This is a genomic window from Pirellulales bacterium (assembly GCA_019636335.1).
GTDB lineage: Bacteria > Planctomycetota > Planctomycetia > Pirellulales > JAEUIK01 > JAHBXR01.
This window is the reverse complement of record JAHBXR010000016.1, coordinates 1-115343: the sequence shown is the minus strand read 5'-3', so window position 1 is coordinate 115343 and position 115343 is coordinate 1. Positions and strand designations below refer to the sequence as shown.

Below are 115343 nucleotides of genomic sequence, written 5' to 3'. Positions count from 1 at the left end.
CTGCTAACGTGCCAGACCGGCGTTGAAGCCGAAACCGATCAAACCGAGGTCCCCCGTGTCGAGCGAGGCACTGCCGGCATTCTGCCACAGTTGGGCTTCGATCACGCCCGAGACGAAGAAGCGACCGTTGGCCGCGATGTGGTAGGCCCATTCGAGGCCGAACTGCGTCTCGAGGATGCTCATCACTTCATCCTCGCTGCGAATGCCGACGCCGACGGTGCCGGGCAGTTGCGTGACGATGAGTTGATCGGTGTTGCCAAAAAGGATCGAGCCGCGGGCACCGCCGATGATCGAGAGGGGCGACCAACCGATCGGACGACGCAGGTCGAGGGCAACCGTCGGGCCGACACCTTCGTATTGCAGGCGATGACCAAACAAGCCAGCCAACTGTCCGTTGGCGAGGAAGTTCGATACGCGGAAGTCCTGTTCCATCTGAACGTAGCGGGCACCACCCGAGAAGGTCATCGTGGTGAAACCGCCGTAGATGCGTTTTGTGACTTCGAGGTCGGCGATCTCGAGCTTCAGGCTGTGGTTGGCAACCATGGCATTGCCGTCGCCCGTGGACTGTGCAAATCCAATCGTGTTGGGTGCATTGTTGGCCGAAACGTTGAGGATGGTCTGAGCGTTGGCATCGCCGAGCGCCACGGGCTTCGCCTGGTCATCGTATTGCCAGTACTGGCCGCGGATACCAAGGCCGCCATCCGCGACATAGCCCAACCACACGCGCGGCGTGGCCTGGTAGTCGTAGTGGAACGAGGTCGACTCGGTCACGAGGTCGGGACCGACGATGGTCGAGCGCGAGATGGCGATGTTGTCTTCGAAGAAGGGTCGATACCAGACGGCCGCGCCACCGGCATAAAAGCCGCTGGGATGGCAACCGAAGTCGCAGTCGCCGCAGCCACAACCACCGTTGCCGCACGACGCGCAGCCTTCGTTGGCGGTCGAGAAGCCGGACGTGGAGGTGGAGTTCGTCACCGCCGCGGCATCGTACGTAACGTAGCTGGCCGGTTTGACGCCGCTCGTCGAATCGAGCCGTGCCTTGAGGGCCGCCAACTCGTTTTCGAGTTGTTGGATCTGGGCTTGCTGAGCTTCCCAGGTCGAATTCGTGACCGACTCACCAGCGCGGGCCGGCAACGAGATGGCGATCGCCAACAACGTTGCCAAGGCCGCCACGATGGACATTTTCATGGAACAATCTCCCTGCTCTGCCTGCCGAGCGTGTACGTAAGGCGTGCGCGTGCCCCACGCGGCGGCGCGCTTCGATTGGTTTGGGTCAGCCGGTCCCTGGCTGGCGTTGTGCTGCCCACACGAACCGTTCAGGTCGTGCGGCAGGCATAGCAACGACAATCGGAACTACTCGCACAAACAAATCGACATGCCGGGGAGCGCAAAGGTAGGATTTTGCGTATTGTCGGCAAGCTTTACCTAGATTGCCTTGTCGATGCGGTAGAGATGCCCCAGAGGGGCGAAAAAGGGGCATTTTCGAGCCCCCAACCGCGGCACGAAGGGAAATCAAGCCGCATGGTCCCCCCCTGCACGAGAGGCGAGAAACGAATCTCGCTCCAAGACTAGCGGAGGGGGGGCACAACACGAGTGGCGCCCGCGTACCCCAGCGGTCGAATCAGGACGAGTTCGCCGCGTCTATCAGCCTGTTGAAAAATGCCCCTTCGTGGCATTTTTCAACCTCGCCAAGTGCGGAGCAAAGCTCCGCACGGCTCGCAAAATAACGACTGGCGTCGCTATTTTGTCATCGCATCCCTGCGATGTAGCAGTCCGTTGAGTTTTTCAACGGACTGCTAAATGCCGGTGACGCAACGCGTGTAGTCGATCAACCGAGCGGCGGTGCCACCGCGCAAGAGGCACTGATAACAGGCCTGGGCCTCATCGCGACTGGTGCAAGTCGCGGCTAGTTGCCAGCCCCCCGCCGCCACATCGAAACGCTGCACGCGAAAGTGACGAGGAAAGCCGCCGGGAAAGCTCATTCCGGCGAGACAGGTCGAGACGTCGGCCGATACGGCGGAAGATTGCGTCACCATGGGTCTGTGGCTCGCATACGATAGAGTTTGGGGAAGTGGATGTCGTCGCAACTCGCGGTCGCTGGGCAGCGTTCCGTCGCGCGATCTGCGTTTGCGGGACGTCGCTCGTCGGGAACCGTGCGTTGCTACTCCCTAACTCATCGTGAAAATGGGCCGGTTGTTACAAAGAAAATCGCTCCAGAATCGAATCAGTAGCAGGGAACGCGGAGCAGGCCGTTGAATATTGCGCTCGCCATCTTGTTCGTGGTGTTGCTCTTAGGAGCCTGGTTCCTCACGCTGTTGAACCTGCCAGGTAATTGGGTCCTTGTCGGCGCCGCGGCGATCTATGTGCTGCTGGTCGATCCGACGTCCTACGTCGCCATGGGTTGGCAAACGGTCATCGCGCTGGCCGTGCTGGCGACCTTGGGAGAGGTGGCCGAGTTTGCCGCCGGCGCAGCGGGGGCCACGCGCGCCGGGGGCAGCAAACGGGGCGCCGTGCTAGCCATCATCGGCTCGATCATCGGCGGGATGCTCGGACTGGCCGTGGGAGTACCGATTCCCATCGTCGGACCACTCGTTGGCGCCATCCTGCTGGCCGGCGCCGGCGCCTTTGTCGGGGCGATCCTGGGCGAAAGCTGGAAGGGGCGTGCCCTGGAAGAGAGCTGGCAGATCGGCGAGGCCGCCTTCTGGGGACGACTCGGCGGTTCGCTGGCGAAAATCGCCATCGGCGGATTGATGGTCGTGGTGGCTTGTGCGGCGCTGGTTTTGTAGTGGTCAGGGGGCAGGGGATACTTGCTATTTACCGCGTCAGTTTAACTGCGATTTTGCTTTCGCCTGGGAGACGATGACGTGGCTGGCGCGCTGTTCGATGCGCAGCGAAAATGCTGCGTTGTCCCAGGCCGTGCGGGTGGTGGGTCGCGTTCCACTGGCGCTGGCGCCGTTAGCGCAGATAGACGATCTTCGTGCGGGCTTCTTCTTCGATCGTGACCTTGTCCTCGCGCGCCAGCCAGCCGATGGCTTGCATCACGAGATCGCGGTGCAAGTCAGCCTCTTTGACCAGCTTGGCCAGCGAGAGTGGGCCCTGTTCGGCCAGAATGCGCCAGACGACGCCAGCGGTTTCGCCGATCTGATCGACGCCGGTGGGATAGGACATCGTTGCCATCCGTGCCACCTCCTTCAAGAAGCGGTCGCGCCCCGGTGCGACCTCGGGTGCGAAGGGGCGAGCGCAAGTTGCCTGCCGATTCGCTCGCTGCTGTCGAAGTATACGAATGAGGTGCGGGCTGTCAAACTGGGGCGAACACAAGCAAGGTATTGTCTTCGCTCTTATTGATGGCTGCGCGGCAAGTGAGCCCTGAAGTATTGATCTCTGGCACGCCGGCCTGGCTCCCGCTGGTCGCCCTGGGTTCATTGGCAGCGCAGGGGGGAATAAGAACCTGCGTCAGGTTCGTGCCGCTTCCATCGAGCATCGAATAGAATGGCGGTATGGGAGATAATCGCAAGCGATTCCGACCCAAGAAGATCTACTTTGGCGGCGGGCTCGAAGTTGACCCGGAATTACTTGGCGCCTTTGTCCGAAGATTCTGGCCCTGGATTGTGATGGTCGCGGTGGTTATCGCGGCAATCAACGTGTGGATGCGACGATAGCACCGTGATTCGCTCTCTAGAACTGGCGGCGGCCTGTGCCACTTTTCGATTGCGCGTTGGGTGCCTTCGTGACTTCGGCGCGAGGAGCGAGGCGCAAAAAAGAAGGGCTCGGTGGGCCTTCTGCTGGTGGCCTACCGAGCCCTTCCACTGCGAAAAACCGGTACTTGCCCGAATTGGGCGATGGAACGCTGTGGAGGCAGCGACCAGGTCCTAAGATTCGCAATGACTCATTGCCGCGACTTTTTCACCTTCCCTGGTTTGCTCCGGGGCAGCGGGACGCCCCGGTGAACTGCTGGGCCGTGCATGAGCGACCGACCGAAAAGCGAATGGCGTGCCAAGCGTCTGCTATTTCTATCCCCGGATGCGCAAAGTTCCATGAGGACCATGACTTGCGCTCGATGCCGCAGATCCTTGCTCCTCCTCGCCCATAGAGTAGGATCGAGGGCCTGCCTTGTAAGAAATACAAACGCGCAGTCCCACCTCCCTTTGAGATCGCCAGGACTTCGCTTCTTCGCGGGAGATTGCCGGCGGATGAAAACATTTCGGATTGCGGTCTTGCCCGGCGATGGCATTGGACAGGAAGTCACGACCGAGGTTCTGCGCGTGCTCGAGGCTGCGGCCGCGCGCGATGCTGGCTTTTGCATCGCCCCCACCGAATTCGATTGGGGCGTGGCCCATTGGGAGCGGACGGGCCAGGTCGTGCCCGAGGGTTTTCTCGACGAGTTGCGCCCCTTCGACGCCATCTATCTCGGCGCGCTGGGCTGGCCGGCAAAGATCCCCGACCACGTGACGCTCGCGCCGCTGGTGAAGATCCGGCAGGCGTTCGATCAGTATGCCTGCCTGCGGCCGGTCAAACTCTATCCGGGGGTGCGCTCCCCTCTGGCCGGCAAAGGACCGGCCGAGATCGACTTCGTCGTGCTGCGCGAGAATTCGGAGGGAGAATACGTCGACTCGGGCAGCCGCTTCCACGTGGGGCAGCCTGACGAGTTCGCCCTGCAAACCGCCATCCACACGCGACGCGGGGTGGAGCGCATCTTGCGTTTCGGCTTTCAACTGGCGCGGAGGCGTCGTCGCAAGCTGGTGATGGCCACCAAATCGAACGCGCAGCGCTATGCGTATACGCTGTGGGACGAGATTCTCGAGGAACTGCGCCCACAGTTCGCCGACGTCGAAGCCGAGCGACAGCATGCCGATGCCCTGGCGATGAACTTCGTCCGCTCGCCCGAGCGGCTCGACGTCGTGGTGGCGTCGAACCTGTTCGGCGATCTTTTAACAGATCTCGGCGGCATCATTGCCGGCGGGCTGGGGTTGGCGGCGAGCACGAATACGAATCCTGAACGCACGGCCCCCTCGATGTTCGAGCCGGTACACGGCTCGGCGCCCGACATTGCAGGACGGGGCATCGCCAACCCGATCGCGGCCATTTTGAGCGCGGCGCTGATGCTCGATTGGCTGTCGTGCGACGCGGCGGCCGAGCGTGTGCGTCAGGCAGTTACCAAGGCGCTCACCGGTGGGGCGGCGACGGTGGATCTGGGCGGAAAGCTCTCGACGCGCGAGATGGGAGACGCGGTGCTGCAGGCGCTGGCTTGAGCTGTTCGCATCATCTTACGCGTTTGTTCGGTGTTACTCGGTCACGCATCGCGCTTGCGATTCTGCCGCTATTGCTTCGCCGTGATGAGGCGCATTTCTCTCGTGTCGCGCTGGAGGTAGTCCTCGAAACGCAGCTCTCGCGTTTGCTTGAGCGATTGCACCCAGCCCGTGCCCGTGTCGACGACGAACGTCGTCGTGTCCTGCAACTCGAGCTTAGATTGCTCGCTGCCGAGGGGCGTCTCCCGATCGAGACGCCGGGCCAGTTGCTGAGCGACGCCGAGCAGGACTTGCGCACTGGAGTCCGGATCGGGACTCTTGGTCCAGGTGATCGTCGCCTGTTGATTGGGCGGATCGAGGGACGTGACAGCCAGCGTGCTCAGGCCCGGGATGGGATCGTCTCCCAGTGGGTTCGCCAGAGTCGTCGCCAGCTCGAGGGGCGTGTCTTCGCGGAGTGGCTTTTCGAGCAGGGCGAAATAGAGCACCAGATCGCGCGTCAACGCCGTTGTCGCAACCCGTTCGGTGGCGAAGGTGGCGAGCAGCTTGCGTCCGATCGCCGCGGTCGACGCCTTGTCGCCTCCCTGACGCCGCAACTGCGCGACGATCGCCTCGACGGCGAACTCCAGACGATGCTTGAGATCCTCGTAGTTCTTCAATCGCCGCGGCGTGCCGTCGCGTCCCATCTCGACAACGACCGACTGCCCGCGCCACAGGTTGACGAGCGCCTCGGTGACGGGATCGCGTGCATCCCCTTCCACGCGTCCATCGACCAGCTTCCAATCGACCACGAAGCCCAACGAATCGGCACTCACGATCTGGCAATCGATCGTCTCGTGGATCGTGCGCTTGGGGCCGATTTCGCCGTTGAACTCGCGCTCGCGGGAGGTGGTCGATTCGATCCGCTGCGTGATGCCCGGCTGCCAGTCGGGGCGGAGTTGAATCGTTGGCTCGGCGGCACTGGCAGAGGAGGCGATACCAAGCAGGCAGACGCCGAACAGGATCGGGCTGGCACGTCGCATGAAGGGAACCTCGCCTGGTTGGAGGAGCGAAATCGGGCGGGGAGGGCGACGACAGTATAGTCCGCCACAGGACTCGGTTCCCACGAGTTTTTCAGTCTTATTTGGAGGGGGGGACCGTTCACGAGCCCTGTAAAGCTGCCACGAATCCTCTTGTTGCTGCGCAACACCGACGTCCTTGCGACTTGCACTTACGAAGTATTTGCATTACTCCGCAAGAACGTCGGGCCACCCTGTCTGGTTCGACGGCATAGCTAGATCACTGCTGGGCAAGCCAGCAGTGCCACGCAGTTGCTGTGGAGCTTATGCCGGTTTGCGGGTGGATTTTTTCTTATCCGGGGCGTGAGCGTGCATGATGTCGATGAAGCGCTGTGCCTGCGGCGAGAGGAACTTGCCTTTTCGCACGACGATGCCGTAGGTGCGCTGGGGAAAATACTTGCCCAGGGGGATAGCGGCCAGCCGGTCGTGTTCGGTGAGGCAGATGGCCGTGACGATCGAGATGCCGAGCCCCAGCTCGACGTATTTCTTGATGACTTCCCAGCCTCCCGCCTCGAGCTTGACGTTGTAGGTCAGGTTGTGCTGCTCGAAGACCAGGTCGGCGATCTTCCAGGTCGTCAGGTGGCGCGGTGGCAGGATGAGGGGATGTTGCGCGACCTCTTTGATCGTGACCGACTTCTTCTTCGCCAGCGGATGATCGAGGGGGGTGATGAGCATCGGGTCGTAGGAGAAGAGGGGATGGTATTCCATGTCGGCCCGTTCCTCGACCATCGAGCCGACGGCGAAGTCGACCTCGTCGGAACGGAGCATGGCGAGACCGTCGCGGCCGGTGACGTTGTGCAGCTTGAGGTCGATGCCGGCGTAGACGTCGACAAACTGGCGGACGAACTGCGGCAGGATGTAGAGAATGGTCGACTCGCCGGCGGCGATATCGAGCCGGCCAGACTCGAGCCCACCCCGTCGCGCGGCAAAGGTCTCGTGCAGAGTGTCGAGTTCTTCGACGAGCTTGACGGCCAACTCGTAGAGGGCGGCGCCGTCGGGGGTGAGCTTGATTTTCGGCCCACGACGCTCGAACAGCGTGGTCTTCAATTCGCGTTCGAGGGCCTGAATCTGCAGCGAGACCGAGGGCTGGCTGAGGAACAACCGCTCGGCCGCTTTCGAGATACTACCCATCTGGGCGGCGTAGCAAAAACCTCGGAGCTGCTGGAGACGATTCTGCTTGTAATACTGCGGATTCGAGGCACTGGGCATGGGCTCGCCTGACTATAGCGCTATTCAATACTCATCATTTAATTTGGCTCATTAATACAATATATTGACAGAATTGTCGGGTCAAATAATCGCAGCATTGCTTATAGTCAGGCACGTCGACGCGAGACCGTTCGCAGTGCCGGGAACCGCCCGCGGGCCAGCCCGGAGTGCGAAAAACCTCGCGAAATCAACCCGATTTCGATGGTGAGCCAACGCGCGGCTTGCTTCAGACATGGTGGGTGTCTGATGCAGGACAACTGAAGGTAGAGCCATCGCCGTAGAACCCGGCGAGTTGCCCCCTCAGGGGCAGCTCGTACGGGTTTTTTTATGGTGCCATCTCCCGGTGCGAGATCCCCAGACGCATCTGCCCCGCAGCAGACGACCCCAAAGGCGTCTTCTTTCCTCGCTCAAGCTCGCTTTATCAATCCTGGCCCTGCTGCCTTGGCAGCAATGGCCCCCGGAGTTTGGCAGGGGGCTAGCCCCGACCTTGCAGGAACTTCACGGTCTTTTCTCACTGCCTGGCGGGGGTTCGGCGTTGTTGTGGTAGGGTGGGTCGGCTAGAACGTGACCTCGCCAGCCACCGTCCTAGCGCGGGGGCAAAATAGGGCAGATTTTCCGCCTATTCGTTCATGCCCCGAGGGGGCGTCTGCCGAATTTGGTTGCGACGCTACGGCAAGCGCCCGGGGTTGTGCTAGCTTGCCCGCGCGGTAATGGAGTCGCGATGGAGTGGATTCAACACGTAATCGATCTGTTTCTGCACCTCGACAAGCATCTCGAAGAGATGGTCGAGGTGTGGCAGGTCTGGACGTATGTCGTGCTGGCGCTCGTGGTGTTCTGCGAGACCGGGTTGGTGGTGACACCGATTTTGCCGGGGGATTCGCTTCTCTTCGCCGCAGGCGCGCTGGCGGCGCTCGATACGCCGCTCAACGTCCATCTGTTGTTTTTGCTGCTGGCGGCAGCGGCGATTCTGGGCGATACGGTGAACTACGCAATCGGGGCCTACCTCGGGCCGCGAGCGCTGAAGATCAAATCGAGATTCTTGAACGAGAAACACATCGAACGGACGCAAGCCTTTTTCGATCGCTACGGCGGCATGACGATCATCCTCGCGCGGTTCGTCCCCATCGTGCGCACGTTCGCGCCGTTTCTGGCGGGCGTGGGCACGATGAACTACGGGCGCTTCATCGCCTACAACATCGTGGGGGGCACGGTGTGGGTGGCGATGTTCGTCTACCTGGGTTACTTCTTCGGCAACTTGAAGATCGTGAAGGAAAACTTCAGCCTGGTGGTGCTGGCGATCATCGTCCTTTCGGTGCTGCCCATCGTGCGCGAAGTGTTTCTCGCCTGGCGCCAGGACAAGGCCAAGACCCCCGAGGCCTAGTCAAAAAAAGTTACGAGGTGGATGGCAGGAGGCTGTCCAGCGAGCGTCGCAAGGTCGACGCCATCGATTTCTCAAGGAGGAGAAACCACACGTGACGACATCGTCTCAATCCACCTCGACCTCGCACACCGCCGCTGGATCGGGCGCCTCGCGCTGGCTGCCTACGAAGCTCTTCGATCCGACCTTCTCGATCTCGGCCGTCGCCACCATCGCCTTCTATGCGCTGATGAGCCAGCCCTCGATGCACGGGACTCTCCTGCATCGCTACACGTCCGAGCACCCGGTCGAATACGTGATCGTGGGCCTGTTCATCTGGGGTGTGGTCGACATCCTGTTCAAGGTGCTGGCTTTTCCGCAGGAGATGCTGGCCCTGCGCCGGCAATGGATTCCGCCGCGCGAGGGACGCGTGCCGCTCGAGCAGGCCGCCGTCTGGCTGGGCGAGATCAAGGCCTGCCCTGCCTGGCTCCGCGAGTCGCGCGTGGCGCAGCGGCTGACCCGGGCGCTGCAGTACCTGCTCGACAACGGCTCGGCCGAGGACTACCGCGCGCATCTCGAGTATCTCGAAATTCAGAGCGAGGAAGCGCAGCACGCCAAGTATGGGCTCGTGCGATTCGTGATCTGGGTCAGCCCGGTGTTGGGCTTCTTGGGCACGGTGATCCACTTCGGTATGGCGCTGAGCGATATCTCGGTGAACGACATGACCGAGCGCCTGCCGCAGGTGGTCAGCGCGCTGGGGGCCGCGTTCAACACGAGCACCACGGCCCTGGTCGCCGCGACGACGATGATGTTCGCGGCGTTCGTGTGCGAGCGGGCCGATCGTCGGATTGAAATGACCATCAATCGCCTCGTCGAACGCGAGCTGACGACGCGTTTCGAAGTGAGCGATCCGGGCACGGCGCCGTTCGTCAACGTCGTGCAGACGGCGAACAAGGCGGCGCTCGTGGCGGTCGAGCAAGCGCTGCGCCAGCAACTCGAGGCCTGGCTCAATGCCACGAACGCCCTGCGCGCCAATGCCGACGAGGTACGTCGCCGCGACGCTCAGTCGTGGCAGAAGATGTGCGAGGCCGTGGTCGAACTGCACGATCAGGCGGAAACACGCCGCGAGGAACGTTTCGAGCGACTGCTTGGACGGCTCGAAGCGGGACAGCAGAAGCAGATCGTCGATACGCGTGACAACCTCGAACGGATCGGTGGCATTAAGGAAGACATCGCCAGCCTGGTGGCCGCGGTGGGCGAAGTGGCCAATGGCGAGCGAAAGCTGGTCGAGTTGCAGACCTCGCTGGCCGAGAACCTACGCATGCTCCGCGAGACGCAGCAACTCGACGAGGCGCTGCACGGTCTGTCGGCGGCCATCCATCTTTTGACAGCGCGGCACCTACCTGGGGAAAACGCCCCAGCACTGGTGCGTAAGAGTGCGTAGGAGCGGAGCGAAGTTGGACCTGCGACATTACCTTTTCGCGTTTAGGTAAGAGAAAATCATGGGGCGGGGCGCTCTCGTCGCGCGCTGGGTTATGAGGGAGAACCGAGGCAACGCCGCCCGAATTCGTGCATCGTCTGCTTGCACAATAGGCGTTTGCCGGGGATCGAACTCGCGCTCGCCTGCCTAGCTTAACGCTAGATCCTCGTAAACAAAGGATTTAGCTCATCCCCTGCCCATCGGCACGCCGCTTGCTATCTTGCTCCCATTCGTAGGTCGCGACAGGCCGATGGAGTCGGCCTTGTCTCACTGCCACGGACTGGCAGGCGGAATTCTTCGTTCGGGAGGTCAGGCGTGGCTTCCCGTATTCCAGATCCTGGTGGAAAGGTCATTATGAGCATGGCGTTGAGTAACGGGGCGGGTACCAAGCAGGGGTCGGCAACCTCGGCCCGCGGCAACAATTCTCCCAGCGGTTTAACCGCGCGGATGGCGGCGATCTCGGCGGTGACGAACTACAAGCCGACCGAGCCCCCGCTGAACTTCGTCGACACCCCGGCTCGTTCGCTGTTCGCTTCGAACGTCTTCGACAAGACGCAGATGAAGGAGCGTCTGCCGAAGGCCGTCTACAAGTCGCTGTGCAAGACGATCGACGCGGGCGAGAAGCTCGATCCGGCCATCGCCGATGTCGTCGCCGCGGCCATGAAGGACTGGGCGATCGAGAAGGGGGCCACGCACTACGCCCACGTTTTCTACCCGCTCACCGGTTTGACTGCCGAGAAGCACGACAGCTTCTTGTCGCCCGACGGCAACGGCAGCGCGATGACCGAGTTCAGCGGCAAACAGTTGATTCAAGGCGAGCCGGACGGTTCGAGCTTTCCGACGGGGGGCATTCGCGCCACGTTCGAGGCGCGGGGCTACACGATCTGGGATGTGACGAGCCCGGCTTATATTCTCGAAAACCCGAACGGAACCACCCTGTGCATTCCGACGGCCTTCGTGTCCTGGACTGGCGAAGCACTCGATAAGAAGACCCCGGTACTCCGCTCGATGCAAGCGCTGAACAAGCAGGCGCAGCGCATCTTGAAGCTGTTCGGCCACACGGATGGCGCGTTCGTCGCGTCGACGGCGGGCCCCGAGCAAGAGTACTTCCTCGTCGATCGCAATTTCTACTTCTCGCGTCCCGACCTGCTGAATGCCGGCCGCACGCTGTTCGGCGCCAAGCCGCCGAAGGGGCAGGAGTTCGAGGATCACTACTTCGGCGCCATTCCCGAGCGCGTGCTGGCTTTCATGCTCGAAACGGAGCGTGAGTTGTTCAAGCTGGGCGTGCCGGTGAAGACCCGCCACAACGAGGTGGCTCCGAGCCAGTATGAAATCGCCCCGGTGTTCGAATCGGCCAATCTGGCGACCGACCACCAGCAGTTGATCATGCTCACGCTCAAGCGCGTGGCCGAGAAGTACGGCATGGCCTGCCTGACGCACGAGAAGCCCTTTGCGGGAGTCAACGGCTCGGGCAAGCACGTGAACTGGTCGCTAGGCAGCTCGTCGCAGGGCAACCTGCTCGATCCGGGAGACACGCCGCACGAGAACGCCCAGTTCCTCGTCTTCTGCGGGGCGGTCATCCGTGCCGTCCACAAGTATCAGGGTCTGCTCCGTGCCGTCGTGGCCACGGCCGGCAACGATCATCGCCTGGGCGCCAACGAGGCTCCGCCGGCGATCATCTCGATCTTCCTCGGCTCGCAGTTGGCCGACGTGTTCGAGCAGATCAAGACGGGTGGCGCGAAGTCGTCGATCGCCAAGGGGACGCTGCACGTCGGCGTCGACGTGCTGCCGCCGCTGCCGAAGGACGCGGGCGACCGCAACCGCACGAGCCCCTTTGCCTTCACGGGCAATCGCTTCGAGTTCCGTGCCGTCGGCTCAAACCAGTCGATTGCCGGCCCGCTGGTGGCCATGAACACGATCGTCTGCGAGTCGCTCGACTACTGTGCGACGAAGCTCGAAAAGGCGACCGGGGGCGATCCGAAGAAGCTGAACGATGCCATCCAGGAGCTGCTGTCGGAGATCATCACCGAGTGTGGCTCGGTGATCTTCAATGGCGACGGTTACTCGGCCGAATGGCATGCCGAGGCCGCCAAGCGTGGCCTGTTGAATCTGAAGAACTCGACCGACGCTCTGCCTCAGCTCGAGACGAAGGAAGCCAAGGAGCTGTTCACCAAGTACAACGTGCTCAGCGAGCGCGAGCTCGAAAGCCGGCTCGAGATTTATCTCGAGCAATACTGCCGCACGGTGCGGGTGGAAGCCAACCTGACGCTCGAGATGGCTCGCACGTTGATCTTCCCGGCCGCGATCCGCTACCAGAACGAGCTCGCCTCGACCTGTGCGAATCTGAAGCTGGTGGGATACGATTTCGACACCGACACGCTCGACGTCATCACCGACATGGTGAAGTCGCTGCAGGACAGCATTGGGCTGCTGGCCCGAGTCCTCAGCGACGTGCCGCACGACAGCGCCCTGACCGCGGCGCAATACTACTGCGACGAGGTGCTGCCGGCGATGGCGCTCGTGCGCAAGTTCGTCGACGAGTTGGAAGGCTGGGTGGCCGACGACCTGTGGCCGCTGCCGACCTACCAGGAAATGCTGTTTATCAAGTAGTCTTGCCGGCCGCGATGAGCGCGGCTGGTTAGCAATAACTCAGAACGGGAACCGTGCTCCTTGGGTGCGGTTCCCGTTTTTGTTGCGCCACTTCGAGGTCACTATAACAGTCTCTCTCGAGCTAGCATTCTGCGGTCTGTGTACGGCGCTTATGTCTTTTGAAGTTGCGCCTTTCGAGGTTTATTGGCCGCCATTCCTTAGGGCGAGGCCTCCCGGCGCCAGCGGGAATCGATTTCGCCCCGCAGTCGTTCGAGTTCCTCTCGTTCGGCCGAGGAGAGGCGATCGTGCCTCTCCTCGCGAAGCTGCTCGGCAACGGCAAAGTGCTCGCGAGCAACCGCTCGATCGCGGTCTTGCCACGCCAGCGCAAGCACATAGGCGACCGTTGGTTTCCAACGATCGCTGAACTCTACCTTGGCCAGGGTTTGCAGGCCCTCATCAGCGTTGTCGCAACGAATCTGAGCGATGGCCTGATAGACCAGCAACTCTTCATCGCCGGGCGTTTCGACCAACGGTCGCGCGATGAATGACATGGCGCACTGCGGATCTTGTACTTCCCAAGGTCCCAGCACAAGCTGTCGCGCCAACAGACGTATCGCTTTCTCCGCGGCAGGATCGATGCGCACGGCAGCTGAGAAGCTGTCGTTCGCCGCCAAGGGGTCATGATTTTGCAATTCATAGACACCGCGCAGGGTAAGCAACTCGGCTTTCTCGCTCGGGCTGGCATCTACTGCTCGATCGAGAGCGCACTGAACGGCGTGTACCGCGTCGGGCAAATTGCCTTTGAGCGCTTCGATCTCGGCCATGCGAACCCAGCATCGATGCCACCGACCCGGAATGAGCCCCGTCGTGTCTACTACCACGGACGTGGCTGCGTCTGTTGAATTCGCCACGGCGGCGCCGGTTGCCCGGGGCTGTCCGCCGAGTGGCGTTCCCAGCGCAGCCAACTCGCCCTGCAACTGGGGCAGGTCCCAGACCAGAATCCCCAGCGGCGGCGCGACCACTACCAGGCGCCGTCCATCGGGGCTGAACGTGAGATGCGTGATCGTGCTGTTTTCCGGATGCGGCAGGTAGGCGACGGCGTCGGTCGATCCCGGAGGATAGAGATACACCCGCTGGTCGTGACCCGCGACCGCCAGCAGTCCGCCCTGCGGTTGAAATACTAGCGGCAGATAAAACTCGCTGCGCGAAGCTGCCAAGGGAATCCGGCACTCGGGCTGCCAGTCGCTCGTGCGAAAGACGCAGATTTCGCTGGCCGAACGCAAAGCACACCAGAGCCCGTCATGACTGAAGGCGACCGCCGCATGGTCCGGCAGATCCAAGACAATAGTCGCGCGCTGAGCGTCCCATACGCGGACCGTTCTGGAAATCACGGAAGCCCCGCCCAACCATTTTCCATCTGGACTAACAACCAGCCGCGCGACATTCAAGAAATCGGCGAATTCTCGCGGCGGCAGGCCGGCCGAATCGGACACGAGCACGTGACCGCGGCGATAGTCGGCAATGAACAAGCGACCATCGCCGCTGTACACCACGTGGCGGCCATGGTGCTGTGGGGCCAGGCGATCGGAGAAGAAGTCCGGCACCTGTTGGTGGAACAGCGCTTGGGGAGGACCGATCTCGGTCGGCACAGACGCGCCGATGGGCCAGCGGCAAGCCTCGCTGAACATTCCCATCGTCGCCAGTTGCCTTCCGTCGGCGGAAAAAGCAACCGGTCCGCAATAGTCGAGCCCCAAATCCGCAGCCGGCTCGAGATCCGTTCCGGAATAGAGCTTCACGCCGGCAGGTCCGGAGGCAGCCAGCCAGCGTCCATCCGGGCTGAACACGGCTGCTTCGGCCGAGGAATCATTCAACACACGCAATGCCGGCGCCGCGATGATCTCGTAGAGGGCGAGATCGTTACGGTCGTGTACGGCGATTCTCTTACCATCCGGAGCAAATCGAACCACCGCGCCCGGCAGTTCCAAGAGCGTTCGATCTTCGCGAGTGCTGCGGACGTGCGTCCCGACGGAATCTGAAGATGCCATCAGTCCGGCATCGGGAGAGATTTGGATCCGTTGGATCGCCGAGAAATGCTTGCCCGGTAAGAATCGGCCGCGATTTTCAGCGACCTTCCATTCGTAGAGGTCTCCCTCGCTGGTGCCGACGATCAGCGTATGATCGTCATGAAAAGCGATTTCGCTCGCCTCCTCCACGTCCGCCAAGGTGGCGAGAGTCTCCAATTCCTCGACCTCGACGAACTCGACTCGGTGCGTGGCGTTCAGAAACGCCAGGCGCGATCCATCCGGGCTGAACTGCGGTCGTTTCGCAAAGAGCCGCCGGGAAAACTCGCGTGCCAGACCACCTGTTTCCAAATCGAGCAGCCGCACGACACCCTGGCTTTCAATGATCAACAGATGGCGTTCGTCGGGATGGAAAGCGTAGCCATTGATGTTTTCAGCGCTTGCCAGATCGACGACCAGTCGGCCGCTCGAGCGTTCCCAGACGCGCAGGCGCTTTCGATCATCCTGCCGGGAGCAGAAGGCATTTTCCAGCAGCCAGCGTCCGGCGCGACTGAACGTGCGCCAGCCGATGAAATCGGTTTCTTCTCCATCCTCTCCCGGATACACCGTACGATCGTTGGGGTTCGATAGCGAAACGACGTCGGAGCCCGTGCCCCGGCGTGCCGGCTGCAAGAAAACTTGGAACAGCGGATCGACATCCACCTCGTCGTAGCGGCCGCGCACATTTACTCGCTGCAATTCGCGCAGATCGGCGCGAGCCAGGCAGGAGATGGCCGCCTCGGTCAACTCGAATGCTTGGCGGCCATCGGGTTGCGCCGGCGCCAAGGCCTGCAAGGCGTCACGAACCGACCGAAGGCCCGCCAAACGCTGACCAAGCTTGCCGGTTTGCGAGGCGTTGCGTGCGCTGGCCACGTGAACACGAAACAGCTCCAGTCGCCGCGAGCGTTCCGCTTCTTCGGCGCGCCGCTGCGCGTCGAGCGCCAGTTGGTTTTTCTGCTGGAGCCGCGCGGCCGCGATCGACGAGCCGATCGCGACGACCAGCACCAGCAGAATCGCCGCCAGGGTGGGAATCGCGACGGCGGGCCGACGTCGGCAGGCACGCCACAACCGCTCGACCGGCGAAATCCTCCGCGCGCCGATCGGCTGATCGTTCAAGTAGTTGCGCAGATCCGCTGCCAACTCGCCGGCGGAAGAGTACCGATCGCTTGGCCGCTTCGCCATCGCCTTGCCGATGATGGTCTCCAGGTCGCGCGGGATCGCACGATTGATCGCCCGCGGCCGTGGAGGCTCGGTCTCCGCGATCCGCTTCAGCAGGACAGCCTTATCGGTCTCGGCAAAGGGGGGGCGCAACACGGCCAACTCGTACAGAGTCGCTCCCAGGGCATAGATGTCGCCCCGCGCATCGATCGTACCCTGCAGCCGTTCGGGCGGCAGATAGCGCGCCGTGCCCACCAACTCTCCAGACATCGTCAGGTCGGCGCTGTCGGCCGTCTTGGCCAGTCCGAAGTCGGCGATCCAGAGGTTGCCGCTCTCGTCGACCAGGATGTTCGATGGCTTGATGTCGCGATGCACCACCCCCTGGCGGTGAGCGTAGGCCAGCGCCTCGGCCGCCTGCAAGCCGAGCGCCGCGACATGACGCCAGTAGCTCGCCTGCCGCAATGTTGGGGACGCTACGACCGCCACGGGGGTCGATGGCAGCGGCCCGGCGTGTTTCGCGTCGGTTGGCTGCGAGCAGCGTAAACGGGCGGCGATCCGGAGGGCCATTTCGCTGGGGCCCGCCAGAGCTTCACGCTCGCCGAGCACCGCGAGAATCTCATCGAGCGCCGCTCCCGAAATGAGCTGCATCACCAGATAGTGCAGTCCTCGTTCTTCGCCCACTCCCAGCACGGGCACGATGTTCGTGTGATGCAGCGCGGCCGCCGCCCGCGCCTCGTGCTCGAACCGCTGCAAGTGCCGGGGATCGCGCAGGCACCACGGCGAGAGCACCTTGAGAGCGACGCGCCGCTGGAGCGATTCCTGCACGGCCTCGAAGACGACTCCCATGCCGCCGCGGCCGATCTCGCGCAGGATGCGATAATCGCCCAGCGGAGGCACTTCGGTGCTCGAGAGGAGCCGCAGCAGATCGCTCGCCGCGCGTTGCTGCGTGTCGGGGCGTGCTCGTTCCAACTGGAGCAAGGTGGTGAAGACCGCGCGGATCTCATACGCCAGCTCGGGATAGCGCTCGCAAAAGTCGTCGAGCGAGGGTTGGTTGCCCGCGCGAAATTCCTCGGCGATTTGCGTGGCGACGTCGTCGAGAGTGATGTCGTTGTCGCCCGCCATATCGCGAGGCTCTCCCCTACTACTTTTAAGCCGGATTGCTACTCGACGTGGGGGACAGCACCACCTGCAGGCGCCGCAGGGCGCGGATGTAGCGATTGCTGGCTGCCGTGGCCGAGATGCCCAGGATGGTCGCGACCTCGCCATTGGTCAGCATCTCGAAATGGCGCATGGCCAGGACTTCGCGGTCGAGAGGATCCATTCGCTCGAGCGCGGCGTGGACCATGCTTTGCGTCTCGGCGCGAATGGCGGCCTCGCTGCCGGACTCGCCGTCATCGATGAGCTGTTCCGCCATCCAGATGCTGGAGGTCTGCATCGAGGCGCCCCGCTCGAATGGGATCTCGAGCGCGGCGTTGCGCATGGCCGCTCCCAGATGCTGGCGGTGCAGATCGACCAGGCGCTGCATGGCCAGCAGCCGGAACCAGATGTGCAACGGCATGCGGTCGGCCTGGGAAACGAATTCATGCGCGCGGCGTTCCGCGTCGAGATACGTTTCTTGCACGACGTCCGAGGGATCGATGCGCCCCCCCACGCGCGGATCGATGCGAATGGCGACCGCCTCTTTCAGATCGGACCGCAGGAGCTCAAACGCCTCGGCCAACGCCAAGGTGTCGCCGCACGCGGCGCGCCGGGTGACTTCGTCGGAAAGCAGCCGTCGCGAAGCCATGCTGATTCGATTCCGGCCTGGTACCCGCAAATAAACCCATGCCAGGGCGATTATAGCAGACGCAACGAGCCACCCCAATTTCCGTCGCGGGGAACGTTTTAGCGCGCGGGATGACGCCGTGCAGAACCGGCGCAAAGTCGCGCGCCCCCCGCCGCGGGTCGCGGCCAATGAACGTCGCACGGGACGGCGACCCTGCTGAACGGAGCCGGAAAGGGCCATTTTTTTTTCGCAAATGTTTGTTCAGGCGGTGGATTGCCAGGAGATCCTCCCGGATTAAGCATTAGCCAGCGGCGACGTCTGGCACATTCAGGCATCGAAGCACCGGGGACCTGACCGCGCCATGATCCACCGCTTCCTCTCGCGCCCTTTTCATGCGCCCGCACCACGAGCCCGTCGCGACAAGGATCGCCAACGCACCGTGCTATTCGAGCCGCTCGAACAGCGAGCTCTGCTCGCGGCGGGCGACCTGAACCCCACGTTCGGCGAGAACGGCCTGGCGACGGTCCCCTTTTTTCAGCCCGAGGTGGGTGAAGACCCCTTCTACGCCCTCTACGAGACACCCATATTCCAGGCATCCCTGATTCAACCCGACGGAAAGCTCCTCGCCGGTGGAAACAAGACACTGGCTCGCTATCGGGAGGATGGAAGCGCCGACTACTCTTTTGGCGACTTTGGTCTGGCGAGCTTTCCAGGCATCGTCACGGGGATGGCCCTTCAAGAAGATGGCAGCATCGTCGTTTCCGGCTTCGATCCCTACGTGCCAGGTAGCGGAGGGCGCCTCGGGTCTATTGATATTGGCTCCGTCCAACCATCCTCTGGCGAACCCGGCTTCATCGTCGCACGCTACCGGCCCGACGGTGCCTTGGATGTATCGTTCGACGGCGACGGCATCGCCGTCGCATCGTTCGGGGGGGTCCGCTCCACGTACGTCAGCAGCATCGTCGTACAGCCCGACCAGAAAATCGTCGTGGTGGGCACCGTGTACACTTCGACGTTAGATCCAAATTTTGCGGTCGCGCGTTTCAATCCTAACGGATCGCTCGACGCAACGTTTGGCCAGGCCGGCGTGGCCACCACGTCCTCCCTCGGTTCCCTCACGAGGGCTCGAGGAGTGGCTTTGCAGGAAGATGGCAAAATCGTGGTCGTCGGAATTATTGGAGCTAGTGCTGGAACTGCGCGCGGCGCAGTGGCACGTTTCACGTCGGAAGGTACTCTCGACGACTCGTTCCAGGGGGGAATCGCGAGCCCCACGCTGGGAACTCGCCGTCTTCCTGACTTAGGGGACGTCGTAATTCAACCCAGCGGACGAATCGTTGTGGCACCGACGATAGGACTTCTCGACGGTGGGCTTCCAGGAGCTTTCTTAGTTGGGCTTGACGCCTCGGGAGAGTTGGATCCGACGTTCGGCTCGCAAGGCAGCACCCCGTTCCCGGGCGATGTCAACCTAAAAGATATTGCGCTGCAAGCTGACGGACGCATCATTGCCGCCGGATGGCATGAATCTGTCGAATTCACCGCTGAATTCGCAGTCGCGCGCTACACGGTCGATGGCGAGTTGGATACTTCATTCGGCGACCACGGCCACGTGACGACTCCATTCAGCGCGGAATACCGCCGCGCGGGCGCGTACAGTGTCGCCGTGGGGCAAGAGAGGATTGTGGCCGTCGGCGTCGCGTCCTATTCAATCGAGTCGGGCGACGAAGTTTACAATGGGAGCAATTTCGCACTGGCACAATACAAGACCAATACGGCGGACAATACGGATGGCGCGCTGGACAGTTCCTTTGGGAACGGTGGGACACTGATACCGTTCACTGAGGCCCACGTCCAAGTTTACAAGATCGCGGAACAGAGTGACGGAAAGCTGGTGATAGCCAGCAGGAGTGGCCCCGCGCTCGCGCGATTGAACCGCGACGGCACGTTGGACATGACGTTCGGGCGCGGCGGGAAAGTGACGGTCGATACCGATCCGGTGTTGGATGACAGCACTCCTGGCATGATCACTTCGCTGGCGATTCAGCTGGATGACAAGATCCTCGTCGGCATCGAGGTGACCGCGTTTGACCCCAGCACTCCCTCCGGATTCCGCACTCGTACTCTCATCCTGCGCTACAACACCGACGGGTCGCTCGACGAGGCATTCGGCAACCACGGCGGAGCCATCGTGGATGCTCTCGGAATCGGTGTCCCGGCGATGGTCATCCAGAGCGATGGGAAGATCGTCGGCATCTACGGCGAAGCTTTCGGCCTCCCTTCCCAGCGTAATGTCCACCTCATCCGCTTGAATCCCAACGGCACGATCGACTCGAGCTTTGGCACGTCTGGTAAGACCGTTACGCCGATTCCGGGAAATGTCGCTGCCATTGTGTTCGACGCCGCGCGGCAGAACGACGACAAAATCGTGGTGGTCGGCGCGCGCGGGACGGGACAGGGGGCATCACAGTCGACCGAAAACATGATCCTGCGCTTCAACGCCAACGGGACCATCGACTCGCAGTTCGGCACGGCGGGCATGGTTTCACTGCGTGTCGAAGCGGGATTCTCCGAGGCGGCACGCGCGGTCAAAATCCAGCCCGATGGCAAGATCGTCGTCCTCGGCGACGCAGTCGGCTTCGGCGGGCCTCCGCACGGGCAATACACCAACCTCTTCCGCTTCAACCTCAATGGTTCGCTCGACACGACGTTCAATGGCACGGGCATCCGCACCACACCCATCGGGTTCGGTCCTGTTCGCGCATCGGGCCTCGCTCTCCAGGGGGATGGAAAGATCGTCACGACGGGCGGAGCCCAAATCGTCCCGCTTCCGTCCCCATCGGGCGTCTTCATCATGCGGCATAACTCCAATGGCACGTTGGACACGACCTTCGGATCGGGTCAGGGCGCGGTCTATCAGACCGACGCCTACTACAGTAGTTTCCACAACCCCGTGATCGTGCGCGGCAATGGAGAGATTGCCGTGGCCAGCCGGCGTCTCTTGAGCCTACCTCCGGATTGGGTGGAGGCGCCACGCAACATCCTCGAGGTCCGCAGCTATCTCGGCGCTGACGGCGTCAGCATGCCCGACACGAACAAGCCGCCGGTGGTGAAAAAGCCGCTGGTTCCGCAAGAGGCCTTCGAGCAAGCGCCGCTCCTCTACACGTTCGCGGCCGATACGTTCTTCGATCCCGACGGTCCCTCTGGCAGCCAACTGACTTATCGCGCGCATGGCGCAGGGGGGGATAGCACGCCGCTCCCCGGTTGGCTCGAGTTCGACGGCGCCACGCGCACCTTTTCGGGCACGCCCCCCGTGGGAAGTGCGGGCGTATTCTCCATCTTCGTCGTGGCGACCGATCCGGGCACGGTCGTCGATCCGGTTCCCCGATCGACGACCGCCTTGTTTACGATCACGGTCGCGAGCGCGTTGAATTTGCCGCCGATCGTGGTGAACCCGCTCGCGGCGATCGATCTCTTCGAGTCGACGGCGTTCCAATACGTGATTCCCGCGAGCACCTTTGTCGATCCCGACGCGCCGCCTGGTTCGCAGTTGACGTACGAAGCATTGGGACCCGACGACACCCCCGACACGCTTCCCGCCTGGGTCACCTTCGATCCCCTGACGCTCACCTTCTCGGGCACGCCGCCGTTGGGAAGCGTGGGAATCACGCTGTGGCAGGTCCGGGCGACCGACGCGGGATCGTTAACCGATCCCACCCCTCGATCGGCGATCGCGACCTTTACGGTCAACGTGCGAAGTGCTCCCAATCTCGCGCCCGTGGTCCAGGTACCGCTGGTTCCACAAACCCTGACCGAAGGGGTCTTCTTCTCCTACACCTTTGCGGCGAACACCTTCCTCGACCCCGACGCGCCTCCCGGATCGCAATTGACCTATCGAGCGGTCGGCTCGGACGGCACGACCGCGAGCCTGCCCGCTTGGATCGGCTTCGACACGGCGACGCGCACCTTCACGGGCACGCCTCCTCTGGGGAGCCACGGTCAGTTTTTGCTGGGCGTTCTAGCAACCGATGCCGGGACGCCTGGCGATCCCACGCCCAAGTCGGCGACCGGCTACTTTGAGGTGACGGTCATCGCCGCCGACAATCAACCCCCCGTGCTGAATTTTCCGCTGCCCGACAGGACGGTTCAGGCGGGAATTCCGTTCGGATATTCGATTCCGTTCGGAATTTTCGTCGATCCCGATTTCGACCCTCTGACTTACAGCATCGACGGTGAATTGCCCGACGGAGTCTCTTTCGACGGCGTCAATTTCAGCGGCACGATCACCACTCCGGGCGTGTACGAGATTACGGTGATCGCCAGCGACCCCGGTGGGTTCACGGCCTCTGACACGTTCCGCCTGATCGTGACCCCTGCTCTGCCGGCTGCCAACGTCGTCTGGGTCGACTTCCGCTTCTCGCTCTTTGGACCGGCAGATCCCGATGGTCCCAACGGTCCCGCCACGTTGTTCGGATACGATGCGTTCAACAATCTCCAGGCCGCCATGGACGCGGTGGCAGCAGGAGGCAGAATCTTCATTCGCCCCGGAACCTATTCGCTGGGCTCCGCGGGGGGCGGGGGCCCGGTCGCCTTCAGTCAGGACGCGAACCCGGTCGTCGTGTCGAATCGTGGCAAGGCGCTGACGCTCTCCGTGTTGTCCTCGTCCGTTGGCCCGCGTCGAGTGCATTTGAACTATGTCGGCTCCGGCCTGGAACTGGACCGTCACGCCACGCTGGAACTCGCTCTCGATAGTCCGACCAGTTACGATACGTTCGAGATCAGCGGGTTTCTGCGCCTGGTGGACAATCCACGCTTGCAACTGACCGGCGACTACGCGCCAAGCGCATTGCAGTCTGCCCTGCGGCTCGTTCTCGCGCTCGATACCAACGCCAAGTCCAACGGCGAACCATCCATGCTGGGTCAGTTCGTGGGCGCGGCCGAAGGGAGCCTCGTTTCCGTCAACACGCACCCGTTCGCCGCGCACTACGTTCAAGCTCCATTCGACGCCTCCCTGCCCGACGAGGTGCGACTCGAGGTCCCTCAAGTACATGTCAGCTTCACGAGCTCCATGATTTCCGAACGTGGTGGCGCGACCCAATTGGTCGTGACGCGCAACTGGTGGGATCGCCAGGCAAGCTTCACGTCGCTCTATTTCCAGGACGGCCCCGCCGGCGCGTCCGGGCCGCGGACGACACCGCCGCTCCCCGTGAGCATGTCCGTAGGACAGCGCGAGCAGGCGGTGAACATCAAGGCGATCGACAACAACCTGTTGGACGGCGATTTCGCGGCGGCCTATGGGGTCGCTTTCGCGGAATTCGGTCTCCACGCGACGGACATGCTGATGGTTGTGGATGATGAAATCGCCACGCTCTTCGTGAACAAAGCTCAGGACGCCCCGCTCTTTTTCGACGAACTGAACCAACGCTCGATGGTGAAGGACCTCGCGCTTCACTTCCCAGGCCACGTGAACGTAGGTCCCGGCGCCTTCGAGTTGATCCGAATTTCTGACGAGTTGGGCAACGCGGTGACCGAACAGGTGTCGTTGCTCAGCACGGCCTTCTTCGAGCCTGCGACGAACGAGACGATTGTCGATATCAGCTTTATCTTTGGCGCGGCGATTGAGGGGAACGGATCGCTCAAGGATGGCCGCTATCGGCTCGTCATCCACGGGTCGGCGATCACCGATAGCAATGGCCAGATGCTCGACGGCGATAAGAATGGAATGCCCGGCGGCGATTATGTGAACGAAACCATCTTCCGCCTCTTCGGCGACTCGGATGGAGACGGCGACGTCGACGCTCACGATTACAAGCGTTTTCGCGACTACGCCCAGAAGGTCAATCGCTTGCCACCTCCCGAACCTGGCGAACTTGGCGATTGGTATCGCTGGTACTTCGACTTCAACCCGGACTCCACCAGCGATTCGGAGGACGCCGCGGCCTTCACGATTCGATTTCAGAACACGAGAAAGATCTGAACAACGCCGAACAATCTCGCTGATGACACATCTCGCACGTGCTTCCACCGCGATTGATATCTAGAAGCCCAAAGGGGATGCGTGATCGCGTGCCCGTGTCGTCGGACTGGTCGAATACCGAGAGGAATCAACGAATGAGCGGAATCCAGCTTCGAGTTACCACCTGGGGTGTTTCTTTCGTGCTGAGCATGGTCGGCGCGAGTCACGCCGTGCGAGCGGAGCCGCTCTACTCTTACCGCTTCGACCAGGCGAGCTACACCGTGTCTCCCGGCGCCGCGTTCCCGGTGAGCGTCTACCTGCGCGAGACGTTCGACTCGGGCGATCCCACGCTGCTCGACACGGATGGGCTATTGACGGCCGGCGTGCGCGTGCGCTTCGACGTGCCGACGGTTCCGTCCGATCCGGCCCGCGTCGTCGCGCCCGGTGATATTTCGGCCAACCCAGCGTTCGACATGTCGCCTTTTATCGAACTGGTTCCCAACGCTTCGGCGGGCATTGGCGCCTCGGTCGACTTCTTCTCACCCGCGGTGACAGCCCTCACGGGGCCGGGCTTTCACGAGATCTGGCTCGGCACGTTCACCTTCTCCGCCGGCACGGTCGGCGGCGAGGTAACGCAGCTCGTGGCGACCGATCTCGACCTCACGACGGACGATATCCTGACCGAGAACAGCTTTCTGATTCTCGATCCATTCGTCGCCGATGGATTCGCCTACGTCACCGTGACGGTCCCCGAGCCCAGCGCCGGGATGATCGCCGCCGCCGGCGCCCTGATGCTTCTCGTGGCGGCGCACCGGCGGGGGGGCTGCTCCTGACCGAAGTTCAATACGAGACGGGGCGAACGGCGGGAGCCAGTTTCAGAACTGAATGGCACTTCCTGAGTTCGTTAACTGATTTACAACAATGAACTTCGTCGTGCTATCGTGATTGGCTTTCAACGAGTTGCTGTCGGAGCGTAAATCAGCGACGCCCGGCGAATCGTGGGGCGATCGTCGCATACTCTGAATCGTACACCCTCACCAACGCAAGCTGCCACCGCGGCGACAGCACAGCTTACACCTTTTGTCCTCTGAAGTTTAACGCTTCAGGAAGTGCCATTCGTTTCAGAACTTGCGTTTGCTAGCTGAACAGAGATTGTTTGGCGGTAATCAATGACGCTAGCATTCTGCGGTCGCTGTCAGACTCGTGTGCTATCGACTGGGTCGTGGGGCAGGCGCACGGCCGATGAGACGCACGGATACCTTCACAACCATCCAACTCGATAGCACGAGTATCGCGAAAGCGGACACACGTACCCCCCGCCAGAAGCTCGCAGGCTCGTAGCGGAATATGATCTCGCCTTGGCCCGCCGGCACTTGCACACCTCGCAGCGCATAGTCGGTGCGCAAGATCGGTGCCTCGCGCCCATCGACCCAGGCACGCCAGCCGGGATACCAGGTGTCGGCCAGCACGACGAGCCCGGGAAATTGCAGGTCGTAGGCAATCGCCACCTCATCAACATCTGCGCGCGTGATGCGGGCCTCGCCTTCCACTCGATTCGACTTCATCTCCGGCGGCCCATCGACGAACGCGACGTCGCGCGGCCTGAACTCGTGGCTACTCACCAGGCGCAACGTGGCATGGTCATCGCGTAGTGGAACGACATAACGTGGGACAAAGGTGCGTGGCAGGGCAGTCGAACGTTCGTAGACGGAATAATCTTGCGAGTCGGCGCCCGAGAGGACCAACGGAATCTCTTTAGGCAGCGTCCCGCGAAAGAGAAGATACCGCACCCCCAGCAGATCGTGGACGGGAGAGATCACCGGCGCGATGTGATGCATCGTGATCGCATGCAAGGTCCACGGACGATCGTGCCCCGATTGCTCGGGCTCCGTCCCCAGCAGCAACTCGACCACCCACCGGGGGTCGACGCCATCGTAGCCGCGGATGTCTTCGAGGCCGTACATCTGGTTCAGCATCGGCGAGAAGCATTGCTGCCCGCAGAGACGTCCCCAGGGCAACTCTTTCAATCGTGACAGGGACGGTATCGGGGAATAGTAAAGGCTCGGATCGGATTGCCGATTCACACCGTAGGCATTCCACAACATTTCGGTCCATAGGATGTAGGGCACCAGGTAGACAAGCAGTCGGGCTCGATTGCCCGCCATGCGCAAGGTCAACCAGCATGCGGCGACGAAGAAGCACAGTACCGCCGTGATGAGTTGGGTCTGCAAAAACCAGGTGGGCACGGGAAAGATTCCCAAGATCGGCGTCGAAGCATACGACGAAAACTCGATTGGCGGCGAAACCACACGAATGATGCTCGCCACAGCGAAAACCAGCGCAGCGAGGGGAGGCAACCACATCCACCGTCGCCAGCGAAACGCGCGGCGACCGAGCGTATCCAGACCGAGCACCCCCAGCGCCAGCAAAGCGAACGCCGTGAGAAAAATCATCCGATTGAAGGTGAAAATCCGCAAACCGGGAAGCTGCACCAATTGGCTAAAACCTGGAATCCCTAGCAACGCTGCCGCGCCGATCAGCGCGGCAAACAACCAGAACGACGATAAGGAAGTGCGATGTCGTGCCCGCCATCCCAAAGGCGCGAGGAGCAAGGCGGTCGTCAGCCCGGCGTACCCCGCAGCAGCACTTTCCTGCAGATAGCCCGGGAGCAGATAACGCTGGTCGGCCCGGGTCGAGCCGAACCAGTAGGGAGCGGCCAACTGCGGCAAGGCGGCCCAGCCCAGGGCAGGGCGTTCCGCGACGTTTTGTCCGCGCGCGGCCATGCGGTAACTGTGCTGCATGTACTCTTGCGTAGGCAGAATCTGCGGAGCGGCGAGACAGATTCCGACAGCCCAGGCCACACAGAGCGTCACGACTCGAAGCAGTGTGCGCCGATGCAGTATTCCTTCGAGTCGCGCGAGGGCGATCAGGTTCCACACGGCGTAGAGTCCGCTGGCCAGCAAGACCTGAGCGCCGTCGCCCAGGTGCCCCGACAACAGCACCAGCGTCGTGATGCACGCCAGACTGGGTCCGCTCCAGCCAGCGGGGCGACGAAGGACAGCATCGGTGGCCAAGAACATCCAAGGCAACCAGGTGACGACACCGCTGCTGCCAAACCCACACCACATGACAAGATAGCCGCAGATTGGGAAACACCACGCGCCGATCGCTGCCGGCCAGAAGCGGACGCGCAAGACTCGGCGAAAATAGAGATAGGCGCCAAGCCCCCCCACAAGTGCTCGGGAAAGCTGAATCCAGGCCAGCGACCTGGGCCCGGGCCAGAGGTAATCGATGACGCGCCACGGGGAAAAAACGGCCGACACGTTATTGGCCACGAAGGGAGCACCGGCAAAGTTATCAGGATCCCATAGCGGAATGCGGCCCGCGCGCATCTCGCGGCAGGAGCGGACGCGCATGACCTCGTCGACCAGGATCAAGTCGGCGTACGAGATGTCGATCGAAGGGGGCACGGAAGCCGCGAGGCTGGGGACGTGGCGCGCAAGCAACTCTAGTGGCAGGAGCAAGGTCTTGCCCGTCAGCGACGTGCCATAAAGCACGACCTGCGAGGCGAGAATTCCCGCCACGACACACCCAGCGCGCGCAGTCCGCCTGCCCAGCGACATTGTTGTGCTTGATTGAGAAGTGCGGCCAACCCAGTAAACGTCAGGAATCCGACGACATGCACGTGGCCAATACCCCCCTAACTTAGTCGCTCGCCAGCGCGGCTGCCAGCATTGGTTTTGTGCTGTGGCTGCGCGATCTGGCGGCCCGCCCGGCGGGACTGATGCCTCTCGACCTGCGCGGCTTGGACGAGGATTACTGGACGACGCAAAAACATTGCGTGCAATGCCGCTGGCAATACGGCCTGAACGTAACGCCGTCTGACACCACGAGTAACTGGAGTCTACACCGCGTTGGGAGAGGCGGCGCTAAGAACGCAAGAAGGAACCTCGTGCGAATTACCGGGGATGGTCTCCCCAGTAATCGCGAGTTTCGGACGACAGCGCGGAAGCGAAGAAGACAATCGAAAGTCGTCCACACAGAAGGGGTTCGGAAGAGTGGGCGGCACAGGACTCGAACCTGTGACTTCTACCGTGTGAGGATAGCGCTCTAACCAACTGAGCTAGCCGCCCGGCGTCGTGCTGTTTTGTTCCACGGGGCCGGTTCTGTCAAGGTGGCCCTGGCGAGGAACTGGCGAATGGGCTCGCCCGGCGACCCGGTTTCAAGCCGGTCGGGCATGCTGGGCAATGCGTAGGGGGAGACGGTGCTGGACAGGACTCTCTGCCGCTGGCGGAGTGGATGGCACAGCTCACGGCTGTCCAGAAATGGCTCGTGACAGAGTTGCCTTGCCGGCTCAACGCACCACCAGTGTGAACCAGAAAACGTCTCGCTTTGGCGGAATGGCATCTCGTATTCGCGCTATGCCAAAGCAGGCGTTGCGCCCGTCGAAGGGGACTGCCGATTCTGGTCGCAAGCTGGACTCGTCTGCCGTACAGGAGTAGTCTCGCCAGTAGAGAGGCACTTGGCGTGTGCGAGGTTCGCGGCCTGCCAGACGGCGGGAGACGGCCCGAGACTTCGCGCTCCGCAGGGAACAGACAGAAGGGGGTGCGACGATGGACTGGCTCTTCGAAGGGCTGTGGACGATTCTCATCGTTGGGGTGGTGATCGAGATCATCCTGGGGCTGATTCTGCTCAACACAGGACGGGCCGTTGTGCTCGTCGCCATGATCGGCGTGGCGGCACTGGTCGGCGTGGCCGCGATCGTGGAAAGGATTGTCGTCACCGATCGCGAGGCGGTGACCGGCGCCCTCCAAGGCGCCGCCGACGCGCTCGAAGCGAACGACATCGACGCGCTGTTCGCTTACGTCGGGCCCGAGGCCCAGGCGTTGCGCAGCCGCGCGCTGCAGGAACTGCCACGCTTCCGCATCAAGGAAGCGAAGGTGGGGGGGCTCAAGGTCACGGTAAACCGGGTGCATAACCCGCCGACGGCCCGCACCGAGCTGATCGGAACTTTCAAGGTCCAGGATAAAAAGCAACAGGTCCCCTACGAAAACTACGTGCAACGTTTCGCCATCCGCTGGCGCCAGGAGGGGGACCGCTGGCTGATGGTAGATTATGAGGAAGGCACACGGGGAGAATGAGCCGAGTGCTAGTCGCGCTGACGAAAACCGCCCATTTTCGTATCATGGCCACCGCTGGCTGACTAATAGCGAAGGTATTCACCAACCGCGAGAGTTCGCAATTGAGTGGCAAGTTTCTCATCACCGGAGCGCGGGGGCAATTAGGGGCGGAGTTGTGCGTGCAGCTTGGCGATCGCGCGGTGGGACTTGGGCATGCCGAGCTCGACATTGCCGATCGCAAGGCGGTGCTGCGCAAGGTGCGAGAATTACGGCCGGCCGTGGTGATCAATTCGGCCGCGTATACGAAGGTCGATCTCGCCGAGAAGGAGATCGACCAATGCCGAGCCATCAACGCCACGGCGGTAGGGTACCTGGCCGAAGCCTGCGCCGAGGTCGATGCGCATCTCGTTGAGATCAGCTCGGACTATGTCTTCGGCTCGGCCGATGCTCCGCGCGAGGCGCGCGTCGAAGGGGATCCCGTCTTGCCACAAGGGATCTATGCCAAGACCAAGCTCGAGGGAGACCTAGCGGCGGCGCGGTACGCGCGGCATACGATCGTGCGAACGTGTGGTCTGTATGGGCATCCCGATCCGGCGGCCAAGGCGCCGAACTTCGTCGACACGATGCTGCGACTGGGGCGCGAGCGCCCCTTGGTGCGCGTCGTCGGCGATCAGCATTGCACGCCGAGCTACGTGCGGCACGTTGCCCGGGCCGTGGTGTTTTTATCCGAAGAGGGGCACCGCGGTCTGTACCACGTGACGAACCGTGGCGCGACGACGTGGCACGACTTGGCTGCCGAGGTGTTTCGCCTGGCGAAGTTGCCGGTGAAGCTCGAACAGATTTCCACTGCCGAGTACGGGGCGCCGGCGCCCCGTCCTTCGTGGAGCGTGCTCGATACGTCGAAGTATCACGCGCTCGGTGGTCCGGTGATGCCGGAGTGGCGCGATGCCGTGGCAGAGTATCTGACAGCACGCGGAATGATCTAACCTCAGCGGGTATACGATGGCAATGGAACGAGTCGAGTTGGTGGATGAGGCAAGCGGTTCGCGGGCCGAGGTGCTCGTGGGACGCGGTTTCAATTGTTATCGCTTCATCCCGCAGGTTGACGGACGCGAGGTCGACGTGTTGTGGTCGGTACCTGGCTTCGAAAAGGGGGAAGGACGTGGGTCGGGGAGTGGTATCCCGCTGCTGTTTCCGTTTCCTGGCAGGATCGGCGGAGCGAAGTACGAATTCGGCGGCAAGACGTATCAGCTCGAGGCGAATCATGGCACTACGGCGATCCACGGCTTTGTGCTCGAGCGTCCCTGGCAGTTGGTCGAACAGACGGCCAGCCGCGCCAAAGCCACGTTTCATGCCCAGCTCGCGGATCCGAAGCTCCTCGAACTGTGGCCGGCCGATTTCAAGATCAGCGTGACCTATCAGGTGCAAGGTAGGCGGCTGGCGAGCACGATCGAGATCGAGAATCCCGACCAACAGCCGCTGCCGTTCGGCTTCGGCACGCATCCCTACTTTCGCGTACCGCTAGGGGAAGAGGGAGATGCCGCACGGTGCAAGATCACGGTGCCGGCCGCGAGTTATTGGGAGCTGGCCGATATGCTCCCCACCGGTCGCAAGCTGCCGGTCGATGACTCGCGGGCACTAGCTGGTGGCAAGGCATTCGCCGAAACGAAGCTGGACGACGTGCTCGATGACTTGCAGTTCGGGAAGGACGGCATGGCCCTGACCAGGATCGAGGACACCGGGAGCGGGCGGAGCATGCGCATGTCGTTCGATCGCGGCTTCCGGGCGTGCGTGGTCTACAACCCGCCGCATCGCGAGGCGATCTGTATCGAACCTTACACGTGCGTGCCCGACCCGTTCGTGCTGAGCGAACGCGGATTGGATGTGGGGCTGCGCGTGCTCGGGCCGGGAGAACGATTTGTCGGCGAGATCCTGATTGAGGTGGTGTGAAGGGGGGGCTCGTGCAGATGGTGAAGCACTAAAAAAGCCCCACGTGGCACTCGGCCGCGTGGGGCTTTTTATTTCTGCTGGTGAATCGCGTTGAGCTGCACAGGCCAGCGGCCTGTGCCACTTTTCGCTTCTGTTCCACGCCAGCTTGCCATCAAACCTGCCGGCTTACTCTTCCTTGCCGCCGGGGAGTTCACCCTTCTTGATCAGGTCGCCGAAGGTGGGCGACTTCTCGTCGGCGGGATTGCTGGGCTTGCCGGCGACTTCATCGAGCGCCTTCTGGATCTTCTCGACGTTCTTGGCGTCTTCTTTCTTGTCGAGCAATTCGGCCAGGGCGTCGCCGTAGGCGTTGCGCATCTTCTTATCTTTGCCCTTGTGGCAGACGTTGCACTTCACCTCTTCGACCAAGGCGACGAACTGCACGTCGACCGCGTCGGTGCTGTCCTTCTTGACGTACTTGGTGTCGAATTCCTTCTTGAAGGGTGGGATCGCATGCGCCGTGTCGGCACACAGATGGGTGAGCACCGCCAGGACGATCGCCCCGGCGAGTGCGGCCAAACTTACCTTTCTCATACGACGATCTCCTGACCAGGTGCGAGGGTTTTTCGCCGAGCAAACAGCGCGCGAACTCCTCGCCACAAAGGCTGAGGCAAGTCGCGGTGTCCTGCCGGTCCTGTTCCGCGCGTCGGGTTTGGGGGCCCTACGAACTCGGCCAGGAAGCCATCATGGGGGGACAGCCAGGCCCGGTCCGTTGCATCATGCGCGCGGTCGTCGACCGACATTTCCAGCGAAAGCGAATACGAACGTAGTTAAACCGTCGCGTGAGACAATGTCAACTAAAAGGGCTCACGCGGAGACGGGGAGGAAAGAAGAGGCGCGGAGACATCATCAGACACAAGCTGTTTTACAGAAGGCACTTACGAACAATCACAGGCATTCCCAGGAACGTCTGGTGCCGATGGGTTCTTCTCCGCGTCTCCTCCTTCCTCCGCGGCTCCCCGCGAGCCCTTTCACGGCATTAGAAATCGATTTTGATCTTCCGGATCTCGTCGAGGGCTTTGTTGATCTCGGCGTCGATATCGAGGTCGTCCGGATCGGCCGGCGGACTCTCCTTGGCGTCGCCACCCCTCTTTTCCCAGTTCAGCCCCTCGGTGAAGATGGTGAACCGGCTACCGGCCCCCTCCGGCTTGATCATGATCGTCAGGGTCGCGGCGCCTCGCTTGCGTTTCAGAATGGCGGACTTCGGCGTCACGAGATCGCTGCCCTCTTTTTGCCACCCCTTGGCCTGTAGGCTGCTCGTCATCTCGGTGGCCGCGGCTGGTACTTTGGCTGGGCATTTGAAGGTGAACTGCTCGACGAGCTGCTTGTATTGCGTGTCCGTCGCCCCTTTGGGCAAAACCACATCGTAGACGCTCAACTTGGGAACGCTCGGCTTGGGTTGGGCCGGCTTCTCAGTCGGCACGCTGGGCGCCGGCGTGTCGGCCGGTTTCGCAGGGGCATCGGTCTTGGCGAGCCCCTTGAGAGTCTCCGCGGGAAGCGGCGCGGCGAACTGAAGGTCGACCTCCCACGTTTCGCCAAAGAACTCCTGTTCGCCGTCGGTACTCACTTGACCGCGAAGGTTTCCGCCTGCGGTGTCAAATTCGACCATGTTGATGCTGCCGATGGAACTGAACCCGCGTTTCTCGTGCGCCACGTGCGAGACCTCGCAACCGAAAATGCCACCGGTCAGATGACAGCGCAGAATCAGCGCATTGCCGAAATCGCCAAAGCTGGCGGCAATCCAGGGGTTTTTCTTCTTCGAGTGATCCTTTTCGCTGAAGAGGATGAGGACCGCCTCTTCAGCGTTGAAGGGCTCGGTCGGAAAGATGGTGATGTACGCGAGCCTGGCAGGTTTTCCATTGCCCAGGAACGTGCCGGTCACTGTCGGCTTGACTGGCCCAGGGGGCGCCGCGGGCTTTTCGGGTGCGGCCGTCACGCCATAGGGAACATCGAACGAGAGATTGATGTTCTTCGGAAAATCTCCCCGCTCGACGAGCGTGACCAAGCCCTTGGCGCGATTGTCGACCAGCTTGAGCTCGGCCTTCATCTCGGGGCTGCGCGTCGTGAACGAAGTGTTCGGACCGCGACCAACGCAACAACGGATCTCCCCCTGTTCGTCGAAGACCGCCTTCAAGTAGTTCTGGCGAATCTCCGGATCGTTGTTGTCTTCGGCATCCTTGTCGCGCACCTTCGCCAGCGCATCGGCCGGCAGCTTTTGCATCGTGGCGAGCACGATGGTCCGTTTCTCGCCGTACGAATCGCCAGGAACCGCGATGATATTGGCGAAAACCGTTTTCTTACCACCAACGGTCATCACGGCCTGATTGGCGGCTAGCAGCGGCTGCGTCAGGAATGCGGTCAGCAGCAAGAGCGATGCCAAGGCCACCGTGAGCGAGCGAGGGAAACTGGTAGTCACGCGAGATCCTCTGCTGATTTTCCAGGCGAAAAATCGGAATGCACGAACGTCCACGAATTCACGAAACAGTTTATCGCCGGTTGAGAAACTATGGAAAGCGCGGACCGACGAGAATTGTTACCGGGCGGTACCGCATCGCGATGCGGTACCCTGGCGCCAAGCACCTCGATTGCAACCACCACGCACCACGGCAGCGTTAGTCCCAGCGAAGGTGAGGGTCGAGGGCATCACGGAGCCCATCCCCCAGCAGGTTGAAGCCGATCACCGACAGAGAAATGGCCAACCCCGGGGCCAGGGCCGGCCACAGACTGGTGCGGAGATTGTTCTTGGCAGCGGTGAGCATGTTGCCCCACTCGGGCACGCTGATTTCGCCGGCGATGCCCAGGAACGACAGCCCGGCTACTTCGAGAATCGCCGTACCCAGCCCCAGCGTGGCCAGGACCACCAGCGGATTGACGAGGGACGGAAAGATGGCACGCACCAGGATGTAGCCTGGCGTGGCGCCGGCGGCTCGGGCAGCGACGACAAAGTCCGCCTCGCGCACGCCGAGAGTTGTTGCCCGAATCTGCCGGCAGAAGACGGGGATGTTAATCGTGCCGACAGCGATCATCACGGCGATCCAGCCCGGCTCGAGCGCCACCACCACCAACAGCGCCACCAGCAGACTGGGAAACGACAGAATCACATCGACCGCGCGCATGATGAGTGCGTCGATCTTGCCGCCGGCGTAGCCTGCGATCGCGCCGAGGGGCGCTCCGATCGAGATGGCCACGGTGATCGAGACGAGCCCCGCCACGAACGAAAGTCTCGCCCCATAGATGACGCGGCTCAGGTTGTCTCGCCCCACGGAATCGGTTCCCAGCGGATGCTGCCAGGAGGGACTGAGCAGTTGATCGGCCACGAGCCGCTCGGGGTTGTACGGCGCGAGGAGCGGCGCCGCGACGGCGCAGACGACGAGCAGCATGACGAGCGCCGCGCCTACCCAAGCCGATCGGCTGCGGCGCAAGCGACGCCAGGCGCGCTGCCAGGGAGATTCGTGCCTGGTAGGTTCATCCATGCGTGGCTTCTCCCAAACGAACGCGTGGATCGAGGAAGGCGAAGAGCGCATCGACGGCGAGATTCGTCGCCACGAAGACAGTTGCCACGAGCAGCGTGCCCCCCTGCACGGCGTTATAATCGCTGTGCTGCACGGCCTGGACAATATATCGCCCCAGCCCCGGCCAGTTGAAAACGCTCTCGGTCAGCACCGCGCCGGAAAGGAGCTGCCCGAACTGCAAGCCGCCGATATTCACCACCGGCAGGGCCGCGTTCGGAAAGGCATGTCGCAGCACGACGCGCCAGGGTGGATTGCCTTTGGCCCGGGCCGTGCGGACGAAATCGGCCGAGAGGATCTCGAGCATGCTGCTGCGTGTGATGCGGGCGATGTACGCCATCGGAATCGTGCTCAGCGCGAGCGCCGGCAGGCAGAGATGCGCGAGCGACGCCCCCAGCACATCCCCACGTCCGCGGAGTAGACTTTCGACCGCGATGAATTCCGTCGCACGGTCGAAGACGGTGCCGGGAGGAAGTCGCCAGCTTGGGGGCATCTGCGGAAAGACATAGAGCAGGCAGAGCCCAAGAAAAAACACCGGCACGCTCACCCCCAAGAGCGACACCGTCATGCAGAGATAGTCGGGCGTGCGATTGCGCCACACGGCGGCCGAGATGCCGGCGACGATGCCAAGCGGAACGGCCAAGGCAATGGCCGCCAGTGTCAGCTCGACCGTGGCGGGAAAAGTGCGACGCAGCCCCTCGGCCACACTTTCGGGATAGAAGAAGGAATCGCCCAACTCACCGCGTAACAGTCCTTGTAGAAAGCGACCAAGCTGCACGTAGAGGGGCTGGTCCCAACCTTGCCGGGCCATTTCCTCGGCGACCTGCTCGGGCACGGCATGCTGACCGAAGCGTGCCAACACGGGATTGTTGGGCACGACGCGAATCGCCAGAAAGACGAGCACCAGTGCGACAAGCGTCGTCGGAATGGCGAGCGCCGCTCGTCGCGCCAGGTACTGCAACACAGCTCGGCGTCCTTACGGAAGAAAGGGGCTTTATGGACTGGCGGCGGATTTTTCGTCTACGAGACGCACGTGGCGCAGGCGGACGAGCCCCGTGGGATGGAGCACGTAGTCTTTCACGCGCGACCGCTCGGCGACGGCGATGTTCGTGTGGACCAAGGGGACCAACGGCGCGTCGGCAAAAATCAATTCCTGCGTCTGACGGTAAAGCGCTTCGCGGCGTTCGCGGTCGAGCTCTTGCTTGCCGGCCAAGAGTAGCCGATGCACCTCGGGATTGCGATAGCGGCTGATGTTATTGCCCCCCGAGTCGTTGATGTTGTCGGGATCGAGCAGGGCATAGAGGAAGTTGTCGGGATCGGCATTGTCGGAGCTCCACCCGGCCAGAGCCAATTGATGCTCGCCCCGGCTGAGCCGCTGAAAATGCTGACTGATCTCGTTGACCACAATGCGTGCCTCGATGCCGATCTCGCGGAGCGATTCCTTGATGAAGACGGCCGTCTCGAGCGGCTGCTGCATGTAGGGACGCGCGGAGCCCATGACGAACAGGTCGAGCTTCAAGGGTAGCTCGAAGCCCCGCTCGGCCTGGGCCTCGGCCAGTAACTGCCGGGCCAGAGCGACATCGTGGGGCCGATCGTGAATTTGATCGTTCCAGGCCCACATGTCTCGCGGGACGGGATTCACGGCCGGCGTGGCGCGGCCGGCATAGGCCACTTCGATCAGCCGCTTTTTGTCGATGGCGTGCGCGATCGCCTGGCGCACCTGGGGATGGTCGAGCGGGGGTTTGTCATTCTGCATCGAGAGATAAGCAACGTTCATGCCGGTCGCCTCTTCGACCTGTACGCCTGGCACGTGCGACATCGTGGCAAGATCGGCCGGCGGCAGATGATCGACCATGTGGACGTCCCCTCGTTCGAGTTGCCGGGCGGCGACGGCGCTCTCGAGAATCGGGACGAAGACGACGCGCTGCACGCTGGGCGGGCCACCCCAGTAATCTTCGTTTGCCTCGAGCACGAGCTCTTGATCGCGCGTCCAGCGACTAAAGCGAAACGGCCCGGTCCCGATCGGATGCGTGCCAAAGCGCTTGCCGTATTGCTTCACTGCCGTGGGGCTGACAATGCTGGCCGGAAACATGGCCAGATTCGCCTCGAAGACGGCGCTGGGACGCGCCAACTCGAACTCGACCGTGTGCGGATCGATCGCGCGCACCGCCACGATGTCGCGGTAGTCGGGCCGATAGGGAATCATCGACGAATGTACGTCGGGATGATCGTCTTGAATCAATCGGTTGAAGGTGAAGACGACCGCGTCGGCATCGAATGGAGTTCCGTCGTGAAAACGTACTCCCTCGCGGAGGTGAAACGTCCAGCGCAGCCCATCCTCGCTCGTCTCCCAACGCGTGGCCAGACCGGGCACACGCTCGGTCGTGTGTTCGTCGTACTCGATGAGCGTATCAAAGACGTTGACGATCGGCTTCACGCTCTCGCCGATATCGGTATGAATCGGATCGAGCTGATCGGCCTCGCCGCCGCGGGCGTAGACGAGCGTGTCGGGGGGCTGCGCCACGCGCGCACAACCCGCGATAGCGCAACAGGCAGCGAGCGCAAGTGAAAGGCAGATGATTTGCAGTCGCCAGCAGGGAGATGGTCGGACCTTCATGGTCACTTGATGGGGCAGGGGACCGCGTGTCGGTGGGGTGGGTCGTTCCTAATTCGCGTTCAGAATCGCGCCGTTGGGATACTACTACAGCATGCCAGTCAAGGCAGCTCACGAACCGCTACGTGCTTCCCCGGATGGGCCGTTGGTCGAAAGAGAGCGGGGAGCGGGAGGCAGGAGTGGCAATTGCGACGCGTCGAAGCCAGCGTCGCGCCCATCGGTTGCGCCGCCTCGTGCCGGCGTGATCGCGACTCCATAATCGGAAGGCTGGTGCGTGTGGATGGGCCGATCGGCGCTGGGCAAGTCCTTCCAGCCGACGCGGGCCCAGAAGCCGCGCCAGGTGGGCTCCGTCGTCTGTTGCGGAGCACCTTGCGGACCGACACCGGTAATGCGGCGGCGGATGCCGAAGCCTTCATAGAAATTGCCGTCGCCGGTGAGCACGAGCTGGTTGCGAATCACCGACACCGGTGCCACGCCTACTTGATCGAGCAGCACGGCATCGGCGGCTGCCAGCAAAATACAATCGGTACAGGTAATGGTCGTCGACAAGGCGTGAGGGCTGTCCTTGGTCGCCGTGAGCAAACAGAGACCGTCGCGGGCCACGCCGGTCAGGTGCCGTAGCGAGATTTCGACCTTCGTGCCCGTCGGAGGGGCGTCGGGGAGACTGCCGAGCTCGAGAAACCGCTCGGTCGTGGCGAGCAGCCCGTTGTCCCAATCGACGTCCAGTGACGGCGGCACGTCGGCCCGAAGGAAGGTCGCCTCGCCGCGAGCGATACAGTTCTGCAATTGGATACCGATGGGCGTCGACGACGTTTCGCCCGTCGAGCCCATGATGCTGTCGAGCGCGGGCGGTCCCACTTCGAGGAAGGAGACGCCCGCGTGATACGCGGATTCAGGATCGGCCGCGTTGCGAATGGTGAGCGAGCAGCGCTCGAGGCGGACGAGCTCGGCTTGCTCGATCTTGATCAAGCTCCAAGCGTCGGCCGGAACCATGCGCGGCAGGTCGAGCTCGAGCGCGATGCCGAAGAGCGCGAGCCGGCGTCCATGGACGGCGATCATCGCGCGAGGATACTTGAGCGGATCGAGCTCATCGGGGGCAAAGTTCACGACCGGCTGAAAACCTTCGCCCGCACGAATCGTGAGTCGCAGGTTGTGCAGGGCGATCGGTTCTTCGACGCGACGTCCGTTGTAGCGCAGCTCGACGATATCGCCGCTACGTGCGGCGGCACAGGCCGCAGCCAGCGTGTCGAAGCGGCGACCGCCATTTTTCGACTCTTCGCCGACGACGAGCACCGCCGGCCCACTCGAAGTGGAACCACTCGTGGCGGTCGAGGGCGAAACGGGGGCCACTTCGGCCGGCAAGGTGGTGGGAACGCTATTCGTGGCGAGATCGGTAGCACTCAGCGAACCATCGAGCGGCGTGGCGACGGTCGCTTTGGCCGATATCTCTGGCGGCCCCAGTGCATCGGTCACGGGCAGGTTGGTACCCCCTTCGGCCAACACGGGGTGATCGACGGGCAGATTCGTCGACTCGCTGGTGGTGACCGTCGTCGAGTTGTCGGCGGATGTCGCAGGGGGCGCATCGTTCGATGCCGTTGCGGTCTCGGGCGGTGTACGCACCGGCGCGGCCGAGGCGTTTTCACCAGTGGCGGTATCCGGCGGCGAAGAGTCCAGGCTACCTGCCAGCTCGGAATCGATGGCCGAGTCGGTGGCGATGGCCGGTGCGCGGCGCGTGGTGGAAGGGGGCGCCGTGCCGATCGGCAAGAAGTAGACCGCCGCGACCACCACGCCGAGCAGAATCGTCGGTACCAGCCACGGAAGATGTTGCTCGAGCTGGAATCCGCGCGCAGTCTCGGGCGGGGTGAAGACGTAATTCGTCGTGCTGGTCGGCAGGTCGAGATCGTTCGCCAGGCGCAGGAGATCGGCGACCAGCTCGCTGGGCGATTGATAGCGCCGCGCGGGATCTTTGGCCAGCATACGCGCGAGAATGCGCGCCAGCTCGGGGGGCACGTCAGGGTTCAGCTCGCGCGGATCGGGGGGGGCATCCCCCTGGTGCTGCAAGAGCTTCTGCAGCACGGTTCCTTCGGGGAAGGGGGGGCGGCCCGTCAGCATGTAGTACAGCGTGCAGCCGAGTGAATAGATGTCGCTGCGGACGTCGGCCACGCGGGGATCGCGCGCCTGCTCGGGCGAGATGTAGTCGAACGTGCCGAGCGTGACGCCGCTGGCCGTGAGATCGTCTTGCGATTGCGATACCTGGTGCAGGCGAGCGAGCCCCATGTCGACCAGCTTCGCGCGGCCGCTGTCGGTGATCAGTACGTTCGAAGGCTTGATATCGCGATGGACTACCTCGCGGGCACTGGCGTGGGCCAAGGCATCGGCGATCTGCAACGTGAAGCTGACAATCTCGGCGAGCGTGAGCTGCCCCCGCCGCTCGATCAGATCGCGCAGGTTCTGCCCCTGGATGTACTCGAAGGCGATGTAATGCAGGCCCTGATCCTCGCCCACGTAGTACGCGCGAGCGATATTTTCATGGTCGAGCCGGGCGGCCGATTGGGCCTCGTTGTGGAAACGGCGGACCGTTTCGTCGTCGGCCGCATGTTCGGAGGAGAGGATCTTGATGGCGACCGTGCGGTGGAGCCGCGTGTCGAGGGCGCGAAACACGGCCCCCATGCCCCCGCCGCCGACAAACTCCTGGAGTTCGAAGTGGTCAAGCCGCATCCCTTCGAGCGACTTGCCCAAATCGGAAGGGCGCAGGGGAAGTTCGTTGGCTGGGCCGGCGAGGGGGGGATTCTTCGAGATCACCGTCGGCTGATCGAAACGCACCTGCGAGGGAAAAGGGGTCTCGCCCGACGTGGAGATGTTCGGCGGCGTGGACCCGTTTTCGGTCGACGGCGGCGAGGTCGACTCGGCCGGGGTCTCGGCGGGCGCAGCGGGAAGCGACTTCTCGCGCCGAGAGACGGTGGTGGAGTCGGAATCGCTCATTCGATCCTCGTGGCTCCCTCTTGGAACCGCATGTTGGCGGCGCCTGTTGCGCTCGTAAAACCGGCGTGCGTCGACCTCATGTCGCACTACGTTGCGTGGGCTGGCGGGAAGAATACCCGGCGCCGCGCCCTGGCGGCTAATCGCCTGACAAGTCGAGAAGGGGGGCTCGCCCGCGGCTCGAATTCAGCCAGCCGGCGAACCCTTCGATTTTAGTCGTGTCTTGGAGGAGGGTCAACCAAAACCATCGACCGCTACTACACTTACGATTCTGCCTGGCCAAGGGGTGCGATTCGCCAGACCGGGCTACAATGCCGTCTTGCAGCGTCACGCGAATCCAATAAGATGGCACCTGTCGCTCGCGGGCAGTCGAAACGCAAGTTCCCGCCTGGCTTCGAGAAGCGACGTTCGCCCCACGGAGCTCTGCCCGCGCGGCGCGAACACAATCAGGAGAGGTGGCTGAGTGGCCGAAAGCGCGGGTTTGCTAAATCCGTGAACGGGTAACCGTTCCGCAGGTTCGAATCCTGTCCTCTCCGCTCATTTTGAGTTTTGGGCATCGCAAGTGCTTTTGAAATCTTGGTTTGCGATGGCGCCATTCTTGAGATTCCTTTCTTTATGCTAAATCGGTTTCTACCGATTCTCGTTTCAACGCATCTCTTCTCGCTCGAATCGGGGCTGGCCGAGCGTCGCCTATCCAATCGCTGCATCACAGCTCGTGATGCGTCACTCGCGATGCGCGTGTAATGGCGCATGATCTCGGCATCCCACGTGGCCAACCCACTCGCGCAGATGGCCTCAGGAATCCCTTGAATCAGCGCATGCGAAATGAAATCGACAAAGGCGGTTCGCTTGGCGCAACGCAAGCGGCAGGTTCACTGTTGCGCTAATTCATTGGGGGGCGCGCAGTCCTTTATCGAGGAGTGGCACTACGAGGACGAGTTCAACCTGGTCGTCCGGCACATTGACCGGGCGGCGCGCCACACGGCGTATCTCCGCGATGCCGCCGGCAACGTGCGGGAAGTGCGGCAGGCGATCGGGAATCTCGACGACATGCACCTGCCCGCCGTCGACGACCTGACGACGAGCTACACCTACACCAGCAGCGGCGCCGCCGGCCTGCTCGACACGCGGACCGATCCCGACGGCCGCGTCACCGACGTCGACTACCTGGGCGCGACGGGCTTGGTGAGCGCGATCACCTTGGGGGCGGGGAGCGAGGTGGCCGGCACGCGGCAGTTCTTCTACGACGCAGAGACGCGGGTCATGACGCACAGCCTGGACGAGCTGGGGCGTCGCACCGATTACGTCTACGACGCGCTCGACCGCCTGACCGAGTGGTGGGAGCCCGACCCCGATCCGACGGCGCACGGCGACGCGGACCGCCCGGTGTGGGTCTACGACTACTGCGCCTGCGGCCGCCTCACGTCGATCCTCGATCCGGAATACACGATCACGAGCTACCGCTTCCATCCGCAGCGCGGCTGGCTCAGCGAAGCCAAAATCCTCGGCTCCGACCTCGAGACCTACCGGCAGGAGTTTTATGGCTACGACGCCACGGGCCGACTGACGAGCGTCACCACCGGACTGGGGCAGGAGACGAGCTACCTCTACGACGACGCGGGGCGGCTGGTGAAGTTGACGCTCCCCGATCCGGATGGCGCGGGGGGCGCCGCGCGTCCCGCGTGGGAATATTTTTACGACGACGCGAACCTGCTGATCGCGGTGCGGGACCCGCTTGCGCGGCAGACCGATTACCATTACGACAACCTCTTCCGCCTGGAACGGGTGGAGCTGCCCGCCGTCGGCGGCGTGCGGCCCGAGTGGAACTATGCGTACTGGGATGACGGCGCCGTTTACTCGATCACCGACCCGGAAGGGGGGACGACGCTCCTGATCCCGGACGAGGCGGGGCGGCTGCAACGGGTCGAGCTGGACGCTTCCTTGTCGACGCCCAACGTCACGCTGGCGCAGTACGCCTACGACGGGGCGGGGAACCTGCGTTTCGCGACCGACGAACTGGGGCGCGTGACCGAGCGGGTCTACGACGCGCGGGGCCGGCTCGCGGAGTTGCTTGAGCCCGACCCGGACGGCGCCGGCAGCCTGCCGCGGCCGGTGATTGCGTTTACTTACGACGCGGTCGGCAATTTGAAAACCCTGACCGATCCGAACCAGAACACGACCGAGTGGTTTTACGACGGCCTCGACCGGCCGATCGAGGAGGTGAACGAGCTGGGCGCGAGTCGCTTTTATGCGTACGACCTGCTGGGGCGCGTCACGAAGTTCACCGACCGGCTCGAGCGCGTGACGGAATATGAATACAATCCCCTCTCGCAGGTCACCAGCGAGATCTGGAAAAACGCGCTCGGCGCGACCGTCCGCACGATCGAGTCGACTTACAACGCCGCGGCGCTGTTGGAAACAATCTACGACAGCGGGAGCCTCTCTTACGAGTTCGCCTACGACGGGCTCGACCGGCTGAGCTACAGCAGCTCGTTCGGCGGCGGCTTGCCCTTCACCGTCCTGGAAAATTCTTACGACGCGCTGGGCCAGCGCACCGAACTGAAGGTCTATCGGAACTTCACGCTCGACCACACCAACGCCTACGAATACGACGCGCTCGGCCGGATGACGAACCTCGCGCAGACGGGCGCCACGGTGGCCGCCAAGTCGGTCGGTTTTACTTATCTCAAGGACGGCCGGCTCGACACGCTCGCCCGCTCGAACGGCGTCACGAGCGATTTTACCTACAACGACCGCGGGCAGCTCACCTCGCTCGTCCACGCGGGGGTCGGCGCCGGCTCGATCTCGCACGCCTACACCTACCAGGGACCCCGCGTCCAGACCTACACGAACGTGCATGGCACGGTGACGTACGGTTATGACAATCTCGACCAGTTGAAAAGCGCCAACTGGCCCGGCAGCGCCAACGATGAGAATTACTCGTACGACGAGGCCGGCAACCGCACACTCGACGGCGCGTCATCCTATACCGTCGGCGTGAACAATCGGCTCGTCTCCGACGGAGTCTATCGCTACGGCTACGACGCCGAAGGGAATCGCACGTCGCGCTACGTCGATGCCGATTCGAGCGGCACGCTGAACGCAGGTGACACCGATGTCACCTTGTACGACTACGATCACAGAAACCGGCTGGCCAAGGTCACCCATAAGCCGTCGTTCGGCGCGGCCAACGATCGAGTCATCAGCTATCTCTACGATCCCTTCGATCGCCGCATCGGCCGCGATTTAGACGCCGACGGGAACGGGACCATCGATCGGCGCGAGCGCTGGGTCAACGACGGCAGCGAAGCGATCCTGGAGTTCGTCGATCCCGATGGAACGGGCCCGGCCGCCATGGCGCTCTCCAAGCGCTTCCTCAACGGCCCCGCCGTCGATCAGATCCTCGCGCAAGAGGATTTATCCAAATCGATCAATGCCGCCGACCGCGTCCTCTGGCACCTTTCGGACAGCCAGGGGACCGTGCGCGATCTCGTCGACAATACGGGCGACCTCGTCGAACGCTACAGGTACGACGCCTTCGGCGAGTTGATCGTTATCACGGACGCAACGGGAATCATTGTCGCCACACAGCCCAGAACCAACTTTCTCTACAACGGCATGTGGCGCGACCCGGAGACGGGGTTCTACGCCACGATGACCCGCTGGTACGACCCCAGAACAGGCCGCTGGATCCACGAAGACTGGATCGGCTTCCGCGGCGGAGACTACAATCTACATCGCTACGTTGAAAACAGTCCGACGAATGCCACCGATCCGAGCGGCCTTGCGCCGTGGAAAATGCCAGATGGTGATGGAGACTACACCATTCCCCCTCGCAATACTGGTGGACCGGTAGATACAAAGCCAACACGTCCACCAGTACAAGCGATTACCAATCCTCAATACGGTGATTATCCATGGTTTTTCAAGCCAGCTGGCAAGCCACCAGCAGCCGTTGAAGAGGAGTGCGGAAAGATCAATCCCGTCATCATCGGTCAGCGAGACATGGGTAAATCTCAGGGCATCGGCGGGGGCCAGACAATTAAAGTAACCGATATTCCCGATGATTTTCTGGTTGGTTCTCAGGGGGCAGGGCCGTGTATCATTATGATTATTAGTGTTCCAGTCCGGGATAAACCAGGAAATCGCGACGTAATCGTTTCACATTGCTACGCTGCCGATAATCCTTTTAAGTCGCTGGAAGCGATTGGGGGATTTCCAGTAGGATGTCATGCGGCAGTGGCAGGGGGGGATGGGAGCAGGGAGTCTAACACCGAGTTGCTGCTGGTGCTTACGGCACTTCAGTCGCAGGGAGCGATTATCGATGGATATTTTAGTGGAAGCGGTCTTTGGGTCGATAATCGCGGAAATTACCATACCTACGAGAGCGATGTCAAAAAAACCAAGTAGCAATTTGCGTTATAACGCTTGCCAAGGTCGATACACTACGCGCGCTGGCCACTCGTTGTGGATGTTCCTGCTAGTCGTGATTGCACTGTCATTGTTTGTGGTATTAGCGGCTAAGTTTTGGAGGATGCACCACTTTCGAGCGGCAGTTCAAAGCGTTCGATCGAAGCTAGAACCAATCTATTTCTCCACTCCCGCGGAGTTTGAGGCTCTAGCATGGCAGGAAGCTGTTGGGTTGACGCAAACAGCTTTTCTGAACAACGTTGGATACGAAAGCACTTCACTTAGTTCCGTCGAAGAACTGTCACATACACTCAGCGAAACCGATGATCCAGAACAAGTGCTTTTTACGATTTGGCGGTTTATCGAGTCCAGAGGAGATGTAAGTGCTGACTATGTGAACAAGTGGAAACCCGAGTTTCTCAGATATCTCGAGCGAGCACGCTCCAATCCACAGGGCCTCAGGTGGGTGCCGAACAACGAAATCGATGGCAGCAGGAACGCGATGGCCCTGAGATTTCCGTCACTGACGTCACCAGCCACGAGTACGCGGATTGTCGCGGCCGGTGACTGCGTTTACTTATGACGCGGTCGGGAATTTGAAAACGCTGACCGATCCCAACCAGAACGTGACCGAGTGGTTTTACGACGGGCTCGACCGGCCGATCGAGGAGCGGAACGAGCTCGGAGCGAGCCGCTTCTACGCCTACGACCGGCTGGGGCGCGTGACGACATTCACCGACCGGCTGGAGCGGGTGACGCAGTACCAGTACAATCCCCTCTCGCAGGTCACGAGCGAGGTCTGGAAGGAGGTCTCGGGCACGACGGTGCGCACGATCGGCTACCATTACAACGCCGCGGCGCTGCTCGAGACGGTCATCGACTCGCAGGGCATGGCCTACCAGTACGTCTACGACGGCCTCGATCGGATCGACTACACGAACATGGTCGGCGGCGGTCTCCCCTTCATGACCCTCGACGCGGGCTACGACGCGCTCGGCAACCGCACCTCGCTGAGCGCTTACGCCAGCTTCACGCTCGACCATACCAACACCTACGAGTAAGACCCGCTCGGCCGGATGACGAGCATCGAGCAGACGGGCGCGACCGTGGCCACGAAGTCGGTCGAGTTCAGCTACTTGAAAGATGGCCGGCTCGACACGCTCGTCCGCTCGAACGGCGTCACGAGCGATTTCAACTACAACGACCGCGGGCAGCTCACCTCGCTCGTCCACGCGGGGGTCGGCGCCGGCTCGATCTCACATGCCTACACCTACCAGGGACCCCGCGTCGCCACCTATACCAACGTCCACGGCACCGTCACCTACGGCTACGATCACCTCGACCAGTTGAAAAGCGCGAATTGGCCCGGCAGCGCGAACGACGAGAATTACTCGTACGACGACGCGGGAAATCGCACGCTCGACGGCGCGTTATCCTATACCGTCGGCGTGAACAATCGGTTGTTGTCCGACGGCACGTACACTTACCAGTACGATGCCGAAGGGAACTTGACGCAGCGGTATGTCGACGTGGATGCCAGCGGCACGCTGAACAGTGGCGACACCGATGTCACGCTCTACGACTATGACCATAAAAATCGTTTGGCGAAGGTTACTCATAAGCCCAGCTTCAGCGCGGCCAACGACCAGGTCATCAGCTATCTCTATGATCACTTCGACCGGCGGATCGGGCGCGACCTGGACGCCGACGGGAACGGCACCATCGATCGCCGAGAGCGCTGGGTCAACGACGGCAGCGAGGCCATCCTGGAGTTCCTCGACCCGGACGGCGACGGACCGGCCGCCATGGCACTCTCCAAAAGGTTCTTAAACGGCCCGGCCGTCGATCAGATCCTCGCGCAAGAGGATTTATCCAAATCGATCAGCGCCGCCGACCGCGTCCTGTGGCACCTTTCGGACAGCCAGGGGACCGTACGCGACTTGGTGGACAACACCGGCGATCTCGTCGAGCACTACCGGTATGACGCCTTCGGCGAGTTGATCGAGATCCGGGACGGCGCCAACAACGTCGTCACCACACAGCCCAAGACGAACTTATTGTACAACGGCATGTGGAGAGATCCGGAGACGGGCGACCTGCACGCCCGCCATCGCGTCTACGATCCCGCCACCGGCCGCTGGAAGCAGGAGGATCCTCAACCCGATGACGTGAATCTGTATCGCTACGTGGGCAACAGCCCGACAGGCTACATTGACCCCGACGGGCTAGCCAGATTGCCAGTGAACGGCGGCCATTGGGACGGCGCCCCCGGCAACTCAAACTGGATTCCGGATCAATCGATCCCACTTCCTGACGGCGGCGTGGCTGAGAGCGTTCCCTTTCGCGATGGCTATCCTGATTTCAGTGGATGGTGCGAAGCTGAGGTGGAGATCTCAATGACTGGTCATAACAGACGTGATAAGAGACTGGCTCGCGATCAAATGCGCATTCTAACAGGAGATCCAAAGTGGAAGCCTAGAGACGGGTATTTATGGCATCACGATGCTCTTACCGGCAAGATGCAACTTGTTCCGAGCGGCCTCAACGACATTGTACATGAAGGTGCCGCGTGCCTTGTGCGCCAAGGACTGCCGGCGAGAATCAATCTCCGTCCATCGAGCGGTTTGAAGTGTGTGACGGGGACTGTGGATATTATCGGGACCATAGAAAACGTGCGCGACGGCGTTGATAGAATCCGGGGTGGTGTGACCTGGGGACCATACACCTTCAAAGACAGAGGCGGAACTTATGTTTATGAACAGATGGGAGAAGGTTTCGCTTACCGAGGTACAGACAAGGTGTACATCTGCGGGCCGAGAGAAGGCGAGCGGGAGATGACATTCAACGCTTGGGCACGACTCAAAGTCCTCTGGAAAAGCCTCTTCGATCGCCCCGCGACAGGCAGGCCCGTGTTCGGCGAGGATTGGCAATGAAAGTCGACAGCAATCCCAGCATCGAAGGAATTCCGTTTCGTTAGCGCCCCCTCGGTGTTTAATATATGCTTACTTTAATTGCCATAGCCACTATATTTAATATGTGCATTATGCCGCCAATTTCCTTTGCCCCAGGCACAGAGTCGCTAATAGACAGCTATCAACCGGTTTCCGACAAGGACATTCGTGATTTTGAACAAAAGATCGGTTTTACACTTCCAGAAGACTATCGTGCATTCTTACTCCAGCGCAACGGTGGTTGGTTTTGCCATGATGAGGTTTGTCCATTAAAGGATCCCCGCGGATACCAGGGAGAGAAACTAATTGATCTCGATAGCTTGGATAGCCTAAGCACCGACAATGTTGGTTTGGAATACAGACGAAACAATTACGGAGGACAATTACCACCAGATATGCTAGTCATTGGCACGGCGGCTATGGGAGACGGACTGGTTGTACCATTGACTGGCAAACGCCGCGGTGCCGTCTTGCTTTTTGATCACGAAGGTTCCGGTGAGTGGAATGAGCGGCTGTACTTGATCGCAGATTCTTTCGAAACCTTCATGCACTCGATTAAATCGCAGCCGGAGGTCACGGAAGCCCTGCCGCTTTTTCAGGCAGCGCAGACGGCGGATTTCGTGGCCCTTGAACGGCTGCTTCAAGCAGGCGAGTCCCTCGAAACCCGCAACGAGCGCGGAGAAACTCCATTAATGTGCGCCGCTGGATGGCGTCAGCCCCGTGTTGTGGAGTTCCTGCTTAAACGTGGCGCGGACATGCATGCTCAAGACATCTCAAGCAAGACAGTATTGATTCACGCCGCAAGAGGAGGTTCCGTCGATTGCGTAGGGCTGGTTCTGGAAGCTGGAGCCAATATCAACAGTCAGGATGAAGATGGCCAGTCAGCGCTGACAAGGGCAATCGGAAGTCTTTACACGCGAGCGGCGTTGTACTTGATCGAACATGGTGCGGATGTCCATGTCCGCGACAAATCAGGAAAAACGACCTTGATCCACGCCGCCAAATGGAACTTATCAGGCTTGTCGCGACGACTGTTGGAAGCCGGAGTCGATGTCAATGCACAAGACAAGGAAGGAGAATCAGCGCTCACAGCATCCATCAGGCCTTCTGGTGGCAACGTTACTTCAATCTACCTGATCGAACAAGGTGCGGACATTCATGTGCAAACCAAACGCGGCGAGACCCCCCTGTCGATGGCCAAGTACGCCAATCTGAAAGAATTGCTCAAGCAGCGTTTGAATGAATCGCGATGATCCGCCCGGGACAAATCACAAATCGATGCTTTCCCAGAGTGCGAAAGCATTTCGGAATTTACTGAATCCGATTACCCTCGATAAATCCGAATAATGAACGGACAGATTAATATTCTTGAAGTCGGATTGTTCGCAATTTACTTCGTTCTACTCGTCGTAATTGCCAATTCGGCCGGAGATTACATCGCTTCAAAAGCGATGCGTGTGAGCCTTGGATTTGTATTTCTGACTATAGGGATCTGTATATGGCCGTTTCTTCGAAGATATCCAGTGCGCTGGTTCTTCGCGATTCTCGCTGGCCGGACACGTCGCTAGATGTAACCAACCAACAGTGTTCCAGACGACCAATTCGGACAATCTCGACATGCTCTACATCTACGACTTATTAGGGGATCTCACGTCGGTCCTCGATCCGGAATACACGATCACGAGCTACCGCTTCCATCCGCAGCGCGGCTGGCTCAGCGAAGCCAAAATCCTCGGCTCCGACCTCGAGACCTACCCGCCCGCGACGGTCGCCGTCTCGCCTATCTCGAGGTGGGAGATCCGCTCGGTCCGCTGGTGATTCACAACCACGGCGGCCCCAGCAGTCGCCTCGAGGCCCGCCTCTTCGCCGACGTAGCCACGCGGCATGGCCTGCGGTTTCTATGCGTCGACCGGCCCGGTTATGGACAATCGAGTCCGCAGCGAACGCCCGCCCATGCCTCTTGGGCCGACGACCTGACGACGATCGCCGATACGCTCGGCTACCGCGAATTCGGCGTCACCGGTTGGTCGGGGGGAGGTCCGTCGGCCCTCGCGGCCGCCGCGTATATCGATCCGGCGCGATTGCGTCACGTGACCTGCATCTCCGGTGGCAACTACGGAACGTTCGGCGACAACTGGGCCGCCGATCAGCTTTCCAAGATCGATGCCCTGGGGGCTTGCTCGCCTTGCACTTCGAGCCCGGTTTCCGTCTCATGTATGCCACGCTCGGCATCACGGCCGAACATTTTCGCAAGACCTATCTCGATCAACTGCGCAAGGCGGTCAGCGACTACGATCGACAGATCTTGCTGCAACCGGGGGTCGAGGCCGCCTTCAGCGACGCGAGCGCCGAGTGCTTTGCGCAAGGGAGCGATGGGCTGGTCCGCGACGCGGAGCTCGACTATCGGCACTGGGCCTTCGATGTGACGCAGATCGAACGACCCATTCACCTGTGGCAGGGGACCGAGGATCGACTGGTGCCCTTTTCCATTAACCAGCAAATCGCTGCCCGCATGCCCGGCGCCGTGTGGCATCCCGTCGCAGACGCCGGCCATTTCGTGGCCCTCGGAGCCGCAGACGAGATACTGGCCATTGCGGCCGAAGAGTTGCGGTCTCCTGCACGGTGAGAGATAAGGACAGGTCGACGAACGCACAGGTATCCCCCGATCAGGCGTGAAAACATGAAGCCCGTTCTTGCTGCCACACTTGCCCTGGCCATGCTCTGTCTTTTGCCGCCCGGTAGCCGTGGCGCGGATCCACCTCCTCGCGATCTCTCAGCTCTGCTCGCTCCCGTCGTCCAGCAGAATAACGTACCCGGCATAGCGGCTGCCGTGGTGCGCCGCGGCGAAATAGTCGCCCTGGGCGTGGCGGGTGTGCGGACGCGCGGCAAACCCGAACTGGTGGAGACGGCCGATGCGTTTCACATCGGCTCCGACACCAAGGCGATGACCGCCCTGCTCTGCGGCATCCTGGTCGAGGAAGGCAAGCTGTCGTGGGATCAAACCCTGCTCGAGACCTTTCCCGAATTGAAGAAGGAAATGCAGGTGCAGTACCAGCAGGTCACGCTCGAGCAACTCCTCACGCATCGCAGCGGAGCCCCGGGCGATCTCACGAAGTATGCACTTTGGAACAAGCTCTGGCAGTTCAAGGGCACCCCCACCAGAGCGCGCCGTATGCTTCTCGAATCAGTCGTGTCGAAGCCGCCGGAGGCCCCGCCCGGCGAGAAGTACATCTATTCGAATGCCGGCTATACAATCGCCGGTCATATGGCCGAGCAGCTCACGGGCAAGGCATGGGAAGATCTCATGCGCGAAAAGATCTTCAATCCACTCGGCATGACCACGGCCGGCTTTGGCGCCCCGGGCACCCGTGCGAAGAACGATCAGCCGCGCGGCCATCAGGCCAATGGCTCGCCGGTCGAGCCCGGTCCTGGGGCCGACAACCCACCGACCATCGGTCCCGCAGGCACCGTCCACTGTTCGATCGTCGACTGGGCCAAGTTCGTCGCGGCAAATCTTCCTTCGGCAAAGCACAAGCTCGTTTCGAGCGAAACGCTCGCCCGGCTCCACACGCCAGCGCCGGGCGAGCCCGAGTACGCCATGGGCTGGATCGTTGCGCGTGGCCAACCCTGGGCCGGTGGTCCCGCCCTGATGCATGCCGGCAGCAATACGATGTGGTATGCCGTGGCGTGGCTGGCGCCGGAGAAGGACTTCGCCGTTCTCGTCGCCTGCAATCAGGCCAACGACAAGGCTACGAACGACGCCGTCGTTGCCCTCATCACCGATCATTTCAAGAATGCCCCGAGATAAGACGACGGTCGCAACGTTTCGTCGCGGTAAGGGGCAACCCGAGGGGGCGAAGTGAGACGAAAATCGCATGGACGGACTCTTCCGCTTTTCCACCGCCGTCAGACGTGACGCTGCGGTTGACGCTTGGATGCTCGACCACGCGGGGCCCCTGGGTGCAATCGCCGAACACTGGTTCGACGTGCTGCGCGCCTGCGGCGACGATATGCGCGAACTGCTACACGATGGCCATCCGACCGCCTGCGTCGAGGACGTAGCGTTCGCCTACGTGAACGCCTTTACGGCGCACGTCAACGTGGGATTCTTTCGCGGGGCGGAGCTCGCCGACCCCGATGGCCTGCTCACGGGGGCCGGCAAGTACATGCGGCACGTCAAGCTGCGACCCGGCCACCAGGTCAATCCCCAGGCACTCCAGCGACTGATCCAGTCGGCCTACCACGACATGCAGCGACGGCTTGCGGCGGAATGATTCTTACGAATTCCTGCCCAGCGAGCCCAGATTGGGCAGACTTTATCGGACCCCAAGCCTCGAGCTTCGCCAACCAAGGACAGTCAGCAATCGCCCCTGTCCACTGCCCGCTAACTACTGCCCCCCGCCCAGTCCCCCGCGAAAAAATTCTCCCTTTGGTTTAGAATGGTGGACCTGGGGTACCGGGCTGTCTGCCGGGCGTGCCGCCGGCGTGATTCACAGCCCATCGGTCCCGGGCAACAAGTGTCCCTGCTCGCCACCGCCAGGGGGGAGAGCTAGCGAAATACGGCCTTGCCCGCCGCGTGCGCAGCACCGGCTCATCCGCGAGCGGGCGGTACCTGGAATTCAATCGAGATCAAAGACGTCGTCACGCCGGCAGGCCTGAAGGGTCGCCACGGGCGCGAAGTCGATAACGCGAGGAAGCAGATTCGCATGGGAAGAATATTCGAGAAGCGCAAAGAGTCGATCTTCAAGACGGCAGCTCAGAAGTCGAAGCTCTATTCCAAGTACGGCAAGCAGCTCTACATGGCCGCCAAGAATGGCGTGCCCGACCCCGATGCCAATCCCGCCCTGCGGGCCATGGTCGACAAGGCCAAGCGCGAACAGATTCCCAGCCATGTGATCGAGAAGGCGATCCAGAAGGCGGCCGGCGCGGGGGGCGAGGACTTTCAGCCCGCGCGCTACGAGGGATTCGGGCCCGGCGGCGCGCTGGTGATCGTCGATTGCCTGACCGACAACAACCAGCGCACCATCTCCGAGGTGCGCAGTTGCTTCTCGAAGACCGGCTCGAAGCTGGCCGCCAACGGCTCGGTCGCCATGTCGTTCGATCACGTCGCGGTTCTCTCCTTCAAGGGAGACAACGAGGAACAGGTGCTCGAGGCGCTGCTCAATGCCGACGTCGACGTTGAAGAGGTCGAATGCAAGGATGGCTACGTGACGATCTTCGCCCCCCCGAGCGAGTTCTACAAGGCAAAGACCGCCCTGCTCGCCGCCTTCTCCGACGTCGAGCTGGAGACGCAAGAGATTACCTTCCTGCCGCAGTCCAGCACCACGCTCAGCGCCGAAGATCAGCCGCTGTTCGACAAGTTCATCAACATGCTGAACGACTGCGAAGACGTGCAGGATATCTATCACAACGTGGTGACGTCGAGTTAGTACCCCGGCGAAGTAATTTATCGTCGAGGTTCACCACCGGATATTGCAGCTAGGCAGCGACCTGCGCAGCCGCTCGATCCCCTCGTTGCTGAATTTCGTGTCGTACAGGGCAAGTTGCTTCAACTTGGTCAGCGTCGAAAGGGTGGGAATGGAGTCGTCACCGATATCGGTGCCAGACAGATCGAGCACTTCGATCGAGGGAATGTTTTCCAGCCCATCCCCGTTGAATGCCGCTTCATAGAGATTCAGTCCGCGCAACTTCGGCATGTGCGGCAGCCGAATATAAGATTCGACTCCATCCTCACCGTCGGTTTCGTGGTCTGCTTCATCGACGTAAGCAAAGCACATGTCGAGCGCCTCGAGCTGCCGTAATCGCTCAAGCGCCTGTAATTGTCGGTCGGAAACATTGCCCATGATACGCACTACTTTGAGGCGTCGCAGTGTTGCAACCTGTTCCAAGTTAATACCGCTCGCGTCGATGCTAATCACTCGGTCAAACGATGCGAATGGCCAATCGCCGATAAGTACACGCAGCCAAGATGGTCCGCTTGGTTGCCATCGAACCCGTTGAGCGATTGGGCCCCATGTTACATCTGGAATATGGGTGCTTTCGACGGTTCGCAAGGTGTTTTGCTCCGCCAAGTGTTGCGATCGATGGTACGCCAAGACGGTGGCTATCGCAGAGAGAACACCGACGATGAGCAGCAGGTCGCGGATGCGGAACTGAACAAGTCGCTCACGCCTCCCTCGCCACCGTTCGAATAGCAATGCTGCGGCGGAGGCTGCTATCAGTCCGATTGCCACGTCGGCGATGAGGTACAGCAAGCTAAAGTGGCGAACGCCCTCGAAAACGTTCCAGGTCGACAGCCACCAGAAAGGCGGGCCACTTAGCGTTACCGTTTCTCGCCACAGGTACGTGAAAGGCCAGCCATGTTCCGCGTGTTCGTAATACTCGAAGTGCGGACCATATTTTCCATCTTGGAAGATATCGGGACCGACGAGGATTTGACCGGGTAGGTTGAGGAACAAAACCACGCCGACGGCGATGACAAGAAAAACGAACGATGAGCGGTGCCACTTGCAACGTAAAAGCGATTTTCGCGGAGTTGTAGGTTCTGTCATGGAGTCTGCTCACCAAAGTAACCGCAGTGGTCGGACGGTTACCAGGCACTATACGCCAGCCGAAACAACTGTCCCAGGCGTGGTCACGATATTTGGTTCCTGCGCGGCCAGCCGCCGACGGAACTTCACGTGTCGCCGGCGCGTCCATTCCACCAGTGGTCGCCACGTTGCCGCCGTCAGTTGATTTCGTATCAGCAGGTGCCAGAGGCGATTCGAACGCTTGTACAAGTACGACATCGCCAGATACGGCAGAACGGCCCGTACGTCGCGCGGCCGACGCGACCAGATCGAGCGGTGCGAGAACAAACGCTCGTAGCACCACGCGTATCCTTCCGCCAGTTCCTCTTCACTCAGATGGCGCGGGCGGAACACGACGTGCGCCGTGTCGTACAGCGACCAGTTCTTGTGCAGCAAGCGACCCTCGCGTTCCATCGTGTCGAACAGCGGCGTGCCTGGGTAAGGCGTCAGGATGTGGAACGTGGCACACTCCAGCCGGTTTTGCTCGATCCAGTCGACCGTCCGCGCAAAGACGTCCGGACGGTCGTGATCGAAGCCCAGCACGAAGCTGCCGTTCACCTGAATGCCGTGGTCGTGCAGCAGGGCCACGCGTCGCGCATAGTCGGCCGCCTGCGGACTCTTCTTACGCGCGTCGGCGATGTTCGCGTCACTGAGCGACTCGAAGCCGACGAAAACGCCCGTGCAGCCCGCCAGCGCCATCTCGCGCACGATTGTGGGATCATCGGTCACGTCGATCGAGACCGCGGCGCTCCAGATCTTGTCCAACGGGCGCAGCGCTTGGCACAGCTCGCGCAGATATTCGGGCCGCGAGCCCAGGTTATTGTCGACGAACACCGCGTACGGCTGATCGTCCGCCTCGAACTCATGGACGATCTGTTCCACGTCTCGCATCAGGTAGGGCATGTGCAGCCCCTCGGTCGCCAGGTAGCAGAACCCGCAACGGTTGTGGCAGCCGCGCGTGGCGATCAGGCTGGTCGTCGTCAGAAAGCTTCGCCGCGGCAGCAGATCGCGGCGCGGGGCGGGATCGTCGCGGTAAGGTCGTCGATAATCGCCGCGATAAAGTTTTTGCAGGCGACCGGCGGCCACATCGTCGAGAATGCGCCCCCACAACTGCACCCCTTCGCTCAGGGCCAGAGCGTCGGCGTGCGGCGTCGCCTCGTCGGGGCATGACAACACGTGCAAGCCACCGAGCACCACCTTCGCGCCGCGCGCCCGATACCACGCCGCCAGCTCATAAGCACGTTCGGCGAAGGTCAGGTGAACGGTGATCCCCACCACCTCCGGAAATGGATCGCAGGGGGGCGGGCCAGCCAGCAGATTCTCGTCCCAATACTCGACGCGCCAATCGCGGGGCGTGCTCGCCGCGATGCTCGTCAGCGCCAGGCTCGGCGTCAGCACGTGCTTGCCAAAGCTCGCGTGCGGATCCTTGGGGTAGAACGGATTCAGCAGCAGGGCAAACCTCGGCTCCGGCGGCGGGGTTACGCCCCACGCGTCGAGCCGCGGCGCCTCTCGCATTTCTCGCGGGATCCATCGCGTACGCATGGCGGCTCCTTGCTTTGTTATGCAAAGTATGTGCTCAAAAAATTTTCGTCCCTCACGCGGGCGACCATCCCATGCCGGGGCGCTTGGCGGCTGCCGCGGTCTGGGCGGCGTCGGCTACCACGCGTTCCAGTTCGGCCAGGTAGGCGGCGAATTCCGCCTGCCCCCGGTCCGTCATGCGGCACCAGGTTTGTCGCCGTTCTCCCGACTGGCCCTTCTCGACGGAGATCAATCCCGCTTCGCGCAGCACTTCGAGATGGCGATTCAAGTTCCCATCCGTCAGATCGCAGAGAACTTTCAAGTCGTTGAACGACAGGCCATCGGCGTGCGACACGAGTGACGTCATGATGCCGAGCCGGGCCTTTTCGTGGATGGGACGCTGCAGCCCTTCGTAGGCGTAGCGCCCCGACCTCCGCTCGCTCGGCTGCGGAGCTTTATTCGATCGGGCCATGGTTTCGCTCCAGGGTGAAGTACAGCACCGCGGCCGTCGCCAGTTGCCCCATGCCGTAAGGAGACAAACTATCACCATTGCCCGCGGCGGTAATCAGAAACGTGCCTGCCAGCAGATAGAACGCGCCGATCAGCAGGCTGGGACGCGGCAGGTTGCGCCACGAGGCGAAGATGCCCAGGCTGAAAAACGTGGCCCACAGCCCGGGTAGCAACGGTGCGGTCTCGCGCGAGAACCGCAAGATCGCCAGCGTCACGAGCGCCCCGGCCAACACGCACGGCCCGAATTTTTCGAGCGCCTGGATGATGCCGTGCCGCACGAGCTTCGAGTCGGTCGTCCGGTAACGCTCGAACAACTGCAGCAACACGAGCGCCACGCTAACGGCGGCTACGCCGACCCACAACATCGTGTACTCGACGAGGTTCTGTCCTGGATCTGGGATCCACGTAGCCTGGGCCACTGCCGCCATCAGACCTAGTACACCCGTTACCGCCACCGGCAAGGCTCGATAGCCACGAAACACCGTCGCCTCGGTCATCTGCGCGCGGATCTCACCGATCTGCGCGAGCGCCTCCTGCAGCGACGGCGTGATGAGCTGCTCCGACATGGTTGGCTCCCGGCAAAAACGAAGGCCAGCGATCCGACAGTCGACGGCGTGCTTTGTAGTGCAAAGTGAGTCTCGCGTCAAGCAAATGGTCTTGCGCACTTTTCAACTCTGGCCAGCCGGCCCCGGTAATCCCTGCGCTAGCGAAGCGAAATCCCCTGTCACAAAACGGAGCCCCCAGGCGTCCTTGCTACAGACCCGGCGGAGGCCGCGACTGGCAGTCAACAAGCCGTCCTGCTCGCTCGCAAGCCACGAGGAGAACATCATGTTGCGCAAGTCGCTATGGTTGCCGATCGGCCTACTGCTGGTGGCTGGTGGAACCACCTTCGCTCATCGACACACAGACGGCGAAGCGGTGAAAGTCCTTTCCTCGCACGAGATCGAGGAGCGGTTTGATGGTAAACCATCGGCCGTCACGGTCGTCGAAGTCACAATCGAACCCGGCCAGGCTGGCCTGCCCCATCGACATCCCGGCCCCGGTTTCGTCTACGTGCTCGAGGGAGAATACGAATTGGGCATCGACGACCAGCCCACGAAGATCTTCCACGCGGGCGAAACCTTCTATGAGCCCACGGGGTGCCTGCACCGTGTGTCACGCAATCCGAGCAGCAAGAGTCGGACGCGCCTCATCGCCGTCGTCGTTCATCCGCGCGATGCCAAGGAGGTGGCCATTCCCGAACACGAGAATCCGCCCGGCCGCGCTGGCAAACACTGACGCCACGGTAGAATGAATCCCGGTGATAAATCCCCGGAGTTACTCCGCCATGAGTTGCAATCTCGAAGCATTGCGTCCGCGGATGATGTCGGTGGCTTACCGCATGCTGGGCAGCGTCGCCGATGCCGAAGATGCCGTACAAGATGCCTTCCTGCGGTTGCAAACGGCCGCGGACGTCACGTCGCCCGAGGGCTTTCTCGTGCGCACGACGACGCGCCGCTGTCTCGATCAATTGCGCGCCTGCAAACGTCGCAAAAAGTACGTCGGCCCCTGGGTTCCCGAACCGATCGATACTACGAGTGCCCTCCAACAAGATCTGGCCGAGTCGCTCAGCCAGGGCTTTCTGTTGATGTTGGAACGCCTCACTCCGAACGAGCGGGCCGCTTTCCTGTTGCGTACGGTCTTCGATTACGAATACGCCGAGATCGCCGACATCCTGGGCAAGTCCGAGCAGCACGTGCGGCAAATTGTCAGCCGGGCAAAAGCGCACCTGCTGAACGAGAAAACTCGCTATCAACCCTCGCCCCAGGAGGCCCGCGGTTTGGCCGAGCGCTTCGTAGCCGCCTGCCGCGCCGGCGACGTGAAGCAGGTCGAGCAATTGTTTGCCGACGAGGCCGAGGTTTACTCCGATGGCGGCGGCAAGACGTACGCCGCTCGAACGGTCATTCGCGGACGCAGCCGTGCCGCGCGCTTCATGGCCGGCGTGTTGCACAAGAAGTGGCGCGACGATGACATGCGTCCGGCGACCGTCAACGGAAAGCCAGGTGTCGTCTTCACGCGTCATGGCGTCGTAGTACACGTCGTGTCGTTGCGAATCGAGCAAGGCGTGAAGGCGGTCTACATCACGGTCAACCCCGATAAGCTCGCCCGTTGGTCGACCACCAGCATCGACTAGACGACGCACAAGTCGCAGCGGCGATGGAAGACGATCTGCCGATTTACATTCTCTCTCTGTATCGGATCGCGGCGAGTTGCCGGCAACGCCTGCCGCAACAACACCTTAACCCATTCGCACTTCCTCCAGTTCAGGGGCTGCCTGGTCGGGGCAGTCCGAGAAAGGTCAACCATGAGAATCGTCGTTATCGGCGGCAGTGGCCTGATTGGCAAAAAGCTCTGCCAGCAACTTCGCGATCGGGGGCACGACGTGCTGGCGGCATCTCCATCTTCAGGCGTCAACACGATCACGTGCGAGGGGCTCGGCGAGGCACTGGCCGGCGCGCAGGTGGTGGTCGACGTGGCAAATTCACCCTCGTTCGAAGACAAGGCTGTGCTCGAGTTCTTCGAGACGTCGGGGCGCCATCTGCTGGTCTTCGAAGTCCTCGCGCGTGTGCAACACCACGTGGCGCTCTCGGTCGTCGGCACCGATCGTCTGCTGGCTAGTGGATATTTCCGCGCCAAGCTGGCCCAGGAGAACCTCATCAAGGCTGCTGGCATTCCCTACACGATCGTGCGCGCAACGCAGTTTTTCGAGTTCGTCGGCGCGATTGCCGAATCGTCCGCCAACGGACAGTCGGTGCGTCTTCCTTCGGCCTCGATGCAGCCGATCGTCTCCGACGACGTCGTGGCCGTGTTGGCCGATGTCGCCACGGCGGCGCCGCGCAACGCGACGATCGACATCGCCGGACCCGAGAAGATCGCCATGGACGAGTTGGTGCGACAATGGTTCCGCGCCAAGCACGATCCGCGCGAAGTCGTGACCGATACGCGGGCGGGCTACTTCGGCACGCCCGTGGACGATCAGAGTCTCGTCCCGACGGACGAAGCTCGCCTGGGGGCCACGCGCTTCGCCGACTGGCTCGGACGCTCGCAGGTGCAATGTGCGCCGTAAAGCTGTGGGGCCAGCGATGGATGGAACGCGGATGCTGTTCGTGTACTCCTCCGACAAAATCGCGAAAAAATGCCCTCCAATCGGGCAAAAGTTTGTCGCGATCCGGCGGTGTGACTACAATCGCACCGCCGGAGGTCAGTAATATCGTTCGCCATCATCCGTCTAGTGCGCTGTTGTTCTTCGCCTTCGTGTTCGCTTGCGAAGCGTCCGGTGAAGAGATGTCCATCCCGCAGCCGGCAGTGCCCGTGCCGATGGCCCATGTGCCGGCGGGTAGCCTGTTGGTGTGTGGCGGTGGCACGTTACCCGATCAGATTCTTGCCCACTTCGTCGAACTTGCCGGTGGTAGCGAGGGACGCTTGGTGGTTATCCCCACGGCCGGCAGCGACCGCGATGTCGACGCGGAAGCCGAGATTCTGCGCCATTGGGTCGATCGCGGTTTGAAGAGCGTTTCGCTGCTACATACCCGCGATTCCCGCCAGGCCGACACTCCGGAATTCGTCGCTCCCTTGAGCGAAGCCACGGCCGTCTGGATCCGCGGTGGTCAGCAATCGCGTCTGGCCGAAACCTACCTGGGGACGGCGACCGAACGGGCCATCGTCGATTTGTTTCACCGGGGCGGTGTCGTCGGGGGGACCTCGGCCGGCGCCGCGATTCAATCGCGCGTCATGATTCAATCTGGCCGTGCCGTTCCCAAACTGGCGACCGGGCTCGACCTGCTCCCCGACTCGATCGTCGATCAGCATTTCTCGCAGCGCGATCGATTTGGCCGCCTGCTGCACGCCGTGCGCGAACATCCCGGCCGCGTCGGTGTCGGCATCGACGAAACCACGGCCATCGTCTTTCGGCGCGGCGAATGCCGCGTCCTGGGGGGCGCCTCGGTCACGGTCGTGTCGGCCAAGACAGGTCCCGACGCCGTTGCCGTGCAGAAATACCGCGCCGGCGATTCCTTTAGCTTGCTCGGAGAGTAGACACCCCCGACCGTGGCAACGCTCCTCCCGTTGCCGAGCGATAAGAGTCCCTTTTCACCTACGCTCGTAAGTCACCCATTCGGACTCGTCGCGTCTGCCTTCTCCCCAGTCGTCACGGCTCAAGCCGACTGGTTGTTGCGAGGAAATCGCTCGACGAACCGCTGCTCTGCCTCCGCGTCGCCGATCACGATCAGTTCTGCCCCTGTCGGCAAAGGTTCGTGGCCGGCGGGATTGATATCCATCTGGCCGTCGTGAACCACGGCGATCACGTTGCAGCCCGTCGACTCGCGAACCTGCGATTCGGCCAGCGAGCGACCGGCCATGCCGCGTGGAATCGGCAGGCGGAACACATTCAGGCCCTCGGCCAGCAAGAGCGTATCCATGCGTTGCAGCAGGTTGAAGAGAATGTTCGCGCCGATCGACGCGTACGACAGCACGAAGTCCGCGCCCGCCCGATGGAGCGTCGAGATATTGCGCTCGACCGTGGCTCGACCGAGGATCTGGATGTCGGGCCGCAGCTTGCGGCAGTAGATCGTGAGGTAGACATTCATATCGTCGTCGTGGGTGGTGACGACGACAGCCGAGGCCTCTAGGATGCCCGCCCGCTGTAAGACCTCGATCTCGGCCGCGTCCCCCAGCACGGAGTTTTCCAGCAATCGCACGCGCTCGGGAGACCGCTCGACGATGCGAAAATCGATCCCTTCCGTCTCGAGCGTCTTGGCCGTGGCCCTTCCGACCCGGCCACCGCCGATGATGACCACATGCCCCAGGGTCGGCTTGTAGATGCAGAACAACTCGTCGTAGTTGTTCAATTGTGCTCGCGAGCCGGCCAGCACCAGCACGGAGGTGTCGTGGATGACCGTTTGTGGCCCGGCGATCTGGAAACGCCCCCGATTCCAAACTCCCACGACGTTCACATTGGCATGCTCGCGCAGGCGAATATCTGCCAGCGTGCGCCCCACCAGTGGCGTACCCGTCGCCGCCGCTTCAGCCACCAGCAGGTCGCCGAACTGACCGATCACGTGGCTCTTGGCGTCGCGTCCCAGGATCCGCCGCGCCAGCGATTGCCCGAGCATCTCGCCCAACTGCAATACGCGATTGCAGCCGGCGAATTCGAGAATGTCGACCGACGCCGGGAACGAGGCCGTGGCCACGATCGGCACCGTCTCCGAGATCTCGCGCACCGTAAATGCCACGTTCGCATTGTTCATGTCCGAACGCGTGGCAGCGATCAACTCGGCCTTCTCCACCTGCAGACGTCGATACGTCTCAGGGTCGTCGAGATCGCCGACCATGACACGGTAGCCCTGATCGTGCAACAGCAGGGCCTCGGTCAGATCGGGGCACACCACCACATAGGGAATCTCGGACCGCTGCAAGTGACGAATCAGTGCCGCATCGACTGGTCCCAGCGCCGTGAGTACGACGTGCCCCTCCGTCTCCTTGGGCAACTTGCGCGGCGCTCGGGCAGCCGCCTGTGCCTCCATCCAGGGCACGAAGAAAAACTGGATGAACGTGAACGGGAGCAGAATCAGCAGGAAGACCGTTCCCGAGAGCAACACGACGATCGAGAAGAGTCGCCCCACGTCGCTCGTGAACGTGATGTCGCCGAAGCCGAGGGTCGACATGACCACCAGCGTCCAGTAGATGCCCGCCATCCAACTATGAGTTTGCCCCTCCCAACGCATGATAAGTTGGAACAACACGCTGAAGACGACTACCAACAGCACGAATGCCAGCAGCAGTTTGCCCAACACGCGCACGTTGTGCTGACCCTTGCGGCTGGCGAGTTGTCCCATGATCGAGGGTAGGGCTTTAAGCATCCTGGTAGCCGTTCTTCGCGCGTTGGGAGCAATCTTGATCGACGGCCGGAGCGAGGCAGGTACCCGTTCAGCCGTCGAAACCCTCGGTAAGTCTACAACACCCACCACGACCGCAGACGGCGCACCAACGGCGATTTCCGCGCCGGCCCACTTCCCACGGTCCCCTCCCCTGTGCATCCCTCAAGGTCGATCCACCGCACGTGTTTCACCTGGAGTCGAGCGGCGGCGCCACTCCCCTGCCCCACAATAATTTGCCGCCCCGTCCCCGTCGCGGTACGATTCCACCCACAGGGAGTCCCGTCTTCGCGATTCGCGCGATCCAACCTTTGCTTGCGTCGCTCAGGGAGAAACACGCATGTCGAACGCAGCCCAATGCCCTATCGAACATACCGCCGGCGGCGGCACGTCGAACCGTGACTGGTGGCCGAATCAAATCAAGGTCGAGTTGCTGCGACAGCACTCGAACAAGTCCAACCCCCTGGGTCACGATTTTGATTACGCCGCCGAGTTCAAGTCGCTCGACTTCGCGGCGCTCAAAAAAGACATCGCCGCCGTGATGCATGACTCGCAAGACTGGTGGCCGGCGGACTTCGGCCACTACGGGCCCCTCTTTATTCGTATGGCCTGGCACAGCGCCGGCACCTACCGCACGAGCGATGGTCGTGGGGGTGGGGGCCGTGGACAGCAGCGCTTCGCTCCGCTCAACAGTTGGCCCGACAATGTGAGCCTCGACAAGGCGCGGCGCCTCCTCTGGCCCGTCAAGCAGAAATACGGTCGCAAGCTCTCCTGGGCCGATCTTATCATCCTCACCGGCAATGTCGCCCTCGAAACGATGGGCTTCAAGACCTTCGGCTTCGGCGGCGGACGCGAAGACGTCTGGGAGCCCGATCAAGACGTCTACTGGGGCGCCGAGACCACCTGGCTCGGCGACAAACGCTATACGGGCGATCGCCTGCTCGAAAACCCGCTGGCCGCCGTGCAGATGGGCCTCATCTACGTGAACCCCGAGGGACCCAACGGCAACCCCGATCCCATCGCCGCCGCGCGCGACATCCGCGAGACCTTCGGCCGCATGGCGATGAACGACGAGGAAACCGTGGCCCTGATCGCCGGCGGTCATACCTTCGGCAAGACGCACGGCGCCGGTCCCGCCTCGAACGTGGGCCCCGAGCCCGAGGCCGCCGGTCTCGACGAGCAAGGGCTCGGCTGGCGCAACAGCTTTGGCACCGGCGTCGGCGCCGATGCCATCACTAGCGGCCTCGAAGTCACCTGGACCTCGACCCCCACCAAGTGGAGCAACAACTTCTTCTGGAACCTGTTCAGCTTCGAATGGGAACTCACCAAGAGCCCCGCTGGAGCGCACCAGTGGACCCCCAAGAATGGCGCCGGCGCCGGCACCGTCCCCCACGCACACGACAAGTCGAAACGCATCGCTCCCTCGATGTTCACCACCGATCTTGCGCTTCGTTTCGACCCGGCGTACGAGAAGATCTCGCGCCGCTTCATGGAGAACCCGGACGAGTTCGCCGACGCCTTTGCCCGGGCGTGGTTCAAGCTGACCCACCGCGACATGGGCCCGCGCGCCCGGTACCTGGGCCCCGAGGTCCCCGCCGAAGAGCTGATCTGGCAGGACCCCATTCCCGCGGTCGATCATCCGCTGGTCGACGCGCAGGACATCGCCGCGCTCAAAGCGAAGATCCTCGCCTCCGGCCTCTCCGTATCGGAATTGGTCACGACGGCCTGGGCCTCGGCCTCCACGTTCCGCGGTTCCGACAAACGTGGCGGCGCCAATGGCGCCCGCATTCGTCTCGCTCCGCAAAAGGACTGGGAGGTGAACGAGCCGGCGCAGCTCGCCAAGGTGCTCGAGACCCTCGCGGGCATTCAGAGCGCCTTCAACAAGTCTGCCGCGGGTGGCAAAAAGATCTCGCTGGCCGATCTTATCGTGCTGGCCGGCAACGCCGGTGTGGAAAAAGCCGCCCAGAACGCCGGCCACGACATCTCGGTCCCCTTCTCCCCCGGCCGCATGGACGCCACGCAGGAACAGACCGACGTCGAGTCGTTCGAGGTGCTCGAGCCGATCGCCGACGGCTTCCGCAATTATCTCAAGACCAGGTACACGATTCCCGCCGAGGCCTTGCTCATCGACAAGGCGCAGCTCCTCACGTTGACGGCGCCGGAGATGACCGTGCTCATCGGCGGTATGCGCGTGCTGAAGACCAACTACGGCGAGGCGCAGCCGGGCGTCTTCACGACGCGACCGGAATCGTTGACGAACGACTTCTTCGTCAACCTGCTCGATATGCACACCGAGTGGAAGCCCGTCACGCCCGAGGCCGACCTGTTTGAAGGCCGCGACCGTAAGTCGGACGAATTGAAATGGACCGCCACGCGGGTCGACCTCGTCTTCGGCTCCAACTCGCAATTAAGAGCGGTAAGCGAAGTCTACGGCAGCTCCGACGCGCAACAGAAGTTTATCGACGACTTCGTCGCCGCCTGGGCGAAGGTGATGGACTTGGATCGGTTCGATCTGGCGCAGTAGCGGAATCGCCGCCGCGGCTACCAGAAAAGACAGCCCGCGCTCAGCAAACAATCGGTTCCGGCGGCAGGCTCACCACTGCTGCCGGGGCCAGAACGAGGTGAGTCGCCGCACGAAACTTATGTCGTAATCGTTTCGACATCTTGCGGGAATGCGTGGCAACAAAACCTATCCGCAGTTCCAAATGAACGACGATGACCGCGCTGGACGAAGCCGGGCGAAGCTGTCTGCGACTGATCGTAACCAAGTCATTGACGTCCGACCAATCGAAGAAGCTCGCGAAATAGATGTTCGGTTGCATGAATCAACGCTACACGATTCGTGAGCGCGTCAGGAGTCGTGGTCCAGGTGAATTGAACAAGGTGCTCAAATTTGTGGCCACTGCCTGGGAAGACCTCCAGGCGATTGATGAGGCTTCGCAGAATAGCTAGCTCTCGTGGGGCGGATCGAGAAAGGAGCGTGTGCCGTGGCAATTGAAAAGGAAACGCTGGGTGCTGCGATCAAACGAGTTCGACTTGCTCGTGGCCTGACGCAAGTTCAGCTTGCCGAGACTGCCGGTCTGTCCAAAGGCGGAAATTCGATTGCCCTCATCGAGCAGGGAAAACGCTTCGTTTCGGTCGACACGTTGAACGCACTGGCAGAGGCACTGGATGTGCCTGTAGCATGCCTCGCCATTCTCGGCTCTCGCAAGATCGGGACGAACAAGGCCGCCACCGATTTCATGCACAGCCTGCAGAAGGTTATTTCCACGGTGATTGCCGCCCAGGAATCAGCAGAACGAGGCGTCGGCAGCGAGCAGAAGGATGCCTATACCGGGGCCAAGAAGCCATCGAAGTCGAAGCCAGCACGCCGCCTGGTTGGCAAGTGATTCGTGCCGTTCCGCAAGGCAACGCGCGGCGGGCCCCAAGGGAATGCGGGAATCCTCCGACGCCTGGGAAAAAGATTCTTCCAGACACTGCCTGGGTTAAAGGCCGCCCCACCCCACTCCAGTAAAAAGCTCCCTACACCCGCATCAACGCCTCCGGCGTCAAATCCGACAGCTTCGGATATCCGTCCACGGCCATCAGCAGATCCGATTCTGCCAGCAGGCAGCGCAGCACGTGTACCACTCCGGCGGTGCCGTCGAGGGCCAGACCCCAGGAGTAGGGGCGGCCGATCCCCACGGCTCTCGCACCCAGGGCGATGGCCTTGATCACGTCGGCTCCCGAGCGCACCCCCGAATCGAACACCACAGGCGTGCTCCCCGCCGCCTGGACGACCGCCGGCAGCATGTCCAGACAGCCCACGCCGCCATTGGCCTGACGACCGCCGTGGGTCGAGCAATAAATGCCGTCGACTCCACCATCGATCGCGCGGCGGACGTCGTCCGGGTGGCAAATTCCCTTCAACAGAATGGGCAGCTTGGTCAGCGAGCGCAGCCACGGCAGATCATCCCACGTCAACGCTTTGCCGAAGATGCTGGCCCAAAACATGATCGCCGTGGTGGGATCCTCCTCTGGGGGCTTCGACAGTCGCGAGCGAAACACGGGATCGACCCAGTAGTTGGCCAGGCAGTGCCCCCGCAATTGAGGAAAGCTCGAACGATTCAAATCCCGCGGCCGCCAGCCAGCGATCCAGGTATCGAGCGTGACGACCAGCGCCTTGAACCCCGCCTGCTCCGCCCGGTGGACGAAGCTTTCCGCGACTCCCTGATCCGTGGGCGTATAGAGCTGAAAGAAGCCGGGTGTGTCGCCAAACTCGGGCACCAACTTTTCGAGCGGATCGACCGACAACGTCGACGCGATCATCGGCACGCCCGTCCGAGCCGCGGCTCGGGCCACGGCCAGATCGCCGTGACCGTCTTGCGCGCAAATGCCCAACACGCCGATCGGCGCCATCAGCAGCGGCGTGGGCAGCTTCATGCCGCATAGTTCAATCGACAGGTCGCGGACCGTCGCGTCGACCATCATGCGCGGGATCAAGCCCCAGCGTTCGAACGCCGTCACGTTCAGATCTTGCGTGCGTTCGTCGCCGCAGCCACCCTGCACGTAAGAGACGATTGCATCCGACCAGGCCGCCACCGCCATGCGTTCGAGCGAGGCTATATCGACGGGCAATTTCGACAAGACGCCGCGCAGGCCATTGAAGTAGATCTCGTTCTGATAGTCGGAAAATGCCACCGAACGGGCCTCCTATACTCGCGGAATAGCAACACCTACCTGGCGGTTGTAAACCTGCCGGCTCGGCGAATCCCCCTCCAAAAATCACGCCTGCTGGTGGCCGGTCGCTCCCCGAGAGGGGCTACTCGACGCCGTTCTCTTCGATCGGCTCGACGTCGACCGAGACGTGCATGGCGTGCTGACCGCCACCGATGAACATGCCATTGATCGGGCAGACGTCGTTGTAGTCGCGTCCCCAGCCCACGGTGATGTGGTCGGTGTCGGCCAGCTTCTCGTTGGTTGGATCGAAGTCGATCCAGCCGAGCGGTCCGCAGTACAGGGCCAGCCAGGCGTGCGAGACGTCGGCCCCCACGAGACGCGGCTTGCCCGGCGGAGGAATCGTGCGCAGGTAACCGCTGACATACCGCGCCGCCAGCCCGATCGATCGCAAGCATCCCACCGCCACGTGGGCCAGATCCTGACAGACGCCGCGTCGCGTTTCGAAGACCTCGTCGAGCGGCGTGCAGACGGTCGTCGCGTGCGGGTCGAACGAGAAGTCGTGGAAGATCCGCGAGTTGAAATTGAGGGCTGCCTCGAGGATCGGCCGCCGCGGTCGGAACGACTCGAGCGCGTACTCGGCCAGGTTCAAGCCTCGCGGGATGCGCGGCGAATCAAAGCAAAACTGATACGTATCGAGCCCCAGCGAAGTGCGGTCGCTCGGCATCGCATCGCGCACCGTTTCCCACGCCAGAGAGTCGGCCGGATCGAGCACGGGGCGCGGACGCACTTCGACCTGGCTGATCGAGGTGATCGTTAGCTTGCGGTGTCCCTCGTGAATCGCGAAATGAGTCACCGGGTTGCCGAAATAATCGTTCCGCCGACGCATCGTGGCCGGCGCCGGACGCACCACCAGCCGATGCCGATGGCAGATCTGCCACCGTACGGGCCGCGGCGCCAGATGCACCACGTTCTGGCAGACCGCCACCAGCTCGTGGTAGTCGTACGTCGTCGAATGGCGCACGTGGTAATTCATAGCAAGCTCAGAGGTTCTCTTCCGTGCGACCTTCGGCCAACTGGCGCGGCGTGCCCGCGTGTACCAGGTACTTGTGCGCGATCAGGTCCGATAGACGCGGCAGTTGCTCGGCCATGCGACCGAGCAACTGGTCGAGCTTCGTTCGCTCGCTCCGGTGCGGAAGCCGGCGCAGCGTCTCGATGTCGACCGTGCGAATGGCCGCCAGCAAATTGGTAACGATCCGCTGTTCCGGACCACGCAACGGCTGACTCCGCTCGCGCGGCAGACGATCGACGTGATCGGCCAGCGTCATCAACTGGAACACCACCGAGCGCGGGTTCGTCTCGTCGGTCAGCACCAGGTCGAGCACCGGCGCCGGCTGCAGCGTCGCCAGATAGCGCGAACGATAGGTCATTAGGCTGTCGGCCACTTCGAGGAAGGCCTCGAACACGCGGCCATCCTGCGGATCGACATCGATCAGCATGTTTTGTGCGAGCGCGATGATGTGCAGGGCGCGCTCCATCCGCCGGCCAATATCGAGGAAACGCCAGCCCTGCGTCCGCGTCATGCTTTCGTCGACCATGCCGGCAAACGCCGCCAGGTCGATCACCACGCGGTTCACGAGCACCAGGATCTCGCTCAGGCTCACGCTGAGCCGGCTGGCAAGGTGCTGCGTCTCGCCGTGGACGCGGTGAATGATCCGCCAGCAGTCGATCGAGATCCGATCGCGCACCAGCGAGCCGACGCGATGCATCGATGCCAGCGTCGCCGACAGGCTCGCGCCGAGCGATGGATCGAAGATCGCCGCCGGCAATACGCGTTCGATCGCGGGCAGTTGCTGCCGGATCCCTTCGATGACGAAACCCGGCTCGAGCTGTCCCTGTGCCGCCAGGCAGCGGAGCAGCGGATCGAGTTCGGTCATCGTGGCGACGTCGTGTTCGCTCGTCAGCCTGGTTAGAATCGTCCGCAGCAGGCGGCACGTGCCGTCCGCACGTTCGATCTGCCGGCCGAGCCAGAAGAGGTTGTCGGCCACGCGGCTAGGAAGTTCCGCCTCGCTACGGCGCAGCTCGAGCTGCTGGCCAGGCGGATGGAGCAGGCTTACCTCGCGCACGGGGCCTTCGGCGGGCACCCACACGTCCTTGCTGCCGTCGCCGCCGAGTACCGAACGGTCCAACTGCGCCGGATCGCGCGAGACGCGCACCAATCCCCCCGGCAGGGCAATGTACGAGTTCTCGGTTGCCACGAGGAACACGCGCAGCGCCACGTGCGTCGGCCGCAGACCCGCGTTCGACCATGTAGGGGCCGTCGAACGCGTGACGTCTTCCTGGCCGATAAAGCGGGAGGGATGCCGTTCGATCGCCTCGATCAGATCGTTGGTCGGTCGTGCATTGCGGGCATATTCGGCGGCGCGGGCGCCCGTGGCTCGGTAGGCCGGGCGCAGTGCCAGGGCGTCGAGATTCGCCAACACGTGTTGCCGCGCCGCCGCATCGCCGCACCACCAGGTGGCCACCGAAGGCAATTGCAGCTCGTCTCCCATGAGGGCGCGGCAGAGACTCGGCAAGTACGACATGAAGGCGGGCGATTCGACCAGCGAGCTGCCGAGCGCATTCGCCACGGCTACGTGCCCCGCGCGCACCGCTTCGATCAGTCCTGGCACGCCCAGCATCGAATCGCCGCCCAGCTCGAGCGGATCGGCCAGCCCGTCGCTCATACGCCGCAAGATCACGTCCACCGGCAGCAGACCGGCCAGCGTCTTCAGCAGCACGCGATCGTGCCGCACGGCGAGATCTCCCGTCTCGACCAGCGTATAGCCCATATACCGCGCCAGGTACGCGTCCTCGAAGTAGTGCGCGCTCGCCGGACCCTGGCTCAACAGCACAATCCGCGGATTCTCGCGCCGCTCGGGCGCCAGCTCGCGCAGCGTCTGTTGCAGGGCCATGAAGAACGGCGCGTGCCGTTGCACCTGGCAGGCGCGAATCACCTCGGGCAACATGCGCGAAACAACGATGCGATTCTCGAGCGCATAGCCTGCGCCCAGCGGGGCATCGGTCTGATCGGACACGACCCACCAACGACCATCGGCCGAACGCGCCAAATCGGCGGCGTACATGTGCAGGTAAAGGTCGTGCGCGTGACGCTGACCGTGCAACTCGCGATGGAAGCCGGGATGCTCGAACAAGAGTTCGGCCGGGACCAACCCTTCGGAGAGCAAGCGCTGTGGGCCATACAGGTCGGCCAGCACGCGATTGAGCAGCTTCGCACGCTGCACGAGCCCCGCGCTGATCGCACGCCACTCGTCGGCCGCCAGCGCTACGGGCAACAGGTCGAGATCCCACGGCCGTGCCGTCTCGCCAGGATCGCCAAAGGCGTTGTACGTGACGCCATTTTCCGCGATGTGTCGCAGGGCCTGATCGCGGCGGCGCGCAAACTCTTCGGGCCCCACCTTGGCCAGCGAATCGGCCAGGGCGCGCCAATGCGGACGAACCGTCCCAGTGGCCGCGTACAATTCATCGAACTCTCCCTCTGGCGGAGCATAGCCGGCCAGCATGCCGCCGGCAGGTTCAGTGGAAGTCGCCAGGGGTGTCTTCATGCGGTGGGATTGCGGCGTAGGTCGAGCGTCAACGGATACTCAGGACAAGGACGTTCGTCGGCGAGCGAGAGATGCCCCCCGGTATGCCCCGTGGGAAAAAAGCGTGCGGCGCGGCGACTCTCGGCCTCGTAGGCGTTGACGGGTGATGTGGTGTAATTGCGGCCACCGGGATGTGCCACGTGGTAGGTGCAGCCCCCCAGGCTGCGCTCGTGCCACAGATCCACGATGTCGAAAACGAGCGGCGTGTGAATGCCAATCATCGGGTGCAGGCAGCTCGGCGGTTGCCAGGCGCGATAGCGCACGGCCGCCACGAACTCTCCCTCGACTCCCGTCGGGTGCAGCGGCACGCGCCGACCATTGCAAGCGATCGCGTGGCGCGTGGACGTCATGCCCTTCACCCTGACTTGGAGTCGTTCGACCGACGAGTCGACATAGCGCGCCGTGCCACCGGCGCCAGGCTCTTCGCCCAGCACGTACCAGGGCTCGATCGCTTGTCTCAATTCTAGCTCAACACCGTCATGCACAATCGTCCCAATGTGAGGGAATCGGAACTCAAAATGGGGGGCAAACCAGGCCGCAGAAAGCGGAAATCCTGCCCGTCTTGTCTCTTCGATCACGTCGCCGAAGTCTCGTTCGACAAAATAGGGCAACAGGTAGCGATCGTGCAACGTTGTGCCCCAACGCACGAGCCTGGCGCGATACGGCTCTTCCCAGAACCTCGCCACCAGCGCCCGCAATAGAAGCTGCTGCGTCAGGCTCATCCGCGCGTGCGGCGGCATTTCGAAGGCGCGGAATTCGACCAGCCCGAGTCGCCCGCTCGAGCTGTCGGGCGAGTAGAGCTTGTCGATGCAAAACTCCGCGCGATGCGTGTTGCCCGTCAGATCGGTGAGCAGGTTGCGGAACAGGCGATCCACCATCCAGGGCGGACACTCGAAGCCCGAGGCGAGCTTCGGCTCCGGCACTTGCGCGAAGGCGAGCTCCAGTTCGAAGATCGCATCGCGCCGACCTTCGTCGACCCGCGGCGCCTGGCTCGTCGGTCCGATAAACGCGCCGGAGAACAGGTACGAAAGCGCCGGATGATTGTTCCAGTAGCCGATCAAGCTACGCAGCAAGTCGGGCCGGCGCAAGAAGGGGCTGTCGAGCGGAGTCGGTCCGCCGAGCACCACGTGGTTGCCCCCACCCGTGCCCGTATGCTTGCCGTCGTAGGCGAACTTTTCGGTGCCGAGTCGTGTCTGTCGCGCTTCCTCGTACAGCGAGGTGGTGATGCGCACCAGCTCATCCCAATCGCGCGCGGGAGGTGTGTTGACTTCGATCACCCCAGGATCGGGCGTCACCTTGAAGTTCCCCAGGCGATAGTCGGCCGGCGGCGGGTAGCCCTCGACCACGACCGGTGTCTCGAGTTCCTTGGCAGTCGCCTCGATCGCGCCCACGAGATCGAGATAGTCTTCCAGACGTTCGACCGGCGGCATGAACACGTGAAGCGTGCCGTCGCGCGGCTCGACACAGAGCGCCGTGCGAATCACTTCCGTCGGCGTGGTATCGGGCGTCGCCGCCCTGAGCTTGTGCTGCTCGCGACGCCGCGCGGCAGTTTCCGCGGAATCGACCGGCTGCAAGCGAGGTTGCCGAGCGCGTCCAGGGTAATCGGGGAGCGAAGCACGTGGCGCCGTGGGGTCGAGCGGGCCGAAGTATCGCCGGTCTCCCGCCTCGACGTGCGGCAGCGAATCGAGCGGCAGACGCAACCCGATGGGCGAATCGCCCGGCAATAGAAACAGAGCATCGCTGCGCACCGGCCACGGTCCGCTGCGCCAGCGGGCCTTGCCCTGCCACCACTGACGCTCGAGCGGCAGCACGAACCCCACCGCCTCGCCCAGTCCACGCTCGAACACTTGCGCCAGGCGGGCGCGGTCTTCGGCGCTTTCGAGCTTCGAGTCGCGCGGATCGACGTTGTTCGGCAGCCGCCGCTCTTTCGCGAGATAGTGCCAGATATCCTCATATGCCGGCACGGCCCAGCCCGCCTCGACGTTCAGTTCTTCGGCCAGTTGATGCACGAACTTGGCCGCGTCCTCGGCCTTGTGGCCGTACTTTTCTCCCTCGCGGGCAATGAGCTCGGCGTCTTCCCATACGGGCTGTCCGTCGGCACGCCAATAACAGGCCAGCGCCCACCGCGGCAGCGGCTCGCCGGGATACCACTTCCCCTGACCGAAGTGCAACAACGCGTTCGGTGCGAAGAGCTTTTGCAGGCGGCGAATCAATTGCTCCGACAGCTTGCGCTTCATCGGGCCCACCGCCGCCACGTTCCACTCGGCTCCGTCCATGTCGTCGATCGACACGAAGGTCGGTTCCCCCCCCATGGTGAGCCGCACGTCGTGCTTCTCGAGACGTTTGTCGATCGCGTGCCCGAGCGCCTCGATCGTGGCCCATTCCGTGTCGCGGTACGGTTTCGTAACGCGCGGATCCTCGTGTACTCGCGAGACCGACATCGTGTGATGAAACTCGCACTCGCACTTCTCGACCGCGCCGGTGATCGGGGCGGCGCTCGCCGGCTCGGGCGTGCAGGCCAGCGGGATATGACCCTCGCCGGCCAACAGGCCCGACGTGGGATCGAAGCCGATCCAGCCCGCGCCGGGCACGTAAACCTCGGTCCAGGCGTGCAGATCGGTGAAGTCCTGCGGCGCGCCGGCGGGACCATCGAGCGGCTTCACGTCGGGAACGAGTTGAATCAGGTAGCCCGACACGAATCGCGCGGCGAGCCCCAGGTTGCGCAGAATCTGCACCAGCAGCCAGGCCGAGTCGCGGCACGAGCCCGAGGCGCGCGCGAGCGTTTCTTCACAAGTCTGCACGCCCGGCTCGAGGCGAATCGTGTACTGGATCGCCTCTTGCAGCCGTTGATTCAAGTCGACGAGAAAATCGACCGTGTTGCGGCGCCGCCGATCGATCGAGGCGAGCAGCGTGGACAACTGGGGACCGACCGGCTCCGTCTCGAGATAAGGACGCAGCTCGCGCGCGAGCCAGGGCTCGTAAACGAACGGAAACTCATCGGCCGACGATTCGACGAAGAAGTCGAACGGGTTGATCACCGTCAACTCGGCGATCAAATCGACCGTAATGCGAAACGCATGCGTCGGCTTGGGAAAGACGAACCGCGCCAGGAAATTGCCGTGCGGATCTTGCTGCCAGTTTTCGAACCGCTCGTCCGGTTCGACGTGTAGCGAGTAGCTCAGGATCGGTGTGCGACTGTGCGGCGCCGGTCGCAGACGGATTATTTGAGGAGAAAGAAGAACTTCGCGGTCATAGTCGTAGCGAGTCTGGTGATGCAACGCGACACGAATGGCCATGGTTCGCCCGGTGGGGTGTTCGTAACTGTGCGTTCATGACCCGCCTGCTGATTGTCATGAGCGAGTATAGCCGATCATCGGCTCGCGCGCAGCAAGGAAACGAGCGGGACACGCGGCGGAGCAGACCCGCGCGCACGCTTCAATTAGAGTTTGTGATACTGAATGCGCTGGCGGTTCTACTGCGCTGCCGCCTCTTCAGATGGCTTTTCACTTTCGCCGTCCCCCGCCTGGGCGCGTTCCGTCGCGCGCAGCACCTGCGCCGCCGGCAGGATTAAGCCGGTGAGGCCTTCCTGCATCGAGGAAGCCATGCTCAGCAGGGCGGTCATGGGATTCGCGCCCCCGGCTGCGTCGCCGGCCTCGGGCAGTTGCGTGACGACGATCCCCACGAGGTCGCCCGTTCGATTAAAGACCGGCAACCCGATCAGCGGCGTCAATTCTTCCTGCGGTACCAGCAAGGTCCGCGGTCGGTCCAAGTGACCAACGACCGTGGCCAGAGCCACTACGGGAGTGCGATCGAACATCTTGCCCATGCGGCGCACGCCGACCAGGCGCTCGCCGAGTTCCGCCTCGGCCGACTTCTTCAGATCGATTGCGTCGAATGACTTCTCGGGCTTTTCGACTTGCACCCAGGCAAGATCGAGATCCTCGTCGCGAGCGAGGATCTTCGCGTCGAGCTCTTCATCGTCGGGCCCCAGCACGACTTTGACGCTCGTCACATCCGAGCTGATGTTCAGCCCGGGCATGTTCCCCCCCAGCATGCGCCGTACGGCGCTGGCCGGCCCGCTGAGCTGCATGTTCGAGCAGATCACCAGTCCCTCGGGCGAGATCATCGCGCCGGCGACCTCGGATTCGATCTCCTGCTCGTTGCCGGCGCCCCGTCCGCCGATGCGCATTTGCACCACCGTCTTGAGGGTGACGATGCTGCTCGACTTGGCGTCGAGCAAGCCCTTCAGCTCGGCAGCATCGTCGGCCGCGGCAGGCGCGCCTGCCAGCGAAATCGCCACGGCAAGACATACGCTTGCGAAAATGCGTCCACGCACAGTACGGCCCAACGGCATGTCACTCTCCCTGGTTATGAGCTACTTGTCGCTCGTGGTTTCTTCCTTGCCGAGCGGATCCCATTCTGGTTCCGCGAATTGAAAACGCGTCTGCACGCCGCGCAGAATCTCGAACACCACCCGCGGCGGCTTTTGATCGGCCGTCTTGTCAAGCGCCTGACGGAAGGTGGCCACATCCGTGACCGGCGATTCGCCGATCTTCTGGATCAGATCGCCGGCAGACACCCCGGCCAGCCCGGCCCAACCGGCCGGCTCGGCACTCAACACAATGACGCCCCGGACGTCGTCGTCCCAGCGATGCTCGACCCGGTCGAAGAATGTAATTTCGCGGACCAGCAGATCGAAATCGCCGTTGTGCTCGCGGCGCGTTTCGTCCGGCAGGGTGCGGCTCGCCTCGAGTGCCACCTCGATCTCGAGCGGCTCGCCCTGGCGCAACAGAGTCAATGCGGCCTTTTCTCCGATGTCGAGGGCGCGCAGCTCTCGCTGGAACAACCCGGCATCTTCGGGACGCCGCGGCGCCACCTTGCGGCCGTTGAGTTGCGTGATGACGTCTCCTACTTGTAAGCCCGCCGTGGCGGCGGTCGTGCCGGGATAGACCTGCGTGACGCGGAATCCCGGCTCTTTCAAGTTCATCAGCGTGGCCAGGTCCGCCAGCAATGGTTGAACCGCCACGCCGAGCCAGGCCTTGGGCAGCGAACGCGGTGGTTCCGGCTGTTCCTTGTCTTCCGCCGGCTCGAGCACCGTGACGTAGTTGTCCCCCCGTCGTTCGAACTCGATCAGAATCTTCTCGGGCGCCGGTTCGCGTTTGGATAGCTCTTCGTAGATGGCCAGCAAGTCACTCATGTTCTTGACGGGCTTGCCGTCGATGGCCCGCAACACATCGGCCGTTCCCAGCGGGGGGCGTGCGCTGGCCGCGCTACCACCGCCGCGCACGCCGGTAATGAGCACGCCATCGGTCGTGGTAAGCCGGCGCTGCAACGCTGCCAACGCGGTAATCTCGATCGCGGTCATGCCCCAACCTCGCAGCTCTTCTTCTTGACCGAGATCTTTTTCAAGCTTGGCCGTGACGATGCGCGTTTCATGCTCGCTGCCGTCGCGCAGATACTTCGCCGCCAACTCCGTCCCCACGGGTCGGTCAGCGATCTTCTGCATCAAAAGCGGGATCTCCTCGGCGAAGCGTACCGTGACGGCCAGGCCGTCGAGCTCGACCAGGACATCCCCCGGCTTGAGGCCCCCCCGCGCCGCCGGCGAGCCCGTCACGATCGAATTGACGAGCACGCCGCGCTCGTAGCCGGTCTTGTCGATCGGGCGCAGGGCGACCCCCAGCCAACTGCGCGTCACTTCACCATGGGAGACGATCGCCTCGAGTACCTGCTTCGCCAGATTGCTCGGAATGGCAAAGCCGATCTGGTTGCCCCCCAACTCGTTCACGCCGATGATCTCGCCGCGGAGATTGACCAGCGGGCCCCCCGAGTTGCCGGGCTGAATCAACGCGTCGTGCTGAATCCAGCGCGTAAACAGGCCGGTGCGCTGACCGGGGCTGAGCTCCATCGCATCGCTATTGTCGTCGATCAATCCACCGGCGAAGACCCGCTCGGTGTTCGACACGATGCCCAACGTGACCGAACGCGACAATGCCAGCGGGCTCCCCATTGCCATCACGAAGTCCCCGATCTCGATCTGCGACGAGTCGCCGATCGTGGCCACGGTCAACTTCGAGGCGTCGGTGCCTAACGCTTCGAGATCGAGCTTTAGCACCGCCAAGTCCGTGAGGGGATCTTCTCCCACCAGCGTCGCCGGAACTTCGCGGCGATCGTAAAGCGTGCAGCGAAACCGGCGACCGCGATTCGTCACGTGCTGATTCGTAAGCACGTGACCCGCGGAATCGACGATCGTGCCGCTGCCGACGGAGCGCGAGCGAATCTCCTTGCCGCCGGCGTACATCGTCGTCACGAGCTGGATATTTACCAGCGCCGGAAAGACCTTGCTGCGTGCGTCCTGAATGACGCTACGCAGCTCGGAACGTACGATCGACAACTCGTCGGTCGCCGAGCTGGGAGCGGTCTCTTCGGAATACGCGACCCCACCGCAGATGGCCAATGCGGCGACCATCCAGGCGCATCGCAAGTAGGAGACTCGTAGCTTCATGGTCACGTTCCACCCTCTGATAGATCTCGATCAACGGTCGCAAAGTCCACGCCCTTTACCCAGGCCGCCATTCTAGGGTGGGTTGCCAACTCTAGCTATATGAACCATTTCTCGACGTACAAAGTGTATGATTCTTCCACCCATGCGACGCGGCGAACCGCAGGAGCGAAGCCATGAAGTCAGAGCGACCGGAATCGTGCGTAAAATGCGGCGAACCGCGGGTTGCTAAGATCCTTTACGGCCTTCCCGCCTTCGAGGAGACGCTCATCGCCCAACTCGACGCGGGCCAGATCGTGTTGGAAGGCTGCGTGAGGACCGGCAACGATCCGCGGTGGCAATGTCTCGCCTGCGGCCATCGTTGGGGGAGAACTCAATTGGTCGCAGTTGCTCGCAACTCCATCGCCCGCATCAAGCGCAGGGGCTGATCCGTCTGGATCTGGTCGATCTTCCAGTCGATCGCCCGCAGGTAATCAGCCACGGTCGCCTCGTCCGGGGCGTCGGCGTAGACCTTGATGCCGAGCGTGTGACAGCGCTCGATCAACTCGGCGGAGAGATCCTTCCAGCCGACGTCGACAGCGTGCGGCGTCAGCTTCTTGGCCATCGGCTCGAGCGAATTCTTCGAGACGAGCGGAGCCAGCAACCTCAGGCCTGGCTCGAGCTGCCACACCTTGTTCAAGTAACCTGGCCCTTGAAAGACGATCGTCCGCGCGACGAGATCGTGGGCGCGCAGCGACGTCACGAGTACCTCGGGGGTAATCTCCTTGGCGTCGAAATAGATGCCGATCTTGCCGCCGCTCGCTTCCAGGACGGCGTCGAGCGTGGGCACTTTTTGCCCCGCATACGGTTTGCCGAACCAACTGCCGGCGTCGAGCTGCGCGACGGTGGCGGAGTCGGTGCCGCGAATGGCCCCTTGGCCACTCGTGGTGCGGTCGAGGGCGCTGTCGTGCAATAGGAACTGTCGGCCGTCGGACGTCGTGCGGACGTCGATCTCGACGTAATCCGCCCCCAGCACGATGGCGCGCTCGATCGCCGCCAGCGTGTTCTCCGGCGCGTAGCGCGACGCCCCGCGATGGCACGTCATCAGCACCGGCCGCGGACCCTCGCCGTACAGTCGTGCGAGGTGCAGGGCGAGAATCTCGCCCGGGCGATCGGTTTGCAGATAATCGACGCCAGCGTCGAGCATGCGCGACCAGACCGCCACTCGATCCCACGGGCCAAGCACCTTGGCCTGCACCTGAATCCTCTGCTCGTGAAACTGTCGGCAGATCTCCGGCGTCACCTCGTTGGCATCGATCTCGACGATCGCCGGCGCGATGCCCGCCTTGAGCGCGGCAACCTCGTTCCCAGGACGCCACTTGCACATCGTGGCGACTTTGCCATCGGATGCTTTGCGCACGCGTCGAAGCTGTTCTAAGGCGGCATAGACGACGACCTGCTCTTCCATGCCCGTACTGCGGATCTCATTGACCAGCCGCGCCGGATCAAAGCTCTTGGCGTCGAGATAGTAATTCACGCGTCCCTTGGCGAGGGCGAGCGCCTCGGGCAGAGACAACAGCCGCGTGCCGGCATAGCGCGGCGCGAACCACGAACCGGCATCGAGCGATTGCAACTCGGCGAGCGTTTTTTCGGCCACGCTCCCCCGGCCATTCGTCTTGCCATCGAGCCGGTCGTCGTGAAACAGCACGTGCTGTCCATCGGCGGTGAGCCGCACGTCGATCTCGACCCATTCGAGGCCATCCTCGATGGCCATCTCGATCGCCGGGCGCGTGTTTTCCGGCGCTGCCTCGGCAATGCCGCGATGCACCATCACCTGGAAGGGACGCGGCGGCTGTACTGGTTGAAAGAAACGTGATGGCGCGGATGATGCCTCGGCAGCGAAGGTTCGCGCCGACGACAGGGGGGCGATCCCATAAACCGATGCCGCGACGACCAACACGAGATGCGGTAGGCGTTCTTTCATGCCCACCAGTCTGCCTCGTGGACGCGCAAGAAAAAGGGGCGGGGAGTCGCTTTCCTGGAAAATAACTCCCCGCCCCGGCCTTCATCGGTTGTCTTGAATCACGGCATGTGGTGGGCACGATCCTTCTTGAGAATCGAACCATTGCCATTGGCGGCGGCGCGATCCTTCGCGTGCGGCGTGACGGTGGCGGGCTGCTCTACAGGGGTCTGCGAAGCCACGTCCCCGCCGTACGACTCCACCCCAGGGTGATCGCTGGGTACTGTCCCCGGCTTTGGCGGCTTGCCGAAGAAGCGTCCGAGCGGGCTGGCCAGCAGCGCCGGCAGCAACAGCAGATTGCCCGGCAAGGCGGCGGTGAGCAACGTCAGCATCATCAGGCCGAAGCGTTGTGTCGGCGTAAAGGGGCTCAAGGCGAATACCGACAGCCCCAGACCGATCACCCCCCAGCTTTGATACATGGCTCGTGCACACCCCTTGTAGGCGAGCATCACGGCCTCTTTGCGGCTCAGCCCCTGCGCGATGCCGCGCTTGTACCAGAGCAGGTAATGAACGACGTCGTCGACCGTCACGCCCAGCGCCACGGCGGGCGTCATCACGGTGCCGACATCGACGAGCCAGCCCATCCAGCCCATCGTGCCAAAGACGATCACCGCGGGAAAGATGCTCGTTACCACCAGCAACAGGCCAGCCGAAAAGCTTCGCACGGCGATCATCATGACGATGACGATCACGATCAGGTCGGTGATAAAGCCGACGATCAAACCGTCGAGCAGCGAGTTCTGCGCCTTGTAGACGATCGGCACGAGCCCCGTGTAGACCACTTCCAGGCCCACGTCCGCCGGATCGATCTTCATTTCCTTGGCGGCTTCGTCACGCGCCTGGGCAATGAGGGGATCGACTTCACCTTTCAAGACATCGATGAACTGGGCGTAGTCCACGTCCTTCAGCGCGCCGACACGGGCACTGATGCGGAAGAGCAGGTCGTTCGTATCCTTGTCGCGGCGCAGGTAGTCCGACGCTAGAAATTCGTCGATATGCTCCATCAGGTTCTTATTACGAATCTTGTCCTTGTCGATACGACGCAAAAGAACATTGCCGATGCCGCCCCCTTTGACGGGAGGTTCTTTTTCCGGAATCGGCGGAGCGAACGTCGCCATCGATAGCGAGCTGCCGACGTCGGGAATTTCGTTGACTTGCTCCTGCACGCGGTTCACGAGCCGCATCGATTCGAGGAAATTCAACCCCGACTTCTCCTCGTTGACGCGGATCACGATCTCCATCGGCACCAACTCGCCGAGATGCTTCTCCAACCAGGCATAGTCCCGCAGGATCGGAGCCTTCCCCTTGAAGAACCGCATCATGTGGACCGACGTCTTGATCTGCGGCAGGCCCAGAGCACAGAAAGCCATCACCGCCAGGCAGGCCAGCGCCACGCGACCGTTGCGATTCAGGATCCACTGGCCGGCATTCCACCAGAAGCGGTCGGCTGCCGAAGGCTCGCGCGGGGCCAATTCCCCCGTCTCGAGACGCTTCTCGGGAATGGGGAACAGGGTCAACGCGGCCGGCAGGAAGAAGATCAACAGCACGAAGCCGATCACCACGCCGATGGCCGAGAAGATGCCGAACAACTGAATCGGCACCAACTCGCTGTAGAAAAGCGACGTGAGGCCGATCGAGGTCGTCACGGTGGCCAGTCCCAAGGGAAGCATCGCGTGATGCACCGCTCGCGCGGGGGCGCCGGCGAGCCCTTCCTCGGCCACGGTGTCGCGGTAGTAGTTCGATAGGTGAATCGCCCCCGATACCGCCGCCACGTACACGAGCGATGGCATCGACAGCAGAATGGCGTTCATTGGAATGCCCGAGTACCACACCACCGCCATGCTGGCGAAGATGGTGTAGACTCCCGTGGCCATTACGATCGCGACGAGTCGCCAACTCTTGAGCGACCACCACGAGACGGCCAGACCGATGATGGCCGACATGCCGGCCAGGCGGATCAGCGTCGATTCGCCCGCCTTGTCGATCGCCACGTTATCGACCGGCGGACCCCCCATGCGCAGGTCGTCGGCCGGGATCGCACATTCCTGACTTGCCGTGGCGTAGATCAAGTCGATCGAGCGACGCAGATTCCGCTTGCCCGCGTCCGACAACGTGACGAGCAAGCAAGTCTGCTGTCCGTCGTGACCGATCAGCGACCCCTTGAGTCGATCGAGCGCCAACTGCGGGTCGAGATTCAGCGGCTCGCCGGTGATCTGCTTCAAGATATCGGGGCCGGTGACGACCTCATCAAACAGGGACTGCGCCTTCGGGTCGTTCTTCGCGCCGTCGGGAAGCAGCAGCTTGCGGGCCAAGAGGGGCAAGCGGTGATCGTTGAGCGTGCAGCCTTCCCAACTCACCAGCACGAACTCTTCGCCCGGAAAATACTTCTCAAAGCGGGAGTAGATCTGCGTCTCTTCATAGGTGTCGGGCAGCCACTGCTTGACGTCGTTGCGGTTCGTCATCAGGGCCCGCCGGGCGCCCAGGCCGGCGAACGGAAAGAAAAAGATCGCCACCAGGATAATGGCGAAGGCATAGCGATCGTAAAACGACTTCTTCATCATTCCGTCCGCCAGTGTTGAGTGACGCAGATTCGGCAGCAGCTTGCGGGGTGTTCGGTAGGCTCTTCGTGAGTGAACACGTCAGCTTGACGTCGTGGAAGATCGAGCCGATGGTGCGGGCGACCCGTGTGGCCGCGCGCCGCGCCAGTCAACTTCGATGCGCCACAAACACTCCAGCGGTAAGACGCCAGATCTGCTACGCGCTGCCCGGCGCGAAGTAAACGTCGAGACTACTGATTCGAGCCCGTTTCGTCTAGATCGGCCGGCGTCTCAAATATCGGCGCCATTGGGTTTTCCGGCGATGAACGGCCGCAAAATGGATGCCTTCCACCGGTCGCGCAAGCTGTGCCGCCCCGCGAAGAAAGGGGACACGCCCGCAAACTCCCCTCGAATCGTCCCACTTCGCCAGCAAGGATGCTTCCAGACAGGTTGCGCCTGGGCCGAATCCTGTCAAACTTGCAAGCTGGGTAGCACCCCGTCTCAGAAGGGGAAGCAGAGCGGCGCGAGCACCACCGAGACGACCCCGATCAGGATGTCGAGCGGCACTCCGATCTTCATATAGTCGGAGAAGCGGTACCCGCCCGGGCCATAGACCATCAGGTTCGTCTGGTAACCGATGGGCGTGGCGAACCCGGCCGAGGCCGCCATCATGATGACGATCGTAAAGGGCATGTGGTTGACCTGCAGGCCCTGGGCGGTGGCGAGCGCCAGGGGAAACATGAGGGCCGCGGCCGCGTTGTTCGTAATCAATTCGGTCGCCAGCAGCGTCGCCGCGTAGACCACGGCCAGCGTCAGCCAGGGATTTCCACCCGCCACGCTGATCATCGATTCGGCGATCGATTTCGCAGCGCCGGTGGTTTCCAACGCGCCACTCAGCCCGAACGAGGCCGCGATCGCCAGCAGCACCTCCCAGTCGATGCTGCGGCGTGCTTGCGCCGTCGTGCAACAGCGCGTCACGATCATCAATCCCGCGGCCACGAGCGCGGCCTGCAGCATGCTGGTGAGCTCGAACGTCACCACGGCCACCATCGTCAGCAAGATGCCCAGCGCGAGCAGCGCGCGCTCGTGGCGCAAGGGGTTCGTGTTTTCGAGCCGGCTGACGAGAAAGAAATCGCGCGAGTTCTTCTGCTGATCGGCGAACGAAGGGTGAGCCTCGAGCAGCAGCGTGTCTCCCGGCCGCAAGACGATATCGCCGATCTTCATCCGCAGGCGTTCGCCGTTGCGCGCCACGGCGATCACGGCCGCGTTGTAGATCGAGCGAAAGCGTCCGTCGCGAATCGTCTTGCCCGCCAGCGGAAACGTGTTCGAGACGACCGCCTCGATCAGGCAGCGGGCGGAGCGGGGCGAATCGAGCTTGAAGACCTGGTCTGTCGCCGGCACAAGCCCACGAATTCGCTGCAAATCGACGACCGAATCGATGACCCCCACGAAGACGAGGCGGTCTCCCGCGCGCAATTGCTCCTGGGGCGAAACGGCCGCCAGGATGTAGCCGGCCCGGTCGATCTCGGCCAGGAACACCCCTTCCAGATGGCGCAGTCCCGCCTGCTCGATCGTCTTGCCCGCCAAGGGGCTGTCGGGCGCGACGAGCATCTCGACCGTATACTCGCGCGGATCGTCGAGATTGCTGATCGCGCCGCGCCGGTCGGGTAGCAACCAACGCTGCGTTACCAGGATGAAACCAATGCCGGCAATCGCGGCGGGGAGACCTACCCAGGTGATATCGAACATGCCCAACGACGGCAGATTCGATTTCTCGACAAAGCCCGCTACGACCAGGTTCGTGCTCGTGCCGATCAGCGTGCAGGTGCCCCCCAGGATTGCCGCGTAGCTCAGTGGGATCATGAGCTTCGAGACCGGGATACGGTACTTCTTCGACCACTCGCTTACCGCCGGGATCATCATCGCCACGAGCGGCGTGTTGTTCATGAACGCGCTCAAGGCAGCGACGGGGACCATGAGTCGCGTGATGGCGGTCTGCGCGGTCTTGGGCCGGCCGAGCAAGCGGTCAGCCACCCAGTTCACGGCGCCAGTCTCGCGCACGCCGGCGCCGACGATAAACAAGGCCCCCACGGCCACGACCCCTTCATTCGCCAGGCCAGAGAGAGCCGCCCCTGGTTCGATAATGCCCGACACCAAGAGCACCGTAACACCCCCGATGAGCACCAGGTCGGGAGCCAAAGCGGTGAACGCCAGTAATAGGAACACCAGGGTGATAATCCCAACGGTGAACCAGGCTTCGAGCGTCATGGGGAGAGAATTGTGCGGGTGGCCTACCTTATAATGTTGACAATTGTAGTAATGTTTCGGCGGGCCACAATCGTTCCTTGACGAAAAACCGTTACGGTCACTGGCTTGCTAGCAAAAGTCGCGGAATAGCGGCTTAGGGCACGGCTTACCCAGCTTGCGTACTGGTATTGGACCAGACGAGCGGGCGGGAAGAGTGCTCGCGTCGCGAACCTCGACACTAGTTTGTCCCCTGTCCCCTGACCACTGTGTGATGCTGTCGCACAGTCGCCGCATTAGTCGGGCAAATTTTCGTCGGCAGGCTCGGGGAGGAAGAAGCTCACCACGAAGCCGATCAGGTACACCGAGAAACCCACGGCGGCCGCCGCGTAGGCGAACGAGGCCTCGCGATTCGGCCCTTCGATCAAGCCCGCCAGTTGGATCGTCACCAGCGCTGCCGAAGTTCCCAGAATTCGCCCGCCGACGTTCGCGGCAAAACTTTCGCCCGTGCCTCGCAAGTGGAGCGGGTAGACGCGCGGCAGGTAGTTGCCCCAGAAGCTGAATTGAGCGACGGTGACGAGCCCGACGAGAAAGATACCGAACTTGAGCATCGTGAGATCGGTGACCGCGGCGTAGACAAATACCAGCGGCACCAGGATGAGTCCCGGCACCTGGAAGAGTCGCAGTAGCCGGCGACGACTGGCGATCTGCACGGCCAGATAGGCCAAAACCACTCGTCCCACGAGCCCCCCCACCTCCTGAAACATCTGCACCTGGCTGACCGTTTTCATTTGCGCCGGGCGCGGCAACTCGCTGACCCCCGGCAGGCCGGGCACGATCTGCGGCAACTGCTGGATCGCACCAAAGGCTGCCCCATAGCTGCAAGCAAAAAGGATCGTCGTCACGATCGTGACCTTGAGGAGCGCCGGCTGAAACAGCTCGCCAAAGCTGGGGCGCCGCAACGTGCCGCGCTCTTTCTTTTCGCGCCAAGCCGGCGACTCGGGCAAGAAGGGCCGGATCAGCATCAGCGGCAGCGCCGGTATGACGCCAGAAATCAAGGTGTAGCGCCAAGCCTCGTGCTCGCCGAAGATCGGCGGTAAGTAAGAGGCATACGTCGTCGCGATGAAGAAGGCAAATGCCACCAACAAGCCACCCACGGAAGAGAATGCCTGCGTATAACCCAGCACCATTTCCCGCTGTCGCGGGTTCGGGAACAACTCCGCCAGCCACGCCACGGCCGCCACGAACTCGATGCACACGCCGGCGAACGTCGTAGAGCGGAAAAAGAGCAGCATCCCCGCCGACGTGCTGAAACCGGCGGCCATCGCGGAAAAAGCGTAGAGCAGGATGCTCCAAGTCAGGACCCGGCGCCGTCCCAGTATGTCCGTTAAATACCCACCCAAGAGCCCCAACAGACCTCCGACAAAGGCCGGCACGTAAAACAACAGCTTTGCCCACAGCAGGTATTCCGGCGATCCGACCGTCGTATCGAGCAGTTGCTCGAGCGCCGGTCGCACGATCAGCGGCAGCATGAGCAGCTCGTAGATATCGAAGGCGAAGCCGATCGACGCCACGATGAGAATGAGCCAATGGACCGTGGTTAGCCGGATGGGCGCATTCTCCGCAGTGCTCATGGGATCTCGTGGGCTGAGGGGGGATAGGAGCTTGTCCGGAGGCAGCGCCGGGGAGTTTGCCGCCTTTGCCGTTAAGGGGGTTGGCGGGGCATTGTAGTGGCCGTTTCTCCACCCCTCAACCGACAGCCGAAATTCGGCCCCGGAAAAAAGTCCACCAGACACACTTGTTGCAAGTCCAAGCCCGCCAACCTACTAGAATGTCGGGGCGGAAACCCCCCGAAAGTATTCGCCGCCCTCGATTGAACGGGGGCCGTACGAAGTTTAGAATTCCCGAGCGGGTGCTAGCATTCCAACGCTGGCGGCGTGGGATCAAGCTCGCTTCCGCCTTATTGACACCCTCCGTGAGTTCCAAAGGAAGGAAACACACGATGACGGGCCTTTCATTACCCAACCAGAAGAGAAGAGTTGTATGAGCATTGTTGCTGATGGTCGGCGCATCGACGTCGACGAGTACCGCGAATTGATCGTGTCGCGGCGCCCCCTGATCCGAACGACTACCTCTCGCGACGATCTGCTCGCCCTGCGCGATACCGCCACGGGCGAGACGTTCGTCATGGACGCCGATCTGGTGTTCAGCGAACGATCGTAGTGCGATCGCGTTACCGAGACGAATGCTTGCCCGCCGCGGTGCCGAGAACGCCGCGGATTTTTTTTGCGCCCAGGGCCGTCTCAAAGAGCCACTTCGAGAGGGAGTGACCCCGTCGGCAGACTAGCTGGCCGCCGCGGCCCGCTCGAGCCGTGGGAACCTGGCCCGAAACCAAAGCCGCTCCCACCAGTAGGCGTGCCTGAGATAGGGGCAATCGGGCTCGACCGTATGGCACTTGCCGCTGCGTGTCTGCAGCACGATTTGGCCATCGGCCCGCGATGTCCGCACCACCCAGAATTTGTCGACCCAGTAAGTGTAGTCGTCTCCCGAGGGAGCCGGGTGGACATCTTTGGCGCGCGGGCCGGGCCGACTGCTGTGCTTCAGCTTTCGGTAGATGACCGAATCGCCGGGTTTGAATTGGCGGTGAAACATGTCCGCTCTCCCCGCGAAATCCCGTACTTTCATCGCCGAGCAACTGGTTGGGCAGCGAAACCAAGGCATTATAGGCCGGCCGGCCAGGAATGTCAGCGTCGATTTGCCGTCCCGCCTTCTTGGACCCTTGGCCCAGCGCCGCTCGGGCACGTTGCCCGGCGTTTAGCATCGGCACCGCTCGCTAGGCGCGCGGCGCGCCACGCCGGAAGACACTCAGCACGGCCACGAACAACGCCCCACCGATGATCGACCAGATCACCGGGAACTGCTTGCCATCGACGTCGATCGTGATCAGATCGGGCAGCCCCGCCATGCCGGCCAGCCAAGAGCCCAGCAACGCGCCGATGAATCCCAGCGCGATCGAGACGAGACAGCCGCCGTGGCTGTAGCCCACCAGCCCCTGCGCGATGCTGCCGCACACGAACGCCACCACCAGCAACAACAGAAACTGCAGCATGACTTGCCCTCTGGATGCCGTGGCGCTGGCGACTAGACCAGGGCCAGTTCGGCTTTGAAGTATTCCAAGGCGCGCTCGAGTCCCTCGCGGCGCGAAACACGCGGCTCCCAGCCGAGCAACGTCCGCGCCCGCGTGATGTCGGGCTGTCGTTGCTTCGGATCGTCTTGAGGCAGCTTACAGAACTCCAGCGGACTCTTCGAGCCGGTGAGTTCCAAAATCTCGTCGACCAGTTGCCGAATCGGGATCTCGACCGGATTGCCGATGTTCACCGGCTCGTGTTCGTTGCTCGCGAGCAGCCGGCAGATGCCATCCACCAGGTCCGACACGTAGCAGAAGCTGCGCGTCTGCGTGCCGTCGCCATAAATCGTGATCGGTTCGTTGCGCAAGGCCTGGGCGCAGAAGTTCGGCAACGACCGGCCGTCTTGCACCTGCATCCGCGGGCCATACGTGTTGAAGATGCGCACGATGCGCGTCTCCAGCCCGTACTCGCGATGGTAGGCCATCGTCACGCTTTCGGCGAAACGCTTCGCCTCGTCGTACACGCTGCGCGGTCCGATCGGATTCACGTGCCCCCAGTAGCTTTCGCGTTGGGGGTGCTCGAGCGGATCGCCGTAGACCTCGCTCGTGCTGGCCAGCAGCATCCGGGCGCCGTGACGCTGCGCCAACTCGGCACAGCGGAACGTGGCGTCGGCCCCGGCACGCAACGTCTCGAAGGGGTATTTCAGGTATTCCGCGGGACTGGCTGGCGAGGCAAAGTGCAGCACGGCGTCGACCGGGCCTTCGACGGGCAGCGGCAACGCCACATCGCACTCGATGCGCGTAAACCGCGGATACTCGAGCAGGTGCTGCGTGTTGCGCGGCGAGCCGGTGATGTAGTTGTCCAACGCGACGACTTCGTGACCATCGGTCACAAAGCGATCGCAAAGATGCGATCCGATGAACCCGGAACCACCCGCAATGACCACACGCATGGGTAAGGCACTCCCTCGCTGGCTCGATACCGACCGCGCGCAGGACGCGACCGCACGGTCCCTACAATCGGAAGAGTAGCACACAGTTAGGGTAGCGGTCGTCTCGAAATTGAGCCACCCGAGTCGTCCGCTGCCGCCGGTTGGGGCAACGGGCGGTAGATTGCCTCCAGCCCGGGTATTCGTCCGCCCGAAGGCACGGAATAGGGGGGCGATCATCCGCACGACGGCCGCTCTTCCCTTTTCCCGCCCCGCCCCACCGATTGTCTGGGCCACCGCCCGACCGCCGCGCATGCCTCCGAAGCGACTGTTGCCGGTCAAAGGAAACGCCGTGGGGGCAGAGCCCGCCGCTCGCCGCGAGCAGGTGTGGCTTACCTCCTTCATCGGCTATCTGCGGAGCGAGTGTCACCTGGCCGAAAATACGGCCCTGGCGTACCGTCGCGATCTGGTGCGCTTCTTGGGCTGGCTGGGCGAACGCCGGATCGTCGCACTGAAGCTGTCCGACCTGACCGAGTACGCGGCCTGGCTGCGCGAGCAAAAGCTCGCCCCGGCGACGGCGGCTCGGCATCTCGTGTCGCTCAAGCTTTTCTTCCGCTATCTGCAACTCGAAGGTGTGCTGACCGAGAACCTGGTCGAGTTGTTGGGCAGCCCCAAACTGTGGCAGCGCGTGCCCGACGTGCTCGATGGCCGGCTCGTCGATCGATTGCTGCTGGCGCCGGGCGAGGGAGACCGTCAGTGGCGGCGCGATCGGGCGCTCCTCGAACTGCTCTACGCGACGGGATGCCGCGCGTCGGAGATCTCGATGATGCGCGTCCGCGACGTGCATCTCGAAGAGGGCTTTTGCCTCGCCCAGGGCAAAGGAAACAAAGAACGACTGGTGCCGCTTGGGCGCCGCGCGATCGAAAGCGTGCGCTCGTACCTCGACCATGAACGCCCGCGCCTGGCCGCGCGATCGAAGTCGGCCGTCTCCTGGCTTTTGCTCACCGGGCGCGGGATGCGCTTGCGACGCGAACGCATCTGGGAACTCGTAAAGCACTACCTCGAACGGATCGGAGGACCATCCACCGCCAGCCCCCACACGCTCCGTCACACGTTCGCCTCGCATCTGCTCGAAGGAGGAGCCGATCTGCGTCAGGTGCAAGAGATGCTCGGCCACGCCAACATCGCCACCACGCAGCTCTACACGCACGTCGAGCAGGCTCGCCTCAAGGCCATCCACCGGCAGTTCCATCCCCGCGCCTAGCGACGGCTCGCGAAGCGCGTCAGGGCGCAGGTGACGTGCGCGGCGGGGCGAACTTGACCCGATCGATCAGCGGCACGATGCGGCCATCGGCCACATAGCCGGTGACCGCGGTGATCGCCTCGATGACGTGTTGATAGTTCAACTCGTAGTCGCAATCGAGCTCGACCTCGAGACCGTCGGCGCCGGCCGCAGGGCCCCCCGCGTCACCGACAAGCCCCCGTAGAGCAAGATGCAGCTCGCGAAAGCTGGCCAGTGGCTGTTCGCCCATCTGGATGCCCGCCAGTTCGCCGTTGGGGCCGGCCAGCAAACGGACACGGATCGGTGGCAGTTGCGGCAGCTCGGGGGGCATCGGGGCCGCCGAAGCCTGCGGCATCTTGATGCGAAAATCTCCTTCGAGCGCCACGATGTTGAAGCTGAACAGAAAGAAGATCAAAAGCTGAAACACGACGTCGATCATCGGCGTCATCTGCAGCTCGACCTTCTCCTGGCCGCTCGTGGTCGAATGACGTATCCGCACGTCGTTTCCCGTCGCAAGACGTCATGGCTGGGGTAAAGACAGACGGAGCGCGCCGCGCCGTCAGCCGCGCTGTTCCTGTTTGGCGCGCAGCACGAACCGCACGAATCCGTTTTCCTGACACGACTTGATCAGTTGTTGCACGTCGCCGGTCGGCGCGAAGGCGTCGGCGCGGATGATCACGGTTGCTTCCGCGGGGTTCTTGCCGAGCCGCTCGAGCACCGTGCGTTCTTGTTCCAGGCGTGGTCCCAACGCCTCGACCGGCACTTCGGCGCCGGCCAAGAGCACGGTGCCGCGCTCCGTCAGTTGCAGCGTCAGGGGCGATTCCGTCGGGCCGTCGGGGGGCTTGGCCAGCACGCTCGACGGCAGCTTGATGAGCTCGCTCATCTCCGCCTCGCTGAAGCTCAGCAGCACCATGAAGAAGGCGATCAACTGAAACGTCATGTCGATCATCGGCGTCATGTCCATTTCCGCCGGTGGCATCGAGGCTCGGCGCGTCATACGCATGGCGAGAGATCCTGCAAGGTGGCGAAGTCGCGGAGACAAGCGGCCGGAGGCGATTAGGGCTTTTTCGGCGTGACGTGTTGGAAGTTTTCCAACAGCGACTCTCCCACGATGCCCACTTCGAGCACGAGTCGGGCGATGCGATTCTTCAGAATGCCGTAGGCGGCGATCGCCGGAATGGCGAGATAGAGCCCCACGAGCGTCGTGAAGAGCGCGGTCGCGATCCCCTCGGCCAGTTCCGAGGGCTTGGGTTGCGTGGTGCTGCCGGCGATGACGGCGAACGAAGCGATCATGCCGTCGACGGTCCCCAGCAGACCGACCATCGGGCTGATCGTGCCGATGAGCGCGATGTAGCTCAAGCGATGCTCGAGCTTCATGTTCTCTTCCTCGCCGACTTCCTGCATCGCTTCGATTGCTTGCGGATAGCCGGCCGTCAGACGAGCCAGCCCGGCCGCCAGCACGTGCCCCAGGAACGACTCGTCGTTCTTGGCCAGATCGTAGGCCTCTTGGAACTTCTTCTCGCGCAGCAATCGCTCGAAGCGGTTGACGAGACCGGGCGGTACGATCATCGCACGACGTGCCGAAAGCAGGTTCATTACGAACAACGCGACGAGCGCCAGGCTCAAGCCGAGGAAGATGGTCGTGTACATCGGGCCGAGCGACTCGATCATCCACGCCAGCCAACTCCGTTCTGCGCTGCTCCCCGGCTCGCTGGAGGCGCTGGCCGGCGCGTCCACATCCACGACGTTGACGTCGACGGCATCCTGCGCGAGCGCCGAGTGCGCGTCGATCAGCAGGGCCGCCGCGATCGAGCCCACGATCGCCACGACCACGGCGGCCAGCGAAGCGCGCTTCGCGGCCCGCTCGCAGAACGATCCCCAATCCATGCGTTTCTCCGTTCAGGTCATGCCGAGTCCGTGGTACAGCACGGCGAGCCAAGTGTACCGATGCCGCGGATGGCCGTACATCCGTCGATGCTTGGCGCGAGATAAGCTCCCCACGCGGCAAGTTACTTATTCCACGGGCTGTTGGCGTAACGCTGCTGCAACGTCTCGCGTGCGGTGGCCGCGTGATCCGACTTGCCCACCGCCTGCCAGAGCTGTGCCAGATAGTGCAGCGATTCGGCGTGTGCTTGAGGAACGTTGGAGTACAGCAGATCGACCCGCAAATAGGCCAGCAGCGCCTCTTTATTGCGCTCGGCGCTCAGGTAACAGCCACCGAGCGTGTTGAATGCCCGAGCGTGCAGTTCGGCCATCTCGGGATCGGCCGCGGCGATGATTTCCTCGACCAGTTTGATCGCTTCGTCCACCTTGCCGTTCTTCGCCTGGCATTCGGCCAGTCCCAAGGTGGCACTGGCACGTTGCACGTCGACGAGTGGCCCGGTGGCATTCTTCGAGATCTCCGTGGCGGCGGCGTACTCCCGCTCTGCCTCGGGGTATTTGTTCTGACGCGCGTAGGCCTGTCCTCGGGCCACCGCGGCGCGCATCTTGTAATCGGGCCAGGGGGCCTCGCCCAGTTGTGCGTATTGCGTGAGCGCGTCGTCGTAGCGGCCGATCGCCACCAACAGATCCCCCAACGCCTGGCTCGTCTGGTAGGCATGAAAGTTGTTGGGATACTTTTGCGCGAATTCGCGCAGTTGCCTCCCCGCGGTGGCGATTTCGCCATTGCCGGCAAGCGCCAATTGCGCGGCGGCATACGCCCGGTAGAACTCGATGTCTTGCTTCAATTCCTCGCGTTTGATGGCGGAGGTATCGGTTCCTACTTTCTCGAGATCGCGCCAGGCCTCTTCGTAGCGGCCGTTCAGCACCGCGTTCCGCACCAGGTTCATTTGCGGCGGCTCGCCATCGAAGCGCACGTATTGCACTTCGTTGACGGGAATGCTCTCGATCTTGCCCCCGGTACGTTCGAGGTTGATTTCGCGAGGCGTCATCTCGCGGAGCGTGCCAGAAAGGGTTCCCCGGGCCGTTTGGACCTGGTCGATCGCCAGCGCCGGCGAGACGCAGTACGTCGCCGCGAGCGTGACGAGGGTCAGGAACTGCGCCGATCGGTGGAGTGCAAACATCGTCTCTCTCATTTGTTTCTCGCTACCTCAGGCGGCACGCCGCGAGGGTTCTTGTGCCGTCGTTCCCCGTTCCAGTGTAGGCAGGCCCAGGGGCTGCTGCCCCAGTTCGCGCTGCACATTCTTCAAGAGCGCATCGAATCGGGGTCGCCACGCCTCTCCGCCAAGCTCGGGATGTACTTTGGCCAGTGCCGCGATGACGCGCGAGGTCGCATTCAACTCAGTCGCGCGCTCCCCCCCCGATTTGGTCATCGCCTGCAGGTAGCTGCAGGTTGCCAGGTTGAGTTGCGCCTCGTAGTAGAAGTCTCGGTAGCGTTCGTTGCCGCGGAGGCGCGCGGCGATGCCGTTCCAGCCCCAGATGTCGACCAGTCGACCGTCGCTCGACTTCACTTTGCGGCCGCGCCACGCGCGACCATACGACTCGGGATCGTCCTTGCCCCAGGCCTGATAAATGTGGGCAGCTTCCATCTGTCCTTCGAGCGAGTTCGGTTGCTCTCCCAAGAGGGACGTAATCTGCCTCAACGCCGACTGGTAATTGGACAAACGCCGATCGCAGCGCGCCAAGCGCAATCGCACCGCGAGCAGCGCGGCGGGCTGCGGCACGAATTGCGAATCGGTCTGCGCACGCTCGAGGATCTGCTGGCTCGCCTTGGCCGACCGCTCGAAATACTGCTGCACGTCGGGCGAAAGCTCGTCGCCGGCGCTCAGCCCTTCACCGAGCGAGTAATAGGCCTCGGCCATCCAACTCAGCGAGGCGAAGTTATGGGACTGCTCGCGCGCGGCGATGCGGTCGAGAAATTGATTGAACGTCTTCAGCACGGCCTGCAGTTGGTCGGTCTTGTTCTCCTCCTTCAGCCGCTCGATCTGCTCCTTCAGCTCGACGCCGAGATTCATGTAAACGCGCGTCATCGCGGCGGCGTTCTCTCCCGACTCGGCGGCGCGGCTGTCGAGGATCTTCATGACCTGGTCGGCCTTGTCGAGCTGCCCCGAGCCCACGAAGGCGCGCAGCGCCACCATGTAGGCCTCGCTGGCGAGACTGGCTTGGGCGAAGAGAGGACTCTGGGCTTCGAGCAAGGCCAAAGCGCCCGTCTCCGGGCGATCGACGAGTTGCATGGCGCGCGCGTAGTCGCCAGCGTCGAGATAGAGCTGGGCGAGCGACAGCTCGGCGGCCAATTCAGCCGGACTTGGCGGCGGAGCTTTACCTTCAAGACGCGTTTGTAAGCCACGTTCGAGGAGCGTCTTGGCTTGCGAGGCGAGCTGGCTCAGTTCTGCCGTATTCGCGCGGCTGTCATTGCTCCGCGCGGCCGTGAGATAAGCCGCCCAATAGGCCTGGCCGGCCTTGAGCTGCGCCTCGTTGAAACGCGAAGACTCGGCCGCAATGTGTTCGAGGTGTTGCGCGGCCGTCGTAAAATCTCCCGAACGCAGCGAGAGATCCGCCAGCAGCATCCAAGCCTCATCCGCTTCCGGGCTGGCGGGCCAGCTCTTGGCCATCTGTTCCGCGAAGGACACCATTCCCGCCGTCTCGAAGGCACGTTCGTTCACCGACGCGGCGTTGTACAGCTCGAGGTAAGAGGCCAGGGCGATCTTGGCGGCGGGCTTGGCCCCCGCGCTCGAGGGGTATCGCGTGGCGAGGAAATCGCCCAAGACGATCGCCTCGTAGTAGTCCCCCGCGGTGAAGTGCAGATAGCAGAGGAAATAACGCGCCTGATTGACTTCGTCGAGCGAGACCTCCGGCGTACACAGCGCGAGCGCCTGGCGAAACAACTTCATCCCCTGGGTGCGCGCGGCGTTGACCGCGTCGCGGGCCTCGGTTCGCTGCGATTCTTCGGCCCCGGCCATCTCGAGCGATTGCAACGTCGCCTGCAAGGCCGCAACGTCGTCCAGCAAGCCCTTGCCGGCGTCGAACGCCGTGGCGAAATCGGTGAATTCGACGGCGCCATCGCCGCGTGGTCGCAGCCGGGCCACGAGGGCCCGCGCGTCGTCTTGATGCTCGCCGCGCAGTCGAGCGACGGCGGTCGCGTGCGTCACCGCCTGCCGATGATCTCCGGCGCGTCGAGGATCCTTGGCGTCCAGGCTCGCGGCACGTTGCTCATAACCGCGCGCCGTCAGCCAGCGAATAGCGAGTCCCTCCGGCAGCTCGGCCTCGTTGCCGCGCGCTTGCGAGAGCCAAGATTCACCCTGCCGGATCGCTTCGTCATATTTGTTCTGACGTTCGTCCAGCCAGCACATCATCGCCAGACGTAGCGTCTTGCGCTTCAAGATCCGGAATTCGTCCGGTTCGTCGGGCTGGGCCAGAAGATCATCGTAATAGCTCAAGGCCTGTGGCAGATCTCCGAGATCTTGAAAGCAGCGAGCCTGATACATGCGGGCATAAAGCCCGGCCAGGCGACGCTGGTATTCGTCGTAGATTTCGCCAAAGGCGGCGGCCGCCGCTTCGAGCCGCTTCTTGCGTTCGCGGCTCCCCTCGTCGTACGTCGCGGCCGTTTCGTAGATCACGGTGGCCTTGAGCAGCCGTGCCTGCATGGCATTGAATAGCGCGCGATTGCGCGCCTCGAGTTGTGCCGTGTCCTTGTTATCGATGAACGAAGGAAACTTTTTCAGTTCCTCGTCGAAGCGAGTCTGAGAGGCGGCGAAGACTTTTTCCGCTTCTGTACAGAACTTGCGAGCTTCGGCCAGGTTCTGCTCGCGCGACGCGGCTTCGGCGGGCCGGCGTGCCGCTTCGATCAACGCCCGTCCCCGTTCGACGAGCACGTTGCCCAGTTCGAGCGAGGTTTCGCCCGTCAGGGCGTGCTCGGGCGATGCCTGGAGGAATTGCTCGAACTGCGCGCGAGCTTGATCGAGCAGGGCCAGGCGGTCGGCCATCCGCTGCTGCGCACGCGCCTCGTCCATCAAGATGCGTCCCCGTTGAAAGGGGATCGTCGACCTCTGCTCGTCGCTGATCAGAGGACTCGTGCTCATCGTCTCGAGGTATTCGCGCGCCGTATCGAACATCTGCCGTTGGCGCAGCGCTTCGAGGAAGGCCTCGAAGGGCTCCTTGGCCCCCGCGCTCCGCGCAAGACAACCCAGCACCAGCGCCAAAAGCGCCAGGCGGCAAGTCTTGCGTGCGAGCGGGCAATGCTTCATCCGGTGGCTTTCTCGCCAGGTCCACGAACCAGTGCGGGCCAGCGAGCCGCAACGTCGACCAGGTCGCTTGCGTCGACAAGTGGCGGAACCGCCCTGGCGCTGCCGGCCTCGGTGTCGCGGATCGGTGGGCTGGAGGTGTGGGCGTCGCGCTGGGTTCCGGTACCGGCGCTGCACCGCTGATCACGCGGCGCTCGAGGCGGGATCGCGACAAGTTCTGTTGTCACGGTCACTTCGGTCCCGCGCTGCGCGTCAACTTCCAGCCTATCGACGCGCGCGAAGTGCGGCAAGCGAATCACGCCTGCCCCTTGCTGCCCGCCCCATGCCCCGGATAGGTTGTTTCCGGCTGCCCTACTTCGCTCGGCAGCTTGCGAATCGCTACAACCGGCACCATCCCTCACCCCACGTCACCGGACGAATACTCATGGATGATCGAGCTCGTAAGTTCCTGCGTCAGCTCCTCGAAACCCCCAGTCCCTCGGGGTACGAGCGGCCCGTCCAAGATCTCGTCCGGGCGTATGTCGCCGATTTTGCCGAAAAGGTGACTACCGATCTGCACGGCAACGTCATTGCCGCGGCCAATACCAGCGCGCCTCTGCGGCTCATGTTTGCCGGCCACTGCGATCAAATCGGCCTGCTCGTGCAGCACGTCGACGGCGACGGCTTCATCTATGTGCAGCCGATCGGCGGCTGGGACGTGCAGGTGCTGATCGGACAGAAGATGACCATCTGGACCGACGGCGGGCCCGTGCAGGGCATCATCGCGCGCAAGGCGATTCACCTGCTGACGGACGAAGAGCGGAAGCAGATTCCCAAGATGAAGGATCTGTGGATCGATATCGGCGCGAAGAACAAGGAAGAGGTCCTCTCGATCGTGCGGATTGGCGATCCCGTAACGCTCGATCTCGACTACCGCGACTTGCGGAACAACATGGCCTTTTCGCCCGCCATGGACGACAAGTGCGGTCTGTGGGTCGTGCTCGAGGCCATGCGCCGCGCCTGCCAGAAAAAGCTCCGCTGTGCCTTGTACGCCGTCTCGACCGTGCAGGAAGAGATCGGCCTGCGCGGGGCGAAGACCAGCTCGCACAGCATTGACCCGCAAGTCGGTATCGCCGTTGACGTCACACATGCGACCGACTGCCCGACGGTCGACAAGAAGGAAGAGGGGGACGTGGCCTTGGGCAAGGGACCGGTGATTGCCCGGGGTCCGAACATGAATCCCCGCGTCGTCGAGCGACTGCTCCGCGCCGCCGAGGAGAAGAAGATCCCCTATCAGATCGTGGGCGAAAGCCGCGCCACCGGCACCGACGCCAACGCCATGCAAGTGAACCGCGGCGGCATGGCGACGGGTTTGGTCAGCATCGCCAACCGCTACATGCACAGCCCGGTCGAGATGATCTCCCTAGAAGACATCGACCACGCCGCTGACCTGCTGGCCGAATTCGCCCTCTCCATCGACGCCGAGTCGGACTTTGTGCCGTAAACGGAACACTAATTCCCACTAATCAACACTAATTCCCACTAATCAACACTAATTCCCACTAATCAACACTAATGATTGATTAGTGGGAATTAGTGCCGATTAGTGTTCCTTGTGTTCCCGCTCATCCCAAGTCGGTTTCGGCGCCCGAGGCGAGTCACCCGGTCCAGGGGATCGGTGTTCTTGGACTCGCAAGGCAAGGACGGCTTCGACGTGAGTTGAAATCCCGACCGACAGTGGCAACTCAATTTGAACTGCCATTTTGGCAATTCGTCGTGGGACACCAACGCAACGTGGCTGGCCGGTAGTGTCATGCCCTGAGTTGCAAGTCTCATTGTGTCAGTGGGTTGCGCCGTGAGTTTGTGTTTAATGTAGTCCTGGGCACGCGGAGTGCGTTTCTACGGGCCACAAACACCGCCGACTGCCAAAAGTTGACGCCGTGCGGTTGCGCGGTCTTCGTCGAGCATGCTTTGGCAGCCGCCGTGAACCGAAACGACCGTTGCCGCCCCACCTGCGGTGGCAACTCCCACCAAATACAACCCGCTCCTGCACACCAAACGAAAAATCAAAACCCCCCGCAGGGCACCTACAGGAGGAAATGGCTGTGGCAAAACAGATGGTCTTTGATGACGAAGCTCGGCAGCCGCTGGCGGCTGGAGTGTCGAAGCTGGCCAAAACGGTCCGCAGCACGCTCGGCCCCCGTGGTCGTAACGCCGTGCTCGACAAGGGCTGGGGCTCGCCCAAGGTGACCAAGGACGGCGTCACTGTGGCCGAAGACATCGAGTTGGAAGACCCGTACGAGAATCTCGGCGCGCAGCTCGTGCGCGAGGCCGCCAGCAAGACGAACACCGTCGCTGGCGACGGCACGACCACGGCCACCGTGCTGGCCGACGCCATCTTCCGCGAAGGTCTGAAGATGATCGCCGCCGGTCACGATCCCATGGCCCTCAGCCGGGGCATCACCAAGGCCACCGACGCCATCGTCGAGGCGATCAAGAAGATGGCCACCAAGGTCAACGACAAGGACAAGAAGCAGATCATGCAGGTGGCCTCGATCGCGGGCAACAACGACCCCACGATCGGTGAAGTGCTGGCCGACGCCTTCATCAAGGTCGGCAAGGACGGCGTCATCACGGTCGAAGAAGGCCGCCAGATGGAGACGACCGTCGAAGTGGTCGAAGGCATGCAGTTCGACCGCGGCTATCTCTCCCCACACTTCGTCACGAACCAGGACAACCAGACCGTCGAACTCGACAACTGCGCTATCCTGATCTACGAAGATAAGATCTCGAGCGCCAAGAACCTCGTGCCGTTGCTTGAGGCGATCAGCAAGGCCAAGAAGCCGCTGTTGATCATCGCCGAGGACGTCGAAGGCGAGGCCCTCGCCACGCTCGTCGTCAACAAGATGCGCGGCATCTTGAACGTGTGTGCCGTCAAGGCGCCCGGCTATGGCGACCGCCGCAAGGCGATTCTCGGCGACATCGCGGTGTTGACCGGCGGCACGGCGATCTTCAAGGATCTCGGCATCCAGCTCGACGCCGTGAAGCTCTCCGACCTGGGCACGGCCAAGAAGCTCATCATCGACTCGGAGAACACCACGGTCGTCAACGGCGGTGGCAAGAAGGCCGAGATCGATGGCCGCGCCGAGCAGATTCGCCGCGAGATCGACGTGACCGACAGCGAGTACGATCGCGAGAAGCTGCAAGAACGCCTCGCCAAGCTCGCCGGTGGCGTGGCCCAGATCAACTGCGGCGCCGCGACCGAGACCGAAATGAAGGAACGCAAGGCCCTGATCGAAGACGCCAAGGCCGCCACGCAGGCCGCGCTCGAAGAAGGCATCGTCCCCGGCGGTGGTGTCGCCTTGCTCCGCAGCGCCAAGGCCCTCGAAGGGCTCAACCTGCCCGGCGATGAGGCGATGGGCGCACGCATCATCCAGAACGTCCTCGACATTCCGTTGCGCTCGATCGCCGACAACGCCGGCCTCGACGGCGCGGTCGTCGTGAATCGCGTCCGTCAGATGAAGGGGAAGAACGATGGCTACGACGCCGACCGCGACCAGTACGGCGATCTCGTGGCCGCCGGAATCATCGATCCGGCCAAGGTCGTGCGGACTGCCCTGCAGAATGCCGCCAGCGTAGCCGGCCTGCTGCTGACAACCGAGGCCCTCATCACCGAGATCCCCAAGGAAGAAGAGGAAGAAGCGGGCCACCACCACGACGACCATGGCATGGGTGGCATGGGTGGCATGGGCGGAATGGGAGGTATGGGGATGGGCGGAATGGGTGGCATGGGCGGCATGATGTAAACCCCGTGCGGCCTCAGCGGCCCATAGTCTCTTCCTTCACGAATCGAACTAGCACCAAACACATACAACGAATCCAGGAGTGATATCGATGTCCAAGAACAGCCTGAAGCTGCGACCGTTGGATGACCGCGTTGTTGTCGAGCCACACGAAGCCGAGCAGGTCACGGCCGGCGGTATCGTGCTGCCCGACACCGCCAAGGAGAAGCCGCAGCGTGGCACGGTAGTCTCGGTCGGCCCCGGCAAGCTGCTCGACAGCGGCGAGCGCGGCCAGCTTTCTGTCTCGGTCGGCGACGAGGTGATCTTCGGCAAGTACGCCGGCACCGAGATCGAAGTCGGCGGTCGCGACGTGAAGATCCTCCGCGAGTCGGACATCCTGGCGAAGGTCTTGGCCTAAGGCCCCTCGCCGCTCTCTACACACCACCCGAACTCTACTTGAGAGGAGCCGGAGATCGTGGCTAAGCAAATCATGTTCGAGCACCAGGCGCGGGCCAAGATGCTCCGCGGCGTCGAGAAACTCGCCGACGCCGTGGCCGTCACCATGGGCCCGACTGGTCACAATGTGATCATCGACAAGTCGTTCGGCGGACCGACCGTCACCAAGGACGGCGTCACTGTCAGCAAGGAAGTCGAGCTCGAAGACCCGTTTGAAAACATGGGCGCGAAGCTCGTCAACGAAGTCGCCTCGAAGACCTCGGACGTCGCCGGCGATGGCACCACCACTGCCACCGTGCTCGCCCGGGCCATCTTCAAGGAAGGGACGCGCAACATCGTCGCGGGCAGCAACCCGATGGCGGTGCGCCGCGGCATCGAGAAGGGGGTCGAGGCGGCTGTCGAGTACCTCCACTCGATTGCCAAGCCGGTGACCAGCAAGGAGCAGATCGCCCAGATCGGCGCCATCAGCGCCAACAACGATCGCGAGATCGGCGACCTGCTGGCCGAAGCCGTCGAGAAGGTCGGCAAGGACGGCGTCATCACCGTCGAAGAAGGCAAGACGATGGAGACGACCCTCGAACTGGTCGAGGGCATGCAGTTTGACAAGGGGTACCTGTCCCCCTACTTCATCAACAACCCGACCGAGATGAACTGCACGCTCGAGGATGCCTACATCCTCATTCACGAGAAGAAGATCAGCAACCTGCGTGAGCTGATCCCACTGCTCGAGAAGACGATTCAGTCGAGCAAGCCGTTGCTGATCATCGCCGAGGACGTCGACGGCGAGGCCCTCACCACGCTGGTGGTGAATCGCCTGCGCGGCGTGCTCAACGTGTGTGCTGTCAAGGCGCCGGGCTTCGGCGATCGTCGCAAGGCGATGCTGGGGGACATTGCCGTCCTCACCGGTGGCACGCTCATCAGCGAGGAACTGGGCCTGGAACTCGAGAGCATCTCGCTCGATTACCTGGGCCGCGCCAAGCAGATCCTGGTCGACAAGAACGACACCACGATCATCCAGGGCGCCGGCAAGCCGGCCGACGTGCAGAAGCGCATCCAGCAGATCCGCAACCAGATCGAAGCCACCGAGAGCGAGTACGACCGCGAGAAGTATCAGGAGCGGTTGGCCAAGCTCACCGGCGGCGTGGCGATCATCTCGGTCGGCTCGGGTTCGGAAGCCGACATGAAGCAGAAGAAGGCTCGCGTCGAAGACGCTCTGCACGCCACGCGCGCGGCGGTCGAAGAGGGCATTCTGCCGGGTGGCGGCGTGGCCCTGCTCCGTGCGGGCGAGGCCGTAAGCAAGGCCCGCGACAAGGCCAAGGGAGACGAGAAGATCGGTGTCGACATCGTGTTGCACTCGCTGTCGGCCCCGATGCGTCAGATCGCCAACAACTGCGGCATCGACGGGGCGGTCATCGCCGACGAGGTGCTGCAGAAGCCGACGAACATCGGCTACGACGCCAACAAGGGCGAGTACGTCGACATGCTCAAGGCAGGCATCATCGATCCCTTGAAGGTGGTCCGCTCGGCCTTGCAGAACGCCGCCAGTATCTCGGGACTCATGCTCACGACCGAGGCCCTGGTGACCAACATCGATAAGGACGATAAGAACAAGCGTCGCCCGGAGGGGAGTGTCCGCTAAGCGGATGCCGGCTCTCGAGCGCGTAATCGGAACGACGCCAACGGGTCACCTCGCAAGGGGTGGCCCGTTTCGCCGTGCCGGATCGAATTGGGGCATACGAACTTTGCGGCAAGGCCTATAATTTCCTGTCTCGCGTTGTCTTTGCCGGCTTGTGACCCATGGCCACTATGGCGTCCAAACGTTGTTATTACGAAGTGCTCGGCGTCGAGCGAACGGTCTCGAAGGACGAGATCTCGGTTGCTTATCGCAGGCTGGCGATCAAATTCCACCCCGACAAAAATCCGGGTGATGAAGAGGCCGTAGCGCGCTTCAAGGAAGCCGCCGAGGCGTTCGAAGTCCTTGGCGATGCCGATAAACGCGCCCGCTACGATCGCTATGGCCACGCCGGCGTCGACGGCGCCGCGGGGCGCGGGCCCCACTTCACCGATATCAACGACATCTTCGAGGCCTTCGGCGATATCTTCAGCGGAGGTGGCGGCGGCTTCGGCGATATCTTTGGCGGCGGCCGTCGGGGCAATCGTCAGCGGCGCGGCGCCGATGTCCGCTCACAGGTCACGATCGATTTGATCGAGGCCGCCCGCGGCGTTGCCAAGGTGATCGAGTTCGATCGCCATGTCGCCTGCAGCGATTGCCAGGCGACCGGTGCCAAGCCCGGCACCCAGCGCGAGACGTGCCGCTACTGCGGCGGCCGTGGCCAGGTGGTGCAGGCCAGCGGCATCTTCCGTGTGCAGACCAATTGCCCCTCGTGCCATGGCCAGGGGAGCTACGTGAAAGAGCCCTGCCCAGGCTGCTCGGGCGAAGGCTACGTTCTCGAACGTGTGAAGCGCGAGGTGCGCATTCCGGCAGGGGTCGACAGCGACACGCGCCTGCGAATCGAGGGAGAGGGGGAGCCCAGCCCGAACGGCGGCCCGCGCGGCGATTGCTATGTCTTCATTACGGTGAAGGAGCATCCCCTCTTCCATCGCGATGGCCAGCACCTGATTTGCCAGGTGCCGCTGACGTATCCGCAGGCCGCGCTGGGCACGACGATCGAAGTGCCGACGCTCGATGGTCGCGAAGAATTGGAAATACCGGCTGGGACGCAACCGGGGGCCGTGTTCAAGCTGCGCGGTCGCGGCATGCGCGATCCGCGCCGCCGCGGCGTGGGAGATCTGCTCGTGCAGGTGGTCCTCGAAGTCCCCAAGAAGCTCGAGCCGCGCGAAGAGGAGTTGCTCCGCGAACTGGCCGAGGTCGAGCACACCAACGTCAGCCCCCACCGCAAGAGTTTCTTTGAGCGGGTGAAGGAATACTTCAGCCTGCACGACGAGACGGAGAAGTCGGAGGACTGAAACCATGAGCGAACCTACGAAGACCGACGATGACGCCGACTCGGCCGCGAACGAGATCTCGGACGCCGAACGCCTTGCCGTCGAGTTGAACGAGGCGAAAGACCGCGTGCTGCGCGCCCAGGCCGAAGTAGAGAACGTGCGTTGGCGCGCCCGCCGCGAAATCGAAGAGCAATCGCTCTACGCCCAGGCCCCGTTGATGACCGACCTGCTGCCCGTGCTCGACAATGTCGGGCGCGCCATCGAGGCCGCCGAGAAGCATCCCGATGCGGCCGGCCTGCTCGAGGGCTTCAAAATGGTCGCACGGCAACTCGAAGACGTCTTGGCACGTCACCACTGCACGCCCATCTCGGCACTGCACGAAGCCTTCGATCCCCACAAGCACCAGGCGATCCTACAGCAACCGAGCGCCGAGTATCCCGCCGGCACGGTGCTGCTGGTGGCGCAACCTGGCTATCAACTGCGCGACCGCGTGTTGCGCCCGACCCAGGTGATCGTTTCGTCGGGCGAAGCGAGCTAGCGAACACTTTTCACGGGACCATCGCTCCAGGAACGCGTATGCCGACCTACGACTACGTTTGCGACGCCTGTAACCACAGCTTCGAGCTCTTCCAGGGCATCAAAGAGGCCCCGAAGAAGAAGTGCCCCGAATGCGGCAAAGCGAAATTGCGCCGTTTGTTCGGCACCGGCGCGGCGATCGTCTTCAAGGGCTCGGGCTTCTACCAGACCGACTACCGTAGCGACTCGTACAAGAAACAGGCCGCCGCCGACAAGCCGTCCGAGTCAAAATCGAGCGAATCCAAATCGAGCGAGTCCAAGTCATCCGAATCGAAGAGCAGCTCGTCCTCCTCGAAGAAAGCCGCGAAGGAATAACGTCCAGGCGGGACGGTTTAACGCCAAGACGCAGAGACGCAAAGCCTGGCGAACAAGCTGTCTAGCCTGTGCCACTTCGCCCGTACCTGCGTCCGCGAAAACACTGGCCTTCCTCATTCTTGGCGTCTTTGCGTTAAATCGTCTTCAAGCTCTCTAGTTGACGCTGATCGATGCCAGTCATCTGCCCCACCTGCCGCCAGCCGTTCGATCCGCAGTTGAGTACGAGCATGCCTTTCTGCTGCGATCGTTGCCGCCAAATCGACCTGGGGCGGTGGCTGGGCGAGGACTACTCGGTGCCTGTCGCGCGCGACCCCGACGACGAAGAGTTTGGGGATGGCGAGTCGGCGGAGTGACGCGCGCCAGCGCGAGTTGTGTCGAGTGACATCCATCACAAGCCGCGGCGTGACTTCAAAACTCACGCCGCGGCTTGTGATATTTGAAGCCACGCTGGGCGATTTCCAGCCCCGACTTTCATGATTCGAATACCCTGCAAGTAGACAAACTGGGCCGAGCTTGCCGGTTGGGTGGACTGCGGTCATAATCCTGGCACCTACGTCTTGAAGGATCGAGCACTGGGAGCCATTCATGCCCGACGATCGTGGAACGCTACGCGAGATTGCGTGGCGCGAGCTCTTCCCCTGGTTGATTCTCTTCCGCACGGTGCGCCCGGCGCTGGACCCGCGCAAGCTGCTGCTGGCTGCGCTGGCGATCGTCTTCACGTCGCTCGGCTGGTGGGCCTTGGGAAGGCTCTTCGAAGGCTCCGACGATCCACTGCTGCGCAACTCCATCCGACAGCAGCAGGTATGGCCCTGGAACGCGTCGGTGTCGGCGTCGGTTCCTGTCACTGTCGCCGTCCCGGCGCTCAATGGTCCCAGCGCTTATCTGATAACTGAAGCCGGCGTCCCTTTAGAGGGAACGGCGCCTCGAACGATCACCGTTGGCGATCTCCCCGCACCGATTCCGATAGATGCCGCGGTGGTATCGGAGTTTGGTCCCCGTCGCTTCATCACGTTCGCGCCAGATTATTCAGAATTCGAAGGAAACCCAATTGCACAGGTCTGGCAATCGCTGACCGCACCCTTTTGGCGACTCTTCGACGTACGTCTCACGCTGGCCGGATTCACCTACTTCTTGCTCTGCGCCTTGTGGGGCACCGCCGTTTGGGCGTTCGCTGCTTCAGCCATCACACGCATCGCCGCGGTCGAGCTGGCGCTGGAAGAGCGATTGAGTGTCGGCAGCGCGATCGGCTTTGCCCGCGGTCACTGGGTCTCGTGCTTCTGGGCGCCGGTTTTCCCGTTGCTGGGAGTGTTGTTGGCAGTCCTCTTCATGTCACTCGGCGGCTGGCTCTTGCGCTTCGACAGCACCATTCTGCTGCTCGCCATCATTTGGCCTCTCTACTTGTTCGCCGGTCTCGTGATGGCCATCCTGCTACTCGGCTTGGCGTTTGGCTGGCCCTTGATGTGGCCGGCCATCAGTTCGGAGGGAACGGATCTCTTCGACGGCATCAGCCGTTCCTACAGCTATGTTTTTCAGCGCCCGTTGCACTACGTTTTCTACATCTTTGTCGCCGCGGGATTTGGCGTACTGGCCTGGTTGCTCGTCTCCTTCGTCGGCAATTCGGTGATCCAACTCAGCTTTTGGGGCGCCAGCTTCACGGGAGGGGCCGAACGCACGAGCGAGATTATGGCCGTGGCGACGGGCCTCGAAAACGAGTCGTTCGGCAGATTGGGAAACGCTGGCGTCTCTCTGTTGGCGTTCTGGGTCGGCTGCGTCCGCGTGCTCACCCTCGGCTTTGCCTTTTCGTACTTTTGGGTCTCTTCGACGGCCATCTACCTGCTGCTCCGCCGCGCCGCCGATGCCAAGGAGATGGACGAGGTCTATACTGAACTAGTCGGCGATGCCCACGGTCTGCCCCCCCTCGCGCGCGATGCGGCCGGCGTGCCCATGGCGCCGCACGAACCGGGCGAGACCAATGGCGAGTCCCCCGACGACCTCGCCAGTCCGCCCCCCGAGGACGACGGCCAGTAGGCTCACCCGATGAACTTCTTCCACGATCTCGTCGCTCCGCTCGCCGATTGGGGCTCGCTCGATACGTGGATCGTCATCACCGGAGCCCTGGCGGCGATGGCTTGCGCCCTGCCCGGCAACTTTCTCGTGCTGCGGCAGCAGAGCATGATGGGCGATGCGCTCAGTCACACGGCGCTGCCCGGCATCGCGATTGCCTTCCTCGCCACGCATGCCTTGCGCACGGCAGGATTGATCGCCTGGGAGCCCTATTCCGCCCCCTGGCACGCCGCCATGTTTGCCGGTGCCGTCGTGTTGGGCATTCTGACGGCCGTCTTTACCGAGGCCATCCAGAAGCTGGGGCATGTCGAAAGCAGTGCGGCGTTGGGGGTGGTCTTCACCACGCTCTTTGCGCTGGGGCTGATCCTGATTCGACTGGCGGCCGATCGCGTTCATCTCGATGCCGACTGCGTCCTCTATGGCTCGATCGAAACGGTCGTGATGGACACGTGGGGCACGAGTGGCATTCCCCGCGCCGCGGTGGTTAATGGCTCCATGCTGCTGTTGAACCTGGGGCTCGTGGCCTTGTGCTTCAAGGAACTGCGCGTGGCGGCCTTCGATCCGGGGCTTGCCACCACACTCGGCATCGACGCCACCAAGATGCACTACGCCCTCATGGCGATCACCGCGGCCACGCTGGTGGCCGCCTTCGAAAGCGTAGGCAGCATCCTGGTGATCGCCATGCTCATCGTGCCGGCCTCGACGGCCTACCTGCTCACCGACCGGCTCTGGCTCATGATCGTGTGGAGTCTGGTCGTGGCGGCGCTCGCCGCCGCGCTGGGCCATGTCGCCGCGATCACGCTCCCCGCGGCGATCTTCAGCCGCCTCGGTTTCGACACGGTGCGCGACGCCAGCACCGCGGGCATGACGGCCGTGGTGGGGGGCAGCTTGTTCGTCGTGGCGCTCTTCTTCAGTCCCAAGCAGGGGGTCTTCGTGCGTGCCGTGCGGCAGAACCTGCTTGGGCTGCGCGTCGCCTGCGAGGACGTGCTGGGCCTGCTCTATCGGCTCGACGAGATGCAACTAGGGCACACGACGGCCTCTGTGCGCAAGCTGTTGGGCGAACGGCGCAGTGGCGCGGCGATCGTGCAGCGGATGGCGCTCTATAAGCTAGTGCGCGAGGGCAAGATCGTTCCCGAGGCGGCCGGTTATCGCCTGACCGACAGCGGACGACGCGCTGCCGAGGAGTTGGTGCGCTCGCACCGATTGTGGGAAACGTTCCTCGAACGCCACTTCGAGGATCTGAGCGGCGCACGCCTCCATCGCTCGGCACATGCCATGGAGCATTTCATCGGTCCCGAGTTGCGCGAGGAAATCGCCGAGGCGCTCGATCGCCCCGAGACCGATCCCCACGGCAAGGCGATTCCGCCGCGCGCCACGGACGAGAACTGACAGCATCCTGGAAACCCAGCCCCCCTTTTTCACGAAAACGCCGGGCCCAGTGTCGCGAGAGTACGCTTCGCCTTGAGCCTTGCAGAGGCCAGGGATATGATTCGAGCGGGACCAGGGAATGCTCGTCGTCGGCGCTCGCCCGCGAGCGGTCGTGTTGGGGAAATGCTCACTCGCTCGGGAAACGCCGCATCGATGAAGGCCTTCGACGCCACGCAATACTATTTCGATCGCGCCGCCAACCAGATGGACTTGTCGGAGAATATCCGGCGCCTGTTGGCCACTCCCAAGCGCGAGATTCAAGTCCAGGTCGCCGTCGAACGCGACAATGGCGAGATCGCCACGTTCATCGGCTATCGCGTGCAGCACGACAACACGCGCGGCCCCATGAAAGGCGGCCTCCGCTATCACCAGGATGTCGATCTCGACGAGGTTCGCTCGCTGGCGGCCCTGATGACCTGGAAGACGGCCGTGGTCAACATTCCCTACGGCGGCGCGAAAGGGGGCATCGCCGTCAACCCCTCGCAGCTCAGCTCCTGGGAGCTCGAACGCATCACGCGCAAGTTTGTCGACGAGATTCACGATCTCGTCGGCCCCGACACGGACATTCCGGCCCCCGACATGGGGACGAACGCCGCCGTCATGGCGTGGTTCATGAATCAGTATTCCAAGTACCACGGCTTCGCGCCGGCGTGTGTGACGGGCAAGCCGGTCGAACTGCACGGCCTGCCCGGCCGCGAAGAGGCCACCGGGCGCGGCGTCGGCATCTTTGCCTACAAGCTGGCCACCCGGCTGAAACGCAAGCCAGCCGAGACTCGCGTCGCCATTCAGGGATTCGGCAACGTGGGGACGCACGCGGCGAAGTTCCTGCACGAGAGCGAGTTCAAGGTGGTCGCCGTCAGCGATGTAAGCGGCGCCTACTATCGCCCGGGCGGGCTGAACATTCCGGCCGTGCTGCAATACGCGCTCGAGCATCAGGGACAGCTCACCGGCTATCCCGAAGCCGAAAAGATCACCAACGTTCAACTGCTGGAGCTCGACGTCGATTTGCTGATCCCCGCGGCGCTGGGGGGCGTCTTCACCGCGGAGAATGCCGCACGCGTGAAGGCGCCGTTGATTATCGAAGCGGCGAACGGCCCGATACTGCCCGAGGCGGATGCCATCTTCGACGAACGTGGCACGATCGTGCTGCCCGACATTCTGGCGAATGCCGGCGGCGTGACGGCCAGCTACTTCGAGTGGGTGCAGAACCGCCAGCACTATCAGTGGGGACTGAATCGCGTTCGCCAGGAGCTCGATCACATCCTATCGTCGGCGTTCGAGTCCGTCTGGGAATTGGCCTCGCAACGTAAGGTAAGCTTGCGGACGGCGGCTTACATTGTCGGCATTGGACGCGTCGGGCGGGCGACGATCCTGGGAGGAATCCTGTGAACCGAGAAGTGAATCTGCTCCCCACGCTACGGCAAGTGCCCATCTTCCGCGATCTCACCGACCAGGAATGCACGCGTTTGTGCCAGGCGGTCGAGATCCTCGAGTTCAAGCCCGGCGACGTGTTGTTGTACGAGGACGGATCCGATCGCCATTTGTGGGTGATGCTGTCGGGCGTGTGCGAGGTGGTCCGTTTTGCGGATGCCCACGACAATGGCGATCAGGAGCCGGTCGTCCTGGCGACGCTCGAGCCGCACAGCCAGTTCGGCGAGATGTCGTTCTTTCGCGCCGCGCCCCACTCGGCGAGCATTCGCGCGACGACTCCGGTGAAGCTGATGCGTATCTCGCGCAAGGATTACGATCGCCTGGTCGAAGAAGGTTCGGCCGCCGCGTACAAGCTGGCCTGCAACGCCATCGAAAGCCTCGCCGATCGGTTGGAACGCATGGACGAATGGGTCGAAGAGCTCGTGCGCAATTCGCCCAAGACGGCCCCCACGCCCCCCATCGGCGAGTGGGAAAGCTTCCGCCAGCGTCTCTTCACGAGCTGGAACATCTGACCGCTCGGTTCGCGATAGCGTCGCGGCAAAGTCACGTGTACGACGACTTCTGAGGCACGTGGACGTCGCCCCGATAGGGCTCGTGGACGAGATCGCCCAGGATCTGAATGGCGCGTTCGATTTCAGCTTCGGTCACATCGAGGTGCGTCACGGCGCGAATGTCCAGCCGGCTCATGGGCAGCATCAGCACGCCCGCCTCGCGCAGGCGACCGGCAAAGGTGGCGGCATCGGTGAGGCGCGAATCGACGCGAAAGATGACGATATTCGTGTCGACCGATGGCGTGCTCAATTGCAGTCCGTCGAGTTGGCGAATCGCCTCCCCCAGCTTCTGCGCGTGGGCATGATCCTTGGCCAGGCGGTCGATGTGGTGCTCGAGCGCGTAGAGGGCTCCCGCGGCGATCACGCCCGCCTGACGCATGCCGCCGCCGAAGAGCTTGCGGTGCCTCCGTGCCAGGCGAATGAGATCGCGCGGGCCGGCCAGGGCCGAACCGACCGGCGCCCCAAGTCCCTTGCTGAAGCAGACGCTGACGGTGTCGAAATGTTCGGACCATTGCCGGGCCGCGATCCCGGTGGCCACTTGCGCATTGAACAGTCGGGCGCCGTCGAGATGCGTGCGCAGGCCTTGTTCGTGGGCCCAGCGACAGATCGAGTCGACCGAATCGTAGGGGAGCACGCGGCCGCCGCCACGATTGTGCGTGTTCTCGAGACAGACGAGCCGGGTGCGCACGAGGTGGTCATCCTCGTGTCGCACGAGCTCGGTGAGCTGGTCGACGTGCAGGATACCGCCATCTCCTTCGACGGTGCGCGTCGCGACGCCGCTGAGGACCGACGCGCCCCCCTGCTCGTAGTTGTAGATGTGGCAGCCGGCCTCGCAGATCAATTCGTCTCCCGCCAGGCAGTGCGTGCGCACGCCAAGCTGGTTCGACATCGTGCCCGAGGGGACGTAGAGGGCGGCTTCCTTGCCCAGCAGCTCGGCGGTGAGTTCTTCGAGCCGGATGACCGTGGGGTCTTCGCCGAAGACGTCGTCGCCGACGGGGGCCTCGGCCATGGCGCGACGCATCGCCACGGTCGGTTGCGTCAAGGTGTCGCTGCGCAGGTCGATGGGGCGTGTCTTGGTCACGTCGTCTCCTTACGGGTGTGGCTCGGTCATACGCGACACTTGGTTTGGAGTCCCGTTCGCCCGGCCGAGCCTTGCCCGGGTTGTAACGCACGCCACGACCAGGCTGCAAGCCGCGGGCCAGGAGGGCCGAAAGTCTGTCCTGACCAGTGGTTCTGGGGCTTTCGCAATCTCCCTCTGCTGGCGAGAATGAACCTCGCTCGACGCGCGGTGTCCCCACCCTTCGGGACCTCATCGGACTCTGCTGCGTTCGTCAGTTCCTTCCCCATGAGTTTGTCGTTCCCCAGCCTGCCGTATGCCTTCACTGAATATTACGCGAATCGATGCCGCCCGAGATGATTTGTCGGCGGCCTTGGCGCGCATTCGCGACCGTTTGAGTCCGCGTGGCAACATCGTCAGCGAAGCGGGCCGCCGCCGCACGATCGAGGTGTTCGGCGAACCGCTCACCCCGCAGCAGGTGGTCGAGCGCATCTGCACCGATGTCCGCCAGCGTGGCATGCCCGCCCTGCTCGAATATTCGCACAAGCTCGACGGCGCGCAGCTCGACGCACCGTCGCTACGCGTTCCCGCCGCCGAGCTCGAACGGGCACACGCCGCGGCTGATGCCAGCTTTCTGGCGACGATTCGCCGCATTCGCGACAACGTGATGCGGTTTCAATCGGCCATTCTCGCCCGCGACGTGCAGATCGAGCTGGAGGGAGGCGGCTATCTCGCACAACGCTACCTTCCCCTGGCACGGGTGGGCGTCTGTGTGCCAGGCGGAGCGGCGGCCTACCCATCGACGGTCTTGATGACGGCCGTGCCGGCCCAGGCGGCCGGCGTGCGAGAACTGGCCGTGATCGCCCCACCGACGAAGTTCGGCGCCTACAATCCCGACCTGCTGGCCACGTGTCACGAGCTTGGCATCCGCGAGGTCTATCGTATCGGCGGAGCCCAGGGGGTTGCTGCCCTGGCTTATGGGGTCGAAGGCATCGCCAAGGTCGACAAGATCGTCGGACCGGGCAATATGTTCGTAGCGCTTGCCAAGCAATTCGTCTTCGGCGAAGTCGATATCGATTCGATCGCCGGGCCGAGCGAGGTAGTCGTCGTGGCGGACGAGACGGCACGCCCCGATTTCACCGCGGCCGATCTCATTGCCCAGGCCGAGCACGCTCCAGGCGCGAGTATTCTAGTCAGTTGGAGCGAGAAGCAGCTCGACGACACGGTGGCCGAACTCGAACGGCAGTTGAACGAGCTCTCGCGCGGCGAGTTGGCGCGACAGAGTCTCGAAGATTTCGGCGCCTTGATCCTGGTGCGCGATGCCCGCGAGGCAGCCGAAGTGGCCAATTCGCTTGCGGCCGAGCATCTGCACATCGCCGCCGAAAACGCCGAAGAAATTCTCGCTCAGATCCCGCACGCCGGGGCGGCCTTCCTTGGTCACTACAGCCCCGTGGCGCTGGGTGACTACGTGGCTGGTCCTTCGCACGTCCTGCCGACGGGAGGCACTGCTCGCTATGCGAGCGCCCTTTCGTCGAACGACTTCGTTCGCGCGACGAGCGTGATCAGCTTTAGCCGGGTGGCGATGGAACAGGTCGCCGGCGATGTACAAACCATGGCGGACAAGGAGCAACTCACGGCCCACCGCTACAGCGTCGATGTTCGTTTGCAGGGTTCGCAGCCGGAAGGCAAGGTGTCGCCGTGACGTCGTATTTCCGGCCCGAGATCGACGCAATGCAGGGGTATGTGCCGGGCGAGCAGCCGCCGCCGGGCAAGTTCATCAAGCTCAATACGAACGAGAACCCCTACCCGGCGTCCCCCGCCGTGCGACGCGCCGTGGAGATGGCGCTGAACACGGGTCTGGGACGCTATCCCGATCCTACCGGGACCGCGTTCCGCCACCGCGCGGCGGCCCTGTTCGATGTCGAGCCCGACTGGATCCTCTGCGGCAACGGTAGCGACGATATTCTCACGATCGTCACGCGAGCGTTCGTGAGCGAACGACAGCGGCTGCGGCTTCCCTACCCCAGCTACATCCTCTACCGTTCGCTGGCGCAGCTTCAGGGGGCGACGAGCGAGGAAGTCTACTTCCGCGCGGACTGGTCCCTGCCGACGGAGTTTACCGAGGGGGCAGACGATCTGCGGTTGGTCTTTTTGCCCAATCCGAACAGTCCCTCGGGCACGGTGCTTTCGCCCGAGACGATTCTCGAAATCGCCGAGCGACTCCCCTGCCCTCTGGTGGTCGACGAGGCGTATGTCGAGTTCGCCGACACGAACTGCATGTCGCTCGTGAAACGTAGCGATAAGATTCTCGTCTCGCGCAGTTTGAGCAAGTCGTACGGTCTGGCGGGGCTGCGTTTTGGCTATCTCGTGGCGCAGCCTCACATCATCGCCGGGCTGATGAAAGTGAAGGATTCCTACAACTGCGACAGTCTCTCGATCGCCGCCGCCACGGCCGCCATCGACGATCAGAGCTGGCTCGCCGAAACCCGGGCCAAGGTGATCGCCACGCGCAGCCGGCTGACCGGAGAAATGCGTCAGCTCGGCTTCGACGCGGTCGATTCGCAGGCCAATTTCGTCTGGTGCCCGCACCCGGAAATCGCCGTGAAACCTCTGTACGAGCAGCTTAAGGCTCAGAACATCCTGGTCCGCTACATGGACTATCCGGGCTGGGGGGACGGGTTGCGTATTTCGGTCGGTACCGACGACCAAATCGACGCCTGCCTGGCGCTATTGCGCGGTATGGTTTAGCATGTCCAGAACCGCCAAAATCCAGCGTCAGACCAACGAAACGAACATCACCGTCGAGCTCGATCTCGACGGCAGCGGCGCCGCACAGATCGCCACGGGCGTCGGCTTCCTCGATCACATGCTGACGCTCTTTGCACGTCACGCATGCATCGACCTCGCGGTCCGTGCGCAGGGGGACCTGCACATCGACGATCACCACACGGTCGAGGACGTGGGTATCTGCATCGGCCAGGCGTTGCGCCAGGCGTTGGGAGACAAGCAAGGCATCCGCCGCTACGGCCACTTCACGCTGCCGATGGACGAGACGCTCGTCACATCGGCGGTCGACCTGGGGGGGCGGTATTACCTCGTCTTTCAGGCGGCGTTTCCCACGCCCAAGATCGGCACCTTCGATACTGAGCTGGTCGAGGACTTCTGGCAGGCCGTGGCGGCCAATGCCCTGTGCAATCTGCACGTCGTGCTGCACCACGGGCGGAACTCGCACCACATCGCCGAGGCGATCTTCAAGGCGTCGGCCCGCGCCCTGCGCATGGCGGTCGAGCACGATCCCCGTCAGACCGGTGTGCCGAGCACCAAGGGCACGCTAAGCTCGTAGTGCCTGGCGACGAGTCTTCGGTCGAAGTTCAGTAAGGAGCGCGAGACCATGCGTGCTATCGGTGTGTCTGTCCATGCGCCATTGATCGTGCTGCTTCTGACGGGTTGTACCGCGGAACCGAAATCGACGTCGCCGCAGTCGGTGGACTCGCAAAAAGTCTCGATGACTCAGGCCAGCGAGTTGGCCGAACACGCCGCACCCTCGTCCGGGCTGAAGCCGATCGACGCAGCCGCACTGCAGGCCACTATTTCGGCCGCCGCCAAAGAGATGCTAATCCCCGGTGCGGTGGTTCTACTCCGCACGCCGCAAGGCGAGTTCGCCGTCAATTATGGGACAACCGAACTCGGCGTAACGACGCCACCAAACGCGGAGACTCATTTCCGCATCGCTTCGAACACCAAGACGATGACGGCGACCGTTATTCTGCAGTTGGTGCAGGAAGGCAAACTGAAGCTGGACGAGCCGATCTCGAAGTTCGTGCCGGGCGTACCCGACGGGGAACTCATCACTATCGCCGAATTGCTCGAGATGCGGAGTGGCCTCTACAACTACACGAACTCCGCAGAGTTCGCGTCGCAACTCGATCATGATCCTGGCAAGGCGTGGACGACCGAAGAGCTTTTGGCGTTGGCCTTCAAGCATCCCTCTCCGGCAAAACCGGGCGCCGAGTTTGAATACTGCAACACGAACTACGCGCTCTTGGGACTCGTCATCGAGAAAGTAGATGGCCGACCGCTGGCCGCAGCGATGCACGAGCGATTGTTTAAACCTCTCGGCATGACGAACACGCTGCTACCGACCGCCGATTCGAACAAGATTCCCGCACCTTTTTCACACGGTTACTTGTACGGCAGCACGTCGGTGGCATTGTTCGGCACGCCTTCTTACACGCCCGAGATGGTGGCCGAAGCGAAGGCCGGCACGCTCTTGCCCCACGACTACACGGCACTGAACCACAGCTTCGCGGCGGCGGCCGGCGGGGTGGTTTCAACGGCCCGTGATCTGGCCATCTGGATCGAGGCACTCGCGACCGGGCGCGTCTTCAACGCCGAATACCAACGCGTGTGGCTGGACAGCCCTCGGTCCGAGGACCCGAGCAAGCCCGAGGGGCAGGCGTACGGCTACGGCATCTCGATCATACGCTGGGGGCCGAACGAGTACTACTTTCACGGCGGCGAGACACCCGGCTTCAACTCGTTCATGGGCTACGACCCCGAGAACAAGGTGACACTCGTGGTATGGACGAATCTCACGGTCGACCTCGATGAAATGCCGACGGCGAACTCGCTGATGCTCGAGGTGCTCGATCAGATTTATGTGGTGTCGCCGCTGGGGCCGGCGCAAGCGCCTGCGAAGTAGCCACACCAATCATTGTCACACACGGGGTTTGTGACCTACGCGCACAGCGTACGCCGAATCAATCGAGGAAGAAATCAGGCAGCAGGTCGTGGCCTGGTTCCATCGCGTACTGATCGAAGTCGGTCACGCCGTGCTGACGCAGCACGTCTTCGTCGAGGAAGAAGTTGCCGGTCGTCGTGCGGCTGTCGCTGGTAAGGATGTGATACGCGGCGTCTGACATGATCTCCGGCTTGCGGCAGGCGCTTTTGAGCTGGGCGCCAGCCACGTGTTCGATCGCCGCGGTCCAGATGCCAGTGCGCGGCCAGAGCGCGTTCACCGCGATGCCGTCGTCGGCGAACTCGGCCGACATGCCCAGCACGCACATGCTCATGCCGTATTTGGCCATCGTGTAGGCGACGTGGTTCTTGAACCACTTGGCCTGCATGTTCAGGGGGGAGGCGAGATTCAGGATGTGCGGATTCGATCCCTTGCGCAGGTGCGGAATGCACAACTGCGAGCACATGAACGTACCACGGGCATTGATCTGGTGCATCAGGTCGTAACGCTTCATGGGCGTTTCGAGCGTGCCGGTGAGGCTGATCGCGCTGGCGTTGTTGACCAGGATATCGATGCCGCCGAAGGTCTCGACCGTTTTGGCGACGGCGGCGGCCGCCTGCTCGTCGGAGCGGATGTCGCACATGATGGCCAAACCCTTGCCACCGGCTTTCTCGATGTCTTCGACGGCGGTGTGGATCGTGCCCGGGAGCTTGGCGTGCGGCTCGGCCGTCTTGGCGGCGACGGCGATATTGGCGCCATCGCGCGCGGCACGCAGGGCGATCGCCTTGCCGATACCGCGGCTGGCTCCGGTGATGAAGATGGTCTTTCCGCGTAACGAGCGCTCGGCCATGTGGTGCTCCTCGGACAGGTGGCAGCCGGCGCGTCGATCGGTTCCCCGCGCGCCGTTATGAAGCCCAGTAGCGTAAACGGCGAACGTGGGCTTGTCGATGGTTGGGGCGGCCGCAACTGCCTGAGAG

General features: G+C 62.6%; 83 protein-coding genes and 2 tRNA genes. 44 read left to right on the top strand and 41 right to left on the bottom strand.

Annotated elements, in window-relative coordinates; all coding sequences use genetic code 11:
• Positions 1-3: 3 nt before the first annotated feature.
• Together KF708_16180 and KF708_16175 are read right to left on the bottom strand one after the other, a co-directional pair.
• Positions 4-1188 (bottom strand): hypothetical protein, encoded by a 1185-nt coding sequence (locus tag KF708_16180; GenBank protein ID MBX3414226.1) that lies wholly within the window; start codon positions 1186-1188, stop codon positions 4-6.
• Between the two features lie 608 nt (positions 1189-1796).
• On the bottom strand, positions 1797-2036 hold the full coding sequence (locus tag KF708_16175) for a hypothetical protein (GenBank protein MBX3414225.1): 240 nt from the start codon (positions 2034-2036) through the stop codon (positions 1797-1799).
• A 216-nt stretch (positions 2037-2252) separates the two neighbouring features.
• On the opposite strand from KF708_16175, the gene KF708_16170 reads away from it, so the two are divergent.
• Complete coding sequence (locus KF708_16170) at positions 2253-2786, top strand: DUF456 domain-containing protein (protein ID MBX3414224.1); 534 nt, start codon at positions 2253-2255, stop codon at positions 2784-2786.
• Positions 2787-2955: 169 nt separating this feature from the next.
• Here the strand turns inward: KF708_16170 and KF708_16165 are convergent, their stop codons facing one another.
• Entirely contained in the window at positions 2956-3177 is a 222-nt protein-coding gene (locus tag KF708_16165; GenBank protein MBX3414223.1) for a winged helix-turn-helix domain-containing protein, read from the bottom strand.
• 1013 nt (positions 3178-4190) lie between these two features.
• Here KF708_16165 and KF708_16160 point away from each other — a divergent pair.
• Positions 4191-5249, top strand: coding sequence for a tartrate dehydrogenase (locus tag KF708_16160; GenBank protein ID MBX3414222.1), 1059 nt, complete (start codon positions 4191-4193; stop codon positions 5247-5249).
• Positions 5250-5317: 68 nt separating this feature from the next.
• Here the strand turns inward: KF708_16160 and KF708_16155 are convergent, their stop codons facing one another.
• Both KF708_16155 and KF708_16150 read right to left on the bottom strand, forming a co-directional pair.
• A complete protein-coding gene (locus tag KF708_16155) occupies positions 5318-6265 on the bottom strand; it encodes a hypothetical protein (GenBank protein ID MBX3414221.1) in 948 nt (315 codons plus the stop codon).
• 300 nt (positions 6266-6565) lie between these two features.
• A complete protein-coding gene (locus tag KF708_16150) occupies positions 6566-7510 on the bottom strand; it encodes a LysR family transcriptional regulator (GenBank protein MBX3414220.1) in 945 nt (314 codons plus the stop codon).
• 730 nt (positions 7511-8240) lie between these two features.
• Here KF708_16150 and KF708_16145 point away from each other — a divergent pair.
• The 3 genes from KF708_16145 (at position 8241) to KF708_16135 (ending at position 12957) form a co-directional block, all read left to right on the top strand.
• On the top strand, positions 8241-8891 hold the full coding sequence (locus tag KF708_16145) for a DedA family protein (GenBank protein ID MBX3414219.1): 651 nt from the start codon (positions 8241-8243) through the stop codon (positions 8889-8891).
• A gap of 91 nt (positions 8892-8982) precedes the next feature.
• The gene (locus KF708_16140; GenBank protein MBX3414218.1) at positions 8983-10311 is read left to right on the top strand and encodes a MotA/TolQ/ExbB proton channel family protein; all 1329 of its coding nucleotides are present in this window, start codon (positions 8983-8985) and stop codon (positions 10309-10311) included.
• 390 nt (positions 10312-10701) lie between these two features.
• Positions 10702-12957 (top strand): glutamine synthetase III, encoded by a 2256-nt coding sequence (locus tag KF708_16135; GenBank protein ID MBX3414217.1) that lies wholly within the window; start codon positions 10702-10704, stop codon positions 12955-12957.
• Between the two features lie 197 nt (positions 12958-13154).
• On the opposite strand, the gene KF708_16130 is transcribed toward KF708_16135, so the two are convergent.
• Both KF708_16130 and KF708_16125 read right to left on the bottom strand, forming a co-directional pair.
• Positions 13155-17276 (bottom strand): protein kinase, encoded by a 4122-nt coding sequence (locus KF708_16130; GenBank protein ID MBX3414216.1) that lies wholly within the window; start codon positions 17274-17276, stop codon positions 13155-13157.
• A gap of 25 nt (positions 17277-17301) precedes the next feature.
• Positions 17302-17940, bottom strand: coding sequence for a sigma-70 family RNA polymerase sigma factor (locus KF708_16125; GenBank protein MBX3414215.1), 639 nt, complete (start codon positions 17938-17940; stop codon positions 17302-17304).
• A gap of 340 nt (positions 17941-18280) precedes the next feature.
• On the opposite strand from KF708_16125, the gene KF708_16120 reads away from it, so the two are divergent.
• Together KF708_16120 and KF708_16115 are read left to right on the top strand one after the other, a co-directional pair.
• A complete protein-coding gene (locus KF708_16120; GenBank protein MBX3414214.1) occupies positions 18281-23890 on the top strand; it encodes a putative Ig domain-containing protein in 5610 nt (1869 codons plus the stop codon).
• Between the two features lie 134 nt (positions 23891-24024).
• Positions 24025-24702 (top strand): hypothetical protein, encoded by a 678-nt coding sequence (locus KF708_16115; protein MBX3414213.1) that lies wholly within the window; start codon positions 24025-24027, stop codon positions 24700-24702.
• 375 nt (positions 24703-25077) lie between these two features.
• On the opposite strand, the gene KF708_16110 is transcribed toward KF708_16115, so the two are convergent.
• Complete coding sequence (locus tag KF708_16110; protein MBX3414212.1) at positions 25078-27453, bottom strand: hypothetical protein; 2376 nt, start codon at positions 27451-27453, stop codon at positions 25078-25080.
• A gap of 475 nt (positions 27454-27928) precedes the next feature.
• A tRNA-Val gene (locus KF708_16105) sits at positions 27929-28002 on the bottom strand.
• A 480-nt stretch (positions 28003-28482) separates the two neighbouring features.
• Between KF708_16105 and KF708_16100 the strand changes: the two genes are divergently transcribed.
• The 3 genes from KF708_16100 to KF708_16090 all read left to right on the top strand — a co-directional run bounded on the left by KF708_16100 (position 28483) and on the right by KF708_16090 (position 30939).
• Positions 28483-29010, top strand: coding sequence for a hypothetical protein (locus tag KF708_16100; protein MBX3414211.1), 528 nt, complete (start codon positions 28483-28485; stop codon positions 29008-29010).
• A gap of 101 nt (positions 29011-29111) precedes the next feature.
• Complete coding sequence (rfbD, locus tag KF708_16095) at positions 29112-29975, top strand: dTDP-4-dehydrorhamnose reductase (protein ID MBX3414210.1); 864 nt, start codon at positions 29112-29114, stop codon at positions 29973-29975.
• A 16-nt stretch (positions 29976-29991) separates the two neighbouring features.
• Positions 29992-30939: an aldose 1-epimerase gene (locus KF708_16090; GenBank protein MBX3414209.1), complete on the top strand. Its 948-nt coding sequence runs from the start codon at positions 29992-29994 to the stop codon at positions 30937-30939.
• Positions 30940-31104: 165 nt separating this feature from the next.
• Here KF708_16090 and KF708_16085 read toward each other — a convergent pair whose 3' ends face one another.
• The 6 genes from KF708_16085 to KF708_16060 all read right to left on the bottom strand — a co-directional run bounded on the left by KF708_16085 (position 31105) and on the right by KF708_16060 (position 40080).
• On the bottom strand, positions 31105-31509 hold the full coding sequence (locus KF708_16085) for a hypothetical protein (protein MBX3414208.1): 405 nt from the start codon (positions 31507-31509) through the stop codon (positions 31105-31107).
• A gap of 445 nt (positions 31510-31954) precedes the next feature.
• Positions 31955-33391, bottom strand: coding sequence for a hypothetical protein (locus tag KF708_16080; GenBank protein MBX3414207.1), 1437 nt, complete (start codon positions 33389-33391; stop codon positions 31955-31957).
• A 196-nt stretch (positions 33392-33587) separates the two neighbouring features.
• A complete protein-coding gene (locus KF708_16075) occupies positions 33588-34448 on the bottom strand; it encodes an ABC transporter permease (protein MBX3414206.1) in 861 nt (286 codons plus the stop codon).
• Entirely contained in the window at positions 34441-35361 is a 921-nt protein-coding gene (locus KF708_16070) for an ABC transporter permease (GenBank protein ID MBX3414205.1), read from the bottom strand. The genes KF708_16075 and KF708_16070 overlap by 8 nt, the downstream gene beginning before the upstream one ends.
• Before the next feature lie 117 nt (positions 35362-35478).
• Positions 35479-37101, bottom strand: a complete 1623-nt coding sequence (locus tag KF708_16065; protein MBX3414204.1) for an ABC transporter substrate-binding protein — start codon at positions 37099-37101, stop codon at positions 35479-35481.
• 108 nt (positions 37102-37209) lie between these two features.
• On the bottom strand, positions 37210-40080 hold the full coding sequence (locus KF708_16060; GenBank protein MBX3414203.1) for a serine/threonine protein kinase: 2871 nt from the start codon (positions 40078-40080) through the stop codon (positions 37210-37212).
• 446 nt (positions 40081-40526) lie between these two features.
• On the opposite strand from KF708_16060, the gene KF708_16055 reads away from it, so the two are divergent.
• The 10 genes from KF708_16055 (at position 40527) to KF708_16010 (ending at position 52867) form a co-directional block, all read left to right on the top strand.
• Positions 40527-40613: transfer RNA gene (locus KF708_16055), tRNA-Ser, on the top strand.
• A 313-nt stretch (positions 40614-40926) separates the two neighbouring features.
• On the top strand, positions 40927-44487 hold the full coding sequence (locus tag KF708_16050; protein MBX3414202.1) for an RHS repeat protein: 3561 nt from the start codon (positions 40927-40929) through the stop codon (positions 44485-44487).
• 563 nt (positions 44488-45050) lie between these two features.
• Positions 45051-45548 (top strand): RHS repeat protein, encoded by a 498-nt coding sequence (locus KF708_16045; protein MBX3414201.1) that lies wholly within the window; start codon positions 45051-45053, stop codon positions 45546-45548.
• A 15-nt stretch (positions 45549-45563) separates the two neighbouring features.
• Complete coding sequence (locus tag KF708_16040; GenBank protein ID MBX3414200.1) at positions 45564-47420, top strand: HNH endonuclease; 1857 nt, start codon at positions 45564-45566, stop codon at positions 47418-47420.
• Positions 47421-47485: 65 nt separating this feature from the next.
• The gene (locus KF708_16035) at positions 47486-48691 is read left to right on the top strand and encodes an ankyrin repeat domain-containing protein (GenBank protein ID MBX3414199.1); all 1206 of its coding nucleotides are present in this window, start codon (positions 47486-47488) and stop codon (positions 48689-48691) included.
• A 331-nt stretch (positions 48692-49022) separates the two neighbouring features.
• Complete coding sequence (locus tag KF708_16030; protein MBX3414198.1) at positions 49023-49256, top strand: hypothetical protein; 234 nt, start codon at positions 49023-49025, stop codon at positions 49254-49256.
• Positions 49229-49864: an alpha/beta fold hydrolase gene (locus tag KF708_16025; GenBank protein ID MBX3414197.1), complete on the top strand. Its 636-nt coding sequence runs from the start codon at positions 49229-49231 to the stop codon at positions 49862-49864. Before KF708_16030 ends, KF708_16025 begins: the two co-directional genes overlap by 28 nt.
• A gap of 254 nt (positions 49865-50118) precedes the next feature.
• Positions 50119-51246, top strand: coding sequence for a beta-lactamase family protein (locus tag KF708_16020; protein ID MBX3414196.1), 1128 nt, complete (start codon positions 50119-50121; stop codon positions 51244-51246).
• Between the two features lie 67 nt (positions 51247-51313).
• Entirely contained in the window at positions 51314-51712 is a 399-nt protein-coding gene (locus tag KF708_16015; GenBank protein ID MBX3414195.1) for a DUF1801 domain-containing protein, read from the top strand.
• A gap of 432 nt (positions 51713-52144) precedes the next feature.
• Positions 52145-52867 carry a YebC/PmpR family DNA-binding transcriptional regulator gene (locus tag KF708_16010; protein ID MBX3414194.1) on the top strand — a complete coding sequence of 241 codons (723 nt, stop codon included), beginning with the start codon at positions 52145-52147 and terminating at the stop codon, positions 52865-52867.
• A gap of 30 nt (positions 52868-52897) precedes the next feature.
• Here the strand turns inward: KF708_16010 and KF708_16005 are convergent, their stop codons facing one another.
• The 4 genes from KF708_16005 to KF708_15990 are packed head-to-tail and all read right to left on the bottom strand — an operon-like array spanning position 52898 to position 56601.
• Positions 52898-53989 (bottom strand): hypothetical protein, encoded by a 1092-nt coding sequence (locus tag KF708_16005; protein MBX3414193.1) that lies wholly within the window; start codon positions 53987-53989, stop codon positions 52898-52900.
• Between the two features lie 48 nt (positions 53990-54037).
• Positions 54038-55549: a B12-binding domain-containing radical SAM protein gene (locus KF708_16000; protein ID MBX3414192.1), complete on the bottom strand. Its 1512-nt coding sequence runs from the start codon at positions 55547-55549 to the stop codon at positions 54038-54040.
• Between the two features lie 52 nt (positions 55550-55601).
• On the bottom strand, positions 55602-55997 hold the full coding sequence (locus KF708_15995; GenBank protein ID MBX3414191.1) for a transcriptional regulator: 396 nt from the start codon (positions 55995-55997) through the stop codon (positions 55602-55604).
• Positions 55981-56601 (bottom strand): hypothetical protein, encoded by a 621-nt coding sequence (locus KF708_15990; protein MBX3414190.1) that lies wholly within the window; start codon positions 56599-56601, stop codon positions 55981-55983. Before KF708_15990 ends, KF708_15995 begins: the two co-directional genes overlap by 17 nt.
• Positions 56602-56863: 262 nt before the next feature.
• On the opposite strand from KF708_15990, the gene KF708_15985 reads away from it, so the two are divergent.
• The 4 genes from KF708_15985 to KF708_15970 all read left to right on the top strand — a co-directional run bounded on the left by KF708_15985 (position 56864) and on the right by KF708_15970 (position 60109).
• The gene (locus tag KF708_15985; GenBank protein MBX3414189.1) at positions 56864-57313 is read left to right on the top strand and encodes a cupin domain-containing protein; all 450 of its coding nucleotides are present in this window, start codon (positions 56864-56866) and stop codon (positions 57311-57313) included.
• Between the two features lie 49 nt (positions 57314-57362).
• On the top strand, positions 57363-58208 hold the full coding sequence (gene sigJ, locus KF708_15980) for an RNA polymerase sigma factor SigJ (GenBank protein MBX3414188.1): 846 nt from the start codon (positions 57363-57365) through the stop codon (positions 58206-58208).
• Positions 58209-58379: 171 nt separating this feature from the next.
• Positions 58380-59141, top strand: coding sequence for an SDR family oxidoreductase (locus tag KF708_15975; GenBank protein MBX3414187.1), 762 nt, complete (start codon positions 58380-58382; stop codon positions 59139-59141).
• Between the two features lie 218 nt (positions 59142-59359).
• Complete coding sequence (locus tag KF708_15970; protein MBX3414186.1) at positions 59360-60109, top strand: cyanophycinase; 750 nt, start codon at positions 59360-59362, stop codon at positions 60107-60109.
• 119 nt (positions 60110-60228) lie between these two features.
• On the opposite strand, the gene KF708_15965 is transcribed toward KF708_15970, so the two are convergent.
• On the bottom strand, positions 60229-61932 hold the full coding sequence (locus KF708_15965; protein MBX3414185.1) for a potassium channel protein: 1704 nt from the start codon (positions 61930-61932) through the stop codon (positions 60229-60231).
• Between the two features lie 355 nt (positions 61933-62287).
• Between KF708_15965 and katG the strand changes: the two genes are divergently transcribed.
• Positions 62288-64471 (top strand): catalase/peroxidase HPI, encoded by a 2184-nt coding sequence (katG, locus tag KF708_15960; GenBank protein MBX3414184.1) that lies wholly within the window; start codon positions 62288-62290, stop codon positions 64469-64471.
• A 40-nt stretch (positions 64472-64511) separates the two neighbouring features.
• Here katG and KF708_15955 read toward each other — a convergent pair whose 3' ends face one another.
• Positions 64512-64769: a hypothetical protein gene (locus tag KF708_15955; protein MBX3414183.1), complete on the bottom strand. Its 258-nt coding sequence runs from the start codon at positions 64767-64769 to the stop codon at positions 64512-64514.
• 165 nt (positions 64770-64934) lie between these two features.
• On the opposite strand from KF708_15955, the gene KF708_15950 reads away from it, so the two are divergent.
• The gene (locus KF708_15950; GenBank protein ID MBX3414182.1) at positions 64935-65336 is read left to right on the top strand and encodes a helix-turn-helix transcriptional regulator; all 402 of its coding nucleotides are present in this window, start codon (positions 64935-64937) and stop codon (positions 65334-65336) included.
• Between the two features lie 133 nt (positions 65337-65469).
• On the opposite strand, the gene KF708_15945 is transcribed toward KF708_15950, so the two are convergent.
• The 10 genes from KF708_15945 to KF708_15900 form a co-directional block, all read right to left on the bottom strand.
• Complete coding sequence (locus KF708_15945; GenBank protein ID MBX3414181.1) at positions 65470-66627, bottom strand: alpha-hydroxy-acid oxidizing protein; 1158 nt, start codon at positions 66625-66627, stop codon at positions 65470-65472.
• A gap of 121 nt (positions 66628-66748) precedes the next feature.
• Positions 66749-67639, bottom strand: coding sequence for a transglutaminase family protein (locus KF708_15940; GenBank protein MBX3414180.1), 891 nt, complete (start codon positions 67637-67639; stop codon positions 66749-66751).
• Positions 67640-67646: 7 nt separating this feature from the next.
• Positions 67647-70208: a circularly permuted type 2 ATP-grasp protein gene (locus tag KF708_15935; GenBank protein MBX3414179.1), complete on the bottom strand. Its 2562-nt coding sequence runs from the start codon at positions 70206-70208 to the stop codon at positions 67647-67649.
• Positions 70205-73543 carry a transglutaminase family protein gene (locus KF708_15930; GenBank protein ID MBX3414178.1) on the bottom strand — a complete coding sequence of 1113 codons (3339 nt, stop codon included), beginning with the start codon at positions 73541-73543 and terminating at the stop codon, positions 70205-70207. Before KF708_15930 ends, KF708_15935 begins: the two co-directional genes overlap by 4 nt.
• Positions 73544-73719: 176 nt before the next feature.
• The gene (locus KF708_15925; protein ID MBX3414177.1) at positions 73720-74547 is read right to left on the bottom strand and encodes a trypsin-like peptidase domain-containing protein; all 828 of its coding nucleotides are present in this window, start codon (positions 74545-74547) and stop codon (positions 73720-73722) included.
• A gap of 75 nt (positions 74548-74622) precedes the next feature.
• Positions 74623-76749, bottom strand: coding sequence for a PDZ domain-containing protein (locus KF708_15920; protein ID MBX3414176.1), 2127 nt, complete (start codon positions 76747-76749; stop codon positions 74623-74625).
• A 370-nt stretch (positions 76750-77119) separates the two neighbouring features.
• Positions 77120-78709, bottom strand: coding sequence for a glycerophosphodiester phosphodiesterase family protein (locus KF708_15915; protein MBX3414175.1), 1590 nt, complete (start codon positions 78707-78709; stop codon positions 77120-77122).
• A 98-nt stretch (positions 78710-78807) separates the two neighbouring features.
• Positions 78808-81306, bottom strand: coding sequence for an MMPL family transporter (locus KF708_15910; protein MBX3414174.1), 2499 nt, complete (start codon positions 81304-81306; stop codon positions 78808-78810).
• Positions 81307-81783: 477 nt separating this feature from the next.
• The gene (locus tag KF708_15905) at positions 81784-83550 is read right to left on the bottom strand and encodes an SLC13 family permease (GenBank protein MBX3414173.1); all 1767 of its coding nucleotides are present in this window, start codon (positions 83548-83550) and stop codon (positions 81784-81786) included.
• 272 nt (positions 83551-83822) lie between these two features.
• Positions 83823-85160 carry an MFS transporter gene (locus KF708_15900; protein MBX3414172.1) on the bottom strand — a complete coding sequence of 446 codons (1338 nt, stop codon included), beginning with the start codon at positions 85158-85160 and terminating at the stop codon, positions 83823-83825.
• A gap of 409 nt (positions 85161-85569) precedes the next feature.
• Between KF708_15900 and KF708_15895 the strand changes: the two genes are divergently transcribed.
• Positions 85570-85749: a hypothetical protein gene (locus KF708_15895; protein MBX3414171.1), complete on the top strand. Its 180-nt coding sequence runs from the start codon at positions 85570-85572 to the stop codon at positions 85747-85749.
• Between the two features lie 120 nt (positions 85750-85869).
• Here the strand turns inward: KF708_15895 and KF708_15890 are convergent, their stop codons facing one another.
• The 3 genes from KF708_15890 to KF708_15880 form a co-directional block, all read right to left on the bottom strand.
• Positions 85870-86178, bottom strand: a complete 309-nt coding sequence (locus KF708_15890; protein ID MBX3414170.1) for a hypothetical protein — start codon at positions 86176-86178, stop codon at positions 85870-85872.
• A 181-nt stretch (positions 86179-86359) separates the two neighbouring features.
• Positions 86360-86635, bottom strand: a complete 276-nt coding sequence (locus KF708_15885; GenBank protein MBX3414169.1) for a hypothetical protein — start codon at positions 86633-86635, stop codon at positions 86360-86362.
• A gap of 32 nt (positions 86636-86667) precedes the next feature.
• The gene (locus KF708_15880) at positions 86668-87606 is read right to left on the bottom strand and encodes an SDR family oxidoreductase (GenBank protein ID MBX3414168.1); all 939 of its coding nucleotides are present in this window, start codon (positions 87604-87606) and stop codon (positions 86668-86670) included.
• 289 nt (positions 87607-87895) lie between these two features.
• On the opposite strand from KF708_15880, the gene KF708_15875 reads away from it, so the two are divergent.
• Positions 87896-88846 (top strand): tyrosine recombinase, encoded by a 951-nt coding sequence (locus KF708_15875; GenBank protein ID MBX3414167.1) that lies wholly within the window; start codon positions 87896-87898, stop codon positions 88844-88846.
• 19 nt (positions 88847-88865) lie between these two features.
• Here the strand turns inward: KF708_15875 and KF708_15870 are convergent, their stop codons facing one another.
• From KF708_15870 to KF708_15850, 5 genes are all read right to left on the bottom strand, one after another.
• Positions 88866-89363 carry a biopolymer transporter ExbD gene (locus KF708_15870; GenBank protein ID MBX3414166.1) on the bottom strand — a complete coding sequence of 166 codons (498 nt, stop codon included), beginning with the start codon at positions 89361-89363 and terminating at the stop codon, positions 88866-88868.
• Between the two features lie 60 nt (positions 89364-89423).
• Positions 89424-89867 carry a biopolymer transporter ExbD gene (locus KF708_15865; protein ID MBX3414165.1) on the bottom strand — a complete coding sequence of 148 codons (444 nt, stop codon included), beginning with the start codon at positions 89865-89867 and terminating at the stop codon, positions 89424-89426.
• 53 nt (positions 89868-89920) lie between these two features.
• Entirely contained in the window at positions 89921-90751 is an 831-nt protein-coding gene (locus tag KF708_15860; protein ID MBX3414164.1) for a MotA/TolQ/ExbB proton channel family protein, read from the bottom strand.
• Between the two features lie 122 nt (positions 90752-90873).
• A complete protein-coding gene (locus KF708_15855) occupies positions 90874-91926 on the bottom strand; it encodes a tetratricopeptide repeat protein (protein ID MBX3414163.1) in 1053 nt (350 codons plus the stop codon).
• A gap of 27 nt (positions 91927-91953) precedes the next feature.
• Positions 91954-95046: a hypothetical protein gene (locus tag KF708_15850; protein ID MBX3414162.1), complete on the bottom strand. Its 3093-nt coding sequence runs from the start codon at positions 95044-95046 to the stop codon at positions 91954-91956.
• Between the two features lie 421 nt (positions 95047-95467).
• Here KF708_15850 and KF708_15845 point away from each other — a divergent pair, with 421 nt between their 5' ends.
• From KF708_15845 to KF708_15790, 12 genes are all read left to right on the top strand, one after another.
• The gene (locus KF708_15845; GenBank protein ID MBX3414161.1) at positions 95468-96526 is read left to right on the top strand and encodes a M42 family metallopeptidase; all 1059 of its coding nucleotides are present in this window, start codon (positions 95468-95470) and stop codon (positions 96524-96526) included.
• 613 nt (positions 96527-97139) lie between these two features.
• Positions 97140-98828 carry a chaperonin GroEL gene (groL, locus tag KF708_15840; protein MBX3414160.1) on the top strand — a complete coding sequence of 563 codons (1689 nt, stop codon included), beginning with the start codon at positions 97140-97142 and terminating at the stop codon, positions 98826-98828.
• An 88-nt stretch (positions 98829-98916) separates the two neighbouring features.
• Positions 98917-99222, top strand: coding sequence for a co-chaperone GroES (groES, locus tag KF708_15835; GenBank protein ID MBX3414159.1), 306 nt, complete (start codon positions 98917-98919; stop codon positions 99220-99222).
• 72 nt (positions 99223-99294) lie between these two features.
• Positions 99295-100899 carry a chaperonin GroEL gene (groL, locus tag KF708_15830; GenBank protein MBX3414158.1) on the top strand — a complete coding sequence of 535 codons (1605 nt, stop codon included), beginning with the start codon at positions 99295-99297 and terminating at the stop codon, positions 100897-100899.
• 167 nt (positions 100900-101066) lie between these two features.
• Entirely contained in the window at positions 101067-102227 is a 1161-nt protein-coding gene (dnaJ, locus tag KF708_15825; protein ID MBX3414157.1) for a molecular chaperone DnaJ, read from the top strand.
• 4 nt (positions 102228-102231) lie between these two features.
• A complete protein-coding gene (grpE, locus tag KF708_15820) occupies positions 102232-102744 on the top strand; it encodes a nucleotide exchange factor GrpE (GenBank protein MBX3414156.1) in 513 nt (170 codons plus the stop codon).
• Between the two features lie 38 nt (positions 102745-102782).
• The gene (locus KF708_15815) at positions 102783-103097 is read left to right on the top strand and encodes a zinc ribbon domain-containing protein (protein ID MBX3414155.1); all 315 of its coding nucleotides are present in this window, start codon (positions 102783-102785) and stop codon (positions 103095-103097) included.
• Between the two features lie 170 nt (positions 103098-103267).
• Positions 103268-103450 carry a DNA gyrase inhibitor YacG gene (yacG, locus tag KF708_15810; GenBank protein ID MBX3414154.1) on the top strand — a complete coding sequence of 61 codons (183 nt, stop codon included), beginning with the start codon at positions 103268-103270 and terminating at the stop codon, positions 103448-103450.
• Positions 103451-103682: 232 nt separating this feature from the next.
• Positions 103683-105125 carry a hypothetical protein gene (locus KF708_15805; GenBank protein ID MBX3414153.1) on the top strand — a complete coding sequence of 481 codons (1443 nt, stop codon included), beginning with the start codon at positions 103683-103685 and terminating at the stop codon, positions 105123-105125.
• Positions 105126-105134: 9 nt separating this feature from the next.
• On the top strand, positions 105135-106550 hold the full coding sequence (locus tag KF708_15800) for a metal ABC transporter permease (protein MBX3414152.1): 1416 nt from the start codon (positions 105135-105137) through the stop codon (positions 106548-106550).
• A 192-nt stretch (positions 106551-106742) separates the two neighbouring features.
• Positions 106743-107978 carry a glutamate dehydrogenase gene (locus KF708_15795; GenBank protein MBX3414151.1) on the top strand — a complete coding sequence of 412 codons (1236 nt, stop codon included), beginning with the start codon at positions 106743-106745 and terminating at the stop codon, positions 107976-107978.
• Positions 107975-108532 (top strand): cyclic nucleotide-binding domain-containing protein, encoded by a 558-nt coding sequence (locus tag KF708_15790; GenBank protein ID MBX3414150.1) that lies wholly within the window; start codon positions 107975-107977, stop codon positions 108530-108532. Before KF708_15795 ends, KF708_15790 begins: the two co-directional genes overlap by 4 nt.
• A gap of 31 nt (positions 108533-108563) precedes the next feature.
• On the opposite strand, the gene KF708_15785 is transcribed toward KF708_15790, so the two are convergent.
• Complete coding sequence (locus KF708_15785; protein MBX3414149.1) at positions 108564-109592, bottom strand: low specificity L-threonine aldolase; 1029 nt, start codon at positions 109590-109592, stop codon at positions 108564-108566.
• Positions 109593-109944: 352 nt separating this feature from the next.
• On the opposite strand from KF708_15785, the gene hisD reads away from it, so the two are divergent.
• The 4 genes from hisD to KF708_15765 all read left to right on the top strand — a co-directional run bounded on the left by hisD (position 109945) and on the right by KF708_15765 (position 114330).
• On the top strand, positions 109945-111330 hold the full coding sequence (gene hisD, locus KF708_15780) for a histidinol dehydrogenase (GenBank protein ID MBX3414148.1): 1386 nt from the start codon (positions 109945-109947) through the stop codon (positions 111328-111330).
• Positions 111331-111359: 29 nt separating this feature from the next.
• The gene (gene hisC / locus KF708_15775) at positions 111360-112376 is read left to right on the top strand and encodes a histidinol-phosphate transaminase (protein MBX3414147.1); all 1017 of its coding nucleotides are present in this window, start codon (positions 111360-111362) and stop codon (positions 112374-112376) included.
• Between the two features lies 1 nt (position 112377).
• Positions 112378-112971, top strand: a complete 594-nt coding sequence (hisB, locus tag KF708_15770) for an imidazoleglycerol-phosphate dehydratase HisB (GenBank protein MBX3414146.1) — start codon at positions 112378-112380, stop codon at positions 112969-112971.
• A 162-nt stretch (positions 112972-113133) separates the two neighbouring features.
• Positions 113134-114330, top strand: a complete 1197-nt coding sequence (locus KF708_15765) for a beta-lactamase family protein (protein MBX3414145.1) — start codon at positions 113134-113136, stop codon at positions 114328-114330.
• A 58-nt stretch (positions 114331-114388) separates the two neighbouring features.
• Here the strand turns inward: KF708_15765 and KF708_15760 are convergent.
• Positions 114389-115343 (bottom strand): NAD(P)-dependent oxidoreductase (locus KF708_15760; GenBank protein MBX3414144.1); only part of this gene is annotated, 955 nt, incomplete at its 5' end.

What these genes read in the sequence shown, in the direction of transcription:
- KF708_16180 (MBX3414226.1), bottom strand. Translation starts at nt 1,188, where the DNA reads ATGAAAATGTCCATCGTGGCGGCCTTGGCAACGTTGTTGGCGATCGCC.
- KF708_16175 (MBX3414225.1), bottom strand. Translation starts at nt 2,036, where the DNA reads ATGGTGACGCAATCTTCCGCCGTATCGGCCGACGTCTCGACCTGTCTC.
- KF708_16165 (MBX3414223.1), bottom strand. Translation starts at nt 3,177, where the DNA reads ATGGCAACGATGTCCTATCCCACCGGCGTCGATCAGATCGGCGAAACC.
- KF708_16160 (MBX3414222.1), top strand. Translation starts at nt 4,191, where the DNA reads ATGAAAACATTTCGGATTGCGGTCTTGCCCGGCGATGGCATTGGACAG.
- KF708_16155 (MBX3414221.1), bottom strand. Translation starts at nt 6,265, where the DNA reads ATGCGACGTGCCAGCCCGATCCTGTTCGGCGTCTGCCTGCTTGGTATC.
- KF708_16150 (MBX3414220.1), bottom strand. Translation starts at nt 7,510, where the DNA reads ATGCCCAGTGCCTCGAATCCGCAGTATTACAAGCAGAATCGTCTCCAG.
- KF708_16135 (MBX3414217.1), top strand. Translation starts at nt 10,702, where the DNA reads ATGAGCATGGCGTTGAGTAACGGGGCGGGTACCAAGCAGGGGTCGGCA.
- KF708_16130 (MBX3414216.1), bottom strand. Translation starts at nt 17,276, where the DNA reads ATGGCGGGCGACAACGACATCACTCTCGACGACGTCGCCACGCAAATC.
- KF708_16125 (MBX3414215.1), bottom strand. Translation starts at nt 17,940, where the DNA reads ATGGCTTCGCGACGGCTGCTTTCCGACGAAGTCACCCGGCGCGCCGCG.
- KF708_16120 (MBX3414214.1), top strand. Translation starts at nt 18,281, where the DNA reads ATGATCCACCGCTTCCTCTCGCGCCCTTTTCATGCGCCCGCACCACGA.
- KF708_16115 (MBX3414213.1), top strand. Translation starts at nt 24,025, where the DNA reads ATGAGCGGAATCCAGCTTCGAGTTACCACCTGGGGTGTTTCTTTCGTG.
- KF708_16100 (MBX3414211.1), top strand. Translation starts at nt 28,483, where the DNA reads ATGGACTGGCTCTTCGAAGGGCTGTGGACGATTCTCATCGTTGGGGTG.
- KF708_16090 (MBX3414209.1), top strand. Translation starts at nt 29,992, where the DNA reads ATGGCAATGGAACGAGTCGAGTTGGTGGATGAGGCAAGCGGTTCGCGG.
- KF708_16085 (MBX3414208.1), bottom strand. Translation starts at nt 31,509, where the DNA reads ATGAGAAAGGTAAGTTTGGCCGCACTCGCCGGGGCGATCGTCCTGGCG.
- KF708_16075 (MBX3414206.1), bottom strand. Translation starts at nt 34,448, where the DNA reads ATGGATGAACCTACCAGGCACGAATCTCCCTGGCAGCGCGCCTGGCGT.
- KF708_16065 (MBX3414204.1), bottom strand. Translation starts at nt 37,101, where the DNA reads ATGAAGGTCCGACCATCTCCCTGCTGGCGACTGCAAATCATCTGCCTT.
- KF708_16060 (MBX3414203.1), bottom strand. Translation starts at nt 40,080, where the DNA reads ATGAGCGATTCCGACTCCACCACCGTCTCTCGGCGCGAGAAGTCGCTT.
- KF708_16040 (MBX3414200.1), top strand. Translation starts at nt 45,564, where the DNA reads ATGACGAGCATCGAGCAGACGGGCGCGACCGTGGCCACGAAGTCGGTC.
- KF708_16035 (MBX3414199.1), top strand. Translation starts at nt 47,486, where the DNA reads ATGCTTACTTTAATTGCCATAGCCACTATATTTAATATGTGCATTATG.
- KF708_16020 (MBX3414196.1), top strand. Translation starts at nt 50,119, where the DNA reads ATGAAGCCCGTTCTTGCTGCCACACTTGCCCTGGCCATGCTCTGTCTT.
- KF708_16015 (MBX3414195.1), top strand. Translation starts at nt 51,314, where the DNA reads ATGGACGGACTCTTCCGCTTTTCCACCGCCGTCAGACGTGACGCTGCG.
- KF708_16010 (MBX3414194.1), top strand. Translation starts at nt 52,145, where the DNA reads ATGGGAAGAATATTCGAGAAGCGCAAAGAGTCGATCTTCAAGACGGCA.
- KF708_16005 (MBX3414193.1), bottom strand. Translation starts at nt 53,989, where the DNA reads ATGACAGAACCTACAACTCCGCGAAAATCGCTTTTACGTTGCAAGTGG.
- KF708_16000 (MBX3414192.1), bottom strand. Translation starts at nt 55,549, where the DNA reads ATGCGTACGCGATGGATCCCGCGAGAAATGCGAGAGGCGCCGCGGCTC.
- KF708_15995 (MBX3414191.1), bottom strand. Translation starts at nt 55,997, where the DNA reads ATGGCCCGATCGAATAAAGCTCCGCAGCCGAGCGAGCGGAGGTCGGGG.
- KF708_15990 (MBX3414190.1), bottom strand. Translation starts at nt 56,601, where the DNA reads ATGTCGGAGCAGCTCATCACGCCGTCGCTGCAGGAGGCGCTCGCGCAG.
- KF708_15985 (MBX3414189.1), top strand. Translation starts at nt 56,864, where the DNA reads ATGTTGCGCAAGTCGCTATGGTTGCCGATCGGCCTACTGCTGGTGGCT.
- sigJ (MBX3414188.1), top strand. Translation starts at nt 57,363, where the DNA reads ATGAGTTGCAATCTCGAAGCATTGCGTCCGCGGATGATGTCGGTGGCT.
- KF708_15975 (MBX3414187.1), top strand. Translation starts at nt 58,380, where the DNA reads ATGAGAATCGTCGTTATCGGCGGCAGTGGCCTGATTGGCAAAAAGCTC.
- KF708_15970 (MBX3414186.1), top strand. Translation starts at nt 59,360, where the DNA reads ATGTCCATCCCGCAGCCGGCAGTGCCCGTGCCGATGGCCCATGTGCCG.
- KF708_15965 (MBX3414185.1), bottom strand. Translation starts at nt 61,932, where the DNA reads ATGCTTAAAGCCCTACCCTCGATCATGGGACAACTCGCCAGCCGCAAG.
- katG (MBX3414184.1), top strand. Translation starts at nt 62,288, where the DNA reads ATGTCGAACGCAGCCCAATGCCCTATCGAACATACCGCCGGCGGCGGC.
- KF708_15955 (MBX3414183.1), bottom strand. Translation starts at nt 64,769, where the DNA reads ATGCAACCGAACATCTATTTCGCGAGCTTCTTCGATTGGTCGGACGTC.
- KF708_15940 (MBX3414180.1), bottom strand. Translation starts at nt 67,639, where the DNA reads ATGAATTACCACGTGCGCCATTCGACGACGTACGACTACCACGAGCTG.
- KF708_15935 (MBX3414179.1), bottom strand. Translation starts at nt 70,208, where the DNA reads ATGAAGACACCCCTGGCGACTTCCACTGAACCTGCCGGCGGCATGCTG.
- KF708_15930 (MBX3414178.1), bottom strand. Translation starts at nt 73,543, where the DNA reads ATGGCCATTCGTGTCGCGTTGCATCACCAGACTCGCTACGACTATGAC.
- KF708_15920 (MBX3414176.1), bottom strand. Translation starts at nt 76,749, where the DNA reads ATGAAGCTACGAGTCTCCTACTTGCGATGCGCCTGGATGGTCGCCGCA.
- KF708_15915 (MBX3414175.1), bottom strand. Translation starts at nt 78,709, where the DNA reads ATGAAAGAACGCCTACCGCATCTCGTGTTGGTCGTCGCGGCATCGGTT.
- KF708_15910 (MBX3414174.1), bottom strand. Translation starts at nt 81,306, where the DNA reads ATGATGAAGAAGTCGTTTTACGATCGCTATGCCTTCGCCATTATCCTG.
- KF708_15905 (MBX3414173.1), bottom strand. Translation starts at nt 83,550, where the DNA reads ATGACGCTCGAAGCCTGGTTCACCGTTGGGATTATCACCCTGGTGTTC.
- KF708_15900 (MBX3414172.1), bottom strand. Translation starts at nt 85,160, where the DNA reads ATGAGCACTGCGGAGAATGCGCCCATCCGGCTAACCACGGTCCATTGG.
- KF708_15895 (MBX3414171.1), top strand. Translation starts at nt 85,570, where the DNA reads ATGAGCATTGTTGCTGATGGTCGGCGCATCGACGTCGACGAGTACCGC.
- KF708_15890 (MBX3414170.1), bottom strand. Translation starts at nt 86,178, where the DNA reads ATGTTTCACCGCCAATTCAAACCCGGCGATTCGGTCATCTACCGAAAG.
- KF708_15885 (MBX3414169.1), bottom strand. Translation starts at nt 86,635, where the DNA reads ATGCTGCAGTTTCTGTTGTTGCTGGTGGTGGCGTTCGTGTGCGGCAGC.
- KF708_15880 (MBX3414168.1), bottom strand. Translation starts at nt 87,606, where the DNA reads ATGCGTGTGGTCATTGCGGGTGGTTCCGGGTTCATCGGATCGCATCTT.
- KF708_15875 (MBX3414167.1), top strand. Translation starts at nt 87,896, where the DNA reads ATGCCTCCGAAGCGACTGTTGCCGGTCAAAGGAAACGCCGTGGGGGCA.
- KF708_15865 (MBX3414165.1), bottom strand. Translation starts at nt 89,867, where the DNA reads ATGCGTATGACGCGCCGAGCCTCGATGCCACCGGCGGAAATGGACATG.
- KF708_15860 (MBX3414164.1), bottom strand. Translation starts at nt 90,751, where the DNA reads ATGGATTGGGGATCGTTCTGCGAGCGGGCCGCGAAGCGCGCTTCGCTG.
- KF708_15855 (MBX3414163.1), bottom strand. Translation starts at nt 91,926, where the DNA reads ATGTTTGCACTCCACCGATCGGCGCAGTTCCTGACCCTCGTCACGCTC.
- KF708_15850 (MBX3414162.1), bottom strand. Translation starts at nt 95,046, where the DNA reads ATGAAGCATTGCCCGCTCGCACGCAAGACTTGCCGCCTGGCGCTTTTG.
- KF708_15845 (MBX3414161.1), top strand. Translation starts at nt 95,468, where the DNA reads ATGGATGATCGAGCTCGTAAGTTCCTGCGTCAGCTCCTCGAAACCCCC.
- groL (MBX3414160.1), top strand. Translation starts at nt 97,140, where the DNA reads ATGGTCTTTGATGACGAAGCTCGGCAGCCGCTGGCGGCTGGAGTGTCG.
- groES (MBX3414159.1), top strand. Translation starts at nt 98,917, where the DNA reads ATGTCCAAGAACAGCCTGAAGCTGCGACCGTTGGATGACCGCGTTGTT.
- groL (MBX3414158.1), top strand. Translation starts at nt 99,295, where the DNA reads ATGTTCGAGCACCAGGCGCGGGCCAAGATGCTCCGCGGCGTCGAGAAA.
- dnaJ (MBX3414157.1), top strand. Translation starts at nt 101,067, where the DNA reads ATGGCGTCCAAACGTTGTTATTACGAAGTGCTCGGCGTCGAGCGAACG.
- grpE (MBX3414156.1), top strand. Translation starts at nt 102,232, where the DNA reads ATGAGCGAACCTACGAAGACCGACGATGACGCCGACTCGGCCGCGAAC.
- KF708_15815 (MBX3414155.1), top strand. Translation starts at nt 102,783, where the DNA reads ATGCCGACCTACGACTACGTTTGCGACGCCTGTAACCACAGCTTCGAG.
- yacG (MBX3414154.1), top strand. Translation starts at nt 103,268, where the DNA reads ATGCCAGTCATCTGCCCCACCTGCCGCCAGCCGTTCGATCCGCAGTTG.
- KF708_15805 (MBX3414153.1), top strand. Translation starts at nt 103,683, where the DNA reads ATGCCCGACGATCGTGGAACGCTACGCGAGATTGCGTGGCGCGAGCTC.
- KF708_15800 (MBX3414152.1), top strand. Translation starts at nt 105,135, where the DNA reads ATGAACTTCTTCCACGATCTCGTCGCTCCGCTCGCCGATTGGGGCTCG.
- KF708_15795 (MBX3414151.1), top strand. Translation starts at nt 106,743, where the DNA reads ATGAAGGCCTTCGACGCCACGCAATACTATTTCGATCGCGCCGCCAAC.
- KF708_15785 (MBX3414149.1), bottom strand. Translation starts at nt 109,592, where the DNA reads ATGCGTCGCGCCATGGCCGAGGCCCCCGTCGGCGACGACGTCTTCGGC.
- hisD (MBX3414148.1), top strand. Translation starts at nt 109,945, where the DNA reads ATGCCTTCACTGAATATTACGCGAATCGATGCCGCCCGAGATGATTTG.
- hisC (MBX3414147.1), top strand. Translation starts at nt 111,360, where the DNA reads ATGCAGGGGTATGTGCCGGGCGAGCAGCCGCCGCCGGGCAAGTTCATC.
- hisB (MBX3414146.1), top strand. Translation starts at nt 112,378, where the DNA reads ATGTCCAGAACCGCCAAAATCCAGCGTCAGACCAACGAAACGAACATC.
- KF708_15765 (MBX3414145.1), top strand. Translation starts at nt 113,134, where the DNA reads ATGACTCAGGCCAGCGAGTTGGCCGAACACGCCGCACCCTCGTCCGGG.